This is a genomic window from Paenibacillus sp. MABNR03, from assembly GCF_050455445.1.
Taxonomy (GTDB): Bacteria; Bacillota; Bacilli; order Paenibacillales; family Paenibacillaceae; genus Paenibacillus; species Paenibacillus xylanilyticus.
Genome location: NZ_JBCIYR010000001.1, coordinates 576,713 through 692,055, shown reverse-complemented (window position 1 = coordinate 692,055; position 115,343 = coordinate 576,713). Strand labels below are relative to the sequence as shown.

Genomic DNA, 115,343 nt, shown 5'->3' with positions numbered 1-115,343 from the left:
TCTTAGATCTGCCTTACCAAGATCGGTATCGGAGAAATCCGTTTCATAGAATCGAATGCCTCGCAGATCCTGTTTGCCCAGCTTTGTATGTCTCAGATTCGTATAGGACCAATCCCCCTGAATGAGGGTTACGCCATCCATCTGCGCCCCCGAGAAATCGGATCCGGTCATTTTACAGGACGTAAATTTGGAAACAAACAGGTTGGCTCCGTTAAATGTACAGTTCTCAAAAGCGGATTCGGTATGAAATGATCCGTTCAGGCTCGCCCCTCTAAAATCACATTCAATAAACCGACAACTGCTTGTCTCGATTTCCTCCATCGAGGCATTCATAAAGGTACACTGCTTGAAAATACAGCGCACAAGCTCTCCATATCTTAAGTCGTGCCCGTCAAAATGCACCGATTCATATTCCTGATCCTTGTATTGGTACACGATAAACCTCCTACTTTACATCTTGATTCTAGTAACCCAAACTTTTTATACTATACCATACCCCTGTCAAGTACCTGCCTAACTGCTGGTAAAAGTCAAGAAATTTAATTTAAAAACAGTCCAGGTAACGAAAAAAGGCGTCTCTCCTTCCCAAAAATTCAATTGGAAGCTGATCGCCTTTTTTATGCTGAAATATGAAGTTTATTTCCAGTCTCTTTTTTTCAGATATGATTCAAATACAAATGTTCCAAACGGCAGCAAACCAGCCACAACGCCCATGAACCAGCGTGATGCCTTCCACCGGTTTACAACAGCCAGGTGTACCAGTGCAATAAGATACAGCGGAAACAGTATCCCGTGAATCATGCCCATAATGGTCACCGGAGAAGAGATATCAGCAAAATATTTCAAAGGCATAGCAATCAGAATCAGTAAGAGCAGGGATATCCCTTCCCATATTCCTGCTATTTTAAATCGGCCTGTCACAGTTCCCATAAAATCCAATCTCACCTTTCCAATCATGGTTTGTGAATTATGTAACGTTCTCCTCATTCAGTATACCGCATGGCTTGGATTGAAATATGGTTCAAATTTGAATAATTAATGAATCTGCATCGGCATGATTAAACTATTCCTTCGGTCAATGAAAATAAGCCGCGAAATGCGCGGCTGAGTTCAAGTTGTTTCTCGCTCGATCAATTGATAACGAAAAAAGATCAATTAATTTGAATTACGGTTGGTTCAAGCTCTTTTAAGGTTAACCACCGCATGCCTGCTTCAAAATGTTCCTGGAAAGATTCGTTCAGAATCACCTCAGGAAAGACAGGCATTAACTGCTCTGCCTGATATGCTTCCCATCCACGAATAAACGCATCTGCTTCTACCTGTTTTTGATAGACCACTACTCTGTCCGGTGCAAGGATCGCATTCACGGTTTGTATAATGATATATACCTTTTCAGCAAACACTTGCGGTTCCATGGGACTGTACCAATCCATTTTCATGGGAAGAAATTTGATCTCTCCCGCCATGCCGTTCCTGCCTTTGACTACTTTTCCATTCAGATAGATGCCCATGCCCGGAGGATATTGCGTTGGGAAATAGATTCCGATTACACTGTGATCCTCCTCATCCAGTTCCTGCAGGGAACAATAACCGCTGACTGCCGCGTTCACATCATTCTCCACCATCACCGGGAGCCCAAATTTCGCTTCAATATCCTCAACCAAACGAATTCCTTTTAACTGCTGATGGCTGCTTACCGTTATCTCGCCATTCACCGTTTGTCCGGGAATTCCGATTCCAATCCCTTTAATCGAGGGAAACTGAGCCAGTATTTGTTCAATAATGACATGGAATTGTGTCTGATCAAAAACAGGCATGGTATGCTCTTCTTTCAGCAGAATGTGGTTTTCCAAATTAATAACGGTTGCCGTAATCACATCCTGCCCCTGCTTGTCATTCATATACATCACCAGAGCGAGACTGAAATCATAGTTATAACGGTACGTTAGAGCGGGTCTGCCTCCGTTGGAAGGGATCGTCTCATCCTCGAAGAGCTCTCCCTTCTCACATAACTCTTTTACCAGTGAGTTCACCGTAACCACACTTAATTTGGTTAATGAAGCAAGCTGTGGTTTGGTGGCTGTCTCAACCCGTTTCATAACTTGGCGCACGTTGTTTATATTGATTTCTTTCATCAAAATCGCGTTCGCTATTTTCATTCCATCCATGCCTCCACGTTTCAACGTCATGTAGTAACTATACAATATCTTGAAAGTGAAGAAAAACGACATGCAGAGATATCCGATTCTTTTCATCCAAATCCATTGAAATTCGTCGGATGTATCACAAAAAGAGCACACCCATCTATTAAATTCGATAGACTGGCGTACTCTTTCTTTCATAATCTCTATGCAGCTGCCTGTATGGCCTCTTCCTTGCGACTAATTGCATAAATGGCGGATACCAATCCCAGCAGTATGAGAACGGATCCTACCCAGCCGTTGTATAAAATGGATGAGTGATTAATCACGATACCGCCGATATACGTGCCGAAGGCAATCCCTGCGTGGGCGATCCCCGAGTTGGTGCTGATTAACGTTTCAGCTGTTTCCGGAGATGTTTTCATAATCAGACTGTTCTGTACCGGCGTAACCGTCCAGCTCAAGGCACTCCAGATACTTAACAGGAGCATGAATGCAATCAATGGCAGTTCAATGCTGAATGGAATGGCAGCCATGCTCACGATGAAAGGAATCAACACAATCACAATCGCTTTTGCCGGATGCAGGCGATCCGATAACATGCCGCCAATTCCCCCACCTGCTACAGCTGCGATGCCAAACATCATATAGATAAAGGTGACCATGGTAGAACCAGCACCCAATGTTTCCTGGAGAAACGGTGTGAAATACGCATATAACGTCAAGTGACCCGCGAGAACCAGCAAGGTGGTAACGTGGATTGCCAGCATTTTCGGATTCCAAAGGGCAGCAAACTGCCTCTTGAGTGAGACTACAGGAATTGGCTGTACACGTTCCATGACCATCCCAATAGCCACCATCACAATGGCAGTAAGAATGGCTATGAACAAAAAAACTTCGCGCCATCCGGCCAGATTACCTACGAAAATTCCGAGCGGCACACCCAGAATGAGCGAAGCACTCCCCCCCATGGTGATGATTCCTACGGCACGCCCTTTGTACTGCGGCTCCACAATTCGCGCAGCCAGTGTAAGGGAAAGCACAAAAATAAGCGAGCCTGCTGCAGCACCAAGTGCCCTGCCCGCCATCAGTATATAAAAGCTGGTACTGAATGCGGAAATGAGGTTACTGACCAGGAAGATCAGCAGCGTACACATATATACCTTTTTACGTTCAAATCTGGCCGTTACGTTTAACAGAATAGGTGCAGATATGGCATAAACCAACGAAAAGATGGAAATTAAATATCCGGCTTTCGCCAGAGTCAGATGAAGATCTGTGGCAATCAGGTCCAGAATTCCGCCCAAAATAAGCTCGACGGTTCCAACCACAAAAGCCGCAATCGCAAGCAGGTACACTTTATTGTTCATGTTTTTGAATCCTCCTCAAAAGTTACAACTACGATAGTAACCTATAAAGAGTGAGATTTCAATAAAAAAAACTATTCATAAAAGAATAGTTTTCTAATAAATCAGCCTGGCCAACAACTTGGATATTTCTTCATCCTGCAGCAGCTGATCCCCATACTTTTTGGTTATTTGAGTAAGGGCAATATCATGATAGAAATAATCCGTCATCGCTTTGACGATCGGCTTGGACATGGTCTTGATCGCTTTCCATGAATCATGCTCCATCCCAGCAAACAACAGATAGCTATGGTCAACGATGAGCAGCTGCAGCGGTTCCAGCTTGTCCAGGATGGGGATTAATGCATATTTATGAGTCAGGGACGTCTCTAATCCTCCCACAGACAGGACCTCAATGTGGACCCCCTGCTGTTCCTTTTGCTCCAGAAGCGTACGATAGTTCTCCATCTTCTCATTCCAGGCCAAAAAAAGAATCGATGAATCAGCCTCCTCAATGAGCTGCTCGATATTGGAACCAATCGATGTTTCATCCTTTAGCGTCCAAATATGCTCATCCGTGAACGTTCGTTTGATCTTATAGGTCTTTAATTCCTCAATATCCTTCTCAAAGTCCGCTCTGATTTTTAAAATAATGGACTGAAGATCAACTGCCGTGTACAGTTTTTTCTTGCCATGCATCGTGGTCAATACAATGCCTTTATCGATAAGCCGATTGAGCACTTCATAAATCTTGGCTTTGGGAACATTGGAGTGATTGACAATCGATGATGCATCAAGCGGTTCTTCCTGGGCAAAAATAGCCTCATACACCTGACTTTCATATTGGGTAAAACCGAATTTCTGCAGCATGATCGGACCCGCGCTCCTTCTTATTATGTATCGTTTGCTACATTCCAGTTTAGACATCGTCCCCGCCCTTGTCCAGTTTCATATAATGGACTTCCAATGGTTATATTAAGATCCGGGTACACATTTTGATCGCAAAGGAGCTGCATTCGTTCATGGAGAGCACCCACGAATTTGTACAAAAGGTCAATGAGAATGCCGAGAAGGCCCGTCATAACAAGAACAATGGCAAAGGAACGCCCAGCGACAAGCTGCCTACCAAGCAGCACGGCACAAAAAAGTAATCTGGCGTGATATTGCCGGGTGGAGCGAAACGGTTCAAGAACCAGGAAAGGGATCTCGGTATGAGATCCTCTTCTTCCTTATCTCATCCCATGAATACAAACTCTTACTCACCGTAAGGCTTCCTTAGGAGAGGGCATGTACCCTCTCATCCCCCTCCTCCAACTATTATTTCTTACCAAGCTGTTTTGAATCTAATCTATGGAACACTTGCAGCATACCTACTTCATATCGAGCAATGACATCGGTTTTAAAATCGTATACCGTAAAAGAACGTCCACGATCAGCGGCGTTTTATTGTTGAAACGCAAGTAACAAGAACAAAAGGATGCCTCCACATATGGAGATGCATCCTTTTGTATGTTCTATCACTGATGTGATCATCGTTGCCAAACTTATTTGACATTCATGTAACGTTCGTATGCATCTGTACGGATCTTCAACAATTGCTCCAGACCCAAATCGTTCAGCTTTTGGATGTAAGCATCCCAGCCTTCTTCGATCCCGCCTTTGGTTACCCACTGGGCACGCATCGTCGCCACGTATCCGTCAATATCAGTCGTCAATGTCGGCAGCTCCTGGAATTCTTCCGCATTATACATGACCTTCGGATATGGCGTGGTTACATCCGCACTTCCCAGTTGATCGATCTGCAGCTTAAGTCCATCTCCAGCCTGGGGATTCAGCTTTATTTTATCTTCGAAGGAAGGGCTTACATATTTGGGTCCAAAATCACGCAAAGATTGATCCCAGTACCACGCATCGGCGCTAGTACCTGCAGGCGGGTCCATCAATGTGTAGGTGCTATCCTCATTTTTCTGAATTACGGTCCCAATGGCACCCCAGAAATTCTGGATGCTGGCCTCGTTCGTATAAAACTGATCTGCCCAGCGTGCGGCAACTTCCGGAACAGTGCAGGAAGTCGTAATGAGCAGCTCGTTACGGGCCAGATTCATGCCACCCGGGTCACCCGGCTGATACCGTTTGCCGTCAGGTCCAGCGATGGGCGCAATGGCCTCATATTGGTCGCTCCATTTTCCAAAGACAGCATCCGGAGTCCATTGGTTGCTGAAGCCAACAATCGGAATATCTGCATTTTGCCACTTGGCGGATGTCATAGTATTATCATGCGTGAATAATTCCTGGTCAATTAATCCTTCAGCGTACAGTTTATGGGTATAGGCAAGTGCTTCCTTGTAAGCTTCGGTTGTGGGGTAAAACACCGGCTTCCCTTCTTGTATCATCATGCTGCTTCCGTTGATGTCCGTGATTCCGAATGGATTCAGAAAATCCACATTAAGCCCCGTTTCCGTATAAGGAATTTCGTCCGGTTTGCCATTTCCGTTAGGATCCTGTTCTTTGAATGCTTTTAGCACCTGATATAGCTTTTCTGTTGTCTGTGGCGCCTTTAACCCGAGCTTGTCGAGCCATTCCTTGTTAATCACAGGCTGATTTCTGCTTTTTGGACGGGCAGGCAGCCTGGTTGGCATGGAATAAATTTTGCCGTCGGGAAATGTACTGATTTTTTTCATTTCGGGCGTTTCTTCCATGGCTGCTTTTAAGTTAGGCATATAGGAGTCGATATACTCATCCAACGGACGGAAATAGCTCAGATTGTTCACAATATCCGAATCACTGAACACCTGATCCCCGAGAATAATATCCGGAAGCGTGCCACTGGCAAGCATAATCGATTTCTGTTCCCCCCAGTCGTTGGAGGACATGACCTGCCACTCAATATGCACATTGGAGTTTTTCTCTAGATCCTTCAGCCACTGATTCTGGGTAAAGGTATCCCCCATATTGCCCCAGCGAACTGTCAGCACTTTAAGTGTGACCGGATTATTGACGATCGGCAGTCCTTCCTGGTTAAAATCACTTGTTACTGTAGTTTCAGTGGTCTCACCACTAGTTCCACTACTGCACCCAACCACGCTTACCAGCATGACCGATACGAGAAGCAGGCTACTTATTCGGGTGAATAACGTCTTGCTCATCTTTTTCCGCATGTTGGAACCCCCCAGATTCGTATTTGATCTTAAGCTGCCTTACTCCTTCACCGCGCCAATCATCACCCCCTGATTGAAATATTTCTGAATGAAGGGATACACACACATAATTGGAACAGTAGCGATGATGATTACGGAGTATCTCATTAAATTGGCCAGACGCAGAGCGACTTGTGCCGCTTCACCGGTTCCCATTCCGGACTGCATCTGATTCGTAATCAGGATGTTGCGCAATATGAGTTGAAGCGGGTACAGATTGGGGTCTTTCAAATAAATCAGCGCGTTGAAATAGGAATTCCAATATCCCACAGCAATCCATAATCCCAATACGGCAAGAATGGCTTTGGACAGCGGTAATACGATCAATATGAAATATCTGAGATTGCCGCAGCCGTCAATCTGGGCTGCCTCCCATAGGTCATTCGGTATACTCGTCTGGAAAAATGTCCGGGCGACAATCATGTCAAATACCACCACAGAGAACGGAAGCACCATGACCAAAAATGTGTTATACAAGTTAAAATCACGTATCGTCAAAAAAGTTGGAATCAGTCCACCGCTAAAAAACATCGTAAAGATAAAAAACAGTGAGAAAAATTTGCGGCCAACCAAATCCTTCCTCGATAATGCATAAGCCGCCGATACATTGACAATAAGTCCAATAAGCGTTCCCACCACCGTGTACATAATGGTATTGCGATAGCCGATCCAGATGTTCTCGTGCCGCAGCAGTTCCTTATAACCTTCCAGTGTAAAACCCTTGGGAAACACCCAAACCTGTCCGTTAGCCACAGCTGAAGGATCGCTGAACGAAGCAATCACAATAAAATAGATAGGATAGATGACCGCGATCAGAAAAAGAACGGCAAAGACATACAGCAGGGTCTCACCAAAGGAGAGGCGTGGCCGTCTTTTGGCACGGGGAGTTTTGTTTATTATTACGGGTTCCATGGCGTTCATTTCGCTTCCCCCTTTACCATAGACTGTTTTCACTGTATTTCTTGGATAACTGGTTGACCATGATGAGCAATATGAAATTGATGAGCGTATTGAACAGGTTGATTGCAGACGAGAAGCTGTATTGACTGCTGAGCAAGCCGATTTTGTAAACATAAGTGGACAGAATCTCACTGGACAGGATATTCAAATCGTTTTGCATGAGATAAACCTTTTCGAATCCAACCCCAAGTAATCCGCCAACCCGTAAAATCAGCAGCGTAATCGCGGTAGGCAGCAGCATCGGAATATCAATGTAACGAATTTTGTGCCACCTGCTCGCCCCGTCCACAGTAGCAGCTTCATAGAGGCTCGGATCCACAGCAGATAGTGCCGCAATGTAAATAATGCTGTCCCACCCGGCGTGCTGCCACACATCAGACCAAACGTATACACTGCTGAACAGCGAAGATGAACCCATCAGATCCGGCGCCTGCCCACCAAACAACTGATATATGTTTCCTACCAGACCTGTACTGGGAGAGAGCAGAATCAGCATCAGTCCTACCATGACCACTGTCGAAATAAAATGAGGCATGTAAGAAATGGTTTGAAAGAATCTCCTGAACCGGCCTGCTCTCATCTGGTTCACCATTAATGCCAGCATAATGGGAATTGGAAATGTTGCAAGACTGTACAAGCTAATCAGAAGTGTGTTGCGAATGGTATTCGAGAACTGATAGGAATGAAAGAACTTCTCAAAATATTTAAATCCTGCCCAAGGGCTGCCCTCAATTCCCAAGGCCGGACTGTAATTTTTAAATGCAATTAACACACCATACATTGGCTTGTAGGCAAATAATAGCGTCAACGTAACAGCAGGAAAAAGCAACAGGTACAGTCCCCAGTTTCGCCTGATTCTCTCCCACGTCTTTGCGATTTGAAGTTGTTCGCTCCTCATGAGTATCCCCTCTCTTCCCATTATGTAATGGTGCGCATGTTCTCCCCATCCATCCCTCTTCTCCGGGAACGACTTCAGTATAACTCGTTCTCTATTCTGCTTATCGGACCTAATTGTGCTGTTATTCGGACTTCAGCTGTTCCATTTCTGGTCCTGTGAGAAAGGCACATGTTAAGAGCGTGGATATATGGTGTTATCCGGACCTCTGCATGTGCATTCCGGACTTCTGGCTCATCAGGCGCAAATCGTTATGCTTTTTTCAACAATAGGTTTTATACTATTCCTGAGAAATTAAAGCGCATTCATAATCAAGTAACAAGAAAGTGGTGCATTGATCCATGTCAAAATTGAACGCCATCAAACCTTATCCCATCCGCCATTATGTCCGCATGATGATCGGTATTTCCTTTATCGTGCTCATCTTGGATCTGGTGATCAGCATTGCTTCGATTTCCATGGTCAAGCAGCAATCCACTCAATACTTGCAGGATGCGGCCGATCTGTACATCAATCGCATTAATCATGATTTTGCTTACATTAATCATTTCATGGGCTGGACACTGGCCAATGACGAGAACCTGAGTACCATGAATACCTACGGTGTGAACAGCATTCCGTTCTTGAAGTCGAATGAGAAACTGCACAAGCTTTTCGCCGAACTACAGCGGAACTATGGCCAGGCATATCATTTCTTTTATTATCTGGAGAACAGTCAATATTTCCTTAACTGCGCACCGATGAGCATTCCCTACTCTGATTATTTGGAAGTAAAGAGTCAGATTATCACACTAACCCGTGATAAAGGTGTATATGAAAAATTTTATTCCCGCTGGACACCGATTCACGCAAACGGCACATCATATCTGATCAATATCGTACCTTACTACAACCGGTATTTGATTGCTCTCATTTCAGCCGACGAGCTGATCGCTCCTCTACAGCAAATCAATCTGGGAGCAAGCGGTTACGCTTCGCTCGTCAATGAGTACGGAGAACAGCTGTCTGGACCTCCAAAGGATCGTAACCTTCCTGCATCAAAACCTTCCTTTCTCGAGCGCTTCCAGTCCAGCAATGTGGTCAGCAGTACGTTCTCCAATGCGGCATTCAGCGCTCATATGGTCATCAAGTTCGGTGCATTTGAGAAAATAATGGTAGCTCAACTGCTCATTATGCTGCTTTTTCTGATCGTGACCTCGACGTTAAGTGCGATTATGCTGTTTTTCAGAAGGAATCTGCTTATCCCGATTCAGCGATTTTCCCGAAACCTTGCGCGCATTAACGAAGGCGATGAAGCAACAGACTTCAAGAGCACCCGGATTACGGAGCTGGAACAAGTGAATGAACAGTTCAAGGAACTGGTGAGCCAGATTAAACGATTCAAAATTGATCGCTACGAACAGGAATTGGAGAAGCAGCGTATACGTTTGGATTATATGAAATTACAGATCAAACCCCATTTTTTCCTGAATTGTCTGACCAGCATGTACAGTATGGCACAAATGCAAATGTACGAGGAAATTGAAAGCATGGCGCTCGCAACCTCGCGGTATTTCCGTTATATCTTCCAAAGTGACGAAAATTTTGTCCTGCTTGAGGATGAGATTGAACACGTTCGAACGTTTCTGGATATCCAAAAATCACGCTACCGCGATGCTTTTTCGTATCGAATAGAACAATCCGCTAACATCAATGGCATTGTAGTGCCTCCTCTCGTGATACAGACATTTATTGAGAATGCCGTCAAATATGGAGTTTCGAGAGATCGGGAGTTATGTATTACGTTATCCGTAACGGAACAGCAGCTGGACAATGGTGATCAGATGGTCATTCGGATCAGTGACACAGGCCCAGGGTTCTCTCCGGAAATTCTTGATTTGCTGATGCGAGGAGAAGTTCTGGAACAAACAGGAGGCAACCGGATCGGCATTATGAATACCATTCAGCGGTTGGAGCTGCTTTACCGTCACAATGCGAATATTTCATTTGCTAACGACGGAGGTGCGCTGATCGTGCTGACTCTACCCAAAATGCTGCATCCCACAGGAAATCCGAAGGAGGTGTTAACACATGAATACATTGCTGGTTGATGATGACTATTTTGTTGTGATGGCGCTGGAGAAGAAATTGGATTGGAATGCGCTGGGGATCAACACCATATATACGGCCTATAATATTGCGCAGGCTAAAGACATTTTGGAGCGTCACTCTGTTCAGATCCTTATTTGCGATATTGAGATGCCCCAGGGGAGCGGGCTTGAATTACTGGCGTGGGTTCGAGAGGAGTCCTTCAACATACAAACCATTTTTCTGACCAACTATGCTGATTTCAACTATGCTCAGAAAGCCATCGAACTGCAGAGCTTTGATTATTTCCTGAAACCGATTGAATTTGACAAGCTCACGCTCATTGTTCAAAAAGCCATTGCCAAAGCCAGGGAACAGCAGTTTATTGAGAAGGCCATTCAAGAGGGGGAACTCTGGCAAAAAAATCGGAGCAAGCTGGTGGAGGACAGCTGGCGCAGGCTGATCTTTGGCAAAGCTTTTCCCTCCGGCCGTGCTGACGTCTCTTCATTTTTGACCGAGCAGCATCTGCCTTATCAAGCAGCAGATCAATTTCTTCCAATTCTGATCCATCTGTTTCCCCATGAACGAAGCCTAGGCATGACGGACAAAAACTTATTCGATTATGCCTGTTTAAATGTCATGGTTGAACAGTTTCAACATGTCTGGTTCTCCATTGAGGCCGTTACGGAGATTAAATCATATAACTGGATGGTTATTTTGAAATGGAATCAAAAGCCGGATATAGATCTACTTGAAGCCATGTGCAGCTCATTCATTCCGCAAGCAAACGAATTCCTGAAGAGTGATGCCTGCTGCAGTCTCGGTGTTTCGCGACCGTTGGAACAGATTCGCTATACCATCGATGAATTGCTCCGCATGAACGAAGAGAGAATCAAAAACCGCAATCAAACCTTCCTGCTTGCGCATTATAACGGTCAGGAACTGCATTACCTTCCACCAGATCTTGCAATGCTGGAACAATTGCTGCAGGAAAACCGCTACACAGACTTCCTGAATCAGACAGCAGACTATATGCAGCATCTGATCCGCAATGGAGGGAGTGGTACAGCGGCTCTTCGCCTGTTGCGTCTGGATCTGGTTCAATTAGTGTATGCCCATTTGAAAAGCAAAGAGATCGAAGCTCACAAGTTATATATGGGCAAAACCAATGATCAATTGTTCATGCAATCCCTGAACTCCATCGAGGATATGCACGCTTATATCGCTTATTTGGTCAATACCGCTGCAGATTATTTGAATTTTACCGAGCAGCCCAAGTCGGTTGTGCATGAAATTACCGAATACATTCGCAGCCATTGCGGTGAAGATCTCACCCGGAACAGCCTGGGGGAAATCGTATTTTTGAATCCGGATTATCTTGCACGGTTATTCAAAAAAGAAATGGGAATATCCCTCGGCCATTATGTCATTCGTACCCGCCTAGCAGCCGCCAGACGGCTGCTCGAAACCAGTGCCCAATCTGTTCATGCCATTGCTAGTAGTGTCGGGTATACGAATTACTCACATTTCGCCAAGCTGTTTAAGCAGGAAGTGGGATGCAGTCCAAACGAGTATAGAAAGAATGCGAAAATAAGCCGCGTATGAATTAAATTGGAGAAATTCTCGATCATTCTCACACCCATCTGCTGTAGAATCGGCAAAATGCCACAATACAAATGCATCTGTATTGTGGCATTTCCCCATTATTTATTGGCGTTAATCACTTCATTTACTTCCTGCGTAATTTGGTCTCCACCAAGTTTTTTCCAATTGGCAACAAAGTTATCGAACTCATTGATCGGCAGGTTGCCATAGATGATTTTCAGAAATGTCTCGGCTCTAAGCTTATCGAGTGTAGCCTGTTTCGTATTCATGGTTCTCGTTGGTGCATATATAAATTCATTCATGACAATCAGGTCATTGTCCCGGTAGTACTTGATGACACCTTGTGAGCTCTCTGGGCCGAAAATGCGCTCCATATGCCATTTGTCCAGATTGCCATTCCGGTAGTCCATAATGTCATCATAGAACAGTTTCGCTTCAAGCTCCAGTCCGGATGTATCACCGGTTTTGAGCGCCTCTTCCACTTCATCCTGAGCTTTTACATTTTTGTTTGCAGGCAGGTTGGACACCGTTGCATTATGAAAACCGAGTCCGGTTAAGCCGTTCAAATAGGCTGCACGTTCTTTCTCTGCAGATTCACCGAACATCTTCTCAGCCTGGAAATTCAGCAGTTTAATAAGTGCTTCCGGATGCTCATATCCTTTACGGACAGCGAATATGCCGCCCAAGCTGAGGTGATTCTGCGTTTTGGCTGGCTGATCATCAATGGATTGTACCGGATACGGCATCCAGTCTACGTTCTTGTCTTTCTTGATCATACTGCTAACTTGGAATGGTGCCCACTGCGGCAAAAAGAACATGCCTGACTTCCCTGCATTAACGTCCTCCATCATTTTCGCAAAATCCTTGACCCCAAATTCGGGATCCAGCACACCCTTCTGATACAGATTTTGCAGCTCTCTCAAGCCTTCCTTCACTTCAGGCTGAATCGTACCGTTTACAACCTGACCTGATGCATCCTTGATCCAGGTTTCGAGATACCCATGGTACCCCAGCAAAAATGCATTGATTGGAAGATCCTTGTTCAGTGCGATGCCATACGTATCATTTTTGCCATTGCCATCCGGGTCTTCAAAGGTGAACGCTTCTGCAATCTGGATGACATCCTGCATTGATTTCGGTGCTTCAAGCCCCACCTTTTTCAACCAGTCCTGCCTGATCCAGATCATGTCCGAAGAATCAAGTGAACCTGGAAAACTAACCATGGCGTAGATCTTGCCATCTTTGGTTACAGGCTTCAACCCCGCACCATCTTCTGCGGACATAAATTCTTTGACCAAATCTGATGCGTACTTATCATATACTTCCGTCAGATCTTCCAACATCCCGGCTTCGTGTAATTGTTCGAACTGTACAGCGCTTACTTTCAGCACGTCCGGCAAATCTCCGCTCGCAAGGGTCACATTCATTTTATCGTTATAGTTCGCATCCGGTACAATCCAGTCATAGGTTACTTCGATGCCGAGCTCATCCTTGTACCCGCGAGTCCAAATGTTGTTGGCATGTGTATCTCCTTCGGCAAGGGACTCCTTCCCGGTTTCGTTCATGGTTGAGGTCAATTTGATGGGTGGGTCATATTTGGTGAGTGGACCTCCAGCATCCTGCTGTGTTGGCGTCTTGGTTTCATTCTCTGCACTGCCCGCACCCGATGAACAGGCAGCCAGTGTCCCTGCCAGAATCATGCTAAGTGATAACAACGAAAGCCTTTTGAATGACATATTCATACGAATCCCCCTTTTTGTTCCTCCCGTGAGGTATGTTTTCATTTTATAAAGAAAGCGCTATCAGTTCGAGTGTACCTCGTTTACATCTGGTATCTTTGATTTACCATTTGGAACTAATTTCAACTTTTTTGATCCCGATACTCCTGAGGGGTGCAGCCGATGGCTTTTTTGAAAAAGCGATAAAAGTAATGCTGATCACTGAACCCCACCTTGGCGGAGATTTCGTGCATTTTGCAGGTAGAACCGAGCAGCAGTTCCTTGCTTCGCTCAATACGGCGATCATGGATATATTCCGATATGCCCTTGCCTGTAATTCGCTTATACCAGCGGGACAAATACGAAGGGTTAAGAGAGACTTCCTGCGCAATGCGGGTAAGCGAGAGATCATCCTCCAGATGATGCTTGATGTATTGATGGATCGCGATCAAAATCTGAGACTGGTCATTCATCCGGGTATCGCTGCGCTTGGAAATAATCCATTCCAATGCAGACTGGTAAAATATGACGAGTTCCGACCACGGGGTATGAATGTCAAAATGCAGCATTCTGGAAAGATCGATCTCCTTCAAGGCAGATTCATACAATCCCAATTCGTGAAGGATTTCGATCAGTGTATTCGATGCCCCGGTATAGACCTTCATTCGAAAGAACGGATCCTGAAGACCCTCCTTCGAAATCTCTGTCCATTTCTGAAAAGATCCGATCCACTCCCTGTCACCAGCAGCAATATGCTGCCTGACCTGATCCAGGTGAAGAGAAGCAACCGCCTGCTGGTTTAACAGGTTTGGCACATCGTTAAGTTCAGGCTGCACATTGACGCGAAGCAGCTTTTCCATCCCCAGCCCCGGCCCTTCGTGAATGGATAAACGCAACTGCGCGATGGCCTGTTGGAGCTCCATCCACTCCACAGCTTGTTCGCTGACCATAATGGATACCGAGAGATTCAGACAATCTGCACATGATTGCTGTACAGACTCCAAGGTTCCGTAGACAAACCGCAGCGTTTGGTCCCAATATTCCTGCATCTTCACCTGAAAATGTGATTGTTCCACCGATGGCTGAACCAGGCAGGCAATGACCTGATAATCCAGATCAATCGCCTTGACGATGGCCTTATCCTGAAGCAGCTCCTCTGCCACATTCGCCACCGCATATCGAATCAAACTCCGATCCGCCTGGGATTGATAGTTATTCCAGTCCTCCACGCGTATAATTACCGGAATAACGGGTTCCACAGAGCGAAAAGGAAGCTGCACGGCATCCAGTTCTTCCTGAAGCGAAGCGGTGTCGTTTCGTTCCGTTCGTTTTATCAAATCGAGCAGTAATTGACGCTGCAGCTGGGGCAAGGCTCTTGGCAATTTGCTGCGAAACCAGGCATTCTGGTATCGAAAGTCATTTTCTTCCGAAATCAGAACCAAAGCCCGCTCCACAGCCGTGCGAATATGGCTCATACCCTCTGTCTTCAGGAGGTAATCCACGACACAAGGATTGCGTATGGCCTGATGTGCATAATCAAATTCGTTGTGACCCGTTAGCAGCAATACTTTGCATCTTGGCCACCGATCCATAATTTTCTCAATGAGCTCCATGCCATCCATGCCAGGCATACAGATGTCGCTTAGTACAATGTCGATTTTCACCGAGTTCAACCATTCGATCGCTTCAAAGGCAGAATAGGCCTTGATGATCTCCAGATCCTGAAAATTTGCTTTCTGGAAAAATGCATACAATCCATCCAAAATAACCGGTTCGTCATCTACGATCAGCATCCGCTGCATTTGCAAGCTCCCCTTTCCATGGCACATTCACAATAATGCATAAACCACCCAAATCACTGCGCCTCGCAATGAGGCCGTACCCTGTGCCAAACTTGATTCTCAGTCTTTGGTTAACATTGAAGAGTCCCGTAATTTCTTTATCTTCCTGTTTCTGCGTAGACTCCTGGAAAGCATGATGAAGATGGTTCAACATTTCATCTGTTAGCTGGTCACCATCATCTTCAATGAAGATGGATAGTCTGTCCTGAGCCGTTTGGTAAGAAAGTTTCAGAATACCGCCCTGACTTCGTTTGGAAAGTGCATGTTCGAAGACATTTTCCACGATCGGCTGAACGATGACTCTTGGAATCGAGATCGATCTGTACTCAGCATTCATATCTTCAATGAGCAATTGTACTCTTGATCCAAATCGGATTTTCTGAATAGCTGCATACACCATCGCATGATCCATTTCTTCACCGAGTGAGACCTCTGTATGGGAGTCACGGGACATATACCTGAAATATTGACCCAGGTAATCGGTAAACTCCTGGATTAATTCCACGTTCTCCACCTCAGCCATCTGTTTGATGCTGAAGAGACTGTTATATAGAAAGTGAGGTTGAATCTGGGACTGAAGATGCTTGAGCTCTGCCTCACTTGTTCGTATTCTCGCCACATAATTTTCTTCTATTAGAATATGTAAGCGCTCTATCATGTGGTTAAAACGAGAGTATAAATAACCGAATTCATCTCGTCTTGAGTGAGGAATGTGAACGCCAGGTTGCCCTTGCTCTGCCATTCTGAATCCTTTAACGAGCGCAGATAACGGCTTATGGATCGATTTGTAGATGGATAACGAGAAGATAATAATGATGACCATCGACATTAGAGTCAGCATCCATAACCACAGCTTGTACCGTTCCAGCGGGGCTTGAAGTACTTCTTCAGCAATACTGGAAGTTAGTGTGAACGAATGGTCCGAATCATAGAGTGAGTAGTACAAATTATGATCGGACTCGTATCTCGTCACCTGCAGCGAATCCTGCGGTTCAGATGGAAGCTTTTGCAATAGCCCAGTTGAGACAGCCTGTTCGGAAGAAGAAATAACGACTTCATGTTTGTCACCAAAGCTTAACGTAATATCACTACCTCCTGTTTCCGACAGCTGCTGCAGCCTCTTTTTCAGTTCAACCGCTGACAAGCGTATCCCCAAAATAAAATTCGGCGGCTCCTCGTGATTCATATTGTACGGATTGCTCTTTAAAAAATAGAGATCATTTGCCGATGCGGATAACTCACCGTTCAGATTGCCCATCGTTGCCAGCAGGCTTTTCCACTCTTCATCTCCCACGCTGCGGATGCCATCCACGGCACTTACCCGCTTTTGAAGTGCAGGTACATAATACACAACATCACTGATGTATGGACTTGTCACCATGATCTGACCGAGCTTCTTATGTATGTCGTTCAGACTTGATGTGATCTCATACTTGCTCATGATGGCTGCTCGTGTACTTAGCGTGGACATCGTTTCATCAAACGAAAATTCATTGACCAGACCGCTCATTCGTTCCAACTCAAATTGCAGATGATTGTGGTAGAAGTGCAGTTTGGAATCATGCGCATTTTCCACTTCGGTCTGCATTTGCTTGGAGCTGTAATGTGTGATCAGAATGCTGATTCCGTACAATGGGAGAATGACCAACACAAAAGCAATCATCAGCTTGACGACAATGGAGTTGGTCTTCCAGCTCCCCCCAAAAAATTTCATCGTCCCCTCGACTCCTCTCCTCAAGCAAAAAAAAGGAGCCGGAAATCGGCTCCTCTACTCGGTTTTCCTCCTACCGATCTTATCCCTTTACACTGCCGACAACAAGCCCATGGACAAAATACCGTTGCAGAAATGGATAGACGAGCAGAATGGGTATAACGGACAAAAATATTTGTGACGCCTGGGTCGTTCTGTCGGATACCTGGCTTAACAACGTTGCATCCTCCAGCGTCATCATCTCACTCTGAATCATCGTCACTTGCTGCAGCATGGATTGCAGATACGTGGCGAGTGGGTAATGTTCCGGACTCTTCATGTAGATCATGCCATCAAACCAGGCATTCCAATGCCCGACCATGGCAAACAGCGTAATGGTTGCGATACTTGGTAGTGAAATGGGCAGATAGATGCTCCACAGCGTGCGGAAATGTCCTGCACCATCCATCCACGAGGCTTCTTCCAATTCTTTGGGCAACCCCCGGAAGAAATTAAGCATAAGCAGCACATTAAAGATGGGAACAGCCCCCGGCAAAATCAGAGCCCAGATTGAATCCAGCAGTCCTGCTTCCTTGACGACCAGATAACCCGGGATCAATCCTCCACTAAACAGCATGGTGAAGACAAAGATCCAGGCATAGAACGTTCTGGAACGAAATCTGGAAGCCTCTTTGGAGAGAGGAAAAGCAACAAGGATCGTAAAAATCAGATTCGTTGCGACCCCCAATACCACCCGGAGCAGACTTGTGCCAAACGAGTTAAGGAACTGTTGATTTTCCAAAATGTATTTATAGGATGATAACGTAAAATCCACTGGCCAGAACGTGACATTCCCAGCTTTGACTGCATCACTTGAACTAAAGGATATCGCTAGAATATTCACGATCGGAAACAGGCATAACAAGGCAAGAATCGTCAGGATGACGTAGTTAAAACCCAAAAACCAGCGATAGGCTCTCGAAGCATGGTGCATGATCCTGCCTCCTTTCTAAAATATTCGATAATTGGCAAACCGATAGGCCAGGAAATAACCAAGTCCAATAAAGATGAATGAAACTACCGATTTGATCAGACCAAGTGCCGTAGAAACCGAGTATTGGGCGTCCTGCAAACCGATTCGATAGATCATCGTATCCAAAATATCGCCTGATTCGTAGACCAATGGATTGTACAGATTGAATACCTGATCGAATCCACCGTTAAGTACATTTCCAAGACTCAGGGTTACCATCAAAATGACGATGGGACGAATTCCGGGCAGCGTAATATGCCAAGTCTGCTTCCATCGTCCTGCTCCGTCCATGACGGCTGCCTCATAGAGGGACTTATCAATGCTGGTCAATGCCGCCAAATAAATGATCGTGCCAAAACCGAATTCTTTCCATTGGTCAGTAATGACAAGGATGTATGGAAACCAGTCGTTGCTCGCCAGGAATTGAATCGGTTCCATTCCTAGTGCCTTGAGCAGCATATTCACAATTCCGCTGCTCGGAGATAACACATCGACGATAATACCGGCCAGGATTACCCAGGAGAAAAAGTGAGGCATATAAATGACTGTCTGAATCGTTCGTTTAAATCCGGTTTTGCGTACTTCGTTGAGCAGTAAGGCCACAAGTACAGGAATCACCAAGCCCGATATAATTTTCATGACAGAGATAAATACCGTATTCCATACGACCTGCCCAAACCCGGGAAGATCAAACAGGTACCGGAAGTTTTCCAAGCCTACCCAGTTCATGTTTTTGAATCCGGCAATTGGAGAGAAATTCTGAAAGGCAATGGAAAGACCCGCCATCGGAATGTAACCGAATACAATAATGATGAGCAGTCCTGGCAAAATCATAAGATGAAGCGGAATATTTCTTATAAATTGTTTGTAGTTGGAACGCATGAGCTGTCTCCTCCTTCAAATTTATTATAGGAGCAGACATTCAGAGACAATAGTGTAGGTTATTTACTTTAGGTATCTTCTGTTGACTCTAACGTTAACCAAAAAGCAGAATAACTTATAGGTACTATTGGTTGCAATACTTACTGCAAGCAGTTAAAATGTAATGCTTCACCTGATCCATACATATCCCAGAATAATGAAGTGTCTTCCCTAACTTTTCATTACAATTGAAACCTTACAATCCTGTATTCGTAATGTAATATTTACCCATTCTCATCTGCAGGTATAATGAATTAATTTTGAAAACAAATGAGGGATATTATGAAAAAACAGTTTATTGTGCTTGGCCTTGGACGATTCGGTTCAAGCCTGACACGGGCACTCATTAACAACGGACATGAAGTGCTCGCAGTAGACAAAAATGAAAATCTGGTTCAGGAAATGTCAACAATAGCAACCCATGTCGTTCAGGCAGATTGCACCGACAAATCAGTCCTTATGGAACTTGGAGCTAGCAATTTCTCCCACGCCATTGTCGCGATCGGCGAAGATCTGCAAGCGAGTATTTTGACGACACTTTTATTGAAAGAACTTCATGTTCCCCAAGTGACAGCCAAAGCTAAAAATGACAACCACGGAAGTGTGCTTAGCAAGATCGGTGCCGATCGGATCGTTTATCCGGAACGGGACATGGCTACAAGGCTGGGGAATCAGCTTAGCTCTGACAATATTATTGATTCCATAGAATTATCACCTGATTATAACCTGGTCGAGATCAAAGCCCCAGAAAGTATGAATCAGAAAACTCTGCAAGAACTTAATATTCGGGCAGAATATGGCTGTACCGTTATTGCCATTAAAACGGGAATCGACCTGAACATTTCTCCGATGGCAGAGGACACGATCTGTACAGGAGATATGCTCTTGTTAATCGGAAGTAACGAAGACATACGAAATCTGGAGAGTGACTATGGCAAAAAGAAATAAACAAGTACCGAGAACCTCATCTCTAAACAACATCGAGTCGATTGTGAACAAGCTGAAAAATAATATGAGTCCTCCCCAGCTCATCATGATTATTTTCTTCGCCCTGATCTGGGTTGGAGCGATATTGCTTGCACTGCCACTGTCAGCCAGTGATGGAAAGTCGGTCGGATTGCTCGATGCCTTATTCACTGCGACCTCTGCAATATGTGTTAATGGATTGGTTGTCCTTGATACCGGAAGTGTATTTTCGACATTCGGCCAAGTCATTATCATGATTTTGATTCAGGTTGGCGGATTGGGATTTATGACGCTAGGCGTAATGGTTGCCATTATATTAGGCAAACGGATCGGGCTAAAACAAAGGCTGCTTATTCAGCAAGCTACCAACTCCTCTTCCGCACAAGGATTGGTTAAGCTTTCATTGTATATCGTGCTAATCGCCTTTGCTTTTGAAGCGCTGGCCACATTGGTGCTTACCTTTCGATGGCATGGTGAACTTGGATGGGGACAAGCTTTCTATTATGCAATTTTCCATTCTGTCTCTGCCTTCAACAATGCGGGATTCTCACTATGGGCTGACAGTCTTTCACCTTTTGTCGGTGACCCGGTTGTAAATCTTACGATCATTACTCTATTTATCATTGGTGGATTGGGTTATATTGTGGTTGTCGATCTATTTCGCAAACGATCCTGGAGAAAGCTATCTTTACATTCCAAAATCGTGATCATCGGCAGCTCTTCGTTGTACCTGATTGGATTTATCATCATCTTCTTACTTGAAAGTTGGAATCCGTCTACGTTTGCTGAATTATCTTATGGTGAACGCATATGGGCTGCTTTATTTCAGGGTACTGCTCCCAGAAGCTCAGGGTTCAATACCATAGACATTGGCAGTATGCTTGCCACATCCCAATTTTTTATTATTATTCTGATGTTTATTGGAGCTTCTTCAGGCGGGACTGGTGGAGGTATTAAAATAAACACCTTTGTCGTGCTCGTTCTGGCGACCATACAGACATTCCGGGGCGGTGGGCAAATACATGCTTTTGAGCGTAAAATAGCAGAAGAAACCGTTATGCGCGCACTTGCTGTTGTTATGAGTTCCCTCGCGTTTGTGCTTGGAATATCCATACTTCTATCCATCTCAGAAGGCATTCTCGAAAAACACTTTCTGGATGTCCTGTTTGAAGCGTCTTCTGCTTTTAGCACCACAGGACTCTCGATGGGCCTGACAAGTGAGCTGAGTGTTCCTGGTAAAATCATTGTCATCATTACGATGTTTGCAGGTCGGTTGGGGCCATTGACGCTAGCCTTTGCTCTAGCTCAGAAGAAACGTACGTCCAAAATCGGCTATGCAGAGGATCATGTACTCATTGGGTAACGAATAGTTTAACTCTCTACGTACCCACAATTGTGATTCTACTTTTTTAAACAATCCTATCTAAATGCCCCCTTCACGCAGACAAATAATGTCTGTATGAAAGGGGCATTCTTTAAAAAAAATATTATTTTACAGGCGATTCATAATGAGAACACTAACTGAATGAGCCGGTAAGTCAAGAACCACCGTGTCACCGTCCAGTCTGATCTCCTGTTCTTGCGGTACCACTTTCTCATCATTTTTCTGATTCACATTCGGAACATGAACCAATGCATGTTCTCCGCTGAGTGTAATCAAACGAGCTGCAGCCTTCACATTCAGTTCCTGAATGCGGACCTGTGTAGCTTTATCCACGCTGTCTGCATTGACCAGTTTTACATATACATGCTGTGCATCTTTCGTTACGGAATGGAACACCTCACGATTGTACGCTTCAAGCTTGTAATCCAAAACGCTGCTGGTCGTATGTCCGTCCGTGTAGGAGCAGATCAAGCTCTTACCGGTGTCCCCGCCATAATTAACAGTGATCGTATAATCGATATCGCTCTCCAACGGTTCATAACTGGCAGCTCTCATGTTACCTGCTGCTGAACTTGATGAATAGTCCCCAAGTGTGTAGCCTTCGACACCTTGTTTATACACTTTAACTCCCGTTGCTTCGCCACCATAACCGATCGCATATTCAATGACGTCTTTCTTTTCAAGTGAAATGTCCGTAAGTCCCACACCGACATAGAAACCATCCTCACCTGTCATACGTTTGGTTTCCACTTGCACTTTGTAATTGGTCCATTCCTCATTCAGAAGATATAACCCATTCAACCCACTCGGCTGTGATTTCAGAATAAGCCCCTTCCCAGCTTCAAGCGTATAACCATTCGCACCAGGAATCAGACCCCAAGCTGTACTGAGCTCCGCCATCTCCCTGAAATCCTCATCCAATAGCACACTGCCGTCCTCGTTTGATGTGACCGTGACACGCTTCACCAGGATGTCTGCGTTACCCGTTGCAATCTCGATCCCGCCACGCGGAATGAGCTTCACCGGCTTGCCTTTGCTGTACGTCGTAAACGAAGTACCGATCACCTGTTCTCCAACGTATTTTGCAAAAAGATGCTGAACGTAGTAATTCGGTGTGTACCATACCGTTTCATCGTCAAACCAGATGCAGTCCGGTGTCCAACGGTAGGTTCCGTCCGTCAGCACCTTGTTAAACAATGGCGCGTAAGCAGCCAAACGAACGACATCTGCATTGTTTTCAAAGCCGGTCATCACCGCTGCTTCAGCAACGGCGCCTGCGAGTGTATTTTTATCCGTGGATGCGTACTCTCCGACAAAGACCTTGGAGGTCTCCTTCCAGTTTATACGCCCATCCTCGTGATACGCTCGCTTATAATAGTTGTACCGATCCACGTTATTCAGCAAATAATCATTGGACCGATAATAGTGTTCGTCCGCAATGGTATCCATGTAATCGTCCTGATTCTCGTACCAGGTTACCGTTTCTTCGATGACCTTCTGACCATCCGCAAACGCAATCTGAGCCGATCCCGTGAGATTTCCGCTCAGGAATTTCCACCCCTGCTGGTACGCATCATCATCCGCTTGTGCACCAACCGTTGAAATAATATGCAATTCATGTTCAGGATAGTTCAGCTTCATATAGTCATCAATGGATGTTTTGAACACCTCAAAGTTGGCAAAGAATTCGGTTCCCCAGTTCTCATTACCCACACCGAGATAGCGCAGATCAAACGGTTCAGGATGCCCCATTTGACTTCGTATTGCCGCCCATTCGTTATGTTCAACATCTGTACTGAGGGCAAAATCGATCAGGTCGGTGAAGTTTTTGATGTAATAGTCCCTCAAAGCACCGCCAGCCGGATGTGCATAATCCGAGCGCGCCTGACACAAAACACCACAGGCCATCACCGGAACCGGAGCAGCATTCAAATCTTCAGCCAATTGGAAGTATTCCATATATCCGAGCCCCATTGTCATCATATAACCCCAGACATTGTAGTTCTCTTTGCGCAGCTCAACCGCTCCTACGGAATCCTTCCAGTCATACACATTATCCCAAATAAACGATCCCTCCGAGATGCAGCCGCCCGGAAAACGCAGAAACTTGGGATGCATGTTGACGAGCGCCTGAACCAGATCCTTCCTCAGCCGGTAGTTCGGGTTCCCTTTGTAGTTGGCATGGGCTGATGCGGATATTTCTTCTTCACCAGGATCTGCGCCCCATACGTCCCGGGGTATCAATGACACCATGTCGATGGAAATCTCGCCTTCAAAAGCGAGCACCAACTGTCCGAGAGCTGTCTCTGTGCCTGTAAGGACAATCTCCTGATTGTTACCCTCAACATCTGCATGGACAACACCGTACTTTTTCCAGGTGCCCCCTCCATGCACATGAAGAGAAACGGAATCACTGATTGTGTTCCCTTTTCCATCCTGCAATTGAATTGTGATTGCACCGGCCGACTCTGCTTTGGCCCAGATGGTGAAGTCGTACTGCGCACCTTTCTTGATGGACATGGCACAATGCTGATTGGTATCCGAGAATCCGCGATTACGAATCGTCGCTCCATCCTGAACCGTCACATAGTAGGCATTCGCATCGGGATCTTCAAGATTGAAATGCACATTCAATCCACCTTCATGCTGCACAATCATTTTTTCCGTATCGCCTGACCAGGCAAACAAAGGATCACGGTTCCGGCCGGTGGAACATCCACATTCGCCAGAAGCATGCGAATACGTATCAAATGCAAAGGATTCAAATGAACGGTTCTGAACAAGCTCTGCATAGATTCCGCCGTCCGCCGCATTGTTAATGTCCTCGTAGAACAAGCCGTACATCACCTCGCTGATATCAGCGACGGTCTGATTTCCATGGATTGTTAGCGTATAGGGTGGCAGACCCTCAGGCAGTACGGATACATCAAAACGCTGATTCAGCGTGCTCTCGCCCTTACTCAAAAGTGCATTCAGTCTAACCTCCTGTGCTGAGGAAATGGACTGGACTTCTCCTTGATGTGACAGCGCCTCAGGGCGATCGGACTGCCATTGCACCTTCACTTTGCCGCCAAGCAAATCCGCAGGCAGTGAAATGTCTTTGGTAATGATACGGGTCGGAAAAGATAAATATTTATCTCCTGCCAATTTGACAATCTCTTCGTCGGTCAACGATTCACACATCACTTCTATGACCTCGTCCATTGTCAGTCCTGCCTGATAAATCCGAAAATCGGACAGCGAGCCGGCAAAATCCGTATCTGCTGCGTACTGGGAGCGTCCGATGAAATTCTGGCTATAATTGGCCGAATCGGTAAACGAATCGAACCATCTGCGCAGCTTCGCATAGTTCCCGCTGGACGTCTGACTGATGGAGCCATCTGCAATTTTTTCTCCGTTCACATAGACAATCGGACCGGCACTACTGAGTGTACCTCCCTGAGTACCAATTACCGTCAAGGCCACGTGCATCCATTCTCCCGCAGCAAATCCCCGGCCCGGATCCACAACCAGATCATCTTCCGCGGATAATGTGCCTCTTAATTGTCTCGTCAAAAACAAATAGGGGCCCTTTTCGCCTTTACCGAAGTCAAAAATCCGCTCCCACACATTGACCCCCTTGTTCAAATTCACCCAGGTTGCCACAGTAATGCCCGTTTTATCGTTTACATTCTGAAATAGATCTGCCGGTAATTGCAAATACGATGTACCATTCGCTCCTCCTGCAAACGTAGCTGCAGCTCTCCCCTGCACTTTCTCTACCGATGGGACCGATTCACCTGCCGCAATGCTATCCTTCCCTTGACCCGAATAATCCTTACCGATGTTGTTCGCATCCTCAAACTTGTAGTGCGCAATGATCTGCTCCTGATAACTGCTCATCGTTATGCCTCCTATGTAGATACTTTAATAGTTCATATAAACATGAATGATTAATAAATTTATAAACATATTATATACTCGTAATAGTAATCATTTCAAATTGGATTTTCAACAGAAAAGTTCAAACCAGCAAGAAATCCATTAATAATTCAGTCTTCAAGAAGCAATTTTGCTTTTTGCACTCATCCTCAACAATATGGTTTACAAATATATAAATTAATTGATATTATAGCGAATGTAAGCGCTTGATTCAAACGATGTGCGAAAGGAGGACAGCACTGCCACTTTCACTGGTTGTAATTCTCACTTATTTTATTTTGTGAATGAAGAAAGGGGATACGTATGAAGCGTCATTTGGTCATTGCACTTAGTACGGCACTGCTCGCTGCACCACCTCTATCGCCAATCTCCGCTTTGGCGGACAGCACAGCCTCAACTGCTCTCAATTCGCAAAGTTCCACCACATGGAGCGAAAATCAGGTTCCAACCTTTAAGAACGTTTCCGTTCATGACCCTTCTGTCATTAAGGTTGAAGATACTTATTATGTTTTCGGCTCTCATCTGCAGGTAGCGAAGTCCAAAGACCTGATCAGCTGGGATTCAGTTGCATCAGGAGTTACGGATGACAATCCGGTCGTTCCCAATGTAACCAAGGAATTCGCCGAAGCCCTGCAGTGGGCTCAGACCGATACACTCTGGGCTGCAGACGTCATTCAGCTGGCAGATGGAAAATATTATATGTACTATAATGCATGCAAAGGGGATTCTCCCCGCTCTGCACTCGGGGTTGCCGTAGCTGACAACATTGAAGGACCGTACAAGGATCAGGGTATTCTGCTGAAATCAGGCATGTGGGATGAAATCAGTGAAGATGGCACCATATATGATGCGATCAAGCATCCCAATGTGGTCGATCCGGATGTGTTTTTTGATAAAGACGGCAAGTTATGGATGGTCTACGGTTCCTATTCCGGGGGCATTTTCATACTGGAAATGGACGAGACAACCGGAAAACCGCTGCCCAATCAGGGCTATGGCAAAAAGCTGACCGGTGGTAACCATAGCCGCATTGAAGCACCATATATGCTCTACAGTCCCGAAACCGATTACTACTATCTGTACATGTCTTATGGCGGACTCGGTGCTGACGGTGGATATAACATTCGCGTGGCACGCTCCAAGACTCCGGATGGCCCCTTCTACGATGCTGAAGGCAACGATATGATCAAGGTCATGGCTGACAAGGATAAACCGTTATTTGATGACCAGTCCATTGAGCCGTTTGGTGTAAAATTGCTGGGGAACTTCCTCTTCCAAAGACAGATCGGCGACCCAGGCACAGGCCAGGGCACAGGATATGTCTCTCCAGGGCATAACTCCGCCTATTATGATGAAGAGAGCGGCAAGCAGTTCCTGATCTTCCACTCGCGCTTTCCGAATCGCGGAGAAGAGCATGAAGTCCGTGTACATGAGATGCACATGAACTCCGAAGGATGGCCGGTCGTATCTCCTTATCGTTATGCTGGTATTGAGGGAGATACAGTACAAGTGACGGAGCAAAATGCTGCCGGTTCATACAAATGGGTTAATCACGGGAAGGATATTACAGCCGAGATTAAGCCGTCCCAGATCGTTCAGTTCACAGCAGATGGCCAGGTTACTGGTGCTGTCACAGGAACATGGAGTCTCCAGGGAAACAACAAGGTACGAATCACGTCCAATGATGTGGTTTATGAAGGTGTCTTTACCCAAGAGTGGGATTCGGATTCCCAGCAGATCGTACTGACCTTCAGTGCCCTCTCTTCCTCCGGTGTAGCGATCTGGGGAAGTCAGATGATTGCCTTGAAAGATCAGGATGTCGTACTGGCTGTGAAAAAGGATCTGAACCTTGGAAATACGGAGAATATCTTCTTCGATCTCTCCCTTCCCACCACAGGTACACGTGATAGTCAGATCACATGGAAGTCTTCTCTCCCCTCTGTCCTATCGGCTGACGGCGCAGTAAATCGGCCGCGCAGTGGTAAAGGGGATGCCAAAGTGAAATTGACCGCAACGATCCGAAAAGGAACAGCTACAGCTACCAAGACATTCAACGTGATCGTGCCGGAACAGGCGAAGGGCCCGCTGCTGGGTGAGTATACCTTTGAGAACAAAAAACTTGCCAAAATCGCCGAGGATTACAGCAAGAACATCTATCACGGTCAGGCCTTTAACATACTAAGCTCAGCTATTGGCAGCAAAAATCAGGCTGCTGCTTTTAACGGAAAAGACAGCTACATTCAGCTGCCTGGAATCCTCACGGACACGACAGACTTCACCTTCAGTGCCTGGGTAAACTGGGACGGGGGCGGGGCTTGGCAGCGCATTTTCGACTTCGGCAATGGTTTGACCCGGCATATGTTCCTGACGCCATCCCAGCATAATGGCGCTCTCCAATTCACCATTCATGATCAGGGCCGTGACCAGAGTCTAATTGCGGCTGAAGCGCTGCCCACCAAGCAATGGGTTCATGTGGCTGTCACGCTTCAAGGAGATACGGGTACCTTATATGTAAACGGAAAATCGGTAGCGAGCAGCTCTGAAATCACGTTTAATCCGAACGATCTTAACGTTACGGACGCCTATCTGGGCAAGAGTCGGTATGCTGCTGATCCGTTCTATCAAGGGAAAATGGATAATGTAAAATTGTATGACAAAGCGCTAAGCGCCAAGGAGATCCAGCGTCAGGCACAAGTTAAGCCTTGAACCGTTGAGCTGCTATTGCATCAACATCTGAATTATTCAAGTTGATCGCACCTAAAGCAGCCAATCTTGGAACTGCCCCCTTAAGTATATTAATATTTTTTTATCAACTTGTTTGGCATGTTTTCGGTATTGTACCGGGCTCATGCCTTTTCATTTTGACTTGATACGTTTGTGATTGTAGTGAACCATGTATCGTGCTAGTTCTTTCTTGAAATGTTCTACACTTTCATACTCATGAAGATAAAGAAACTCTGACTTTCACAATGCTATATATCTTCGTTGATAAGTTCAGTGAGATTAAGATCACCTCTACTTTCACTTTCCCCTACATTGGAGTCATTTCTATAAATATACCTCTTTGCGTGTAATGGACAAAATGCTTCTATTTCACGAATGGCAATCTCCAAAATGATATATGTATTCTAATTATTCTCTCACAAATTTTAATTTCACTGTAACATTATTCAACCTGCCTCGTTGTCTAAAGAGAAGGAGGAGGAAACTTGAAATGAGGAGTGATTTATATACCGAACTATTCAAGCAGTACCAATCCTCCCTGTATCTCTATCTATACCGAATGTGTGGATCACCGGAGACAGCTGAGGAGTTAGTTCAAGAAACCTTTTACAGAGCTATGGTTTCCATGAAAGCCCAGCATGCAGATTATGCCAGAGCCTGGTTGTATAAAGTAGCCCGTCATTTATTTATCGATTGGTATCGTAAATATCGTGGAGAAAAGCAAATGAATCAAGAGTTGGAGAAGCAAGGCGTAGAAAATACATATCGGACTCCTGAGGAAGTACTGACTGCCCGTGAACATACTATTCGTATTCAACAAGTGATGAAGAAACTGCCCGAACAATATCGTACCATCTTGTTACTGCGAGAAATGAACGAGTTATCTTATAAGGAACTTTGCGAGATTCTGGATATGAATATGAATCAGGTTAAGGTCACTCTTTTTCGTGCCAGAGAACGATTCAAAGCAGAGATGCTTCAAATGAAAGGAGACGTTTGAGTATGTCTAAAATACCACATGATGAGGAACGTGTATTTCAGGAAGATGATTTTGAGCATCAGCGTCCTGAATGGGGTCATCAGCAGTTTAGACGAATGGTATGGAAAACAAGATGGAAATTTTTCCTTAATGCAGGAGGAGCGCTTTTTCTAGTTTTTTTGGTCTATCACATTTACGTCTCAGCTCTCCATATCTATTTTGATCAATCAAAGGTACGTAACCATTTCATGCGTTCCATTATATCTGTTGTTGAAATGCACGGTGACGGACTTCGTGTAGAGAAAAGAATATCTGCTGAACCTTTTGAAGTAACCCCTTTTTTAACTCAAAAAGCTAATTTGAAAATATATCGACATGTGGGTTCATGGGAGGTAATCACAGGTGAAATTCAGGCTAAACTCAGTATAACCGGTAAGTTCACCTATTCTATTACCAATACAGGAGCGTATATGAATGGCAATAAACCCGGGCCTTTCTATCTCCCTTACTCATTGGTCGATGGTAAGTCTGATTATAATGATTCTGAGGAAAATAGCAGCCTCAAACGGCTAGCTGAAATTGATGATGGACATGTCGCAGAGATGTCATTATCCTTGAAAAACCTGGCGTCTCCCGATCAACTGATGAAGCTTCTTTCAGATTACGATGTTGCGGTGACTGCTATGCCGATTTATTCTGGCGAATTCACCCAGCCTGATGCTTCCTATTCACGGGCAGGTATGTACGACTATAATGTTCCTCATCTTAGCCTTAAACCTCTTTATGAATTTCATGAGAATGGAGCAAGATGGTTTAATTACTTTATCCCAGACGATGCAGGACAGATGCAGGAACAGGTTGAGGCCATGTTGACTGAACTAAAATGGATGATTAATCATCTTGAATATAATGAGGCTGCAAAAGATAAACAGCGCCTTGCCTACTTAGAGGAGAATGGAGTTCAAGTATATGGGGTGGTTGTTACAGGTCCCGTGAGAGAGTTGGAGAAACTTACAAAGTTAGCTGAATTCCATCATTTCCAATTGAGCCGTGTAGAGGTCTGGAACTGGGATTGAGATAGCAATTGGGCGGTTGACTAATCCTATTGTACCGTTAAGTTCGATATCAGTAAGAGATGATAACTATTAATCCAATGTATCATCTCTTTTTCAACTCACTTTAAGAGGTTTCATTTCTAAAAGATTCCTGTATCATTTGTATTAACATTAAAGACAAAAAAATACCGACCCTTCTACATCAAAGGCCGGCTTACCCAATTGGGAGAAGAAAACAATGGTTGTAACTACATTATATCCACCCTATGAAGTTATATACGTATTCTTCCTCTAACTCTATGTTTGTTTGAGCAAATCCGTAATATCAACGTTCATATGTTCAGTAAGCATTAAGGTTACATCGACTTTCACTTTGCTCCACAATAGTGTCATTTTATGAATGTAACCTCTTACCGAATAATTTACCGTTAAACTCAGCTCGGATCTCTTTTCATCAATGATTTTTATATGGTGCTCCTTTAAACTTTGTTTTGATTTGTACATCTCTAAAGCAATTTTCTTTTGGGTACCGTCCAAGTAGTCAACATACACAGATTTCATCTTAAAGTTTGAAGCGTATATTTTATGCTTATCTACCTCCAGAGCACCTAAAAGATAGGGGAGCTCTACCAGCCTCTTCACAAGTGCAAGTTCTTCAGAAGTCTGTCTCACCATACACGCCTCCTTCTTCAAGCTTAACAGTGACCAATTGATCAAAATCGACCCATTCAAATCCATGCTCCATTTCAATTTTGATTTTCTTTCCAAAGGTACTGACTGAAGTGACGATCCCGTGTATATACCGATTGCCCGACTCATTAAACACTTCAATGGTTGCTTGCAACGTATAGTTAAGCGACATATCTACATTTTGAGCAATCATCTCCCACTCATCTTCATGAATCAGTGGTTTCGCTTGATAATGAATTTGAGTACGATGCTGTATAATTCGTTCTTTATGTTGTGGAAGCATCATGCGGCTCGATTCCCATAATCCATTGGCCTCAAGTTTTTTGCTCATTTGTAATGCCCTCCAATTTTAGATGCTCTATCGATCGCTTGACCAGCAGCCGTAATGGAGCTCGCTCGTAAAATGGCAATGTCGCCAAATCGATCCTTAATGTCGTCCATCACCTGATCAATGGCCCGTTTCTGCTCCTGATCATCAAAAAAAGATAGTTGATATGTATCCGCGCTGGATAATTGAGAAAGGGACACGCCCACACGTCGCACAGGTTGCCCATCCCAGTGTTGATGGAAGATGCGTTTCGCTATCTTGCACACATCAACGGTTATGTTAGTAGGATCAGACAGTTTAACCTGCCTGTGAAAACCAGTTGGGTGGTCGAAATCCGCTCCAGACACACTTACGGATACAACACTACCCATCAGTCCCTTTTTACGGGCTCTTCTGCACACTTCTGTACAGATATCGAGGATAACCACTTCGATCTCCCAAGCCTCTGTGTAATCTCTAGGCAGGGTCATTCCGTTTCCGATATCCTTTTGTGTACTGTGCGTGTTGACGGTTACCGGCGAGTTGTCTAGTCCATTTGCGACTCTCCAGATGACCTCTCCATTAACGCCCCATTTACTTCTTAATTTGGAAAGAGGCGTATTTGCCAGATCTCTAATGGTTCGGATACCCATCTTCCACAGATGTTTCTCCATTCTTGAGCCAATCCCCCACATATCTCGGATGGGCTTATCTCCAATGTGGAGGTGTAACTCCTCTTTCTTTAAGTGGAAAATGCCACCCTCCGCTTTTTTAGCGATCATATCGCAGCACAATTTACTGATGATTTTGTTTTCACCAATGCCTGCTCTTGCGTAAACGCCTGTTTCATTATAGATTTTGTCTTGAATTTGCTTCGCCAAATCGATTGGATCATTACCGAATAGATGCATAGACCCTGTAAAATCAGCGAATAATTCGTCTATACTGTACGGTTCAACCAGATCGGTGAACTCCTCAATAATGGACATGATTTGAGTGGATACTTCGATGTATTCCTGCATGTGAGGTTTGACAATGATCAATTCAGGGCACTTCTGAAGAGACTGCCAGAGTGGTTCAGCGGTAGATACACCTTTAGCTTTGGCCAATGGACAAGCGGCAAGAATAATGCCAGAACGTCTTGCTGGATCGCCTGCGACGGCTAGTGGTCTATTTTTGTATTGAGGCATTTTTGCCTTTTCGACTGAAGCATAAAACGACTGCATATCGATGAGCATAATGGTTCGCTGCTTAGGCAACACTGAAATCACTCCTGTATATTTAAGAACGTATGTTTGTATATATATTATAAACCGAACACACGTTCTTTATGCAAGAGGTAAATATTTATATTCATCCGAGATAAGGTCATACTCAACATACAGAAAACGATGACTTATGACAAAAGAAAAACCCTGAGGCGGTAACCCTCAAGGTCAGTACATTAGCAATCATTAATTCACTTGTCTATTTGCAAATACATCATTCAATTGTCTCTACACTCAATAAATCGAAACCGAATTTACTTGGGATAATGAATGACCATGCTTATAGTGCAATCTCAATGCTATTATAAATGAAAAGCGTCCACTCATTGCTGAGTTGAACGCTGTATGATTATCGCTTGCCAGATCTCCACCATGGTTCTGTTGGGTACTCTCCGGTATGTATCCGCACTTGTTCTCCAATTTTCGGTGTTGCGATATCGACATTAGAGCTGCGCGCAGCCTGGCTAATCCGCTCAACCGGATCGTTCCATGCATGATAGGCAAGGGTGAATGCTCCCCAATGGATGGGAATAAGCAGTTGTCCTCTTACATCCAGATGGGCTTGTACCGTTTCTTCCGGCATCATATGAATATTGGCCCATCGTTCGTCATATTGTCCGCATTCCATCAAGGTTAAGTGGAATGGTCCGTATTTTTCACCAATTTCCTTGAAATGTGGACCATACCCGCTGTCCCCACTAAAGAAAACCCTAGTCTTTTGTCCGGCAATGACCCATGAGCACCATAAGGTGGAATTACGATCAAATAACCCTCTCCCCGAGAAATGTCTAGCAGGCGTGCAAGCCAGTGTCAGGCCCTTGAAGCGAAGTTCATCCCACCAGCCATGCTCGGTAATCTTGTCCGCAGATACACCCATCTGAATCAAGCGTCGACGCACACCAATCGGCACGATAAACCGTTCGGTTTTGTCCTTTAATTTTCGAATGGAAGAGTAATCCAGATGATCGTAATGGTCATGAGATAAGATGATTGCATCAATGGCAGGAAGATCCTCCGGTTCGATCGGCAGGTCGGTAGTATATCGTTTGGTGCCTGCCCATGACACCGGTGAAGGACGGTGACCCAACATCGGATCAAAAAGCAGTCTGTATCCTTCCAGCTCCAGCAAAAAGGCCGAATGGCCAAACCATGTCACCTGCGGATCATCGGCAGGGTTTAACGTTTGGGCGAACTCACTTTTCACCATTGGGATATTACTCACGGGTCTTCGTTCCTGACTACCCTTAAGAGAATCCCGGAGCATGCTCAGCATTGCCTTCAAATTCATACCCATGGATGTTGGAATCTGATTTTCGTATTTTTTCATCTAATCCCTTCTATCTTAGTAATGGTTTCGGTATGATATTTATCATAATCGTTTAATAATAGACTTATATTAATGGATTGTTCGTTTATAATCAATTCGCCTTCCGTTGTCTAATCCCATTTATCAACAAACCATTATGATTGGAGGACTGAGTATCATGGTTGAACTCATCCAGGACGTTATGGAAGATATGGACAAACAGCTGGATCGCATTAAAACAAGTCTGAACAGGCTGAGTGATGAACAGATCTGGACGAAGCTCCAGCCTGGGATGAACAGTGCGGGGAATTATTGCTTGCATCTTGCTGGCAATGAATATCAGAATCTTGTTACAGGGATTGGAGCAAAACCACTCATCCGGGAACGTTCGCTTGAGTTTGAAATGACGGGGGGACTCACCCGCGATCAATTGATTGCCAAGCTTCAATACGTGCGTTCAGAATCGAAGAGCATTTTATCAGGTCTCGGTGAGAACGACTTGTCCCGTGAAGTGACCATCCCCTATGAGCTGGCGGATTGGAATCGTATGAATCGCAGTGAAGACGAAGTCCAGGATGCTAAAGAACATAAAATCGTCCGCGCCATTTTAATTAAAGTGGCTGCACATTACGGCTATCACACTGGTCAGATTGTACTTTTATCGAAGATTTTGCAACCAACCGATGAGCATTTAACGGGGTTATATCATTAATGTGGCATTAGCATATCCTCTCGCCTTACAGAGGGATCTTAAGGAATAGAGAAGCGACAAATAAAAACGGAGTAGTTGCCTACCAAACCTTAACGAGGACCATATTCGTTGGGGTTTGGCTTGGCGTTCATTGTGACACCACAAGACTCGACCCTTGGGAGCGGAAGTGCTCCAGTGCCTGCTTCACCTCTGAAAACGTAAGTCCGTGGCGGTAAAAATAGTGCTCCAGCTTCTGCACTTCACTTCGATCGCCGCTGTACACTCTGTCTATTTTACGGATAATTGCCTGTTGTACATCGTTCTGCATCAAGCCTGCCGGTTCGCATAGCCAAAAATCAGTCCGTTTGACTTCTCCCCCCTTGGTCCATAACAAATTCTCATAACGAATGACATCCCAATCCCGATAACCTGACTGAATTTGCTGGAGTTCGGATGAAAACATATCGTAGATTAAATTTTGCGGAATATGACCATGGATCTCCCGATACTGTCTCAAATTGAAACCATCAATCCATTCGGTCAAAACAAAATTCCCTGTAGAGTAAGCATACAGTTCGGGAACATGCCGGTTGTTTTGCAATGACATCATCGCCTCGCATTCGAGTTCTCCACCGACTTTCCCACGCTTGGTATACACCTTGAGACAGTATTCCTGTACTTTATAGACAGCAGACTGTTTTCCCAATAGGGAAGCCTGCATGTTTAAATGCCCGTTTTGCTCATAGTGCCTGAGCATCTCCTCAATATGGGGAGTCAGCGGTTTAATGATTCTCATAAAAGACGTCTCCTCGATTCGTTAATAGAACTAAAACGTTTTCTATCATTTGATGAACAAAACTTCACTTTACTATTATTATCTCTAACATTGAAGTTGAACATATCCAATCTCGCCAAAACATGAACTATTTGCTTCCAAATTCGATCATGGGCTTCTTGACTTGGTGAACTGTCCTTTACTCTAATGGATGGAACCCGTTTCACGTCAAGTAACAAAAATGCAAAAAAAACGATGCCTCCCTGCGAGATCAGGAAGTGCATCGTTTGCTGACTAGCTAAATATTTTAATGCATTGGACCTTGTTGGCCTTGTTGCGAACCAACCTTAACCCGTTTCACGAAGAAGGAGATCACCAGGCCAATTACGGCGAGGACTAATGCAAAAACAAATGCGTTTTGTACTCCCGACGTGAATCCGGCGAGTTGATTCTCCGGGCTTTCCGGGTTAGTCACATTGCTCAGGAAGCGTGTCTGTCCCGCACTCAGAATACTTACCGCAACTGCCGTACCAATCGCTCCGGATACTTGCTGCAATGTATTCATGATTGCCGTTCCGTGAGGATAATACTCAGGCGGCAGCTGGTTCAGACCGTTCGTTTGAGCAGGCATCATAATCATCGAAATTCCGATCATCATGAACACATGCATCGTAATAATTGTACTTAATGCCGTTGTCGGCGTAATACCTGTGTACATGAACAGAACAACTGCCACGATCGCCAGACCGATGATAACAAGCCATTTCGGACCAAACTTGTCAAACAAACGACCCATAACCGGGGACAAGAATCCGTTCAGCAAGCTGCCCGGCAGCAAGACCAGACCTGCTGTCAGTGCTGTAACCGCCATACCTTGTTGCAGATACATTGGAAGGATCAGCATCGAAGACAACATCATCATCATACAGATGAAGATCAGGATCAAACCGATTGTAAACATTGGATATCTGAATGCACGCAGATCCATCATAGGCTGCTTCATTCTCAATTGACGGATGCTGAACAAGAGCAAGGACAACGCCCCAATGACCAGGGTGGTTACCACAACAGGGCTGGTCCAGCCTCCGCCAGTCTCTCCGTGTCCCCCGGCGCTGCTGAATCCATATACAATTCCGCCAAAACCAAGGGTCGATAATATAATGGAAAGAACATCAATTTTCGGCTTAGTCAATTTCGAAATATTCGGTAAGAACAACAAGCCGCAAATGAGCGAGATGATGAAGAACGGCAGTGAAATCCAGAAGATCCAGTGCCAGCTCAGATTAGCCAAGATCAATCCGGAAATACTCGGACCGCTTGCTGGAGCAAACATGATAACGAGACCGATTAATCCCATGGCAGCACCACGTTTTTCAATCGGGAAAATAACCAGAATCGTGTTAAACATCAGCGGCAGCAAGAGAGCTGTACCTACGGCCTGCAATACCCGTGCCACCAGCAAAATTTCAAAACTCGGTGCAATTGCAGCAACAATCGTTCCCGCAATCGAAAAAATCAGAGAAGTCGTAAACAACTGTCTTGTTGTAAACCATTGTAGTAACATACCGGAAACCGGCACCAAAATACCCAATACGAGCAGATAACCTGTCGTCAACCATTGAATCGTAGTAGGTCCAACCTCGAGCAAGGTCATCAGCGGTGTCAATGCCACATTAAGTGCCGTTTCACCGAATAGACCAATGAATCCGCTCAATAGCATCGCGAATAATATTGGCAGTACTTTATATTGCTTTGTTTCTTGTTGGTCCTGTACAGAACCAGCTTTCATGGAAACCTCCACGATCCCATCCTCCTCAAACATTATATCTGTTTCTCTCTTTGTGCAGACTTAATGGATCTCTCTCGCATTCTTTGCCACACCCGACAAATAATCAGCAGCCGTCAGCAGAGGCTGTTTATCCTGATTGGTCAGACTGATAATCAGCGCTCCCTCCATTAAAGAGATGACCAAAAGTCCCGTCTCTCGTGCTTTCTCCTCGCCAACACCTTCCATCATCAGATGTTTCGTAATGATTTGCTGCCAGTTCGCGAATACACCCTGACATGCGACACGCAATTGATGACTGATGCAGGAAGTCTCCACAGCTGCCCAAAAGCTAAATGGCAGAAAACCCGTGAAACCAGCCGCCTCCGTTTCATCTGCCATGTCATGGATAAATCGCTGAATGGCATCCCCAGTACTCTCATGAGCTGCAAAGGTATCCTCGAATTTCTGCATGATATGTTCATTGGCTTTCTGAATGCACTCGTGAGCGAGCTCTTCCTTACCGTGCGGGAAATAATGATATAACGAGCCTTTCGGCGTACTGCTCTCCTTAATAATCTGATTTAGACCGGTCGCATGATATCCCTGTGAAAAAAACAGTCTGGCTGCTGTGCTGACAATTAGTTCTTTAGCATTAGACTTTTCACTCAATGGAGCCACTTCCTTAATCTGAATTATAACAATCGGTCTACATAATTAAACCCGTTTCGATAAGCACTGTCAACTACTTTATCAAAGAAATGTTATGAAACCGCTAACAGTTTATTATCCCCATGTTAAATGATTGAGCAGCGATAAGAATATACCTGTTTAAGACACAACAAAGAGGCATCTGCCTACAGGCAGCACCTCTCTGTGTACATTCCTTCATTTAATGCAAAACAAATCTAATCCTACCTCGACTCAGATCCGATCCTTCATTAATAAATCTAACGCTTATCCCATGCCTCGGCATTCAGCTCACTATTGATGCTAACCGCTGCCAACGCTCCTAAGGACGCGGCCGTGATCGCTTGATACATCTCCGAAGCAGCATCTCCCGCACTAAAGACGCCTGGTAGAGACGTTTTGGCGAACTCATTAACCACCACCGTCCCAGATTCCGTTACCTCACATCCCAAATTTTTGGCCAGATCCGAACCGATCACGAGCTTGGGTGCAAAGAAAATGCCTGTGCACTCTACGTTATTACCATCTTCAAGCAAAATCTGACGAACCATGCCTTCCTCCGATTCAATGGATCGAATAGGTGAATCCAATACAGGCACATGATGCAGTTTCAATTCTTCTCGTTGCTCATCAGTCAATCCGTCGGTTCCATTTGTGAGTATCGTGAACCGGTTTGTCCATCCCGATATCACTTTGGCCATGTGTACAGCTTTGTCACCACCCACTATGATGCCGAGTGACTGGTCCCTTAACTCCCAGCCATCGCAATACGGACATACGAAGGCACTCTTGCCATACACCTCCAATAGTCCGGGAATATCCAGAGGCAGATCTTTTTTTCCGACTGCAAAAAGAAGCTTCCGGCCTTTCACGATCTTGTTCCCAGTTGTTGTAACTTCGAATGAACCTTCCGTTCCAGTAACCGCAGTGGCAGTATCTTCCATGATATATACAGAAGGATATGCCAGTATTTGCTGCTTCGCAACCTTTCGGAATTCGCTTGGGCTGATTCCGTCTCTCGTCAGAAAACCGTGGGTTTCACGAGTAACCGCATTACGCGGTCGCCCGTCATCTATAACAACGACATCTTTCTTAGCTCTTCCAAGTACCAATGCTGCATTGAGCCCAGAGGGTCCCCCACCAATAATAATTACATCTACTGTTTTCTCCATACTTAACACCCTTTCCCGGATACCTAAAGTCTTTAATTCACCTAAAAAAAAAGAAATCATCTTCTTACCTTCATGGATTGGAACGTATAACTGACAACAAAAAATGAGAAACAAGATCACTTAAAGATAACATCATAATAATCTATTAAAGATCTCTTATATCTACAATAAACCTTCAATCGGAAAATCGCAAGTATATTTTTAACATTTTCCAATGTTTTTTTGTTTTTTTCATGACATCTGTAGCACAGAAATTCAATTTTAACAATTAAAAAAAACCGTGTTTTTAAATTGTTCACAATCAATTGACAGTATTTTTAAACCTAAAACGTGTTTTAATTCACATAGTAAACTAAATGCTATAATAAGTGACGAGATATATAAGTATAGATATAGGAAGTGAGTATTTGAAAACATTGAATAAGGGGTCTCAACCCAAAATTGAATTAGAGTACAGTTCCATTCCGAAAATGTTCTTCGATACGATTAAAGTCGGGATTATCAAGTCTAATCTGATCGCCATGCTTGCCGGTTTGTGTTTGGCATTGTATGTATTCGATGCCTCATTCATAGCCAACATTGTGCCGATCATCTTGTCCGTCATCGGTTCCTCCCTGATCATCGGGGCGGCTGGCGTGTTCAACAACTTGTACGATCGCGATATCGACGCCATTATGGAACGTACAAGAACCCGTCCAACCGTTACAGGTCAGGTTGATACCAAGTCCGGATTGATTTTGGGGATCACCATTACCGTGCTTGGGGGCATTTTATTGTATATCGCCTCACCTTCAGCTGCTGTATTTGGTATCCTGGGATTGTTGCTCTATGTGTTTCCATACACCATGTGGACCAAGCGTACAACGATATATAATACGGAAGTAGGCAGCCTGTCCGGTGCCGTTCCTCCGCTGATTGGCTGGGCAGCCATTTCTCCTGAACTTGGACATTTTGAAATCTGGGCTTTGGTAGTTACGATGCTGCTCTGGCAAATGCCACACTTTTACGGTATTGCCATCCGTAGATTTGATGAATATAAAGCTGCTGGCGTCCCAATGCTTCCCGTTGTCAAAGGAATCAGACGCACTTATATTCAAACGAATGTTTACCTGGTATTGTTGTTGCTCTCCAGCTTTTTGTTCTGGCCGCTGAGCCCGTTTGTTGCCATCGTTGCATTTTTGGTCAGCTTGGCATGGCTCATCCTTAGTGTGGCAACATTTGATCGCAAAGAAACCAAGAAATGGTCACATCGAATGTTCATCTTCTCGATTAATCACATTACGATTGTTTTTCTGGTGATCATCGCTTACTCCCTGATTGCACAGCTGGTTAGATAAAGGGTACCGCGTTTCAACATGAAGATAAAGAGCCGTACAGACAAACTCTTGTATAGAGTTGGCTGTACGGCTTTTTTATTGCTCTTGGGATATTAGCCCACTTTTACAGGTGACTGTTCTCCTTGCCACAGCAGCTGCATTTCTTCATTGGTTGCCAGCAGTTCCGCCAGACTTCCTTCAGCCTCAATACGTCCATCCTTCATGACGATAATATGATCAGCCTTGGCAAGGGCAGCACGTCGGTGCGATACGGCGATACAAGTCACATTTTGCTCTTTGGATAAACCATCCCATACCTGCTGTTCCGTTTCCACATCCAGTGCACTGGACAGATCATCAAAGATAAACAGATCTGCTCCAGTCATCAGCATACGTGCAGTTGCTGCACGCTGAATCTGACCGCCAGACAGCATCACCCCTCTTGGGCCAACGGATGTCTCTAGTCCCTGATCGAGGTGGTCTATATCTTTTTTCATTACAGCAAGGCGAATGGCCCGTGCGAGCGATTCATCCACCTTGCCTTTTTTGCCTTGCACAATGTTCTCCCTCAATGTATCACTGAACAGACGAGGGACCTGGGGAGTGTAAGCTGCTCTAGGCGGCATTAAGAAGGTCGCCGGATCCACATCTTTTCCATTCCATCGGATACTTCCCGCCTGTTTCGGCAACAGTCCAAGGAGAGTTCGTACAAGCGTTGACTTCCCTGATCCGATGCGTCCGGTAATGACAAGAAATTGTCCTCGTTTCAGCCGCAAGTTGATATCCTGAATTCCATTTACAGAGTTGGGATATTGATACGACAGATTGCTGACTTGCAGCTCCCTAAGTTTCTCGTCCGGGCCTCTCTGCACTTCACCAAGTTCTGGCGGGTTTTCATACAGATAGATTTCCCTTGATTCCATAATGCAATCTTCTTCACCAGGACGAAACAGCTTGCGCATGCGGTCAAAGGATACCTTCAGCCGTTTATGCTGGAATACCATGTACCCGAACAAGGAAATACTAAAGCCAATGTTGGCGAGATACGATGTAAACAGGGCAAAATCTCCTACGGTGAATTGTCCGGTCCTCATCTCAGCAGCACACATCAGCAGAATTAACCCCGTACAGATGCTGAGTACATGCTGATTCAGGGATCTCATCCACTGTTTGAACAGATTATCCCGCAAGGCAGCTTGACGCCGTTCTTCATTCAAATGGTTAAACCGTGCTGAAACATGCTGCTCAGCCTGCCCCAGCTTCAATGCTTGCACCGCACCAAACGTCTCGGCAATGAAACTCGTTATTCGCCCCGTCGCTTCACGATTGTTCTGGGCATATTTGCGTGCACGATTTCCTGACAAATTGTTAAGCAGGGTAACCACGAGTAAGGGTAACACGGCAACCAGTGTAATTTTCCAGTTAATGTTCGCCATAATAGCGATGGACACGATCGCAAAGACAAGTCGTCCCCAGAAGTCTACCCATGATTCAACGTACTCAACGACCTCTTCCACATCATCACGAAAGCGACTCATCGCTTCTCCTGGTGAAGCCGGAAGGTTGCGTCCAGGCCAGCGCATGATGCCAGCCAGCATATTTGTACGAAGAATCGCCTGAATATGATAGACGTATGTAATCCATGCATAAAAAGCGGCAAAAAACGTACCCACTCTGGCTACCCGTATCAGTGCAATGAATATAAGTGGAACTGCCAGCCACAGGTAATCACTGGATCCAATTGTTGCCCGGTCAAAAAACCACTGCATTCCGATCCCGATCGCAAGTGGCAAGGAATGAAACACACACCATAACAAGCCATTAATGATAAACAGGACAACTTTGAACCGAAACAGTCGTCCAATAAATTCTGCTACATTCACGCAAGCTCCTCCTCTCTGCCTGTAATCCGCAGCCGAGCATAATGTGAATTCGGATTGTTCGCGAGCTCTTCCCTTGCCCCGAATTCCAATATCCGGCCATCCCCCAGCACCATAATCTGGTCTACCTGCTCAAGCGTAGCCAGGCGATGGGCTATAATGATTCCCGTACATTGCTTCATTAACTGATCGACAGCCGACTGGAGCAGATGTTCCGTAGCCGCATCCAGACGTGAAGACGGCTCATCCAGAATGACCAGACTTGGCTCAGTCAGAAATACTCTGGTTAAGGCAAACAACTGTGCTTCGCCAGCAGACAGGGAAGAACCTCCCGCAGTCAAATGAGTATCGAGCCCTTTTGGCTGGGTATCGATCCATTGACGCAGTCCAAGTCGATCGGTCGTTTCCAGGATCATGTCATCCGAGACCTCCTGATTAAACAACGTCAGATTATCCCGCAATGTGCCATCGAACAACTGTACATCTTGCGTCACCATGCCCACTCTTCTGTAGAGTGCCTGCAAGCTAAGCTCGGAAATATCCTTGCCTCCTACCCGTATGACACCACTATCCAGATTATACAAACGCAGCAGCACGCGACTCAGACTGGACTTTCCGCTGCCTGTGCGACCGATAATACCCAGTCTCTGCCCAGGCTTAATTTTAAAATTGATATCCCGCAATACAGGTTTACCTTCGTTATAACTGAAATTTACCTGCTCAAATTCCAGACCAAGCGCCCCATCTGGCAGCCGTTCCTGATCTCCGTCTTTGATTTCGCTGCTTAGAGCAAGCAGTTCCCTGGAACGAATCATACCGGATTTCGCCTTTTGAAACTCCTGCACCTGATCTCCAAGCATCTCAATCGGATCATTCAGCATCTGAGTGTATTGATAGATGAGAAATAACGTACCGAGACTGATTGCCCCCTGCATAAAATAATGAACACCCAGCAGGAGAACCGCTGTGACAGCAATGGCAAACAAAATCACGGTTGTATTCCACGGAATAACGCGTAAAATCCAGGCTCTCCGCCCTTTCAGGAAAACAATTCGCATCAATTTGTAGAATCGATTCATGACATATGGTACATGACCATTTGCCTGGACATCCTCGATTCCGGCAATACGCTCTTCGATCATGCCGAAAAGGGAAGCACTTGCTTCACGCTCATTTTTGGAAGATTGCACACCGAGGTTACGGATAAATACCATAAACAAAATCGATAATAACGTAAACACCGTCATGACGACCGCAATGGGTATATTCACCGTGAACATAAACCCGAGTATTCCCGCAAGCAATACAAAACTCCCGATGACCTGAACAATAAACATGGCAAAGAAGTTTGAGATGCTCGTTACGTCTCCATCGACACGTTCAATCATCTCCCCTGGTGTTTTAACATTGTGGAAACGCATATCCAGACGTAGACAATGCTTCAGCAAATCCCCGCGAAGCTGGTTCGTTGCCCGCCATGAGACGTCATTTCCCAGATAACTGACCGCAACCGTAATCAGCTGATTAAACACGGCAACGACCAGAAAAAAGGCTGCCAGCTGAATCAGACTTGTGAGTATTCCGCCCCCTGCGGCTGTATCGATAAACCGCTTGACAATCTGCGGATTCAGCAGCTGCAAGCCTGTTGAAGTCAGCAGCATAACCAGCAGCAGGGCCAGCCGCCCCTTCACGGGTTTCAGGTATTGCAAGAGCCAGGACATGGATCTTTTTTCTTGTTTGGGCACATTGCCCACCCCTTTACGTCTATTTAGATGTTATTCTCATTCGGCTTATCACATCTCTTACATCGCTAAGACGAATCATGCAGAAAAATATGAAATGCCTTGTTTACGCCCCAAATATCATCATTAACATGACTTTTTACCATCTCTTATTCTCCCAACCCTTCTGGCAATCTTCCCTGAACCTTTGAACCCACTGTTCGGAAACCTCGTCTGCGATGGGGTCAAAGGACGGAGGCAAAATGGTAACGGGATCAGATGGGATATCCAAATACTCCAGCACTTTCATGACGATCCCCTCGTAATCCTGTATAAAATCTTCATATACAATCGTTAAAGGGATAATTCCCGACTCCGAAAGAAAATCTTCTATTGCAGCTTCGCACATGTTACTTTCAACAAGCAGGTGTTTAATTGCATCAAAATGATATTGGTCTGCAATATTTTGCTGCTTTGCCTGATCGCCGTGTTTGCGATGCCACTCACCTGAAACAATAGCCCGCCACCAGGATACAGCCAATCTAACCTTGTTTCGACGTGTCATGTAAATATGCTTCGTGCAGTTAGGGAAACCGGTACTCCATACTTCAGCCCGCGATACTTCGGATGGCAAATGATACAGATTGCGGATTGCATCCATCCATCGTTGTTCAAAATTGATCTTGATGCCAAACACACCATTAGGCGTTGTTCCCTGCTCCCACATTTGCTCCAGATCTTCTCGTTTCAGGGTATCGGGACTCTTCTGCTGAAAATGAAGCCATTCCCCGGGTTTGCCTGCAAGACCCGTAGAACTTAATGCTTCACTGAGCAGCGTACTGCCTGTGCGCTGGGAAAACCAAATCGTATAACTTTGAACCGGTTGCTTCATCTCTTTACCTCTCTTTCTTCCCTTAGGAATATGATAAAAATAGATGCCCAGTCTCCTTTCCATGTGAACAGATTGGTGGAATGCATGCAAAAAAGCCATAGATGAACTGATGTTCATCTACAGCTTTGTATCAACAAGAGAACCATATGAAAAAAACGTTTCTGGATTTCTCCTCTGCATCGCAATAATGAATAGCGTCCACGCCAGGGGCTGCACAAACACGGCTCTCCAAACGCTGACATTTTCACCTTGGACAGTACCTATGCTCATGCTTATTCAGTTATCGATTCGAAACCCCACACTGGCATGAACATATTCATCTACCCACCCGTTACACATATTTGTTGTTTATTGTATTCGCTCCATCAGGATACGTCAAGAACATTTTTACTAAATTGTTATTTCCTTCATGTTGATAAAATCACTTGCAGCCGAACTAACGATCATACCCCAGATTAGGAATCATTCTAAAAACAAACTTTATTCGATTGACCTTCCATACACCCTCACTGTATACAAGTTCAATGTTTCGATCATTCACGTAGTGGGATTCACCCGTTAATGTATTTCCAAGAACGTACGACTGAGATAACGTTCCAGTTGTACTGCTCGTATAATAAACGGAGTTCTCAGGAATATCATACTGAATCCATTCGCTCTGTAACTCCTGCCCTTTAATGATGGACTGGATTAATTTTTCTGTAAAATAGGGTTTGAAATATGTCCGTATTTGATTAATCTCAGACAGATTGGACGTTTCGTTCAATTTGTTCGATAATAAATTGATCCGTGTTTGGCTTATTTTCTGAGAAACAGGTATCTGGGAATCATCGTTCTGCACGTTCACAACCACCGTCTGATCATCTAACATAATGGTAGCCTGTTTGTTTTCACCATCCCAGTTCAGCTCGGCCCCAAGCGTCTGACTGACAAATCTCAACGGAACATACGCAGTGCTTCCAATTAACACCACAGAAGAATCCATGGTTATTACCTGGTCATTCACTCGCGCATTTTTGAAGTTAACAGCGAGAAAAATCTCCTTCTCATCTGTTTTAATTCGTATATATTTGTCATCTTTATACCACTTTACATCTCCCCCAAAATTGTTGGACACCACTCTCAAAGGGATTAAGACCCGATTTTTAGACAACATTCCATCCTTAATCTCAACTGCAGTATCCTCAGCGAGAACCGCTGTGGAAAGTGTAATAAGCATTATAGACGCCAGCACGATAAACGCAATTTTTTTCAATATCAAGTTGCAGCCTCCTTTCGAGTAAATAACGTAACGATCTTTTCTAAATCAGTTAACGTTATCTGACTCATGAAAGTTGCCGCCTTCTCAAAAAAGACGCTGGCCTGAATGCCAACGTCTCATTATCATTTTTGCATAATCCTTTATGTGCAATTCCATTTACTTGTTTATCGTTCCGGTCATAAGCGACAACCGTTCCACCCATTCTTCCTTTTTATTCAGATTGGAATGGATATAAAACATCAGCAGTGCTGCAAACGAGGACATGGTTCCCAAAAGGATGACCGGCACAATCCCCCACCAATCATAGACATTCCCGAACATCAACGGACCAATCATTCGGCCGATATTCGCAAATCCACCAGTAAGCCCCATATAAAAAGGTGCGTTCACTCCCGTGCGTTCAGACAGGAATGTAGGTATGGTGGGGAGTAACATCATTTCCCCAAAGGTGGCAAGTATCATGCCGAGTACCAGATAAATATAATGTTCGTGAAAGAACAAAATGAACGTAAACGCCAAAGCCGAAAATAAGGCACTCACAAACATCTGCCTAACGATAGTTGGGGCAAACCTCTTCTTGATCCATGACGTAAACGGCTGCCCCAGCAAGATAACCAGTCCATTAATTGTCCACAGCAAGCTGTAGAACTTGAGGTCCAGTCCCTGCTCGTCAATATAAGGAGCAATGCCCGTTGACCATAGTGAGAATGAAATCCAGAAGAACATGGCTCCGAAAGAGAGAAATAGATAAATGCTTACATTTTTCAGCAAGCTCCTGCGATCCACTGGCATCTCATTCGCTGTCGTTTCATTTTTTCCTTCTATTATATGTTGCTCGGGTTCCTGGACTGAATCGATTGTTTTGTATGAATCGACCTTGCTTGGCAGGCGCATGAACAGCAACAGAAAGACAGCAAATAATAAAGTGGTTGTTCCCGTAAACAGATATGTCAGGGTAAAGGAAATCGATGCAATCAAGCCGCCGACCATGGCACCGATGGACAGCCCAAAATTGTTACAAACGTACATCAGATTGTAGAGCGTTCTGCGATGCTCTTTCCAACGAAAACCGACGTAGGCGTTTAGGGAAGGAAGTGCAATTCCGTTTACAAAACCGAGCGCGCAAATGAAAACAATGTAAGCTGGCCAACTGTCCGTCATCGCAATGCCAAACAGCATGCAGGCAGAGATCAGGAAAGAGCCGGTAATCAGAATTTTGGGACCCAAGCGATAGTAGAGATTGCCGCCCACCAGTTCCCCGAAAACACTGCATAGTGCCTGATAAAGAACGATCAATCCGGCTTCTCCATACGATCTGCCCATCACATTGTGCACATACAATGTAGTTAATGGCCACATGATAGCCTTGCCTGTAGAATTAACGAAGCTCGCGGCGATGAATAAGAGAGCATCCCTCGGATAGTTACGAAGATGCCCTAATTTGTTCCAGGACGATAGCATGGAAATTAACGTTCTGTTCATGTTCCCTCTTCTCTATGCGCTGGTCCTGCGAGGATCCATTGCATCACGGATACCATCACCGATAAAATTAATGGATAAGACCGACAGAATAATGATTAGACCTGGTGGAATCCAGAGCCAAGGCTGACTTGTCAGGGCCGTTATGGATTGTGCAGCATTAAGCATATTCCCCCAGCTGGCTGTGGGCGGCTGTACGCCCATACCCAGAAAGCTCAAGGAGGATTCGGACAGAATAGCGGCGGCGGCACCAAAAGTGGCATTGACCAAAATTGGTCCCAAAGCATTCGGCAAAATATGCCCAAAAATCAGTCGAGGTGAACTGAAACCCAGTGCCTGTCCTGCCTTTACAAATTCGGTTTGCCGAAGAGTTAATACACTGCCCCGAACCAGCCGGGCAACTGCAGGCCATCCCAGCAGAGCGAGTACAATGATAATGTTGGACAATCCGGTGCCAAGAACAGTTACCAGAACCAGAATCACCATCAGACTTGGAAAAGACATAAAGACATCGATGATTCGATTGATCAACATGTCTACCCATCCCCCCACATAACCGGCGATGGCTCCAACAATGGTACCTACACATACGTAGAGCAAAACAGTAACTACACCTACGGCAAGTGATACACGTGTTGCGTAGATCAGCCTGCTCAGCACATCCCGTCCCACCTGATCCGTACCCAGCCAATGCTGACTGGAAGGAGAAGCGGCAAAAGCACCCGTAATTTCATTGGGATCATAGGGAGCAATGAATGGTGCAAAACCACTGATCAGGATGAGAAATCCGAGAATAATCAGCCCCGCTACTGCAAGTTTATGCTGGACAAAGCGTTGACCGATCATTTTCCAGTAGCTCTCACGTTCAAAACTCGGAGTGTTTGCTGCAGCCGAACCCGCAACGAGTTCAGGGGAAGCAGCTGTACCAGACTCCAGATTTAGTGAAGGCATAATGCTCACTCCTTTCTTCAACTGTATTTGATTCGAGGATCCACGACCGCATACATCAGATCAGACCACAGATTGGCGGCCAGTACAGATAGGGCTGCAAGCATGTTTACTCCCATGAGCAGCGGAAAATCCCTTGAAAAGATGGCCTGAATCGTCAATTGTCCCATGCCATTCCACTGAAAAATACTTTCTGTAATGACGGCTCCCCCGATTAATACAGGAATATCGAGACCCGCTATCGTGATCAGCGGAATAAGTGCATTTTTCAAAGCATGCTTGTGAATTACGATAAATTCTCTGACTCCCTTGGCTCTTGCTGTTCGCAGATATTCTTGTCCAAGCACTTCAATTACACTGGCGCGAACATAACGGATCATTCCGCCAGAGATGGAAGTTCCCAGCGTAATTGTAGGCAATATCAGGTGAGTCAGCCTATCCCCGATGCCGGCGTTCCCTCCCATGGTGCTCATGCCTCCCGTGGGAAGTACACCCAACAGGACGCCGAAGATATAAATCAGGCCCAGGCCCAGAAAAAAATTCGGAATGGAAACACCCAATAACGAGGTGGTCGACATTAAATAATCAAACTTGGAGCCCGACTTTACAGCACAGTAAATGCCAATCGGGATCGCAATCAGATATCCAAACAGAATCGATGCCCCTACCAGCAGCAAGGTCGGACCTATTCGTTCAGCGATTAAACTGGTTACAGGTTGGAAGGAACTGAATGAATGCCCCAGATCACCCTGTACCAAATTCACGAGCCATTTCCAGTACCGAATCATGAACGGATCATTTAATCCAAGTGCTTCTCGCCTTAATTGTTTGTCCTCTTCACTCACATCCGGATTCACATACATGTCCACGGGATCCCCCGGGGCCAGATTGATGAGAACAAAATTAAGGAAAGTTACTCCAAACAATACCGGGATCGCGATCAGAAGTCTCCGAAGCACGTAATTCAACATAAAAGGCCCCCTCTGTGCATACATGGTTATAACGTTTATCCAAGCGGATCATGACAAGCATACAAGTGTCCTTTACGGAAGATATCCTCAGTAAGAAGCGGCTCCTCCTCCTGACATTTGGTACTGGCGAGTGGACAGCGGGTATGAAAACGACAGCCTTGTGGTGGTGATGCGGGACTTGGTACATCCCCTTCGAGTACAATTCGCTCTTTGTTTCTCAAATGGGGATTCGGAATAGGATAAGCATCGAGCAATGCTCGGGTATATGGGTGTCTGGGCGAAGAAAACAACTCTTGAGCCGGGGCGAGTTCTACCACTTTGCCGAGATACATTACAGCTATGCGATTACTCATATACTTTACGGATCCAAGGCCGTGACCAATAAACAAGTAGGTTAAGTTAAATTCACGCTGCAAGTCCTTGAGCAGATTCAGGATCTGGGCCTGAATGGAAACATCAAGTGCCGAAACAGGTTCATCACAAACAATCAGTTTGGGTCTAAGGGCAACCGCACGCGCGATACCTATTCGTTGACGCTGACCTCCCGAGAATTCATGTGGATATTTCCCCAAACCTTGAACCGATAATCCTACAATCTCCATTAACTGTGAAGCTTCCCGCAAGGCTTCGGCATCCGACATGCCTCGTAATACATGAAGAGGCTCTGTGATGAGATCGACAATCCGCTTTCGGGGATTCAACGATGAATAGGGGTCTTGAAATATCATCTGAATATCCCTGCGCAATGTTCTCATCTCTGCGCCCGACATTTGGGTCAGATCCCTTCCTTCAAACAGCACCTTGCCTGAACTAATATTCTCCAGCCCGATAATGCTGCGTCCAAGCGTAGATTTGCCGCAGCCTGATTCTCCGACCAGACCAACAGTTTCTCCTGGATACACCTGAAGGTCAATTCCATCCACTGCTTTGATCTGTCCAACTGTTTTTGAAAATATGCCCTTCTGAATGGGATAATGTTTATGGACCCCTTCCAGCTGAAGTAACGGTTTATCCGCGCTTTCCTTGATCGGCATTCGCATCGCTGACATGTCATATCCCCCTTATCCTGTAGGTTTAAGTCTTACGCCGGAAACCAGCAGCGTACTTTATGAGCTTCGCGAATCTCTGTCAGTGGTGGGGGTGTATGGCATTGGGCTGCCGCCCTGCTGCAGCGTTCCATAAATCTGCAGCCTGAAGGCATGGATTGCAGTGAGGGTACCGAACCGGGAATGGAACGCAGCTCTGCGTCTTCAATTTCGATATGTGGGATGGATTCCATTAGTCCAATGGTGTAAGGATGTTCGGGATGATCGAACAGCTCATATACCTCTGCCTCCTCGACGACCTGCCCTGCATACATCACGATGATTCGATCCGCCATTTCGGCCACGACACCCAGATCATGCGTGATTAACATAATTGAAGTCCCAGTTTCCTCACGAATTTGTTTCATCAAACTCAGAATCTGGGCCTGTATGGTTACATCAAGTGCTGTTGTCGGCTCATCAGCAATAAGAAGTTTCGGTCTGCATGCCAGTGCCATAGCAATCATGACACGCTGCTTCATTCCACCGGACAAGGTGTGGGGATACTGGCCAAGCAGCTGCTCGGCCCTTGGAAATCCAACCTGTTTTAACAGGGAAATGCCATGCTGTTTCGCCTCCTTGGCTCCCATCCCAAGATGCAGTCGAATAGTCTCCGTCAATTGATTGCCAATGGTAAAGACCGGGTTAAGAGAAGACATCGGATCCTGAAAAATCATGGAGATTTCCTTGCCGCGAAGCTTGACCAGTTCGTGTTCAGGAAGTTCGGCCAGATCCCTTCCATCAAATTGTATGGAACCACTGCTGATATAACCGCTTCGTCCAAGTAAACGCAGGATGGATAGTGAAGTGACACTTTTGCCGCATCCGGATTCTCCTACAATGCATAGTGTCTCTCCTGCTTTCAGAGAGAAGCTCACATCATCCACCGAAGTCACTTCCCCTTGATTGGTACGGAAGTTAGTCCTGAGATGCTGTATTTCAAGCAGTTCATTCATACCTGTTCCTCCCCGATTCCATTTATTTGCGCTCCCATATGTTAACGTCATAATGCATGCCGTCCACCACGCCGCCTTTACCCTCGATCTGTTGTGAGATCGCCATCAGATTAAATTCGGAGTATACCGTAATCAGCGGTACGTCTTCCTGAATCATATTTTGCAGCTTGTTGTAGATCTCTTGACGCTTGGCTGAATCTGTCTCTGCCATTCCCGCATCAAATAATTCATCCACTTCCGGGTTGTTGTAGCGCATATCGTTAAGTGCTGCTGTGGAGCGATATACGGTTGCCGGGCCATCAGGGTCCATAATACTGCCAAAGCTGCTAAGCACCAGATCGAATTCTCCTGCAACAAGCTTCGAAACCGTCGTTGGAAAATCATAATTCACCTGGTTAACTTGAAGTCCGATGGCTTGAAAATTTTGCTGAATGATATTGCCTGCCATCTCACGAGTGCGATCGCCGGTAGGCACAATCAATTCAATGGGGCGTTTCATATCGAAGCCGGCTTCTGCTAACATTTGTTTGGCTTTCTCAGGGTCATAACCATAGCTGATAATATTGTCGTCATGATAAGGATGACTGTTGGCATACGGGCCGTCCTGCAATTCTCCGGTGCCTGGCATCAGCTGTTCTACAATCATCTGCCGGTTGATCGCATAGGCCAGGGCTTGTCTTACTTTTTTGTCCTGAAAACGTTCCGTATTAATCTCGATCGAGTTGTATCTTCGGGTCTGCTCCTCTTTGGTTGTCAGCCCCTGAATGGATTTTACGGTCTGCCATTCTGAAGCCGGGATATTCCCTACCCCCTGTGCCGCATTCATGTCCAGCTCTCCGGATTGAAGCTGTGCAACCATATTGGAAGCAGGCATAATTTTGATAAATACCTTTTCAATCTTGGGAGCTCCCCGGTAATACTCCGGATTGGCAGCGAGTTCCACATAGGATTTGTTCTCATATTTTACAAAAGTATAAGGACCTGAAGTTACATTGGGATTGCGCCAAAATGAGTTTTGATTCAGCTCTGCCGGATTTACATCCTGCAGCACATGTTTGGGGACAATCAATACATCGGAGAAGCGTTCATAAACCAGATTGGGGTCCACCGGCGTTTTGGTTCGAATCTCAAGATGTTTCTCATCAATTACCTTGATCGAATCCAGTCCTTCAGAGCCTTCAGGCAGCGTTCCTTTCTCATTCAATCCATCCAGGGAAAATATAGCGCTGCGCTGTGTAGTGATCGTCTTGGGATTGGCAATCAGATTGATCGTAAATTCAACATCCTGTGCAGTAATAGGTGTACCATCTGTCCAGTTTGCATCCGGTTGAATGGCGATGCGGAACGTTTGGTTATCCTCCGTCTCAAAGGACTCGGCAAGCTGCATTTCGAATTGAAGCGGACCTGTTGTTTTGACCAGACTATCGAAGAAATATCGGTAGGTGAATACAGCACCACTTGAGCCACTTCCGTCCGAATCGATCGGATTAAACATCAGAGGCGGGTTCGTTATTCCAATGGTCAACTGGTTTGCTTGAGTATGGTTACCATTGGCTGCACTCGCAGATGTCCCTGATCCTTGTCCTGCTGAACCACAACCTGTGATAAGCATCATTCCGAACAATGGAAACAGCGCTGTCCTCTTCAACCATTTTTTCATATGAACGCTTCCCCCTTATGTTTTGCTATCATTTATCCTTCCACGCGGATAGGTCTTTTCAACGCTATAATGCTGCTTCAGCAGTCTCCGTCACCTTCATATCCGCTCTGCGCTTCACAGCAAGCAAGCTGATAAACTCAAAGGAAATATTCGCTGCATTAAGCGCTGTGACTTGACTTGGATCGCGATCCGGAAGCACCTCTACCAAGTCAAATCCGATAAAATCGATACCGGCTAGACCCCGAAGCATTTTCTGTGCTTCGTAAGTCGTAAAGCCGCCAACCTCCGGTGTTCCAGTACCAGGTGCATATACCGGGTCCAGAAAATCAATGTCAAAGGTTAGAAATACCGGGCGATCTCCCACGCGTTCTTTAATTTTCTGACATAACTCAGGAATGGTAAGCTCCCTTACATCATCAGTTGTCATCACTTCAAACCCCATCGCTCGTGCCTCATCCAAACCTCCAGCACGATAGGTCGTTCCTCTCATTCCCATTTGAATCGAGTGGTGTGGATCAATCAGCCCTTCATCCACGGCGTAGCTGAAGACTGCTCCATGAGACCACATTCGTTCAGGTTGTTTGGAACGTCCTGTATCCGAATGAGAATCAAAATGGACAAGGCATACAGGTCCATGTGTTCGCGCAGCTGCCCTTAGATGCGGAAGCGATATGGAGTGGTCTCCACCCAATAGAACGGGAACGACTCCTGCCTCAAATACAGGCGCTAATTGCTCTTCGATCGCTTGATAGGATTGTTCAATATATCCGGGATGTACAAGAAGGTCACCAAAATCGATACCTGATAAAAATTCTGAAATATCAATCTGGTGAACGGGAGATATCGGCCGAATCCGCTGTGACATCGTACGGATGGAAGCTGGACCAAAGCGTGCACCAATGCCATAGCTTACACCTGTATCAAAAGGAACTCCGATGACTGCAAAATCAACCTCTTCCAATGTTTGTACATACGGCAAATGCATGAAGGTGTGGATGCCGGAATAAAGAGGCTTTCCCATGTCGATCTGTGGACGGTATTTCATGTTTGATCTCTCCCTTTGTTTATGATTTCAACTTAAAAAAATACAAAAAGAGGCCGCTTGTGAGTAAGCGGCCTCTTTGCCATAGACAACCATCCTCCAGAAAAAGGATGATTGCTTGTATGCAGTTGTGTAATGCCAATTATAGAAACAGCCTCAATCAATGTCAATATATTTGACACAAATTCTCGAATAAAAGATTTTACAGCTAAACTGCGTTATGTTATATCACTTGTTCTGTTGACTTTTGTCGGGATGTATTATATAAATTAACATTAATCAGGTCATCCACATCCAGTTCATACACGAAGATGTTGTCTCAATTCCGACTTCGAGGTGATGGGTAAATTATGAAACCAAGACTATTGCATGTTCATGATATCCCGACTACAAAATGTCGAGTTGATGTCAAATTCAACGAATTAGGTTATCGGGTTGAGTCAATTGAGGCTGAATGTATGAGTCAACTGACCAAGAGCAGGTTTGAAATGATTATTTTGGATGTTCCCGCATGTCGACTGAAGAAATGGCTGTATTCAGCCAGTCACTTGTTCTCTTACCCTATTCTATGGTGGTGTGACGAGCGTAAACCTGCCACCACTGCGCCTCATGAGAAGCTTGACGGTGTACTCTGTTCAGGAATGAATGATAATGAACTTCAATGGTCTTTGCTGATCGGTCTTAAAAATTACCAGACCCGTGTTCATTTGGAGCGGGAATACCGTTTCTTATCCACCAAACTGGAAGAAATCAAACGAGTGGAGTGTGCCAAAATATCACTTAGCAAGCAAAAAAACATCAGTGAAACCAAAGCCTATGAATGGATGCGCACGCAGGCCATGAATGAACGCAAGAAACTGGTTGATATTGCAGAATCAGTGTTGACTGAAATTAAATAATAGCTAAATCGTCAAGAAACCCTGCCTGTTGAACAGGCAAGGTTTTTTTCATGCATTTTTTTAACCTGTAACACTGACAGTCAACGCTTCCTTGGTACTCCGGCGATACAGGGCCAGCAGTGTAATAAATTCAGATACGATGGAAGCCGCATTGAGGGCTGTAACACGTGTAGGATCACGATCCGGCAGCACCTCCACCAGATCACAGCCGATCAACCGAATTCCCGCAAGCCCCCGAATCATCTGAATCGCTTCATACGTCGTGAATCCGCCCACTTCCGGCGTGCCTGTCCCGGGAGCAAACACAGGGTCCAGAAAATCAATATCAAAGGTCAGGAATACGGGCGTATTGCCCACCCGGTCTTTGACTCGCTGACACAGTGCCTCAGGCCCCAGCCTCTTGACGTCATCGGTGGTGAGCAGATCGAAGCCGAGTCCCCTTGTTTCTTCATAATGTGTCAAACTGGAATGCCCCCTCATTCCCATCTGAATCGAGGTTTCGGCATTGATCCAACCCTCTTTCACCCCATGATAAAACATATTGCCGTGTGAATATTTACGGATCTCGTCCATAGGCTCCCACGCATCAGAATGCGAATCAAAATGCACCAGACTGATCGGCCCGTATTGCTCCGCTGCTGCTTTCACATGAGGATAGGAAATGGAATGATCTCCACCCAAAATAATTGGTACGATTCCGCTTGAATAAATGGGTGCTAATTGTTGCTGTACCGTTTCATATGTCTGTTCAATGTATCCGGGATAGATGGAAAAATCACCATAATCAATACCTGATAAATATTCACTGCTATCAATGCCTTGAGCAGGATTGGTTGTTCTGATCCGCTGCGACATTTCCCTGATGGCTGAAGGGCCAAATCTGGTGCCTACCGCATACCCGGCTCCTGTATCAAAAGGGTTGCCGATAATCGCATAATCTACGTCCTCCAATGTCTGAATATGGGGCAAATGCATAAACGTTCGCACCCCGGCAAAGGCCGGCTTTCCTCTTTCCAGTAAGGGACGATACATGAACAACACTCCTTTGGATTTTTTCGCATATAAAAACAAAAAAACCGCTCCCTTATCTATGATAAGTTAGCGGCTCTATTGCCGATCAAGTGTTAATCTATCCAGAAACAACACTTGAATATATGCATTTGTTATGGGTGTAATATAGCAAACTTTGCGATTATCGTCAACTTTTTCTTTTGCCTGATTATGGATTGATCTGCTTCTTGATATAATACGTCTCCATCACTTGCATAATGGACTCTCTTTTAATAGGTTTGCTTACATACGCATCCATGCCTGCCTTCAAGCACTTGTCCATGTCCCCTCTCACGGCGTTTGCCGTTACCGCAATAATATATGGACATGCTTCAGGACCCAATAGCTCCTTAATCGCTTTTGTCGCTTCGAATCCATCGAGTCTTGGCATATGCACGTCCATAAAGACAATATCGTATGCATTACGTTTGACAGCCTCTACAGCCTCAACACCGTCCGCCACATGATCTACAAAGTGTCCCTTTTTCTCGATCATCCTGCTAAGGACAAGCTGATTCACCTCATTGTCTTCCGCGATCAGAATTCGCAGAGAGGCTGCTCTGTTTTTTTGCTGTTGTCGATCAAACCTGCTGCTCTCTTCACTGTTGTTTAATTTGAAGCTGGTTGTAAATATAAAGGTTGTACCCGGTTCATCCGACTCTTCAATCCAGATATCACCCTGCATGAGCTCCACTAGTTTCTTGCTGATGGCGAGCCCCAAACCGGTGCCTTGAGGTTTGCGGGTCATGAAGTTCTCCAGCTGGTAGAAGGGCTCGAACAATTGTTTTCTTTTCTCAGCCGGAATCCCTATTCCTGTATCCTTGACTTTAAAATACAGCTGTACGTTATTGCCGCACTGCTCCTTAACCCCAACTTCGATATCCACGCCGCCTTCTGAAGTGAATTTGACCGCGTTGCCGATGATATTGGTAAGTACCTGCTTAAGGCGGTAAGCATCGCCATACACCGGAGTTGGAATGGCATCATCCAGCGATAAGCGGATATCCAGCTTTTTCTCGCGAACAAGTGGTTTTACGATTTGCACGGTCTCTGTCACGATTTCTCCAATATCAAAGGGATCGTCCACCAGATCGGTTTTGCCTGATTCGATTTTGGAAAAATCAAGGATATCATTAATAATGGCCAGCAGGGAATCTCCACTCTTCTGGATAATTTCAATATATTCTTTTTGTTCCCCGCTAAGTCCAGGGGTATCCAGGAGCAGGTCCGTCATCCCGATGACACCGTTCATGGGGGTACGGATTTCATGGCTCATCATCGCCAGAAATTCACTTTTGGCCTTATTCATTCTCTCGGCTGTCTCTTTGGCTACAAGCAGTTTTTTCTGCTCGGTAATATCCTTCGCAATCAGGTAAAACCCAACATTGTTTTTATTAATAATGATCGGAGCAAGCGTAGCCAAGACTTCTGTCTCACTGCCATCCGTGTGGCGAACGGCGTTAATCTCCTTCTCGGCCATCTCATAATTACTGCGCAGGATCAGGCCCAGATTACTGACTCCGATAAATCTGCTGATGCTTGTACCAATCATCTCAGATACCGGACAGCCCGTCATGTTCACGGCTACAGGATTCGCATTCATAATGTTACCATCCATGTTAAACGAAATGATGGCGTCATGATTATATTTCTTAAGTGAAGTGTACCTTTCCACAGATTCCTGCAACTTAAATTCAATGAGTTTCCGTTCGGTGATGTCCTGCAGTGTTCCATTTAACTGGACTGGCTGATGGTGTTCATCGAGGGTAATCAACCCGCGCAAGTGAAGGTATTTTTCACTTCCATCTGACCGGACGTGCTTGTATTCAAAATCAAGCGGCTCCCCTTGTTTTACCCATCCAATTTGTTCTCGTAAAGATGCTGCATCCGCCGGAGTCATCACATTGAAAACATCACTTGCCCGATATGGTTTGCGGGTACGTTCAAGTTCAAAGATCTCAAAAATCTGATCTGAAATGGCAAGCTGGTCATTGACCATATTCCACTCCCAACTGCCGATCATGGCTATGCGTTCCGCTTCTGCACTGATTTCCTCATGTTTCTTTCGCTCGGATACATCCCGTCCAATCGAAAGAATCTGCTGCTCGTGTTCAGGATCCCCGATAATCTTGTACGTGGTTTCAAACCAAAGATAATGCCCATCTTTATGACGGACCCTTATATTCAGCAAATTACCAGAACTCAAGTCCATTTGCGAGATCTGCTCCAAATCTTGTGGATGGAAATAGGCATTATTATTTTGGCCAATTACGTCTTCTGGCGAGTAACCCAGTAAATGTTGGACTGAGGGTGAGCAGAACCGGCATATCCCATTAAAATTGGCGATATAGATGATCTCCTGAGCGTTATCCGAGATAAGCTTAAACATCTCTTCACTATGCAAAAGTTTTTGTTCGTACACTTTCCGATCGGTAATATCTACAATATGGCAAATGAAGTAAAGAGGCTCATCCGTTACTTCGTCTCGAGCCAGAGATACATGCAAGGAAATCCATAGTACCTCACCATTTTTTCTGATGTATCGCTTTTCATATTTTTGCTCGTTGGACATGCCCTCAAACAGCTCGCACACATAGACCGTATCTTTTGATGTATCATCCGGATGGGTAATGTCCTGGTAACTAAGATGGATTAACTCCTCACTAGTAAAACCCAGCATACAGCAAAAAGCAGGATTTACTTTCATCCATTGCCCTGTTGGAGCAACGAGTGCAATTCCAATAGGCGCTTGGTTATAGATCTGCTCGAACAATTCATGATGGTCGACCTTTTGAACCTGCATGTTAAGCTCTCCTTTGGTGTATAACTCTAGTTAATTAATTATTGTCGAATTGTATAATTTTATTGGATATCCTTTGCTCACTATTTAGTCGGTTTAATAACGATGATCTCTGCTTAGTACCCAGTATTTTAACCATTGAAACGGTTCTTTTCAAGAGATTTGTGTCTTTGAAACCAAACAAGGCCTGGAATCCATTATCATGGAACTCCCGACCTATGTCGCTATATATCATTATAAGTCATATGAGTACACGGAGTCGTAAGTAAAAAATGTCAACGCTCCCGCCCAACGATATAATCCAGCAGATGCTTCAGAAATGGAACATGCTTGGGCATATCGTTCAGCGCATCGGTTGCAAGACAATAATGTTCCCACATCTCCTTTTTCGCCCCATCTTCCCCTAAAATGGATACAAAAGTTGAATTGTTGTTCCGTGCATCCTGTCCTGCTGGTTTACCAAGAACAAGATGATCCCCTTCCAGGTCCAGCAGGTCATCCTTGATTTGAAAAGCGATACCTGCATGATATGCGAATTTCTTCAAAGAGGCGATTTCCGATTCCTTCACTTGTGCCAGAATGGCCGGCATTACAAGTGCTGCTTCAAAGGCAATGCCTGTTTTGTAGAAACAGATCATGTTTAATTGTTCCAGTGTCAGTGCTTTTCCTTTGGAGTTCAGGTCCATCGCCTGCCCCATGCACATGTCTTCTGCTTTTTCAGCCGAATACCGAATAAGGGTTAGCACCGTTCCTGCGTCGAATTGACCAAGAGAAGATTGTTCCCCTATGGCTTTCTGGATGAGAAACAGACCCGTCAATTCCGCTGTAGCGCTGTTATGCACCTGATGCAAGGTCGAACGCCCCCGCCGGGTTGAAGCATTATCCTGTGTCGGCAGATCATCAAAAATGAGGGAAGCAGTATGCATATACTCCAGTGATCTTAATAGGGGAACGATCGATGCTTCTGTAAGTCCATACTCACGCACACCCATTACCCAAGTTAAGATAGGCCTCAGCCGTTTGCCATCTCCCTGCAAACTGTAATTGGCTGCATCAATCAGCGTTTCTTTCATCTCCGGTATTTCAATCGGTTTGGAGATTTGCAATTCAATATTAATCTGTTCGCGAACCGTTCGAATCGTATGAAGAAAGTCTTCTTTTTCCTTTTTGTCATTTTGAAGATGAACAATCACCTGATCCCTGAGCAATTTGTCGAGAAAATCCACATCATCCGCTTTTCGAACCATTTGCTGAACAAGCTGATTAAATTCGGGCTGGCCCGATGCAAATATGTTCATGATCTCATTGTATTTCGCCTGGCCAAGTCGCTCTTTGCTGCGCTTGAGGCCGTTAATGGCGCGATCCAATATGACTTCACGTGTCTTCTCGTCCGAGTCATACACGCTATGGATCAGATGAGAGATGACCGTCCAATACAGCTCATACGGATTAATTAAATCGGGACGCAGATCACGATATTTCAAATAGTACGTATACGGGGTGACGGCCCCCTCTTCCATATCGTCAAACATATCGGCAAAATCATCAGCAAGCTGATTGTATATTCCATAGTAGAACGTCCGCAGATCAAAGCCTTCGTCCTCCGAAGCGCTAAGCACTGAACGGACGATGAGTCTCGATGAAGATGACTTGATAATAATCGGTACATACAGCTCTTCATTGGTATAATTCGCATTGCTGATTTTCTTCGCCCGGTCCAGTTCCTGGGATTCAAAAAATACATAGGATTGCTCGAAAAATGTACGCTGCATCTCAGGTCGCTGGTAGTTCTTGATGTATTCAAATGCTTCCCGCAGCTCCGAATGAACATACTGAATGACTTCCTGGTTCGCTCCATTCCACTGGCCAATGTCAGGTACAATTCCAGTGAGCAGCGCTTGGCGAATCATCTGGGAATACTGCTCTTTCTCCTGCACACTCAATGCTTGTGAATCCAGAAGGTCGTCAATAAAAGGATAGGTCAATCCATATGAATAGCCCAGTCTGATCGCTGCATCAAACCTCTGCGAACGTTCCGCAATTGGAGTCATCTCATCCATTTCATCATTCACGTGGAGGACAACGCCAAGAATAATTTTAATGAGCTTTCGCTGTGCCTGCTCTGCGTCCAATTCCTTTGGAATATTCGAAGCTACATTCTTAAGCTTCTGGATTAGCCAGATTACGGCTGTCTCCACATTTTCCTTCTGAGCCCAGCGATACAATGAGGCCACACTGATATAATCGGGCTGCTCTTTGCGTTTGCCTGCATTGGAGCGCATGAAATACTTCTTGGTATCCCGCGCTACGCGCTGAATGCGAGCCTGCGTTTCGGGAGAATCCAGCGCCTTGCCCAGATCTCTCATGTAAATGTATGAGATACTCCGATCCAGGTAATCATCCAGTTTGCCTGTAACGTTAAGCCATTGGATGTATCGATACACATCCCGGGAATCGGGTTTTCTTTTGCTTCGTGATACCAAGGGCAACCAGGAGTATCGATGAATATGTTTTTTTTGCCATAATTGAAAATCTTGGGTAAGCTTAGTTGTATATGTGTTGTTCATTAGCTGCTCGTGTAGGGAAGTAAAATACTGGGCTGCCTTTTGCTCAGCCAACTGATATCCTGTCTCAGCCTGATCTATAAGTACGTTATTCATAGGATGGATACCTCAACTTCTATTAATGTTAAACATGTATCCATGAGATGAGTATGAAGGCGCTCCATGGACGAAACTGTTGTGAATTCATGCTGTAACAAATTCGCCAGCTCATGTTCATAACCTATATACGGTGTTCCAACGTTTTGGTTACGAAATCGTCATGGGTACACCACGAATGCTTGTTTCTACAGAATGGAAGCCCAGACTTTAACGGCTGTGATCGCAATGAGCACGATTAATCCATAGCGAAGTACACTCACATTGATCATCGAACTGACCCTCGAACCGAGGGACGCCCCCAGAAGACTGCCAATAACCGTATAAATAATAGGTTCAATTGGAATGTCTCCGCCCGTAATTTTCCCGATCACTCCACCGATGGCGGATATAAACACGATGGCAAGGGATGAAGCAATGGTTGTTCGTGTAGGTATTCGGAGCACTGTCAGCATGATCGGTATCAGGATGAAAGCTCCACCCGCACCTACGATTCCCGAGACAATTCCCACGGCAAAAGCGGCACCCGCAGCAATCCATCTGTTAAATACCAGATCATCAGCAGCCACTTCTGTTCCCTTTCCAGGAATCAGCATGAGCACAATCGCCACAATCGCCAATATTCCATAGATCAGATTGATGACATCCCCATCCAAATGTCCGGATAGGATACCTCCAATCAGACTGCCGGCAAGAATGCTGGTGCCCATGTATGCCACAAGTGCTCTGTTCACAACAGCATGCCCACTTCTTGCTTTTCTTTTCTTTCTCTGAAATGCCACCACACCTGCCAATGAGGAAAAAAACACCTGGAACATACTAATAGACGAAACCTCATGTGCAGTGAAGGGCTCAAGTCCCGTCAGAGAAGGAACATACAAAAGCAGCGGGTAGTTAATGATAGCTCCACCAATACCGAGTAAACCCGAGAAGAAGGAACCGAACAGACCAAGTATAAACATGATGATAAAAAGCAGAACATCCATCGGTTATTCTTCCTTTCATGTGATGAAAAATCTTGTCAAAAAACAGTATACGCAGCGAATATAATCGGCTATAATAAAAACCAAGTAAATTAATCAGAAATGAGTGATTAAGCATGTTTAATGTGTTGAAGACTCTTTTTGAAAATAAATGTCCACTCTGCAACGAAAAATTGCATGTCCATAATGACGCACTGTGTGCCACCAAAGCTTGCTCACAATGCCATTACAAAGAAGAGAGCTATGGGTCTCTCGGTGTACGTATTGTGTATGACACCCCAAAATGATAAAAATCACATGCCTGCTTATTGTATCACGTCTGAGCTGACTCGATAAGCACCCGGTACTAGATGAGATATGTCCTTATAAATATAAAAAGGTGCTAAACGAATTGAAATCGTTCCGCACCTTTTTGCTGTCTATTCGAAAATTCGGTTAATTTCCAAGCCCGCTCAACGGGTCTTTTAAATTGTTTATATTATTGATCAAATCGGGAATCCCGGTACTCTGCCAGTTTTCCGCGGTAAACCCCTGCTCTGCAATCGTTGTCTCGAAACGATCCACAACTTCGGTTAATTGATTGTTATAACTGACCAAATTTTCATGAATGCTCTCTCCGATGGCGGGAGCCGTAAGCTGCGAGAATTCACTCGCTTCCGCTTGAATCTGATCGATTTTCGCTTGGATCTGCTCTGTCACTTCCGGGTTGTTTACCGCTTCCGTTGCCAGCTGCTGAAGATCCGCGCCAGCGCTGGATACCTGCTCTATATATTCGGTAGCCCCACTGACGTAATTCAAACTTTGGTTCGCTTGTTCCACGACAGAACAGGCAGAGATGATCAAAATACTTGAAGCAATAAACCCCGTCATTAACAGTGTTTGCCTTCGTTTACGTTGAATCATGAGCATCTTCCCTTCCTCATAACAGAAGTATTATCCCAACTTGAATGATAGCTGTTCCACATACCTGAATGCAAATGAGTCTGCACTCACGGGAATGAACATGTATAATGGAAGAATCACACGGTAAAGGGATGTCATGAATATGCTTCAGGCTTTGAATCAGCGCTTGAACCGCATCATGCCACTGATTACTCCAATCAGCATTATCATTGGCGTACTTTGCGGAAATCTTCTTTCTTCGTATACTTTTTTATCACCATGGCTTTTTGCATTTATGACGTTTGCAGGAAGCATCAGTCTCGGGATCAGGGATTTTCTGAGCGTGCTGAAAAAGCCTTTCCCGCTGTTTGTTTGTTTATTTATATTACATTTGGCGATGCCTCTGATCGCGCTCGGTATGGGACATCTGGTTTTCCCGATGGATGCCTATACGATAACCGGACTTGTTCTTGCAGCCGTCATTCCGACAGGTGTAAGCAGCTTCATCTGGGTAAGCATTTACCGGGGCAATATTGCACTGACGCTATCCATCATCCTAATCGATACCATGCTGGCTCCGTTTGTCGTTCCTGGTGTGTTATCTCTGCTGATCGGCACCAGTGTTACGCTGGATATGGGAGCAATGATGAGCAGCCTGTTCTGGATGATCGTCGTGCCTTCTCTGCTTGGCATGCTGCTAAATGAGTGGACCAAAGGAGCAATCGTTCCGGTGTGGGGCCCAAGACTAAACCCATTCTCCAAGTTGTTTATGGCAGCCGTTGTTGCGATTAACGGATCCGTTGTAGCTCCATATCTCGCCGATTTCAACTGGAGACTGGCCGGCCTTGCAGCAATCATCATTTTTCTGGCTTCCTTTGGCTATGCATTAAGCTACTTCATTGCTAGATTGCTGGGCTGGAATGAGGCTGACCAAGTCGCACTCGTGTTCAATGGAGGCATGCGTAATATCAGCGCAGGAGCGGTGCTGGCCGTATCCTATTTCCCACCTCCGGTAGCTGTCCCGGTTGTTCTGGGGATGGTATTTCAACAGATGCTGGCTTCGCTGACAGGGTATCTGCTTGGACGACGCTCGCAGCTGCTGCAAAATGCGGATAAAACATCCGCCGCCTAACATTTGCAAAGTTTGCTATAAAAAAACAGCAACGCTCCAATATAAAAAATGGAGTACGTGCTGTTTTTTTATTAGCCACATAAATCATAAGACGCTTCTTAGTTAAACCTACAACGTATTAAGGAAGCCCACGATTCTTGCCGCCAATCTCGAATGTCCTGCCTGGTTGGGATGAAGCCCATCAGGCACACCGTTTTCGCCAGTAAAGTATAAATTTTTATGTACCTTCAATAAAGGTTGTATTCCCGCAATGTTCCACAGATCACAGACTGGAATGGAGTACAATGATGCCACCTCTTTGATCGCAGCAATATACTCTGAGTATACTCGTCCGGTCACCGGATTGGGCAAATATTCAGGTACGGCTGTACTTGATCCATGCGGAGGAGTCAAAAAGACAATCAGCTTGGTTGGGTAACGCTGGATCAAGCCCTCTGCAACATGCTTAAGTGCCCCATAAAATGTATCTGTCGAGCTCGGGGATGTGTTGATGTTACCAAATGCAGTCGTACCGCTGGAAAAATCATTTCTTCCTCCCATAAAAAAAATGATATCTGCATCAGCATTCAGTTGTTCCATTCGATTGCACATGGGTTCAAGCCCTCCATCGACTACACTACTCCCCGAAATTCCATGATTCTCATAGGATCGAAACCCTAATGCTCTACTGACAAGCTCCGGATATGGATGCTCTCCTTCGCTCAGCCCATAACCATAAGTAATGCTATCTCCTAGAAAGACAGCCTTTTGTCCTTTATATAGCTCAGATTGCAGCAACATACCCCACTCCCTCTTTTTCCCATTATAATATATCCGCATAACCTGTCTGGCTCTGGATCTTCATTTTTTCCCGATGGGTGTAATAAAAACACCATCAGCATGTGATGGTGCTTTTATCCTTAACACTTACTTTTACATTTGCTTATTTCGGTTGAATATATCCTTCAGCTTTAAGCAATTCCGCAATCAGGACAGCGCCACCTGCAGCACCACGCAATGTGTTGTGAGAAAGCCCGACGAATTTGTAATCATACAGGGAATCTTCACGCAATCTGCCTGTCGATACGCCCATTCCGCGCTCGATGTCACGGTCCAGTTTCGTTTGTGGTCGGTTTTCTTCCTCAAAATACGTAATAAACTGTTTTGGCGCACTTGGCAATTCGAGTTCTTGTGGGCGTCCTTTGAACTGCAACCAGCGGTCCAAAATTTCATCTTTGGATGGTTTTTTCTCAAAGTTTACAAATACGGTAGCCAGATGTCCATCCGTAACCGGAACACGGATACATTGCGTCGTGATTAGCGGTGATGAAGCCTTCACAATCTCATTATTTTGAACGCTGCCCCAGATGCGCAGAGGTTCTTGCTCACTCTTTTCTTCCTCGCCACCGATGTATGGGATCACGTTATCCAGCATTTCAGGCCAATCCGTGAAGTTTTTGCCTGCTCCCGAGATGGCTTGGTAAGTGGAAGCTACCACTTGAGTTGGGTTGAACTCACGCAACGCGTGAAGTGCAGGTACGTAGCTCTGAATGGAGCAGTTTGGTTTAACTGCAATAAATCCGGTTTTGGTGCCCAGACGTTTACGTTGTGCTTCAATAACTTCCAAATGCCCTGGATTGATTTCAGGAATAACCATCGGTACATCAGCCGTCCAGCGATGAGCCGAGTTGTTGGAAACCACCGGTGTGCCTGTTTTGGCATAAGCCTCTTCAAGCGCTTGGATCTCATTCTTTTTCATATCCACTGCACAGAAAATAAAATCAACCTGGCTCGCAAACGCTTCGACCTGGGAAGCATCCTGCACTACGATTTTTTTCACCGCTTCAGGAATGGGGACCGCGAGTTTCCATCTGCCCTGAACGGATTCTTCGTAGGTTTTGCCTGCCGAATTGGCACTCGCCGAAATAGCTGTTACTTCAAACCATGGATGACCATCCAGCAGATCCACAAAACGCTGGCCCACCATTCCTGTTCCTCCAACAATACCGACTTTCAATTTTGCTGTCATATCATCATCAATTCCTTTCGGTGTGAGTAGAATATTAGTTATTTCATTTCCTGTAATGGTTGCTGGGACTTCGTGATTCTTCCCTTAATAAACACTATTCAGGTGATTCCAAAGCGTGTAGCCAACACCCCGGAAAAACCAAAAAATCCCACCCCCAAGACAGAAGTCTCAGGGACGAGATTGAATACTCGTGGTACCACCCAGATTCGCCAATATGTCGCCATATCCGCCTCTTTGAGTTAAGGATAACAACACGTAATAAGTTGTCATTGCCTATACTCCAGCTCTGTAACAGGAGCTCCTGTCACACCATCCCTTACGTTTAAGTTCCGATGTGCTGCTCTGAGTCTTTATTCAACAAAAAATTCTTTACCCCTTTTCAGCTGCCGGGGCTCTCTGAGAAAGAATACTTTTATCTACTCATCTCTTCGTCGCATTTGATATTGCGATTATAATATCAAAGTTACCATTGCGAAGTAAACATATTTTTTATAATTTGCTGCAAATGGATATTTAATTACTGCATTTTAGTGACAAAAGTATAAGTTACCAGGTAGGTTGAAGATTTAGCGCAAAAAATTTACCAGTGTGCCCCTTCAATATTCAGGTGCTGTTTGGAACAGTCATTAACTAGCCCCATTGCGTCGCAAGCTGCTTGAGATACGGAGACAGCATGGGCTGCAGTTCCTTGCGCATGAGTCCGATCTCAAGGATCGCCTGAATGTATCCGAACTGATTGCCAATATCATAGCGGCGGCCCTCAAGTTCAAGAGCCAGCAGTTCCTCTATCTGACTGACCTCTTTTAAAGCATCCGTTAACTGATACTCTCCTCCTGCACCTCTCTCGATCTGGTCCAAAATTGGAAAAATGGACGGTTTCAGAATATATCGGCCCATCACCGCTGTTCTTGAAGGCGCTTCCTCCACTGAAGGCTTCTCCACAAGATTGGTAATCCGGTGAACCCGGTCCTCTGCACCTGCTGAATCGATGATGCCATATTTACTTACGTCCGCAGCCTGAACTTGGCATACACCCACGATCTGGCTGCCCGTCTTTTCATACAAATGAATCATTTGTGCAAGTGCCGGTGGATCAGACACCATGATATCATCCCCCAGCAGTACGGCAAACGGATCATCTCCCACGAACTGACGGGCACAACCGATGGCATGTCCAAGTCCCAATGGTTCTTTTTGACGGATAAAATGAATGCTAGCCATATCACTAATCGCCTGTACTTCTTCGAGCAATTCCTGTTTTCCTTTGGCATATAGGGAATGTTCCAGTTCCACCGACTTGTCAAAATGATCCTCAATTGATTTTTTGTTGCGTCCGGTCACAATAATGATATTTTCAATGCCCGATTGTACCGCTTCTTCCACAATGTATTGAATGGCCGGTTTATCCACAATAGGAAGCATCTCTTTGGGCTGTGCCTTGGTTGCTGGGAGAAAACGTGTCCCAAGTCCGGCTGCCGGGATGACTGCTTTTGTAATTCTCATATCATGAAACACTCCTTTCATTGGTACCAGGATTCGGATCGAGCACGGTCGCGGACACGGCCCGGAAAACCCAATACCGACTGGCAATATAGTTTAAGAACATTCCCGAGAGCGTCGCCGCTGCCTTGCTAACGACCAGATTCCAGCCAAGTATACGGTTCGAGAGGAACAACATCAGGGATGAAAACACAAGAACAAACAGATTCGTAATCACAAATCGCAGCAATTCATGCTTCTTGCCTTGTCTTCGCGCATCCCGAAACGTCCATCTTCCGTTCCACCAATAACTGTTCACGACCCCGCAGCTATAAGAGATAACCTGGGCGATTAAAACAGGTGTACCCAAGGCGGCGAGCAAGGTGAACACCAATGCATCCACCGCCGTATTCATGACACCCACAATCCCGAATTTGATCAAAGTGACCACACGATTAGTCATGGTGAGCAACTCTGCCTGTCAGCCGCACTTGCCCGGACTGACTCTCCGACGGATACACATCTCGCACAATATAGAGAGGTCTTGCCTTGGTTTCATCATAGATGCGGCCAATGTACTCGCCAAGAATGCCGAGCATAATGAGAATGAATCCATTAAAGATCAGCATGATACTGACGATGGAAGGCCAGCCTTTGATCGTAGAATCCGTAAATATCGCGGAAGCAATCACGCTCAGCATATAGATAAATCCGCCTATGGAAAGAATAGCTCCCAAGTAACCCGCAAGCTTGAGCGGTTTATATGAGAATGAAGTGATGCCATCCAGACTCAATTTCAGCATGCGTTTCAGCGGATATTTGGTCTCCCCTGCCAGACGCTCATCCCGTTCATATTCAATCGCTGTCTGTCTGAATCCGACCCAGCTGACCAAACCACGGACAAAACGATTTTTCTCCGGGAGGCGTTTCATCTCATCACACACTTTGCGGTCAATCAGCCGAAAATCACCCGTGTCCACTGGAATATCCGTATCGGTCGAGGCACGCAGCACGCGATAAAACATGCTTGCAGACCACTTTTTGAAGCGGGTTTCCCCGCTTCGTCTGGTTCGGCGGGCGTATACGACTTCATAGCCCTCTTTCCATTTGGGAATCATGTCTAGAATCAATTCGGGAGGGTCCTGAAGGTCTGCATCAATAATGACGACTGCATCACCTGCTGCATAATCCATCCCTGCGGTAATCGCAATCTGGTGACCGAAGTTCCGTGCAAAATCAATCAATTTCACACTCTCGTCCCAACGTGCGTAGTCACGGATCATCTGCGCGCTTCGATCGACGCTGCCGTCATTGACAAACAGCAGTTCATACGTCTCTCCCGTACTACCCATGACCTTTTTTAAACGTCGATAGGTTTCTTCAATGACCGCCTCTTCGTTGTACATCGGAATAATGATGCTGTAACGGCACATTTGAGCCATATTCGTTCCCTCCCTTTTCAAATTCGGTTCATTCCACTTGACCATCTCTATAATTTCACTTCATACAGGGCACTCTGCCCGCCGAAGCCAGCTCCACTGTCTGTGCCTGTCGTCCACTCTGATGTTGGGATTTCGGTACCATGCTCCACGATCCAGTTGCTGATGTCCGAATTACCTCCCCGGCCGCCCATACCACCAACCATGAAGTATTTCACTTGCCCACTCTGCACGAGTTCTTCCAGTTCCTCCGTGGTATACACCGGATCAGAACCCGAGAAGCCTCCAAGCGTAATGACTGCCTCATTCTCATCAATAATGTAAGGGGCTGCCTGGTTATAATCTGTTGTTGCAAAAAGATACGTTTCTCCTGTGTTATGCTCTCTGAGATAATTCAACGTTGTTGTATCCACTTCTTCATTCCTGCTTCCAGCTCCGCCTCGTCCGCCAGCCGCTCCCATTCCGACGCCAAACATGTTTCCGCCTGATGCAGGAGGTGTTCCTGTACCGGAATGATCGACATCAGTTTTGTCGCTCGAAGAAGACGGGAAGGATTGATCCGCATCACCTGAAGCATTTGGTGGAGTCATGCCCACGTTGCCATTCCCTTGTCTGCCGCCCATACCCATTCCTCCGAACATTCCATTGGAACCTGTAGGACCAGCCGCAGGAATCATGCTGTTACCGCCATAGGTAATGGGCGTGAACGCCCAATAGACCGGACCAATAAGCATAACCATGAATCCTGCGATAACCATTCCTTGTTTCCATGGATGCGAACGATTGAGCATCACGATCAGGATGATCGTCATCAAAAAACCTGCAATCAATTCGCTGATGGACCAACCGGCACCGATGGTGTCATTATAGACCTGCATAATATACCAGCCGAAGATCGTAGTGAACATGACCGAAAGAGGAAGCAGCCAGGCCTGCCAACCATTACGTTCACGATATGCCTTCCACATGGCTACAAATCCAGCGCCAGTAAGTGCGGCAATCGGTGGAGCGAGCATGATCAGGTAATATTGATGGAAAAAACCAGCCACACTGAAGAACGCCGCAACCGGAAGCAGCCAGATCAGCCAGAACGCAGCTTCCTTATGTTTCATCGTTATATTTCTTCGTCTTAACCCTGCAAAGAGAGCAATGCCTCCAAGCAGTACCGTGGGCAAAAGCCAGCTGGCCTGTCCGGACAGTTCGGTCTGGAATAGCCGCAGCGGACCTTTTTCCCCTGTTCCAAACATGCCGCCCATTCCTCCGCCACCATTGCCTCCTCCGAAATTCCTTCCGTTTGGCATCTCACCGCCATTTGGCATCTGACCTCCTTGCGGGAAATTCATTCCGTTCATTCCACCCATTTCACCTGCTGCACCGTCGTCAGATGGATTGCCTGAAGGAGCCGAGTTGCCCGTTTGACCAGAACCTTGGACGGAGGCAGAAGCATTATCCCGATTATTTCTGTCATCTGCAGCGTTGGGCATACCTGCACCCGCTGCTCTGTTCTGCTGGCCCGTGAGACGGGACAGACCGTTATAGCCAAAAGCAAGCTCCAGCACCGAATTGGTTTCGCTGCTTCCTATGTAAGGCCGCTGACTTTCCGGTATAGAATCAACCGTCACTGCCCAGGATAGGGAAACAACGGCCAGTACTGCCGTACTGCCTATAAGCAGGATGATTTTTTTTCTCCATTTCGCCTGGAATGCGAGCATGTAAAATATATAAAATGCCGGTAGAATCATGTAGGCTTGAAGCATTTTCATGTTAAATGCAAGTCCAATGAGTGCAAATGCTACGAGGATTCGCCATGGACTGCCCTGTTTGGTACCTTTGAACAAAAACCAGGAACCCAGCAATAACGTAAACACCAGCATGCTGTCGATATTGTTGGTACGGCTTACTGCTGCCACAACGGGTACAGTCGCCATGGCAAGAGCAGATATACGTGCTGCTGCTAGCCCGAATGTTGGCTTGACCATAAAATAAATCAGCAGGACTGAACCAATCCCCGCCAACACTTGCGGCAAAATAACACTCCATCCGTGTAATCCGAAGACGTAGGCAAAAGCCGTCTGGATCCAAAAGACGACGGGTGGTTTATCTACGGTTACTGAGCCAGCCGAGTCCAGCGATGCATAGAAGAAATTGTGGAAATTTCTCAGCATGCTCCCTACGGCGGTCGTATAATAGGAATTGGCATATTGATCGTTCCAGATCCCATACCCGTTCAGAATTGCCGCCAATAATACGATCGGCAGAAGGACAAGATCAATCCTTCGTTTGGCATTATTCAATGTCAATCACTCCTTCTCGCTCTTCATGATTGTATTGTGACATGCCAAAATAAAATTGGGATGAGTGCCCGCTGAATGTTACCTGAGGATAAGTTCCAAACCTTTCAGCTAATTTTCAGTTTGGCAAGCGATAATACATCATAAAGCCCTCAAGGATCAGGGCATTTTTTAGATGGATTTAACAGGGAGGCATGCCCACTTATGAAGCTAAGTACGGGAATTAAAATCCTTTTGGCCGATGATGAACCACATATTTTGCAATTTCTGGAGCTTGGACTCAGCAATGAAGGCTTCGATGTACGAACAGCACCGGACGGTGCTGCAGCACTTGAACTGGCGCTGGAATTCCGGCCACATATGGCGATTCTGGATGTGATGATGCCGGAGATGGATGGATTCGAGGTGGTTGAACGTTTGCGCAAGACTGGGGCTCAGGTTGGAGTCATCATGCTGACAGCCAAAGATGAAGTCGAGAATCGGGTTAAAGGTCTTTGGCTCGGTGCTGACGATTATATGATCAAGCCCTTTGCCTTTGATGAGCTGCTGGCCCGGATTCAGGCAAGACTGCGTAATCAGTTTCCATTATTGATCGGTGCCGTAACACACGGTCCGTTCCGAATTGATGATCAGCGCAAAGAGATTACGTATCATGAACAGATTCTTGAATTGTCTCCTACCGAATATGAACTATTAAAGTTCATCGTACTGAATCATGGTATCGTGCTGAGCAAAGCGACCATTCTTAGTCGTGTATGGGGATACGATTTTGGCGGGGAAGAAAATATTGTTGAAGTCTATATACGTTCATTGCGAGACAAACTCGGGGATAAAGAGCATAAACTCATTCGCACCCTTCGAGGTGTTGGATACAGAGTGGATCTTTGATGAATTCTTCAATGAAACAACCTAACACACGTTTTGGGCGGCTGCACCAGTGGCTCTGGCCCCATTCGCTGCGCTCTCAGTTACTCGCACGCTCCCTGTTCATTCTTGCTGCATTGCTATTGTTAATCGGAATTCTTCAATTCTGGATTATGGAGAGCTTTCTATATCGCAATCAGGCAAAAACGATGGAAGAACAGATCATGTCCATGCCCCCTGTCTGGCTCGGACTATCTTCACGGAATGAGTCATTCAACAACCCGTTTGCGGGACAGGCAGGGACGGATGCACGAGCCTCGGGTAACAGGCTGCTGTACATTCCCGATCGTTCACTCGCCCTGTTCGACAACAAAGGGACTTTTGAAGATGTTTTTGGTGAAGATGGCCTGACGGCCCCCCATCTCACTTCTGCTGAATACCAGGAAATCACAGATCAATTAATGGACAAGCGGCACGTGCCCTACCGGATTGTGACCGATCGTTTAGGCAATGATCAATTGATTGTTTTTGCCTCGCCTGGGCCGCGTAATCGGAATTTGTCCATGGTTCAAATGGGCACCCCGACGAAGCCGCTGAGAGATCTGATTATGAAACAGCTTCTTATATTCGTAATGCTGTCCCTTCTGGCGATGATCGCGGGTCTAATTCTGTATATCAAAGCCCTTCGCCGCACATTGATTCCGTTGTCCAGTATGGTAGATACCGTGCAGCGGATCGATGCGGGCAGCTTGGCAGAACGCCTGCCCGCTACGCAGGGTCAACAGGAAGTGGACCAACTTGCGCTATCCTTTAACGGTATGCTCGAAAGACTAGAACGATCGTTTGAAGCAGAACGCGAATCCAAGGAACAAATGCAGCGTTTCCTGTCCGATGCTTCCCATGAACTGCGGACTCCGCTGACATCCATCCACGGATTCATAGAAGTCCTGCAGCGGGGCGCGGCCACCAACAGCCAGCAATTATATCGTGCACTGGACAGCATGTATGGTGAATCTGTTCGAATCAATAAGTTGGTCGAGGACTTACTGATGCTGAACAAACTGGATCAGGCTCCGAAGCAGGAGCAAGAAGTCGTTCAGCTTGATCATCTGCTGCTTGAGATGCAGCCACAGCTTGCCATGATGGCTCGGGAACGCCATGTCCATCTGGACCTGACCGCTGGTATATATGTAATGGCCGACCCACACAAGCTGAAGCAAGTGGTTCTCAATTTGTTTCACAATGCGGTGCAGCATACTCACTCGGAATCGGGTTCCATTACTCTGACGTTGTATGCTGTTCACAACAAGGCAGAACTGACTGTGAAAGATAACGGAACCGGCATTGAGCCGGAACATCTTCCCCATATCTTTGAACGCTTTTACCGTACCAGTTCTTCCCGTTCAAGAAAAGAAGGCGGAGCCGGCCTTGGTCTTGCCATTACACGCTCCATTATTGAGTCGCATGGCGGGAGTATCACGGTAACAAGTAAGGTAGGCAGCGGAACGACGTTCACCATTGTATTGCCCCTATCAGAGGCGGCTGCATGATTACAACAAATAACCCTTTCATCTCTGCGGAGAACGGGAAAGGGTTATTTTCTATTTATCTTTTAAAATTTCCATTTCAAATCGAAGCTCGAGCAGTAAGGATGTGGTCCACTTTCTCAATCCAATAATGGTGTTCATCTGCAAGCAGTGTTTCCCAACCTAGGTCCGCAGCAGGCTTGAGATTTTTCATTTGATCATCTAATCAGAACTCCCGCCAGGTCCAAAACAAGCTGAGGTTTGTTTTCCATTAAATCACCTCGAATAGATAAGAATCGTTTCTTGCTAAGGGTTATATGACCCACCACCATCGTTAACAAAACTTCATCATTGCGGATTCCAGGACTGTATTACCTTATTTCCTGCATCGATGGCATGGACATTGCTGATCGTCTCCATCAGACCCAGATGATCTACTTTTTGATAGGCTAATGGCATCTTCACAATAAACGTATTATTTTTCGGTTTTACCTCCTGAGTCTCTCCATGGATGTATTCAATTCGAATTTTGGCAATAGGGATGTCGGAGTATAATGCCCCCCACATGAAATTGCCTTTATTGTTTTTGGGCTCCGCGACAACGAGGAAGGCAGGACCCAGATCTGAACTGGCTGACCAACCTGACTCCGTATCTGCATCAACATGAAATCTGCCGTGCTTCTGTTCATAAGCTGCGAACACATACTGTGTTTCATCCAGATAAAGAACCATCTCATTCTCCTGATCTGTATTTACGATCTTCACCGGTGTCTTCCAATTCGATTGGACAGCCTGGTCCAATGTTGGATATCCGAAGATACGATTCCATAGAAATATGACCGCCAGTATTAACAGTAGGAGCAGACTGATACTTATCCATATTATTTTCTTCATACTTCCCCTTTTGTCCTACCGTGTATTCACTTCAGCAGTTAACACTTAGCACTTGCACACCATTAACGTATTCCCATCAGGGTCCTGAAAGTTAAACCAATGATCATGCTCAATTGACGTCGTTATATTTACATTTTTGGATTGCATGAATGCATAGGCTTCTTCGATATTGTGCGTATCAAAATGAAATGCTGGCACCTTAAACGTATGCTCCTCGGCATAAATTTTGCTGTCCAGCACAATCCGTGTTCCAGTCATCGGAATGATGAACAAGTGTCCAAATAATATCTCGCCGCCTGCAGGCAAACCCAAGATATCACAATACCAATCTCGTGCTCTCTCAACGTTACTGACAGGAATAAACACCGTGCCAATCCGATTCAGAATGGGACTCACGCCAGTCCCTCCTTTTCCATAAACTCGTCTTCGGTCAAACCAAAAAGAATCAGGTCATGATAAGTACATTCGCACGTAACCTGATCTGTTCATCCTGCCAAAAATAATGACTATAGTCGATTTCTCTCATCTGTTCATTCCCCATTTCCATGCGGCTCGTTTTCACCCATAAAGTGAACTAAGCTTATAATAACCCATATTGTGGAATTAAAGAACGCCAAATAGCCCCCCGGCAGGGTATCCTGCCAGGAAGCTATTATTCATCTATACGACCGATCAAGCGAATTATTCCGGATATTGAGGTTTGGTCACGTTATCAGGAACGGATTCGTCGAAGACATCCTGACCTGGATAATCCCGTACTTCCCCTTCGTGAAGCTCATGGTTCTCATAATCAAAACGATGCGCGGATCTCTGATCCACTCGCCATGGTGAGCTCTTCCCGAGAGATTCGGACAATAGAGATGAGCCATAGGGGCCCTCCGGGAACTCCTCGAATGCCAGGTCATTTCGCTGCGACTCCACTGTAGACACATCGGTGTATTCGCGCCTTTCTTCCTGTAGAAATTTATCCTTCATCGTTCGTCCCTCCATATCCGCTTTAAGGTATCCAAAAGATATCCAAGGCACGTCTATTTTGAGCGAAAACCGACCCAATTATGCATATCTACTGGAAAAACGCAGCGTTTTTGCCTGATTCCCGGGATGAATCCGTGTTGAGATCCCTCTCATTAAACCCTACCGTATCAATATAAATAAAGCAAAAATTATAAGGCCTATCACACAGATGACGGTATCCCGTTTGGACCAACTCAACAAGGTGGAGCGTACTCCAAGCAGAGAGTTCTCTCGTACTTTTCGCATTTCCATCGCGATCGTCATCTCTTCGGCTCGCTGGAACAACGACATTAATAAAGGGATAACCATCGGTCCCAGATCCCGGATCCGAACCGTATTCGGTTTCAGCGCAGCTTTACCTCGCGCCCGGACAATCAGTGAGAATCGCTGCCACTCGCTCCAGATCATCGGGATAAAGCGAAAAATTAACGAAACTGCAAGTGCAAACGAGGCAACGGGCAGCCTGATTTTTTTACCGATGCCCAGCACCCAGTTTAACCCCTCCACCATGCGTCCGTATGGAGTGGTTAGCGAAAACCAGAGACTCGCTAAAGTGACGATAAATAAACGATACACATTTAAAAGCGTTGCCTCTGCCTGTAACAGAGAAAAACCGAACCGAAGATTTCCTCCTTCTGCTGCAAGCGTTGTTCCAGATAACGCCGTTGATATGATGAAGAACAGCAATAAGGGCTTCATCAGCTTAACGCAGCCCGCGAGTGTCTGTCGGGGTAAAACACTTAGAGCCAAAACTACCGGTACCAGTGTGAGGGACAAACCGAGCCAGTGGTGCTGCAGCATTGCTGCCGTCACTAGCAAAATGTACAGCATCCATTTGAGACGCGGATCCATGCTGCTATAGAGGTCCTGAGGTTGCGGTACAGCTTTAACTTCAATTGAATTTTCCTCATTAGCCGGCTCGTGTTGGTTCACATGACTTGTCCCTGGCACTTCAGATGAATGCTGCATACGCTGGTGAAGCTTATCGGAGGTAACTAACTTAGACTGAATAATATTTGCGGCCATCTCCTCTGGCATCAGTGCAGTAGACAAATGAATACCTGCAGCTCTGAATTGCTGTGCAAGTCGCATGGAAGGCGGCAACCCGATTGCAGCCTGTTCCAGCAATTCAGGCCGAGAATGAAGATCTCTCGGTGTGAGATCCGCTATCAATGTTCCTTCCTGCAGTAAGAGAACACGATCCGCAATCGGTAAAAATGTATCCAGGTCGTGAGTAGCCACAACCGCTCCCTTGCCTGCATGTCGATGCTGTTCAAGCATGTCAAGCAGAAGCAACACACTCTGTGCTTCCAATCCGGCGCTGGGTTCATCCAGCAATAGCCATTCAGGCTTCGTTGCAGTCCCCAGTGCCAGACCGAGTCTTCTCCGTTCTCCCCCACTCAGCGCAAAAGGTGATCTGTCCAAATGGAAGCGCTGCTCCAGCTTGTCCTGTCCAGATGGCGGGTCCCACTGTTCAAGAGCCTCGATCATCTGAATTTTCTTTTGTTCGTCCGATAATCGATATGGACGCAGAGAGTATGAGAACTCTCGCCTAATGCTTCGTGCAAATAATTGTTGCTCCGGGAATTGAAATACCAATCCCATCTGCAGCAAAATGGACTGCGGTACCTTCCCATGCTGCCAGAAAGGTTCACCATTCAGTGTAATGCTGCCTGCACTTGGCGGTTTGAGTCCTCCTATCGTTTGCAATAACGTGGTTTTTCCCGATCCCGTGCAGCCCAGAAGCAAGGTAATCTCCCCGCTGTTGAGTTGCACGGACAGATTCTGCAGAAGTGCTCGTGATTCGGTTTCAGGCGCTGCAACAGTCAGGCGATCTAATTCAATATGCAACGGGATGCCTCCTTCACCAGCTGTTCTGGTCGCAGTGGTGTGGCGTGATTCAACATGCCTTGCCGTTTGAGCAGGAGAGCCGTTTTTACGGTAAAAGGGGGATCCAGCCCCAATTGTTCACATGGTGATTGTGTCTCAGCATCTGTTGGAGAGGAGTCCTTGTCCGGACTTCCATAGAAAAACGATGACGGTGCTCCGTCATACACACAGCGGCCCTTTTCCAGCGCAATTATTCGATCACTTAAAGTTGCCTCTTCCAAATGATGTGTAATCCAAATGACCGCGGTTCCTTGCCGGACGACTGATTGAACAATGGTCTCCATTCGTTCCCTTGCTCCCGGGTCCAGCATGGCTGTGGGTTCATCGAGGATGAGCACATCAGGCTTCGAGGCCAGCGCTACCGCAATATTGAGCAATTGCTTCTGGCCGCCAGACAGGCGGGAAATCGTTGTTTCTGGTGGATAGTTAAGGCCAACCATATGTAAGGCATCTTCTCTACGCCGTATTTGTTCCTCAATGGAATCAACCAATGGGGATAAGGTGAAATGAAATTCTTCCTCGATCGTATCTCCAAGCACCTGCGCATCTGGCTGTTGGAGCACTCCCCGGACCGCAAGCTCAGGAGTAGTATGTCTTTTCCCGCCAGAAAGGGGGGTGAATCCGATCAACACCGCGGCAAGCGTGCTTTTCCCGCTGCCATTCGCTCCTACAACACTGACCCATTCTCCTGAATGTACGTTCAGAGAGACGCCATCCACCGCCTTGCGAACTTGGCCTGCTTCGGCGGCATAATGGACACGTGCATGTTCCAGTGTAATTAAAGGTGTAACATCCTGCATCGAAATTTGGTCCTTTCCCTTTTGCCTCATTTGTGGTACGATCCAAATCGTTAACCACCGTTTATTGTTTTGGTTAACAATAAGATTACCAAAATGGAAGGGATTGTTCAATCATGAAATTATCTTTGCGGGGTATTGTTTTCAGTGCACTGATGGCAGCCATACTTGTCCTTTTTGGTTACATAAGTATTCCCATCGGTTTCTCGCCTGTCCCCATAACTTTGCAGACGCTCGCCGTGATGCTTGCAGGAGGATTACTGGGTCCATTGTATGGTTTTCTAAGTATTGCACTGGTTGTTATTCTGACTGCTCTCGGGTTCCCTCTTCTGCACGGAACTGGCGGACTTGCAGTACTTCTCGGCCCTACTGGCGGGTATGTAATGATGTGGCCATTCTCCGCACTGCTCATAGGACTGCTGCTGTCACGGATTAAATTGAGAGGCATCGGCGGTTATGTATTGGCATTTATCGTGTTCGAGCTATTCGGATCATTGTTGATCTATGTTTCCGGTGTGCCTTGGCTGGCTTATGCCTACAAAATGTCATTCTCGGAAGCGATGATTCAGGGGTTCTATCCTTACATTGTCGGGGATCTGATCAAAGCACTGTTTGCAGCCATCATCATCGCGCCAGTGCGTATGGTATTTCCGCCACAACGTCTGACAGGCGATCTCAATTCGACTATTGTGCGGGCAGATTCCTAAGCGTACAAAACATTACAAATAAGTGTAATGCAAAAAGTGGTTTCTCCCGTCCAAGAACATCATTACGATTCAACCGAATTAGGTAGTTGTATACACAAAAGAGCAGCGCCATAAGCGCTGCTCTTCATGAATATACGCGTATTTCAACCAATTCGGCACATGAGCCTCCATTGGTCTCCTCCATTATGATACGTAAAGTCTTTGTTGAGATGGGACATTTCAATACAATCCGATTGGTCCGCAGGTGATTGTCCCGTACGGATTCAATAAGAACCCTGCTGCCTTCTGCCTCTGCATCTGCCTCAATCCGATACGTTTTGACCAGCTCTGGAATGATATCGAATGGAGTCCGGTGATGATGCAGGTTGATCAGATCTTCATTCACATCATCATTCCATGTTAGAAGAATCTCCCTGATCGTCACTGAACTCTCCCATTGTAACTCCACCCAGGCTTCCCTGTTCTCATTCTCATTCAGTGGAAGAGACATCCATGAATGAGGGCCACCGTAAGGGCGTTTATAACCATCGATCACTTTTTCAGGCTGATAGGCTTCCGTCTGTCCCGCAATGCGAAAACAAAATGGCCTGCGGTTTAGCGCCTTCATGCTCCAGGCTACAACAGGCTGATGCTCGTCATGCTCCTCCAAGGCAGCAACGGCGTGCGGTGCAGCACCCTTCTCAAAGGCCAAGATGCCGGTTACTGGCTGGCTCGATTGATACAGTGTAACTTTGTCATTCTGCCGCACAACAACAAATGCATTCTGTGGATGGGCAGGCTCCCATTTTATGTCGACATGCACCCATTGTTGTTCTCCTTGTGCTACACGAATGATCGTATCCATCTGCTGACTTACCGGAACGTAGTTCTCTCCCCGACCTGAATCCCAAAGCTCTACCCGAAGTTCGGTATCTTCCTCTGCCGATATCAGTAACTCCATTCCCTGAAGCGAAGGGGCAACGGGAAAGAGTATTCCGATATCTCTCTCCAGTACATAGGACGCATCCGGTTGGTCGATTGCAATAGTGCTGCATGTCGTTGAAGCTGTAACTACGGCCTTAGGAGCCAAATCCTGCTGGTCTTCATTCCGTAGTCCAATTACCGATGCATCCTGCCGCAGCAGCGTTTGCTGCAATTCCTCCAGATGCTGGTCATGGATTTCACGCGGCGAAACCCCTTTGGCCGCACAGAGCGCAGCAGCTGTTCCCGCAGCTTCTCCCATTACCGCACAGGTAGCCATAACTCTTGTGGTGCCAAACGCCACATGTGAAGCACTTACATTTCTCCCTGCAAAAAGCAGGTTTGACACATTCACCGAATATAATGAACGATAAGGAATATGATAGATACCGTCGGCATGCATATGCTTGGAACCGCTGGTTTCAGCGTACATGCCTTGTGGCGGGTGCAGATCAATGGACCATCCGCCAAAAGCAACCCGGTCGGCAAACGGCTCCTGCGCGAGGATATCGTTCTGGTTCAGTACATAATCTCCGACAAAGCGTCTGTATTCTCTCTTCCCTGGAATGGAGCCTACCCACTCCAAAGTCATGGTGTCTGCGTCGAATTGTCCGGAATTTTTAATATAATCCCAGATTCCATATATCACCGACCAGAGTTCGTCCCGGATTCGTTCGTTCTGATGAACGGTGTCCAGCTCGCCCCCCCACTCGATCCACCAATAGTGACAGCCCGAATCGCCGCTGCGAATAACACGTTTGATTGGAATGGGTGTTTCTTCAATGTTTTTGGCGAAAGACGGAGGCACGAAACGAACAGGTCTGCCGGCATCCTGGGTATAAAAAAGCAGTGTGCTGCCCAGCGTAATCTGGTCAGCAATCTCAGGCGCCCATTCTTCACCATATTCATGTGCAGCCTCCCGCCCCAGACGATAGCGGGCTCCCGCCAAAAATCCAATCAGGCCATCTCCTGAACAATCGAGGAATACCGGACTTTCGAAGCGAATGCGCCGTTCCGATCCCATCATCCATCCCGTTACCGAGCGAATATGTCGGTCTTCCTCCGTACCTTCTGCCTCCACCTCGTGAACATCCGTATTCAGAAACAGGGTGATCCGCTCTTCTGCACGTATAGCTTCCAATAGAACCAAATCCCATATATAGGGGTTTCCTTCCGGATTGCGGTACTGATTCTCCACAAACAATTCACCCATAATCCCCGTCTCACGGGCATAACGATTGGTTCCATGTGCCGTTGCACCACACACCCATACTCTGACTTCACTGCTTGAATTGCCACCGAGCACAGGCCGGTTATTGATCAGTGAAACTGTACTGCCCAATCTGGCCGCTGCGATCGCAGCACAGATGCCGGATAACCCGCCTCCGACAATTGTGATGTCACTGGAGATCTGTTCTGTTTTCATGCTCATCACCCTTTCACAGCAGAATTGGTCAATCCTTGAATGATATAACGCTGTCCCACAGCAAATACAATGATCATGGGGATAATTCCCGCAGATGCAGCAGCCATCATGCCGTTATAATCCACTGTATTTTCCAAAATAAAATTTTGCAGTCCCAGAGGTACCGTGTACAGATCCTCGTCAATCAAAAACACAAGTGCATTTTCATAGTCGTTCCACTGCCAGGAAAAATCAATGATGGCCAGCGTGGCGAGTGCCGGCTTGGCAAGCGGCAGAATCAGGCGGAAGAATATGCGAAAATGTCCTGCACCATCAATAAAGGCCGACTCCGATATTTCATTCGGAATGGACAGGAAAAACTGGCGAAGCATGAACACTCCAAAAATGGTGAACATACCAGGCAAAATCAGCGCCCAATGGGTATTATAGATTCCCGCCCACTCAAACATGATGAATTTGGGCACAAAAAGGACTTGCGGCGGGATCATCATCATCGACAGATAGAGCAGAAACAGCGTATTGCGGCCCTTGAAATCAATACGTGCAAACCCATACGCCGCAAAGGCGGACAGAAACGTGGCGCCTACCATGCCGATGATGGATATTTTCAGTGAATTCCAATAGTAAGTACCGAAGCTTTTGGCCCCAGACCAAACCTTTTGATGATGCTCCCACGTCAGATTGGACGGAATCCACTCAATGGGATATTTGAAAACTTCCATAGGTGTCTTTAGAGAAGTGCTTATCATCCAAAGAAAAGGAATAATCATGACAATAGCTAGAGCCAACATAATGATTGTGATGAGCAAACTGCCAGGCTGCACAATGGATAGACGTTTTTTGACTTCCATACTTCCTGTCCCCCTTCTTGGTTTAGTAATGGACCCAGCGTTTTTGGCCAACCCACTGAAGAACGGTAATCAGCAGAATGATGGCAAACAGTGCCCAGGAGACTGTTGCGGCGTATCCCATGTCGTAATACCGGAAAGCATTCTGATACACATACAAGGATAGAATGGTTGTACTGTTACCCGGTCCTCCCTGCGTCGTAGCCTGGATTATCCCGAACGTTTTGATGGCCATGATCAGTCCTGTGATCAACAGCAGGAAAGTGGTCGGACTAACCAGAGGCCAAATAATTCTTCGCAAGATCTGAAGCGGTCTGGCTCCATCCATCTTTGCTGCTTCCAGCAGCTCCGAGGACACTTCCTGTAACGCAGCCAGATAAATAATCATGTTGTACCCCAGCATAAACCAGATCCATATGATATCGATGGCATACATGGATGATGTTGTCGTCGAGAGCCATCCAGGTGGGTTATCCACACCGATACTGCGCAAGAAACCGTTAATCGGGCCCTGATTCGGCTGAAACAACAGCATCCAGACGAACGCCACCGCCACCCCGCTCGTGATGTAAGGCATAAAGTACAACCCACGCAGCAGCTTTTTCAAATAAATCTTTTGGTTCAGAATCACGGCTACAATGAAGCCCAGCACGATAGAGACAGGCACTGCGAGCAGAAAAATCAGGGTGTTGCGCAAGGAAAGATAAAACAGCGGGTCCTTAACCAATCGCTTCATATTGTCCATACCGATAAACGCCATATCCGGGTTCATAAATTTGTAATCTGTAAACATGAGACCGAAAGAATAGACTGCCGGGATCAGGAAAAAGAGCAGTACCCCCAACATGTTTGGACCGACAAAAATATATCCCAGCATGCGCTGTCTTCTCATCCAGTTGTTATGCATTGGTCTTCGCCTCGTTTCTTCCAGGGATAACCCAAGTCTACCAACCTGTCGTGGTTCCCATAAGTAACAAATCCACCTTGTTCATAAAACAGATTGATGCAAAAAAGCGCTTTGCCACGGCGGTCTTGTTATGGGGAAACATTAATTTGTTCTATTCAATGGCAGCGCAGCATGCTGCCGAAAAAACAAAGAGACTGCCACCATGAAACGGGGCAATCCCTTGTGATATTCTACATTTTTGATTAAAACTGTAGTTCTTTCCTTAATTATTTTGCCGTCTTGAGATACTCATTATGACGAGTGACCATGGCCGAGATGGTCGTATTCAGATCCTGAGCGCCCAGAAAATACTTTTCGTACTCCTGCGCACGCAAATCCATCACTTCCTGAGGCACAGTTCGAACATAAGTTGGCGCTTTGTAATCAAACATGACATACATCAAAGACTCCAGATCATACGTATCTTTCTTGTCCCCGAGCATGCTCTCCAAGGCTTTATCCTGATCTGCATCCTTGGAAGCCGGGAATCGACCGCCCTCTGCCATCGGAGCCATTCCGCCATCTGCATACCATTTCAAAAATTCCCATGCCGCTTCCTGGTGTTTGGATTTTGCATTGATGGAAATGTAGTCTCCCAGACCACCTCGTGTCACATAACTATCCTTATCTTCTGACAATCGTGGTACCGGTGCGAAGGCAATTTTAAAATCACGCGGGTAATCGGTGAAATTGTTGGAGCTGCGCAGGAGCCAGGCCCCAATGTTCAGCATCGGCACCTCCCCGCTCAGAAACATTTGTTCCACAGGCATCTTCGAAGTCAGCTGCTCTCCGAGCGGGGGTGTCGTCTTGTCTTCAACCATCATGGCATTCAGCGTTTCCATCCACTTTCTCACCATGGGGTGATCCAGGTTGGAAGTTCCGTCGGCTTTGGTGTACCCTTCCTGTGACAGCACCGAATCAATTGAATCAACAAATGGTTCCGTGTTCTGGATAAAGCCATATCCAGTGTCTTTTTTTAGCTTTTTCGCATATTCTCGCATTTCATCCCAGGTCCAATCCTTCGGAACAGGAAGATTGGCTGCGTCGAGCGCGTCCTTGTTCAGTGCCACAAAATAAGTGCTCTTCGTGGTTGGAACTCCATAATACTTCCCATCGATTTTCCATCCTGCTGCATCCGTGCCCATTTTCTCGTCGATGTTATAGTCCGTGAATGAACTGAGATCCGCTGCTGCGCCGGATGCCACCCTTTTGGCCGTATGGGAAATCGTATAGTTCACAAACAGATCCACGTCCTGCCCTGTCATAATAGCCGTATCCAGCTTCAGATTGCCTTCGTCATCATTTACAAAACGAACATATTCAATCTGTGTTTCGGGATGCTCTTTGTTCCACACATCAATAACAGCCTGTGGTCCTGCTTCCGGCGGTACACCTCCCCACATTTTCAGCTTGACTGTATCACCGGAATTTTCAGACGCACCCGTCTGTGCATTTGAACCTGAATCATTGGAGCAACCTGCGATCATGCCCACGACAAGGACAAGAGATACCATTCGTGCAACCAAGCTTTTTTTTCTCACCAAGAGACGACCCCCTCGTAAATTCTGGATTGAAGTTTGCAACTTAAGGATAGCAAATGAGTGAGAACAGTCGTAAGTAACAGAATCATGATCACCATGGAACAGAAATACACAGTTGAAACCGCTATCAATTGTTCTTGGTAATCATTTTGTTCTATTGCTGCTGCCGGTACTGACTTGGGGTTGTCCCCGTCATTCGTTTGAAGATTTTGATAAAATAATTATCGTTCATAAAACCAACGTGATGACCAATCTGATTCACTGGCCAGTCGGTGTCTGTTAGGTATTCTATCGCCTTGTTAATTCGTATTCGATGCAAATAGTGAATTAATGTCTCTCCGGTTTTCTTTTTAAACAGGGCACTCACGTAGTTTTCCCCCATCATGACATGACGTGCGAGGAATTTCAGTGTAATATCCTGATCATAATGCTGTTCGATATATTGAATGATTTTATTCACTTCCGGATGCGTGATCTTTTCCTTGGGTGCTGTGGATGCAGGGCGACTTGCACGCTCCGTCGTCACGCCCTGATTCGATAATTCCTTGCTTACCTTAACGAGGGTTTCCCGCAGATCCTTCACACTCATCGACAATTTCAGAATATAATTGGAAGCTCCATATTCCATGGCCTGTCGCATCGATTCAAAGTCACCCATGCACGTCAGCATCACAAACTTGGATTGAATACCGGCCTTTCTTGTTTCCTGAAGCAGCATTAATCCGTCCATTTGCGGCATCACAATGTCACATAGGACAAGATCAGGAGGATCCTGCTTAATCATTGGTAACGCTTCCAATCCATTACTTGCTTCTCCTGCAAGCGTGAAGCCCATGTCCTCCCAGCGAATAATCTCTTTCACGGACTCCCGAACGAATGTCTCATCTTCCACCAGCAATACCTTCCACATCGAAGTTCCTCCATTCCGTTAATCCTAATGATCCTTGTTGCCTAATGTTTCGTTCGCGTACGGCTCGGACAGCAATACCGGCAGATGAATTTGGCAGAGCGTACCCTGTTCTAATGAGATTACTTCGAGTTCTGCTTTATCCTTAAACAGAAGTCTCAGTCGCTCCCTGATATTTTGCAATCCTATACTCGGTCTCTGGCGTCCCTGCTCCCTGTTGTTTTTTGACTGCTCCATGCCTACCCCGTTATCTTCTACCTCCAGCGTCAAACGATCGGGCATGGCAGCATTTCTGAACATGCGGATCTGTATTCGTCCTCCCTCGGTCATGTTGCCGATCCCATGACGAATTGCATTATCAATCAAAGGCTGCAGACTGAGCTTGGGAACCAGAGCATACAGCAATTCTTCGTCATAACTGAACTCTATATCAAAAACATTTCCATATCTGACTTGTTGAATATACAAAAAAGCTCGCGTCAGCTCCATTTCATCGCGAAGGAGAATGAGATCCACATCTGAATTGAGACTGGTTTCCAGCAGTTTACCGAGTGAAAGACATATTTCCACCGTTTCTTCATTCCCGTTGCGCAAACCGATCCATTTCAGTGTATTAAGCGTATTGAGCAGAAAATGAGGATTCATCTGAGCAAGAAGCATCTGAAAATGAACGGCATCCTTCTGCCTCTCTTCGATACGAAGCTGTTGAACCAATCGGTTCATGTCTACCATCATCGTATTGAAGGTTCGGGTCAGATCCAGCACCTCTCCCCGGTGATTCTCCTCAGGCAGCCGAATGCGCAGATCCTTGCCAACCGCTTCCTTCATTTTGACCTGCAAACGGGATAACGGTCGTGTAAACGTATAGGCAATCATAAAGGCGATGGCAATAAACATGGCAGTAATGGCATAGAAGGTTACAAAATAATGTCTCTTCAGGCTCTCAATCTCACCAAACAATACTTGCAGCGGAATACGGTTCACCATGTACCAATCCAGGGAAGGCAGATAACTGTAATTAATGAGTGATTCACTTGATCGGTCTGTCCAGTAGCCGTTACTGGCCTCCCTGGAAACTTCCCGAACGACTTCATCTGACAGCCAAGAGTCGGAATTGGAACGAGCAATCACTTCGCCTTGGCGGGTCATGATAAAATAGAGCTGGTCACTCTCGGACTTTTGCAATACAGACTGGAACCAATAGGAGAAATCGATGCTGATTCTTGCCAGTCCGTAAGTATTGTTATTGCGATCACGCAGTTTGGCGTACAGGGATAAGAGCGTTGGACTCCTTGTGACGTCACGGGATACATAATTCTCATCATTGGACGTCCACACGTATGAAGTCCCGCTGTCCTTGAGTGCCAAAAAGGAACGATCTGATGTAATGGTGTCATAGTCTAGCGGAACCTTGGGTTGATATGAGGTGTAAATATGCCCGTCTTGATCGAGCAGGGTAAAATAAACGGATGGATTGTAGAGAAAAAAGCTGTTATTCAAACCTTTGAATTTGTCCTCCATACGCTCCTTGTTGTCCAAAATGGTGTGCTCGTCGGGATTTTGAAGAATCCGGCGAACTTCGGAGTCCTGTTCCAGAAAGATTAATGTTTTAAAAGCGATACTTAGCTGATCCTCCAGAGACTGGTGGAGATTATCCAGCTGTTCATGACTCTGTTCACTGATTTTCTGCTGCACGAGCGATTCGATTTTTTCATAATTGTACAGATTGAGAATGCTGAATGGAAGCAGAATGACAAGCGCGAAACCTGCAAACAAACGGTATTTAAGCTTATGGGGGATCATCCACCCCAGCCACTTCCGCATCAAAACCGACTCCTTTTGCTGCCTCTGGTAACTCATTATATCACCTGCAGCTAAACCTGGATGGCTGACTTTCCCACCTTCATTATTCATTTTAAGGAACAATACACTTCCGTCATAGAAACATATTTCTCATTGAATAGAACATATCTACACATTAAGCGTGTATTTTCATTAATATCAAGCTTGTTATGGAACGATTTCGTCTCCTACATCCCGATATGCAGTATATCACTAATTTTTATATGAATTCTATTCCAATTATAATGGTATTCACTTCTTTTATATCATGATATATTAACATCTACGAAAACGCTTTCAATACATAATTTAGAGGTGATGCATCCTTCGTACAATCTGTCTGGACTGTTTTATGAATGAGCTTTTACTCAGATCAAGCAAGCAAAATTCTTCAGTTCAACATCCCAAAATGAAGGAGACACTGTTTATGAAGAAAAGTCGTAAGAATGTTCTATCCCTCACGCTGGTAACAGCTCTGATCCTGTCCCTGTTCTCTTCTGCCATCGCCTCTGCGGCTCCTGATCACAAAGGCAAGCCAAGTAAACCTGCTGCTCCTACCAAAATTCAGTCCTACGTCAGCGCCATGGAACCAGGCTGGAACTTGGGTAATTCACTCGACGCTGTGGGCGAAGATGAGACCGCCTGGGGTAACCCGCGGATTACCAAGGAACTGATTCAGCAGATTGCGAAACAAGGTTATAAAAGCATTCGTATTCCCGTGACCTGGGAGGCTCATATCGGTGAAGCACCCGACTACACCATTGATCCCGCTTACATGAACCGTGTGCAGGAAGTGGTGAATTGGGCACTCGATGCCAACCTTTATGTCATGATTAATCTTCACCATGATTCCTGGCGATGGATCAGCTACATGGAGAAAGACCATGACAATGTGCTCGCACGTTACAATGCGGCCTGGACCCAGATCGCGAATCAATTCAAAAACGCTTCGTCCAAGCTGATGTTCGAGAGTGTCAATGAGCCCCGGTTTACCGAGGGAGGAACGACCGACACAGCTGTCTCATACCGTTTGCTCGATGAGCTTAATACTTCTTTCCACAAAATCGTAAGAGACTCGGGTGGGAAAAACACGACACGTCCACTCGTTCTCCCAACATTGCATACATCGTCTGCACAAGCCGATCTGGATGCGTTGACTCAAACCATTACGAAATTAAATGATCCGAACATTATCGCAACCGTACATTACTATGGCTTCTGGCCATTCAGTGTGAATATCGCAGGTTATACCAAATTCAACGAAGAAGTACAAAAAGATATTACCGATACATTCGATCGTGTGTATAACGCATTTGTAGCCAAAGGCATTCCTGTGATTGTCGGTGAATATGGCTTGCTGGGCTTCGACCAACATACAGGTGTCATCGAGCAGGGTGAGAAATTGAAATTCTTCGAATTCATCGGCCAATACCTGCGTCAGAAAAAGATGACGACCATGCTGTGGGATAACGGCCAGCATTTCAGCCGCACCAACTTTACCTGGTCTGACCCTGACCTGTATAACACGATGAAAGCGAGCTGGAAGGGTCGTTCATCCACTGCCGAATCCGACTTGGTCCACCTCAAAAAAGGTGCAGCCATTCAAGATCAAACCATCAAATTGAACCTGAATGGGAACACCTTCAAATCCCTTGCTCACGGTAGCAAAAAGCTTGCCAAAGGCAAAGACTACACTATTCGCGGTGATGTCCTGACCCTGAAATCCAGTCTGCTGACCAGACTCACGGCTTCCGGCAATCTGGGCGTGAATGCGAAGCTGACAGCCAAATTCAATAAAGGTGCCAACTGGAACCTGAATATCATTACGTATGATACGCCCGTACTGAGCGATGTAACGGGAACTACTGAATCTTTTGCCATTCCAACGACCTTTAACGGAAACCAGCTGGCCACCATGGAAGCGACGTATGCAAGCGGTGGTAACGCAGGTCCGCAAAACTGGACTTCGTTTAAGGAGTTCTCCTACACCTTCAGCCCGGATTACAGCCGCAACGTTATCGAATTGAAACCCAACTTCTTTAACGAAACGAATGATGGTGAGGTTATTCTCAAATTCCATTTCTGGAGTGGAGACGTAATTACGTATAAAATTACGAAGAGCGGCACAAGTGTCGTTGGAAAAACGTCTTAACATCGGAATACAAACGTTCTGTTCAGAGCAAGGCTCTGAACAGAACGTTTTTGTTTTGTCTAAATGTCCGAATAACGTACAAGGAATGCCTCATACCTTTACAGTAATTTGGCTTGAGGAGGAAATATTATGTTTAAACGGGTAGATCGCCTGGCGATTGAACTGCCGATCTCCAACAACCCGGATCCCAATGGAGCAAGCGCAGTTCAGGAACTGCTGGGTGGAAAGTTTGGGGAGATGTCCACGCTAAATAACTACATGTTTCAGTCCTTCAATTTCCGGGGCAAGAAAAAGCTGCGTGCCTTTTACGATATTGTGGCAAGTATTACGGCTGAAGAATTTGGTCATGTGGAGCTTGTCGCCAATACCATTAATCTGATGCTGGTGGGAACCACTTCCCCGGGAGACCCCGACACTACTCCACTGCGCGCAGGCAAGGATGCTCGCATGACTTCACATTTTATCGAATCGGCCCAAACGGCACTCCCTTATGATTCCATGGGCAGACCCTGGAACGGTTCATATGTCGTCAGCAGCGGCAATCTGATCTTTGACCTGCTGCATAACTTCTTTCTTGAATGCGGCGCACGTACCCACAAGATGAGAGTTTACGAGATGACGGATCATCCGACTGCCCGAGAGATGACAGGGTATTTGCTTGTGCGTGGAGGCGTACATATTCTGGCCTATGCCAAGGCACTGCAGATTGCAACCGGCGTCGATGTAACGAAGATGTTCCCTATTCCGCGCCTCGATAATAAAGTGTTTGATACGACCCGAAAATGGGAAGCCATGGGCGAACATCGCAGGCTGTACACCTTTAGTGACAAGGACTATCAGAACATCGCCCAGATCTGGAAAGGCACCCATCCGATAGATGGCGGAAAACTGGAGGCTTTTGCAGGACTTCCTGGTCACAGTGGCAGCATCCCCGAACTGCCCGATCTGCCGGAAGAATTCGCCCCGGGTGTATCAGCAGAGGATCTGCTGCAAATTGCAGAGCGGCTGAAGCGGCACGCCGGACTATAGTTTTTTTATTTATGGATACCAAAAAACAGGCAAAGAATCTGGTATACGGCAGTGCACCAGATCTCTCTGCCTGTTCAAGAGTTTTAATTAAATTTTACAACAAGGATGGCTTCCCCATTGGCTTGCACATGGCCAGTCTTCGCAGTCTGTACCTCTTCAATGGTTTCATTTCCGTTCGGGATCAATACAGGCGTGATTAATGGCAGGCCCGCAGCCTGAATGGCGTTCATGTCAAACTCAATCAATAATTGTCCTGCAGTGATCACATCGCCGCTTTGGACATGCGCCGTAAATCCTTCTCCCTTCAAACCTACCGTATTGATTCCAATATGCACAAGCATCTGAAGACCAGTCTCATGCTCCAGAATAACCGCGTGTTTGCTCTTGTTCATGACATGGGCGACGACACCATCAAAGGGCGCGTATACTTTGCCTTCGGTAGGTTCAATGGCAATGCCTTCACCCATATGTTTCTCTGAGAATGCAGGGTCAGGTACGTTGGCCAAAGCAACCGCTGTACCTGTCATCGGCGAAGCAATCTCCAGCTTATCCACTTTGGGACGATACGTCTCTGTATGGTTGGTATTGTCATCCATACTTGCGGTTGGTACAGCGGAAGAATCACTCTCATTCCCTCTGTTCGTTATCTCCTCTGCAGCAAGCGGCTGATCCTTGTAACCAAAGAACCAGGTTAACGCAAAGGCCACACCCACGGCAACTACATTGACAAGAATGTAGAGGGGCAGCTGGCTGTTCAGATACAGCAATGTTCCAGGGATGACCGTTACAGCCATGCCCGTTCCCTTCAGATGGAACAAGGATGCGAGAAAACCGCCGACTCCGCCGCCAACCAGTCCCATAATGAACGGTTTCATGAAACGAAGATTTACTCCAAAAATGGCGGGTTCGCTAATTCCCAGAAAAGCGGACAATGACGATGGCAGCGCCAGTGCCTTGAGTTTCGTATTCTTTGTTTTTAATCCTACGGCTAAACAAGCTGCTCCTTGTGCAGCCATCGCAGATGTGACGATGGCGTTAAACGGATTATAACCCGTTTTCTCCAGCAGCTGGATTTCCAAAAAGTTAAAGATGTGATGTACACCGGTAACGACAATAATCTGATTGAAGAAACCAATAATTATCCCGGCAATGCCGAATGGGAGGTCCAAAACGGCTGTCGTCCCATGCAGCACCCACTCTTCGAGTGAATGAAAGACAGGACCGATGGCAAAGAGTCCCAATGTGATCATAACCGTCAGTGTGATAAAAGGTGTGAGGATCAGGTCCAGCGCCTCTGGCACGCGTCTTCTCAAAAACTTCTCGAACTTTGCTCCAATGAGACCTACGAAAAACGCTGGCAAAACAGATCCTTGATAACCGACCACGGGTATAAATCCAAACATGTGCAGTGCCTGCGCTGATCCATCTGCAACCGAATAGGCATTCGGCAATGCCGGATTCACAAGCATCAGACCGAGTACGATCCCGAGCACAGGGCTGCCGCCAAACACGCGGAATGCAGACCATGCCACCAGTGCTGGCAGGAATGCAAAAGCCGTATCCGTCAGAACTTGAGTAAACAACAGGAAATTGGGCGAGATGTCCTCAGGTGTTGCACCGAACAAAGACAGAATCTCGTTCTGGGTAAGTAGTCCGCGTAGCCCCATGAATAACCCTGTAGCCACCAGCACAGGAATAATGGGTACGAACACATCTCCGAACGTGCGGATCGCCCGTTGAAATGCATTGCCTTCCTTTTTCCCCTGATTCTTCACGTCTTCCTTGGAGGACCCTTCAATCCCCAGCTTCTCGACTTCTTCGAAGATCCGGTTCACGGTTCCTGTCCCAAAGATGATCTGATATTGCCCCGAATTGAAAAAGGCACCTTTGACCTTATCTATGTTTTCGACCTGTTTCTGATCAATTTTGTCCTTGTCATTCACCATAATTCGCAGCCGTGTCGCGCAGTGAGCAAATGAAGCAATATTATCCTTGCCCCCAATGGCACGAATGACTTCCTTGGCGATCTGTTGATTATCCGACATGGTATTTCATCCCTCTCACCTGATATCTAGTAATCCCATTTGGTTGCTTTAAATTCTGCCTTACCTCCACTTGCAAAAAAGCGAATTCCCCCGCTTTCCGGACTCGGGAAAATCCGGCTTGTGAACACCTCTTCCCCATCGTTGACAAAGATTTCAACCGAGGAAGTATCCACAAACAGTTGTAACTTGATCACATCTCCGTTCAGCTTGCATTGGCGTACCGTGCCATTCACACCTTTCATTGGAGCACCTGATAAGGATCGGTCCAGTATTAATTTCTGCTGGAGTCGATCGTATTTCAAAACGGTCTTTTCTTCAGCGCCAGTTCGAAATTCAATCCCGAAACGCTCAGCATCAAAATGACTGATTTCACATTCCAGCTCATAGGCAATCCCGTCAAATGCAGCAATGGTTTCAGAGCTGTTCTCCAGAATTGTTTGGTAACAACTCCCCTGTGCCTGCTGACGCAGCTTCGCCATTTCAGCTACAGGCTGCTGAATGAGTTTGCCGTCTCTCAATGACAGCTGCCGCGGGATCGTGAGACAGTGCGCCCACCCACTCGCATCCGTTGGATACTCCACTTCGGGAAGTCCCAACCATCCGACCAAAATACGTCTTCCATCCGGCGCTGCCATTGTCTGTGGAGCATAGAAGTCGAATCCACGGTCCAGTTCCTGAAACTCACCATGCTGGAACTCTCTTGTCTGAAGATTCAATGGTTCGCCAATGAGGTAGCCCGACTGAAAAATGTTGTTATATAAATCCCCATCACTTTCAATGCCCTGAGGCGAAAAAAGAAGTATGCCCTTGCCATCCATTTCGATGTAATCCGGACACTCCCACATGTAGCCGAAATGTGATAGATGAGTCTGGATCTCACCCAGAAACTCCCACGCTGTGAGGTCAGATGATCGATAAAGCACCGTACATCCTGTCTCATCCGTCCGCTGTGCTCCAATTACACAATAATAGATATCCTCATCCTGCCAAACTTTCGGGTCCCTGAAATGTTCCGTATACCCGGGTGGTACCGAGGATATAACCGGCTGCTCGGCTTTCACAACTGAACCGCTTTCATCCATAATCGCCAAACACTGATACGGATGTCTGACCCATGCTTCATCCCGAGTGTTGCCGGTATAGAGCAGATGCAGTTTGCCATTCTTGACAATTCCACTCCCTGAATAGGCACCATGTGAATCGAATGGATCACCAGGCGGAATGCCGATCCCCATCATCTCCCAGTTCACAAGGTCTGTTGAACGAACATGGTACCAGTATTTCATTCCATGCTCTGTTCCCAGAGGAAACCATTGATAGAAGAGATGATAATGTCCTTGATAAAAGGAAAATCCGTTCGGATCATTCAGTAAGCCCGTAATGGGCTGAATATGATAGGACTGTCTCCACGAGCAGGCAGAAATCAATGCTTCCAAATTCTCAATTTCTCCCTCTTCCGCCTGCTCAATGAGTCTGTAGCGCTGCTCTCTGGTCATTTTCATAACGTATCTCCCATCCTTACCAAAATCATAAACACCAAGAGGAACCGGTTCCAATGCAATCAAAAAAATAATTCCATATGGCACAATCTGCCAGAACCTTCATTCCAATTCGTACAAAAGAACGAATGGAACCGGTTCGATGGAATTATCATAAAGGATATGTTTATAGATTGTCAACGCTTTCTCGGGGAATCAGTTCCACATCAAGTACAGTTCGTTTCTCTACCGGCTCACCTGCAATCTGACGAATCATATGATTCGCTGCCAATTTACCCGCTTGTGAATAATGATACTTCACCGTAGTCAGTGCCGGGTGAATCATTTCCGTAATATCATATCCGCCGAATCCGGCAACCGATAGTTCATGAGGTATTCGGATTCTGTTGGAAAAAGCCGTCTTCATTACACCAAGTGCAATATTGTCGGTTGCACCTACAATCATGGTCGGTCTGTTGTCGTTCAGAACGGCTTCTGCTGTAACAGTCGCTTCAGACATTTTGAAACTTGTCTCATAGTAGGTCACATCACACTCGCCGCATTCGGCAATAGCGCGCTGAAAGCCTTGTCTTCGGTGAATGCCAACGGCTTGGTCTTTCTCTGTTACCCCAATATAGACAATCTGGCGATGTCCCTTCGCTACCACATATCTACCCATTTCATATCCGGCCTGATCGTCATTATGTACCAGACTGTGCAGGCGTTCATGCTGCTGTCCCAACAAGAGTACCGGAATACCAATCTCTTCAACGGCTGTCAGATGTGCTTCCGTCACTTCAGCAGCAAGTAGGATAATGCCCGACACCTTCTGCCTTGCAAAGTCATAAATGGCATCAATCTCACGCTGCATGTCCTGACTTGTATTGGCGATCAGCATCTGGTAATGATTGCTTCTTAATTCTTCATCAATGCCGATCAATGTCTGAGATGTCGCAAAAGAGTCGAGCCTTGGAACGACCGTGCCGATAATGCTGGTCTTCTTCGCTTTGAGGCTCTGCGCAAATGTATTTGGTACGTAATTGTATTGTTTGATGATTCGCTCAATCTTCTGACGTGTATCTTCACTGACGGAGCCGCCATTGAGAAAACGGGAGACCGTACTTTTGGCCACACCGGCCAGTTGAGCGATATCGGAAATGGTTTTGTTCATAGTTACTCCTCTTGTGTTCAGCTTGAAATAAAATGGATGATACATCCTTCTTATTATACTTGGTTGTAGTTGTCGTGGCGAATGTCATTGTGATGCAGTACAGCGTTATTGTTTTGTGGCATTACTTCGTTTTATTGCATACAGAATGAGTACATGCTAGTATAACTTCAATTCATATCGTGCACGATGGAATAGAAATTCATGATGAATATAAATGACAGGCTATGACGGAAAGAGTAAGCGGAATAAAGCGTTGATTACAGGGACGTGGTGCCAGAGACTGAGAGCATCCGAAGCAACCAACCGCCGAAGTTCACTCCTGAGCCGATTGCTGAAGAGCTGATTTTTTGTGATCCAGCTTCTAGGACAATCCGTTCCTTGCGTTAAAAGGTCAAAGTGAGAAACAGGTGTGCCTGCAATTTGGCAGGGCCGTTTCTAATTAGGGTGGTACCACGGCTTCTTCGTCCCTTGCGGATGAAGGGCCTTTTTGCATTTTTCATTAAACCAATCCATATCCAAATTGCAGAGGAGAGTGTGAACATGGATGAGAATAGAAATTTGGAGCAATTACGAGGCCGTTTGAATGAGATTAATCATAGTTTACTTCACCTGTTATCGGAGCGCGCCCAGATTACACAGGAAATCGGTCAGATCAAGGAAAAACAGGGAGTTCCCAAATTTGACCCCGTTCGGGAAAAAGAAATGCTGGAAGAACTGACTGCGGCCAATCCTGGGCCGTTCCACGATGATGCCATTAAGCTGCTGTTCAAGCAAATTTTCCAGGCTTCCCTGCATCTGCAGGTCGACGAACACAAAAAACAGCTGCTAGTCAGCCGTAAAAATCAGCAGGAAGACACGGTTGTCTCCATCGGTGAAATCAAGGTTGGCGCAGGCAAACCGATCATGATTGCTGGACCTTGCTCCGTTGAGAGTTATGAGCAGGTTCGGGAGGTCGCCAAAGCTTTGAAAGAAGCCGGTATCCCGGTCATGCGCGGTGGTGCCTTCAAGCCACGTACCTCACCCTATGATTTTCAGGGCTTGGGGATTGAAGGATTGAAGATTCTCAAAGAAGTGGCAGATGAGTTCGGACTTAAAACGATCAGTGAGATTGTGCATCCAGGTCATATCGAGCTGGCAGGAGATTATATCGATGTGATCCAGATCGGTGCCCGGAATATGCAAAACTTTGAGCTGCTCAAAGCTGCGGGAGACGTCAACATTCCCATTCTGCTTAAACGCGGGTTGGCCGCAACCATTGATGAGTTCGTGCATGCTGCGGAGTACGTTGTCTCCCGTGGGAACAAGCAAGTCATGCTGATTGAAAGAGGTATTCGTACCTATGAAAAAGCGACGCGCAACACCCTCGATATCTCTGCCGTGCCTATTTTAAAACAAGAAACCCATCTACCCGTTCTGGTGGATGTAACCCACTCTACAGGCCGCAAGGATATTCTGGCTCCGTGCGCCAAAGCTGCTCTGGCAGCTGGTGCCGATGGCGTCATGGTAGAAGTTCATCCGAATCCGGCGGTGGCGCTTTCCGATAGTGCGCAGCAGTTGAACATCGAACAATTCCATCAGTTCCTCTCCTCGGTGAGACAATCCGGTTTATTGAACGATCAATAAATTGCGGAATGAGTGAGCAGATCGTATTTAAATGAAAACAAGAAGAAGCCTGATGGAAATTGCCGTTCCATGGAAACATCTGATAGGGCATCCCTCAGGCTTTTCTTATTGTGACCATTACTCATACCTCAATGATTATAGGCAGGATCATCGGTCTTCGTTTCGTCTGGGCGTAGATGTAATGTCCGATTTCGTCCTTGAGCTTTCTTTTGATGACATTCCACTGGTTCACACCGGCTCCGGTCAGTTCTTCCATTCTGGATAGCACCAATCCATGAATCTCTCGCATAAACTCTTCCGAGTCTTTCACAAACACAAATCCTCTGGAGATGATCTCGGGAGATGTGACCATTTGTTTCTCCGTTTTGCTGAGCGTCGTCACGATGACCAGCATGCCGTCTGAAGACAGCTGTCTGCGGTCACGAAGCACAATATTGCCTACGTCGCCCATAATCAATCCGTCAACCAGACTGTTGCCTGAAGCAATTTTCGGCCCTGGTGATGCTACGCCGTCCTTGTACTGAACCATATCCCCGTTATTCACGATGAATACATGATCAGGGTCGATCCCAACCGATTCAGCCAGCAATCTGTGCTGATACAGCATGCGGAATTCGCCGTGGATGGGCACCAGATAATCCGGTTTCATCAGCGTCAGCATCAGTTTGAGTTCCTCCTGACTGCCATGCCCTGAAACATGCATGCCCCCTGAACCGCTTGAACCATAAAGGACTCTCGCCCCCAATACGTACAGATTATCAATAACGTGGGCAAGGTTGCGCTCATTGCCCGGGATTGCCCCTGCTGCAATAATCACGGTGTCTCCTGCTGCTACTCTCACATGAGGATGCTTACCTGTAGCCAATCGGGACAGCGCAGCCATTGGCTCCCCCTGGCTTCCCGTACAAAGAATGACGACCTGCTCGGGAGGAAACTGATCCGCATCAATCGCTTCAATCAGCAGACCGTCAGGAACATCCAGGTACCCCAGATCACTTGCAACTGACACGACATTGACCATACTTCTGCCCAACAAAGCCAGTTTGCGGCCGGTCTCAAACGTGGCATTCACAATCTGCTGGACCCGGCTGACATTGGAAGCAAAGGTGGAGATAAATATTTTTTGCTTCGCTCGGATGAATGCATCCAGAATACGATCACCGACAACGCGCTCTGATGGTGTAAAGCCAGGCCGTTCCGCATTCGTACTTTCGGACAGCAGCAGATGAACGCCTTGTTTACCGATCTCCGCCATTCGGTACAGGTCAGGATAAGGCCCGTTCACAGGTGACATATCGAATTTGAAATCGCCGGTATGTACCACATTTCCTCCAGGCGTGCGGAAGAAAACACCCAAGCAGTCTGGTATACTGTGGCTGGTTGCAAAAAAAGATACCTCGATCTCCCCCAGCATGAAGGTGGAGTGAGCATCGATTGTGTGAAGATCTGCTGTTCGAAGCATATTATGCTCTTTGAGTTTCAATTCAATCAAGCCACGGGTAAGTCTGGATGCATACACAGGGATATTCATTTGTTTTAAAAAGTAAGGGATGCCCCCAATATGATCTTCGTGTCCATGGGTAACGACAAGTGCTTTTACATGGTCCAGGTTCTCCAGCAAATAGGAGACATCCGGAATAATCAGATCGATGCCTGGCAAGGTTTCATCCGGAAATTTGGAACCACAATCGATGACAATGATGTCCTTATTGTACTGAATGATGTACATGTTCTTGCCGATTTCGTTTACACCGCCCAGTGCGGCGACATACAATTTATTGTGGGCGAGATTCAATTTTTATTGATCCTCCTCTTCGTTTTACTCATGTCCAATGATAATTCTGTAAGCCTGTTATGTATTTCTAGTATGTAATTTCTTAGAACACTTATGCATGGGGAACGATAAACACGTCAAAAAGTCCGCAGTGGACCGGTTGGTTCCACTGCGGACTTTTATTAATGTACGGAAAAGGATAGATAATGGCTGTACACATACACTTACTATACGAGCGAAGCACCACGCTGAAGCAAAACGTTCTCTTCATAAGTTTTGATCACGGAGATCCACTTCTCTCGAACAGGTACCCCCTGCTTGGCACAATAGTAATCCCAGATGGCACCAAACGGATAGGATTTAAATTCTTCCGTCAGTGCAAGTCTCAAGGTATAATCGCCTTGCAGTTCAGCAGTCTTCAAAGCCTCTACTGGCTCCAGCATGGCGCGCAGCAGCGCTTTGATCGTATTGCGTGTACCTACTACCCAGGCTGCGACCCGATTGATGCTGGCATCAAAGAAATCGAGTCCAACATGTGTAGTTGGCAGCAGGTCGTGACGAACGAGTTCCCTTGCAATTTCCAGCAGCTCATCGTCCATAATGACGACATGGTCACTGTCCCAACGCATCGGACGGCTGACATGCAGCAGGATGCCACTGGTAAACAGCGCGAGGGACGACAGCTTGTTGGAGATGACTTCTGTGGGGTGGAAGTGACCTGCATCCAGACAGATTAAGGTATCATTTTGTAATCCATATCCCATGTAAAACTCGTGTGACCCAACAACGTATGCTTCCGAACCAAGGCCGAACAGTTTACTCTCTACCGCATCCAGATTATGCTTCGGATCGAGCTTCTCCGCAAACACTTCGTCCAGAGAATCCTTAAGACGTTTCCGAGGGGTCATACGATCAACCGGATTATCCTTGAAGCCATCGGGTACCCATACATTGGTGACGCACGTCTGGCCCAGCTGTTCTCCGAAGTATGCACCGATACGCCGGGATGCCTTGCAGTGATCAATCCAGAACTTGCGAATTTCGGGATCCGGATGACTGAGTGTAAAACCGTCGCTTGACTTCTCGTGAGAGAAGCAGGTTGGATTAAAGTCGAGACCAAGTCCCTGCTCTTTCGCCCACTGCACCCATTTCTCATAATGCTTGGGCTCAATCTGATCCAGCTCTACCTTTTCGTCCGTATCGGTGTAGATCGCGTGCAGGTTAACCTTATGTTTGCCGGGAATCAGGGAAAAGGCTTGTTCCAGATCTGCCCGAAGCTCAGCAGGAGTCGTTGCAGCTCCCGGATATTGACCCGTAACGGAAATGCCTCCGGTCAATTCTCCATCCTGGTTCAGAAAGCCTTTGACATCATCCCCTTGCCAGCAATGTACCGATACCTTGATCTCTGCAAGCTTCTCCAGGACTTCATCCGTATCTATTCCATGCTGGGCATATAACAATTTGGCCGCTTCATACGCTTGCTTCACTTGGTTATCCATTCGCAAGAACCCTCCTCTTAACGTGTAAATGCTGCCGGTACACCACCATCAATGGTCATCATGCATCCGGTTGTTTTTTCGGATTTGGAAGAAGCGAAGAAAGCAATTCCTTCCGCGATATCTCTCGGGTAAATATTAACGAGCAATGTGGTGCGTTTGCGGTAATACTCTTCCAGTTGATCCGGTTCAATGCCATACGCTGCCGCCCGTTCATTCCGCCAGGAACCATTCCAGATCGCAGAACCTTGCAGGATGGCATCAGGGAGTATCGTGTTGACACGAATGCCATATTCACCGCCTTCTGCTGCAATACAACGGGCAAGGTGTGCTTCAAGAGCTTTGGCCGAGCTGTAAGCGGAAGCGCTTTTACCTGCATAGACCGAGTTTTTGGACCCGATGAAGACCATGCTGCCTCCAATTCCCTGCTGCTTCATCAGCTTGAACGCTTCACGGGCAACGAGGAAATATCCGGTACCCAGCACGTTCATGTTGAGGTTCCATTCCTTCAGGGATGTTTCGTCAAAAGGACTGGATGTGGCAAGGCCCGCATTGTTAACGATGATATCCACACCGCCATATTGTACGGCTACTTCCGCGTACGCCGATTGCACGGCTTCCTCATCAGTGACGTCCATTTTCAAAGCATATGCACGATTGTCACCATATTGGTCATTGATTTCCTGTGCCACTTTTTTAGCACCTTCCAGGTTCAGGTCAGCCAAAACGACATGCGCGCCCTCGGATACCAACCTGCGTGCAGTTTCGCTTCCGATTCCGCCGGCGCCACCTGTAATAAACGCTACTTTCCGGGAAAATTCCGTCTCGGCTGGGGCGAGAGACAATTTATACAGCTCAAGCGGCCAGTATTCTACATTGTAGGACTCATTAGCGCTGAGTGATACGAACTTGCCCAAGCTGGTCGCACCACGCATAACGGCAATAGCCCGGTGATACAGTGCCCCACTCACTTGCGACAGGGCCCAGCTCTTGCCTGTATTGATCATGCCCACACCTGGGATGAGAATAACGCGAGGTGCTGCTTCGAACATCACATCGCCATCATTTTTGTTGCTCTCAAAATATTGTTGGTACTGCTCTTTGTAGGCAGCAACACCTTCGACCAGCTTGGCTTTCAGACCTTCAATATCTTCAGCATCTGGTGTCCATTCAATAAATAAGGGTACCACTTTGGTATGTACCAGATGATCCGGGCATGCTGCTCCCACCTGAGACAGTTGTGGCGAATCCGCTCCACCTACAAAGGCAAGTACATCGTCCTGATCGTCATAGGACAATATCATTTTTTTGCTATCCGATACTGCACCGCGAAGCGTTGGCATCACTTTGGCTACGATCTCACGCCGCACTTCAGCTGCGAGGGCCGGGTGTTTAACACCGCCGAACAGACTTCCCTCATTCACGCGTGCTTCGATAAAAGCTTCAGCCTCATTGATGATTTTGATGGTTTGTGCATAGCATTCCTCGGATGTTTCTCCCCATGTTACGAGTCCATGCTTCTCCATCAAAACCAGTTCAGCATTCGGATTCGCGAATACGCTTTCAGCAATCATCTTGGATAATGTGAAGCCTGGGCGAACATAAGGCACCCATACAAAACGGTCTCCATAAATTTCTCTTGCCAACTCTTTGCCGTTATCCGCACAACACAGACTGATAATCGCATCCGGATGTGTGTGGTCTACATGTTTATATGGAAGGAACGCATGCAGCAGCGTCTCGATGGAAGCACGAGGGTGCTTGGAATCAATCATGCAATGCCCCAGATATTCAACCATCTCTTCATCGGTCATGGATTCACGTTCAATCAGGGGACGAATGTCTTCCAGAGCCAGACCTGTAAAATGCTTCGCTTGCATCGAGCCTAAATCGGATCCGCTTCCTTTCACGTACATTACTTCTATATCGCGGCCACGAAAATCCTTCACTGTCGTTTTGGTAGATGTGTTTCCTCCGTAAATGTTACATACACTGCGATCTGCGCCAATCAAATTGGATCGATAGACCAGCTGCTCCAGACCCGTTGTTTGCTCTAAAGCCTGTGAAGTGTTCCATAAACTCTGTACCATTCATTTCCCTCCGATAATGTTTGTTTTATTCCTAATCAGAGTTTATCATCTTTGTTTTGTTTTGAAAACAAGAGTTTTTAAATATAAACGGAAAAAATCAAAAGGAAGGCGTTTTGATAATTGAATGATCAAAAACACTCTGACGAAATGATCAGAGTGTTCAGCTATTCTTGTATTCCTACTATTCTGTTGTAAGACCATTTTGATCTATATATTGAAGATTGGAAGTCGCTTATTGGATTTATGCAAAATGCTCACTTAAAAAATACCAGCCTTTTGGGAAGTATTTTTGATGCCATAAGTATCATTAACGACCGTATTGCCAAAGCTTGTTAAGCTTCCGTTAGGTCCTGTGGCCATATCCAGGTAGTTCAGGCCTGAGCTATTCCCGTACCAAGACCACGCAAGCCATCCGACCCCTTTTTCCTGACCATATTTCATGATTGCATATTCATCGACGTCTCCATTGGTGTGGTATCCTCCGAATTCACCGATAATTAATGCAAGCCCCTTGTTCAGCACACTTTCCATATTGGATTTCACGGTTGCTGCATCTTTGCCTGCATACTCATACATGTGAATGGAAAATACCGTGTTTTTCTGTGAATCCGCGGCGAAGACACTTTGCCCATAATCCACGATGGATTGAGGATATTGCCCCCAGCCTGCTGCATCCACGATTAATGTATTTTTAATGCCTGCATTTCTTAACTTTGGAATGGCTTTTTTGTATCCGTCTGCCCATGCGCTTCCGTTCCATGTGCCATACCACTCGTTGGCGATATTCACAATAACCCGATCTTCCTTGCCGATCAATGCTTCCTTGATACTGATCCAGTAGTCAACTGCTGCATCCAATGAATTGTAGTCATCTTTGCCTGTGGCGTCATGTACTTCAAGGACTGCAATCATTTTGTTAGCGTTTACAACATTTATGATGTTTTTAACGGAGTTCAGATCATCTTTGGTGTACTGTGTTCCGTTGGACAAAACAATACGGACCGTATTGGCACCCGTTTTCGCAATTGCAGGAATGGCTGTGTTCAAGTCATTCTTGAACCAGGAATGTCCATGATTGATGCCTCTCATGTAAAATGCTTTTCCCGTGGAATCATACAATTTGCCGCCGCTCACGTAAAAACCGGCAGCTGCTGATGCTTTGGGGGCAGCGCTCCCCAGAATGACAAACATGAGTGCTGCAATGACGGTGAAGATTGTGCCTTTTTGCAACTTGGCCATAGATTGAAACCTCCCTAAAATTTTTTATATTTCAATTAACCCTGCTCAAGGCAATAAGTTAACTAAAATCATAAAACATTCAACTAAAACAAAACTCAAAAAGTAAACTAATAAAGGTAATTTATATTCAATTAAAATTACTTTATCGTTTAAGTTATGAGGTTATGATAAAATGAAAACGCTTACCAGTCAACTCTTTTTTTACTACAAAAAGGAATTTTTTCTTTCATGAAAAGACTTACCTACAACAAAAAGAGCACCCGACCATGTGAACGGGTACTCTTTTTTACCTGACATTACAAATTATTTTCGCCTTGCAAAATCAACAAATCTGAACTTGTCCGGACGATGCCGGGATTCCGTGAACTGAAAAGGACTCGCATCCTCCAAGTAGACCTGGCTGCGTACAACCACGACATTGTGAAAGCCGTCCAGATCCATCAGTCTTCGATCCTCTTCGGTAGGCTCTTCCACCAGGATTTCCTTCTTGGCAAAAGAAATGGACAACCCCAGTTCCTCCTCAATGTACTCATAAATGGAGTTGTTGCATATCTCTTTGCTCAATCCCGGAACGAGACGCTGACTGATATAGTCCTTGTCCAGAATGACCCGTTCTCCATCTACATTACGAACGCGTGCGATTTTCCACACCTGTTCATCCATTCCGAAATGAATGGTTTTGAACAAGGATTGGTCTACCTTTTGATCCTCAAACACCTCAACCTGCGTTTTGGCCCGATGTCCCATCTTTTTGGCCAATTCCTTGAAGCTCACCAGACCCGAGATGGGAAAATCGATTTTGCGAATATCCAGTACAACAGAACCTTTGCCCTGAATTTTCTGAATATAACCTTCCTCATATAACATTTTTAATGCTTTGCGAATCGTCTCTCTGGACGTCTGATAGCTTTCAGATAAATCGAGCTCTGACGGCAGCATTGTACCTGCCTCGATTTCTCCAGTCCGAATATGAGCTGCTATATCTTCATAGATTCGGATAAACTTGTTATTCATCATTCATCACCATAGTTCATTACCCTTTTTTATCATATTGGCAACCTATTATAGCATTAAAAACAGGGTTAATACACTTGATGATTCCAAATATCAATGGCTGATGAACAATGGATTACAAGGTATGACTAAGAAACCACTTGTACAGTTCAGGATTGCTATACGTCTCGTCCCACGCATTGTGATTGCCTTCAGGATAGACTGTAAGCTTCACGTTTGCATCCAACGCTTCAAGTGCATCCACAATCCCCTGTGATTCCGAGAGCAAAACAACGTCGTCCTTAGCACCATGGAATGCCCAGATGGGCACATTGCTCAAGGCTTCAGCTTTGGATGGGTTTATTCCTCCACACACGGGAGCCACCGCTGCGAATACATACGGGTAGTCGACCGGCAGATGCCAAGCCCCGTAACCGCCCATGCTTAATCCTGTGAGGTATACCCGTTTCGGATCTGCAGGATAGTTGTCCAGCACATGTTCGACAATCGCAATCAGTGCCTCCTTTTCCATTGCCCAGAATTCATCCTCCGGACACTGTGGAGATATCACGATGAACGGAAAGCTCTTGTCCTGATCCACTATTTGCGGCAGCCCATGCGCTTTGACCTTTTCCAGATCACTGCCGCACTCCCCAGAACCATGAAGAAACAGAATAACGGGCCACTTCTGTTCCGCAGGTTGTTCTTCCGTTTCGGGAACGTGCAGCAAGTAGTCCAGCGTCAACGTTTTGGTTATTTCTTTTACTATTCGATGCCCGGTTTGGGTCATATCTGTTCCCCCACTTCTATTCTCTGATCTTCTTCAATGCTTCGTCCAGTGCGCCAACCACCTTATCACACCATCCGTCAAATTCAGGATCCTCGGTCTGCAATTCAGGATGAGCAAGAATAAACTGAATCGTCTTCCTGATTCCCTGATCTGCCCTCGTTGTAGCCACAAATTCAGGTACAAGTCTCTTCAGCTTACTATTGTCGAATACCACGGTATTAGCCTTGTCCCCAAGCAAACCGCCTCTAAGATCCTGATCACTGCATGCCGCCAAAAACTCAGACGGTACATGAACCGCATTCAGTTTGACACCAAGTACTCCTGCGATAATCTCATAGATCTGATTCCACGTCACTGACTCGTCCGATGTAATATGTACAGACTCACCAATGGCATGAATATTCCCCATAAGACCGATAAATCCTTTGGCAAAGTCACTGTTATGCGTTATCGTCCAGAGCGATGTACCATCACCATGAATGATTACGGGTTTGCCTTCGCGGATGCGCTTGAGAACCTGCCAGCTCCCTTTGGCCCCATGAACACCCAGTGGTACGGACAGGTCTCCATACGTGTGACTTGGGCGCACAATCGTCACCGGAAATCCGTGTTCCCGATACTGCTTCATCAGGTAATCTTCACAGGCGATCTTGTTGCGTGAATATTCCCAGTAAGGATTGGACAACGGTGTGCCTTCGGTAATGCGGTAATCAGCAAGCGGCGTCTGATAGGCAGATGCCGAACTAATGAATATGAATTGTTTCGTTTTGTCCTTGAATAAACGATAATCCCTCTCGAGCTGTGACGGTACAAAAGCAATAAAGTCTGCAACCACATCGAATTCCAGATCCGCAATCAGGTCCGCCACTCGATCTTCATCATTGATATCAGCTTGCAGCACTTTCACATCCGCAGGCAGGTCATCATTCCGATTTCCCCGATTGATCAAATAGAGTTCACAGCCCTGACTGGCGAGCTGATTCGTAATTGCTGTACTGATTGTGCCTGTTCCTCCAATAAATAGCGCTTTCATAATAGGCCACCTCCAGATGGAATGTCTCACTAGTCCATGATATCACGCATACAAAAGAGGAGCAAAGCCAGCTTGTCACTGACTCTGCTCCTCCGTTTATACTACCTTAATCGTTCCGTATATCATGTACATGCCGCAGTGAATTTCATATTCTCCAGGCTGCAAATTTTCGTCAACAGTGTAGTAGTTATCTCCTTTTTGCATGTATAAATCCAAGCCAAGTTCTTGTGAACCAACCGATTTAACATGGGTGACTGACCGGGTGAGAATAAAATTAATTTTGGTGGGAACTCCCGATTTAACTTCTATCACACCAGGCTCAAATCCATCGTTACTAACATTGACATCAATGACTTCATATCCCGCTAAATCCTCTGGTGTCCCGGCTTGTGCCGTTACTGAATTCCCCGAGCCAGGGGACATATCCTTGCCCATGAAATATACGAGAAAGGATCCGAGTAATACAATTACAGCAATGCCTAGCGTTAGCCACGGCCACATTTTCTTGATTGAGCTGTTCATATCAACATGCCTCTTTTCATCATTTAAAAGTACAACCTCTATCATACCTCAAGCTGCTATAGATGAAAATGGCCCCTATGGGCCATGTCAGATTATGCATTTCACAATAGCTCAAAATTCACAGAAAAACCTTCAAACCGTAGAAAAAAAGCCTGATTACTCAGGCTTCTTTACGTTTATATTTATTTCCACTAACACTCTTTTGCATCCCTGCTTCCTATTGTCTTCAGGAATACAGCGGTGTGCTCCGACTGCGCTTCAGCCGCATTTTATATAACTCTGGCAGGGCAACACCGATTAGAACGATAATGACGCCAAACCATTGCAGCCCACTGACATGTTCATGGAGTACGAAGGAAGATAACAGTACCGCAACCGGTAGTTCAACCGCACCCAAAATGCCTGCCATGTCGCCTCCGATATGAGGAACCCCTACGGCGAAGAGGACTGGCGGAATGAAAGCACCGAAAAATCCGAGCAGTAATCCAAACACAAGCAGCTGGCTCCAGATCAGTCCGTTAAACAAGAACGTTGGCGGGAACAAAATGCAGAGCAGGATTAATCCGCCTGTAACCATCCAGGCGCTGCGAAACGCAGGATGTGCTGATGGAACGGCTTTGCCGCTGAACAATACAAACAGCGAATAACTCACAGCTGCCATTAGTCCAAGAGCAATACCAAGACCATTAAACTCACTAAGTCCCTGTTCCAAGAAACCTGCGGCAAGCAGCGTACCCCCGAATAGGATAATCAGTGTCAAGAAAGTGACTTTATCCGGACGTTGACGTTTACTTATTGCCTGAATCAATACGCTAATCCATGTAAACTGAAACAGCAGGATAATCGCGAGTGATGCCGGAATGTAACGCAATGATTGATAATAAACCAGGCCCGTAATGACCGTCGGCGTTCCGGCAGCCATCAATAGCAAACGCTGCTTCCACGTCAAACGTGTGAAAACGTTGGCTGCAGCTGATGATGATGGTGATTTGCCATCTGCCTGTGATCTGCGTTTAATTTTAAACTTCGTGTATAATGCCAGCATCCAGGACAGGATGAATCCCGTGATCAGCTGTGAGCCTACAACCTCACCGAGCTGATATCCTTCACCGTATGCCAGTACCACAATAGTGGACAAGATGCCATAGCTCATCGCTCCAGCGAGAACGGACAAATAGTATTTCATTATGATTGAACCTCCTGATGATCGATATTACGTCCGCATGTCTATTCCATGCCAAGGTCACAACCTGCCATCCAAACGCAAAAAATCCTAACTTCGAGCAAGGAACATCAATTGATTCCCTGGCATCGTAGTTAGGAAGTATAGGCTTCCCGTAGAGACCCTCGCCCTGTGTACACTTCTGGCCTGCGAGGTTATACGAAATAAAGTATGCTTTTGTGATGTAACGTATGTGACGACTTTTCATATATTACATGGCAGGTGAGATGGTGTCAACCCTCATCATGAATTTAAACAAATTTGAAACATATGCGGCTTGGACGTTACTATCAGTGTCATGATAATCCAGGAGATTCCCAAGCCAGGGTCTGTTCCAATCCCTCCTGTAACCCTTGCAGATCCAAGCCATCTACGGCAAAAGCTTCCCGGATCAATGGCGGCGCCACAAATTCATCATATTTACCGAGATACGGTGCTTCGTCTTCTGCCAGCAGTCCTGAAGCATCTTCAACGGTTCGGCACTCACTCATAATCTCTGCGAGAAGTGTACGTGCATCTACTTTACCAGAGACAACAAAATAATACGGCTCCATGGGCACAACCGAACGCAGTGCAAGCTTGTCAGACAGATTATGCTTCATCAAACGTTCCAGTGTTCGGAACGATTTACTCCCCACCCAAGGCAGAACGTAAACGGAGTCGCCTCCTGCGGGAATGACAACCTGCTTCAATAACCCGCTCTCTCGTGCCAAACGACGTGCCCGCTCAAGCCGATTTACCGCTTGTGGAGACAAATAGGGATAGATCACAGAATCAGACAGAACCTCGCGCATTTTCTGGACTACCAAGGTATGAATGTCACCCCCTGCACCGAGCCATAAGGTGTCCACTTTGCCTTTGGCAGCCTTCACATACACGGCTTTATGTTTGTGGTCCACTTCTTCCACTTTCCACAGCTTACCCGCAAGCGAAAAGCAATACCCTGGCGGCGGGACTGTCGTAATCGAACCAATTTCCTCTGAGCCATTCAGTACCTTGTATTCCTCATCATCTTTAAAAACAGCGTAAAAACGATAGTTATTCACTGTCTTCTCGCCAGTTAACCCGATGATTAATGTTCGTTCTTCAGTCCATTGCAGATGATCCGTTTCGATCAGATAATTCAGGAAAGTCTGGTACTGATCGGCCCGGATCTGGCTGAACGGCGCAATTGAAAGTACGGCATACGCAAGTTCACGAGGCTCTGCTTCTCCCATGCTTTTCAGCATACTCATCGTCTGATGATAGAGAACACCCATCGGCATTTTACGAGCTTCAAGAGGTTCAACCCACTTGGTTTTCACATACAGCTCGATGACAGCAATAGCCCGCAGCAGCGTCCAGGGCATGCGAGCCGGAAGCTGCGCTTCTTCATCCTCTTCTTCCGGACATACGAATAGCATCTCCGAAGCCATGTCATCCCGTCTGCCCGATCTGCCCAGACGCTGGACGAAACTCGATGCGCTGTAAGGGGCTCCGAGCTGCACAACCCGCTCCAATTCACCAAGATCAATCCCCAGCTCCAGCGTTACAGTTGCGGCGGCTACTGCCGGCCCGACGCCGGTTCTCAGGGCAGCTTCGGTTTCCTCTCTGAGCATGGCCGAAATGCTGCCATGATGCACATGAAACACATCCCTTTCCTCTCGCCGTGCGGCTACTCTTCTCATCTCAAGGATGGTCACTTCGGCATCCGTACGGCTGTTGGTGAAGATCAGTGCCTTTTTGTGATGAGTACTCTCATAGATAAAATCGTAGTAGGCTTTTCGTGCGTTGTGCAGATGTTCTGCCTGTTCTTCATCCCGGGCATCGGGAAAGGAGAAGTGCTCCACCCGCAAGCGCAATTTGCGGCCGCCTGGAGAAGAAACGACATCCACGCCCTCCTGCGTTCCGGCTGCCAGCCAGGCTGTAGCTGCATCATAGTCACTTAATGTCGCAGAAAGTCCCACCCTGCGGGGTTTGCAGCCAGCCATTCGTTCAATCCGCGCCAGTTCACTCAATACCTGAATACCGCGATCTGCTCCCATGAACGCATGAACCTCATCAATAATGACGTACCTTAAATCATGAAATAGCGCTGGAATGGCATTCGGACGGTTCATCAGCAGACCTTCCAGCGATTCCGGGGTAATCTGGAGAACTCCGGACGGATTCCGCACCAAACGGGTTTTCTCTGCTTGTGGCACATCCCCATGCCAGTGCCATACCGGTATATTGCCTTCAGACAGCAGGTCCTTCAAACGTTCAAACTGGTCATTGATCAGTGCCTTTAGCGGCCCGATGTACAGGATGCCAACAGATTTGGAAGGACGTTCATACAGCTCGGTCAGTGCAGGAAAAAAAGCAGCCTCTGTCTTGCCTGAAGCTGTGCCTGCCGCGATCAGCATATGATGCGGGGTATTGAAGCAGATATGGCATGCTTCGATCTGGGCAGGACGGAGTGCATCCCATTTTTTTTTGTAGATGAATTCCTGTACAAATGGGGCCAGTCTGTAAAAAGGATGATCACTCATAATTCAAATTCCGCCAGAAAATCGTCCATCTCATCCGGAGCTGTCGAAGAATCCGTTCCTTTTCCATCATTCTTCGGCTTGGCCGTCCGTTCTCCAAGCAGCTGAGCATAGGTCACTTCCGGATTCTGGTGAAGTGTATGCAGCACATCCATGAAATCCCTCACTACTTCACGAGTCGTTAACAGCTCGTCTGCACCGAGACGGTTTACTGCTGTTTGCATGAAATCAACCAAATCTTCATCCGTCAGGCTAGCACTATAAGCAAAATGAAGGGCATGAATCTGACGCAGTTTCTGCAGCAGGATCAAAATCTCTTCGTGAGATAACATCGCAAGCTTCAGGATGGGTCCCGTGTAGTTTGCGTATTCTCTCGCTGCATAACGCCCATCAATCAGTCTGGAGCGTAGCGCCTCGTAACTAAACAACCCACGTCTCTCATCCTCCACAAATTGCGGGGTACCTCCCACAAATATGCCAAGATGCTCCGCCTTGCCCTGCATTGTATCGTTGAACATGGTCAGCAGTTTTTCATAATTGCTTTGCCGGGAGATGCTGTTGGTGATTTTGTACAGATTCACCGCTTCATCAATGAAGAGCAGCAGCCCTTTATAACCAATCCGTGCCGTGAATTCCGACCATAATTTAAAATAGTCATACCAGTTGTCATCGTCTATGATAACACCAACAGCAAGCTCCTTTTTGGCTTCTGTCTTGGTGGCATACTCCCCTCTTAACCAGCGAAGTGCAGCCTGTTTGCGGTCATCATCCCCCAGTTTGTATCCGTTCCAGTATGATGCAAGCACTTTGGCAAAATCAAAACCATGCACCAGGTTCTGCATCTCATTCGTAACGGCATAAATCTGTTTCTCCACCTCTGCCGGGAGAGCAGGATCATCAGGCCGCAAACCTTGGTTCTGCATCGCCTGTTGCTGCAAGGCAGCGATCCATTTCTGCAGGATGGGTTCAAGTGCCCCGCCATCCGGACGTGTGCGTGTAGACAAACGAGTCATTAGCTCACGATACGTTGCAAGCCCCTGACCTTTGGTACCAACCAATCTACGCTCTGGTGACAGATCAGCGTCTGCAACAACAAACTCCCGATCCATCGCATAGTTGCGTATCATCTGCAAAAGAAAGCTTTTCCCGCTGCCATACCTTCCCGTAATCAGTTTAAACGCCGCGCCGCCCTCAGCAATGTTATCCAAATCGCGCAGTATCGCATCCACTTCAGGCTTACGGCCCACAGCGATTTGCTCCAGTCCGATCCGCGGCACAACGCCCGCTGTCAATGAATTCACCAGTGCGGTGGTCAGCCGCTTCGGTATTTTTAGTTCGGTCATTGTCCTATCACCTCTTCACATGTTCAAATACATTCATATATTCAGGAACGATCCGGTCACTGTCTATTAGCAGATCACCGATGGTCTCCATTGCAAGATCATTCACTTCATCAAGCAGAAGTGCGGGCATCGTCCCGAATTGTTCTGCGACACGCATTAGCCCGGTATCAGGCTCCGCACCCAATAGCGCATATATAACCAGCACATGCTGGGGAGCAAGCTGTTCTGCCAGGCGGAACCACTCCTCATCCAATACATCTGCAGCCGTTTCCTCCCATTGCAGACCGACTGGCTCATGACTAATCGGTTCTTCTTCAGGGAAATCATCGTTAATTTTTGCTTCTCCCTCCCCAAGAGGAATGGAGTCTGACGAAACTGCTGCATGTTCCGCAATAGCGTCCTCTTCAATCATTAAGGCTTTACGGACGTATTCGCTCTCCTGCTGCAAAGATAGAAGTCTTTCGGTATTGATTCGAATAATCGGTTTCTTGACGGCTTCCGCTTTTTCCGCTGCAAATGCCTTATCCAGGTAGCGTTCGATCAGGCCCGCCAATTCGGGTTCAAGAGTCTTTCCACGCAATCGCCCTCTAAAACCGAGCAGCTCACGACATTTATTCTCGGTACATCGGAATATACGCGTAACGAATTGCACAAAATCTGTGTTCTCTCCAATGGGCACATAGGTTAACAACACCGATTTGCCATAAAGAGCATCATCGTAAACCGCTTTGCGAAATAACATCCGTTCCGTCGTTCTTTCGTTAACCAGTTTGAACTGGTCAACGATCCCTCCCTGACGTGTACGCAGCAAATAAGAATCGACGAGTGCCATAACCTTGGGAATATACCTTTCGAGAACTTCCTCGCCACCATCCCTGTAAAATTTGCTGAGCGTGATATCGTAGTCATAATATCGGCGCAGCAGTTTTAACGAAACTTCAGCAACATGATTCTGCAAAATCCGGTGCATCTCCATATCCAGCATCTCCGCTGGAAGATATCCACTTGTAACGTCCAAAATCTCGGACATTGACATGTACAGTTGATGAACCAGCGCGTAATCCATGAGCCATTCCTGCATATAAACGTCCAGCTGCGGATGGCGCGCCCTGTATTGTATCCATAACCGTTTCAGCTGATCAAAACCCACTTGGGGTTCATTCCACCCTATACCGTTAATCAACTCATACGTATGGACAAAAAGATAGGATAGATCCGTATCCGGGTATCTTTCATGCCTAACTTCCGATCTCCAATACAGATACCATTCCCGCTGAGGCTCGTTCATGACGCCATAAGTTGGCCAGTAGCTCATAAAAGGTACAAACGGAGCAGGCTCTCCTTCCGTTTCTTCAAGGTGCCTCGCCTCTTCCACAAATCGTTTCTCGGAAGACAGTATGCTACCACTAGCCTGCCTTGAATGGAATTGCCTGTGGGCCATTGTTGAACGTTCAGGCACCGGCACTGCCGCAGTTTCCGGCTCTTCGCTCAGATCAATCTCGATAAACTCCAACTGCCTTGAATCGTCTTTCATTGAATGCTGTTTCACCGTCCCTTCATATTCGCAATACGAACAAGTGTATCCATAAGCATCATTATAGCACTTGTCCTGTGTCAGCGGCGACGAAAATAAACATTCAAAAAAGAATGGCGCTCAAACTGTTTTCCAGTTCAAACGCCATTCCATACTCATTTACTTTATAAAAATCAATGATTGATATCCTAAGGGATATTAGACCATGCTCTCACTGAGGTCAGTGTACTTTAAGAGCTGTCATGACATACGAATGATTAGTTTACTTTGGTATTTATCCATTGATCAAGCAATCGGAATGTTTCGGAAGCTGTATGAACCATGTCGTCTTGTTCTTCCTCGCTGCGAGCGAACTGAACAAGCTGCTGCGTGAATTCGGTCCATCTCGTTCTGGTTTCCGCACCATAAGCGTTAAAATATTCAAGCCCGCGGCCTGCTTCAATCGGCAAAAACTGTGACAGGCGCTTGGTCATGATCTGACCCCCGTTGGTAGACCCTTCAATTACATACAGATAACCGAACAATCGTGCAGGTGAAGATATATCAGGCAGTTCCTCACATCTTGGCAGCTGCGCTATGTCCACTTCGCTGGAACCCAAATGACGCAAATCATTTTCTAGCAAAGTGGCTTTCCCACGGATTTCGTAATCCAGTCCGGTGCTCTCCCAGAACGGCTGATCCAAAGCCTGCTCCTCCATCGGTTTCAGAAAGCCGTAGAATTTTTCCAAATACTGCTTATACTCTTCTAAACTCACGGTTTGACTCATAATAGCCTTGGCATAGTCGTTCTGTTCTACTTGTCTGTGATAATGAGCCGTCTCACTTTTCAAACGTTCCATAATGGTGCTGGCTGTCATGTAATCATCACCTTTCTCTGCTTGGTTCCTTTATCAAAATTAAAACGTATGCTAAAGCTCACATGTTCAGTGGAGGTTTGAATGGATGCTCTGTTTAATCTAGATAAAGCTTCTATGTAAGTATACTTTTTCCCATAGAAGAAAACTACTTAACCCCGTTTCACAAAGTGTAATGCTGTCGTCTGTACAAAATGATAAACTGGGAGTATATTCTGTATCCTGTCATTTGGAGGTATCGCATTCATGAAAATTACCGTTCAAGATCTTATCCATCATTTGACCGCCCATGTGGAGCTGCGGGAAAACACGGTAGATCAGCTGATTAGCGGATCCATGGAGCAG

At 46.1% G+C, this 115,343-nt stretch carries 90 protein-coding genes, 1 pseudogene and 1 other annotated feature (2 of these 92 running past the window's edge); of the genes and pseudogenes, 19 read left to right on the top strand and 72 right to left on the bottom strand.

Annotated elements, in window-relative coordinates; translation table 11 throughout:
- The 5 genes from AAIH57_RS02995 to AAIH57_RS02975 all read right to left on the bottom strand — a co-directional run.
- On the bottom strand, nt 1–435 hold the 5' portion of the coding sequence (locus AAIH57_RS02995) for a pentapeptide repeat-containing protein (RefSeq protein WP_175396444.1). The gene continues 171 nt to the left of window position 1, outside the view; the window shows 435 of its 606 coding nt (coding positions 1–435); its start codon is at nt 433–435; the stop codon falls past the left edge of the window.
- A 201-nt stretch (nt 436–636) separates the two neighbouring features.
- Nucleotides 637–930, bottom strand: a complete 294-nt coding sequence (locus tag AAIH57_RS02990) for a DUF3817 domain-containing protein (RefSeq protein ID WP_430020486.1) — start codon at nt 928–930, stop codon at nt 637–639.
- A 221-nt stretch (nt 931–1,151) separates the two neighbouring features.
- Complete coding sequence (locus tag AAIH57_RS02985) at nt 1,152–2,159, bottom strand: ROK family protein (RefSeq protein WP_175396442.1); 1,008 nt, start codon at nt 2,157–2,159, stop codon at nt 1,152–1,154.
- Between the two features lie 188 nt (nt 2,160–2,347).
- Nucleotides 2,348–3,511, bottom strand: coding sequence for an MFS transporter (locus AAIH57_RS02980; RefSeq protein WP_175396441.1), 1,164 nt, complete (start codon nt 3,509–3,511; stop codon nt 2,348–2,350).
- 93 nt (nt 3,512–3,604) lie between these two features.
- Entirely contained in the window at nt 3,605–4,357 is a 753-nt protein-coding gene (locus AAIH57_RS02975) for a TrmB family transcriptional regulator (protein WP_430020485.1), read from the bottom strand.
- A gap of 152 nt (nt 4,358–4,509) precedes the next feature.
- Here AAIH57_RS02975 and AAIH57_RS02970 point away from each other — a divergent pair, with 152 nt between their 5' ends.
- Complete coding sequence (locus AAIH57_RS02970) at nt 4,510–4,638, top strand: DUF4023 family protein (protein ID WP_095358309.1); 129 nt, start codon at nt 4,510–4,512, stop codon at nt 4,636–4,638.
- Nucleotides 4,639–5,031: 393 nt separating this feature from the next.
- Here AAIH57_RS02970 and AAIH57_RS02965 read toward each other — a convergent pair whose 3' ends face one another.
- The 3 genes from AAIH57_RS02965 to AAIH57_RS02955 are packed head-to-tail and all read right to left on the bottom strand — an operon-like array spanning nt 5,032 to nt 8,542.
- On the bottom strand, nt 5,032–6,645 hold the full coding sequence (locus tag AAIH57_RS02965) for an extracellular solute-binding protein (protein ID WP_430020484.1): 1,614 nt from the start codon (nt 6,643–6,645) through the stop codon (nt 5,032–5,034).
- A gap of 39 nt (nt 6,646–6,684) precedes the next feature.
- Nucleotides 6,685–7,605, bottom strand: a complete 921-nt coding sequence (locus tag AAIH57_RS02960; protein ID WP_430020483.1) for a carbohydrate ABC transporter permease — start codon at nt 7,603–7,605, stop codon at nt 6,685–6,687.
- Between the two features lie 13 nt (nt 7,606–7,618).
- Nucleotides 7,619–8,542, bottom strand: a complete 924-nt coding sequence (locus tag AAIH57_RS02955) for an ABC transporter permease (protein ID WP_175396437.1) — start codon at nt 8,540–8,542, stop codon at nt 7,619–7,621.
- 338 nt (nt 8,543–8,880) lie between these two features.
- Between AAIH57_RS02955 and AAIH57_RS02950 the strand changes: the two genes are divergently transcribed.
- Both AAIH57_RS02950 and AAIH57_RS02945 read left to right on the top strand, forming a co-directional pair.
- A complete protein-coding gene (locus AAIH57_RS02950; RefSeq protein ID WP_430020482.1) occupies nt 8,881–10,629 on the top strand; it encodes a sensor histidine kinase in 1,749 nt (582 codons plus the stop codon).
- Entirely contained in the window at nt 10,610–12,211 is a 1,602-nt protein-coding gene (locus tag AAIH57_RS02945; protein ID WP_430020481.1) for a helix-turn-helix domain-containing protein, read from the top strand. The genes AAIH57_RS02950 and AAIH57_RS02945 overlap by 20 nt, the downstream gene beginning before the upstream one ends.
- Nucleotides 12,212–12,309: 98 nt before the next feature.
- Here AAIH57_RS02945 and AAIH57_RS02940 read toward each other — a convergent pair whose 3' ends face one another.
- The 5 genes from AAIH57_RS02940 to AAIH57_RS02920 all read right to left on the bottom strand — a co-directional run bounded on the left by AAIH57_RS02940 (nt 12,310) and on the right by AAIH57_RS02920 (nt 19,375).
- The gene (locus AAIH57_RS02940) at nt 12,310–13,953 is read right to left on the bottom strand and encodes an extracellular solute-binding protein (protein WP_175396435.1); all 1,644 of its coding nucleotides are present in this window, start codon (nt 13,951–13,953) and stop codon (nt 12,310–12,312) included.
- A gap of 119 nt (nt 13,954–14,072) precedes the next feature.
- Nucleotides 14,073–15,731, bottom strand: a complete 1,659-nt coding sequence (locus AAIH57_RS02935) for a response regulator transcription factor (protein WP_430020480.1) — start codon at nt 15,729–15,731, stop codon at nt 14,073–14,075.
- A complete protein-coding gene (locus AAIH57_RS02930; protein WP_430020479.1) occupies nt 15,706–17,484 on the bottom strand; it encodes a sensor histidine kinase in 1,779 nt (592 codons plus the stop codon). The genes AAIH57_RS02935 and AAIH57_RS02930 overlap by 26 nt, the downstream gene beginning before the upstream one ends.
- A 79-nt stretch (nt 17,485–17,563) precedes the next feature.
- The gene (locus AAIH57_RS02925) at nt 17,564–18,454 is read right to left on the bottom strand and encodes a carbohydrate ABC transporter permease (RefSeq protein WP_127535962.1); all 891 of its coding nucleotides are present in this window, start codon (nt 18,452–18,454) and stop codon (nt 17,564–17,566) included.
- 15 nt (nt 18,455–18,469) lie between these two features.
- A complete protein-coding gene (locus AAIH57_RS02920) occupies nt 18,470–19,375 on the bottom strand; it encodes an ABC transporter permease (protein WP_175396431.1) in 906 nt (301 codons plus the stop codon).
- 321 nt (nt 19,376–19,696) lie between these two features.
- On the opposite strand from AAIH57_RS02920, the gene AAIH57_RS02915 reads away from it, so the two are divergent.
- Nucleotides 19,697–20,362: a potassium channel family protein gene (locus tag AAIH57_RS02915; protein ID WP_430020478.1), complete on the top strand. Its 666-nt coding sequence runs from the start codon at nt 19,697–19,699 to the stop codon at nt 20,360–20,362.
- Entirely contained in the window at nt 20,346–21,743 is a 1,398-nt protein-coding gene (locus AAIH57_RS02910) for a TrkH family potassium uptake protein (RefSeq protein ID WP_430020477.1), read from the top strand. Before AAIH57_RS02915 ends, AAIH57_RS02910 begins: the two co-directional genes overlap by 17 nt.
- Before the next feature lie 129 nt (nt 21,744–21,872).
- Here the strand turns inward: AAIH57_RS02910 and AAIH57_RS02905 are convergent, their stop codons facing one another.
- The gene (locus AAIH57_RS02905; RefSeq protein WP_430020476.1) at nt 21,873–25,646 is read right to left on the bottom strand and encodes an alpha-L-arabinofuranosidase C-terminal domain-containing protein; all 3,774 of its coding nucleotides are present in this window, start codon (nt 25,644–25,646) and stop codon (nt 21,873–21,875) included.
- 342 nt (nt 25,647–25,988) lie between these two features.
- On the opposite strand from AAIH57_RS02905, the gene AAIH57_RS02900 reads away from it, so the two are divergent.
- A complete protein-coding gene (locus AAIH57_RS02900) occupies nt 25,989–28,391 on the top strand; it encodes a family 43 glycosylhydrolase (RefSeq protein WP_430020475.1) in 2,403 nt (800 codons plus the stop codon).
- A gap of 150 nt (nt 28,392–28,541) precedes the next feature.
- Here the strand turns inward: AAIH57_RS02900 and AAIH57_RS02895 are convergent.
- Nucleotides 28,542–28,649, bottom strand: a pseudogene (locus AAIH57_RS02895) (IS3 family transposase); the annotation flags it as partial.
- Nucleotides 28,650–28,899: 250 nt separating this feature from the next.
- On the opposite strand from AAIH57_RS02895, the gene AAIH57_RS02890 reads away from it, so the two are divergent.
- Nucleotides 28,900–29,409: an RNA polymerase sigma factor gene (locus AAIH57_RS02890; protein WP_175396426.1), complete on the top strand. Its 510-nt coding sequence runs from the start codon at nt 28,900–28,902 to the stop codon at nt 29,407–29,409.
- Nucleotides 29,410–29,411: 2 nt separating this feature from the next.
- Nucleotides 29,412–30,464 (top strand): anti sigma factor C-terminal domain-containing protein, encoded by a 1,053-nt coding sequence (locus AAIH57_RS02885; protein ID WP_430020474.1) that lies wholly within the window; start codon nt 29,412–29,414, stop codon nt 30,462–30,464.
- Nucleotides 30,465–30,740: 276 nt separating this feature from the next.
- On the opposite strand, the gene AAIH57_RS02880 is transcribed toward AAIH57_RS02885, so the two are convergent.
- The 4 genes from AAIH57_RS02880 to AAIH57_RS02865 all read right to left on the bottom strand — a co-directional run bounded on the left by AAIH57_RS02880 (nt 30,741) and on the right by AAIH57_RS02865 (nt 34,035).
- Nucleotides 30,741–31,118 (bottom strand): hypothetical protein, encoded by a 378-nt coding sequence (locus tag AAIH57_RS02880; protein WP_430020473.1) that lies wholly within the window; start codon nt 31,116–31,118, stop codon nt 30,741–30,743.
- Nucleotides 31,099–31,464: a YolD-like family protein gene (locus AAIH57_RS02875; RefSeq protein WP_175396422.1), complete on the bottom strand. Its 366-nt coding sequence runs from the start codon at nt 31,462–31,464 to the stop codon at nt 31,099–31,101. The genes AAIH57_RS02880 and AAIH57_RS02875 overlap by 20 nt, the downstream gene beginning before the upstream one ends.
- A complete protein-coding gene (locus AAIH57_RS02870) occupies nt 31,461–32,678 on the bottom strand; it encodes a DNA polymerase IV (protein WP_430021324.1) in 1,218 nt (405 codons plus the stop codon). Before AAIH57_RS02870 ends, AAIH57_RS02875 begins: the two co-directional genes overlap by 4 nt.
- A 379-nt stretch (nt 32,679–33,057) precedes the next feature.
- Nucleotides 33,058–34,035 carry an MBL fold metallo-hydrolase gene (locus AAIH57_RS02865; RefSeq protein WP_430020472.1) on the bottom strand — a complete coding sequence of 326 codons (978 nt, stop codon included), beginning with the start codon at nt 34,033–34,035 and terminating at the stop codon, nt 33,058–33,060.
- Between the two features lie 157 nt (nt 34,036–34,192).
- Between AAIH57_RS02865 and AAIH57_RS02860 the strand changes: the two genes are divergently transcribed.
- Nucleotides 34,193–34,726: a DUF1572 family protein gene (locus AAIH57_RS02860; RefSeq protein WP_175396393.1), complete on the top strand. Its 534-nt coding sequence runs from the start codon at nt 34,193–34,195 to the stop codon at nt 34,724–34,726.
- Between the two features lie 127 nt (nt 34,727–34,853).
- Here the strand turns inward: AAIH57_RS02860 and AAIH57_RS02855 are convergent, their stop codons facing one another.
- From AAIH57_RS02855 to AAIH57_RS02840, 4 genes are all read right to left on the bottom strand, one after another.
- The gene (locus AAIH57_RS02855; protein ID WP_175396392.1) at nt 34,854–35,501 is read right to left on the bottom strand and encodes a hypothetical protein; all 648 of its coding nucleotides are present in this window, start codon (nt 35,499–35,501) and stop codon (nt 34,854–34,856) included.
- 286 nt (nt 35,502–35,787) lie between these two features.
- Nucleotides 35,788–37,269 carry a DHA2 family efflux MFS transporter permease subunit gene (locus AAIH57_RS02850; protein WP_430021323.1) on the bottom strand — a complete coding sequence of 494 codons (1,482 nt, stop codon included), beginning with the start codon at nt 37,267–37,269 and terminating at the stop codon, nt 35,788–35,790.
- A 60-nt stretch (nt 37,270–37,329) separates the two neighbouring features.
- Nucleotides 37,330–37,917 carry a TetR/AcrR family transcriptional regulator gene (locus AAIH57_RS02845; protein WP_430020471.1) on the bottom strand — a complete coding sequence of 196 codons (588 nt, stop codon included), beginning with the start codon at nt 37,915–37,917 and terminating at the stop codon, nt 37,330–37,332.
- Nucleotides 37,918–38,195: 278 nt separating this feature from the next.
- Nucleotides 38,196–39,107: an NAD(P)/FAD-dependent oxidoreductase gene (locus AAIH57_RS02840; RefSeq protein WP_430020470.1), complete on the bottom strand. Its 912-nt coding sequence runs from the start codon at nt 39,105–39,107 to the stop codon at nt 38,196–38,198.
- A gap of 407 nt (nt 39,108–39,514) precedes the next feature.
- Here AAIH57_RS02840 and cyoE point away from each other — a divergent pair, with 407 nt between their 5' ends.
- A complete protein-coding gene (gene cyoE, locus AAIH57_RS02835) occupies nt 39,515–40,444 on the top strand; it encodes a heme o synthase (RefSeq protein WP_175396389.1) in 930 nt (309 codons plus the stop codon).
- 92 nt (nt 40,445–40,536) lie between these two features.
- On the opposite strand, the gene AAIH57_RS02830 is transcribed toward cyoE, so the two are convergent.
- The 11 genes from AAIH57_RS02830 to speB (AAIH57_RS02780) form a co-directional block, all read right to left on the bottom strand.
- Nucleotides 40,537–42,306, bottom strand: coding sequence for an ABC transporter ATP-binding protein (locus AAIH57_RS02830; RefSeq protein WP_430020469.1), 1,770 nt, complete (start codon nt 42,304–42,306; stop codon nt 40,537–40,539).
- The gene (locus AAIH57_RS02825) at nt 42,303–44,048 is read right to left on the bottom strand and encodes an ABC transporter ATP-binding protein (RefSeq protein ID WP_430020468.1); all 1,746 of its coding nucleotides are present in this window, start codon (nt 44,046–44,048) and stop codon (nt 42,303–42,305) included. Before AAIH57_RS02825 ends, AAIH57_RS02830 begins: the two co-directional genes overlap by 4 nt.
- Before the next feature lie 136 nt (nt 44,049–44,184).
- Nucleotides 44,185–44,916, bottom strand: coding sequence for a Stf0 family sulfotransferase (locus AAIH57_RS02820; protein WP_430020467.1), 732 nt, complete (start codon nt 44,914–44,916; stop codon nt 44,185–44,187).
- Nucleotides 44,917–45,352: 436 nt separating this feature from the next.
- Nucleotides 45,353–46,177 carry a copper amine oxidase N-terminal domain-containing protein gene (locus AAIH57_RS02815; RefSeq protein WP_430020466.1) on the bottom strand — a complete coding sequence of 275 codons (825 nt, stop codon included), beginning with the start codon at nt 46,175–46,177 and terminating at the stop codon, nt 45,353–45,355.
- A 156-nt stretch (nt 46,178–46,333) separates the two neighbouring features.
- Nucleotides 46,334–47,659: an MFS transporter gene (locus tag AAIH57_RS02810; RefSeq protein WP_246310907.1), complete on the bottom strand. Its 1,326-nt coding sequence runs from the start codon at nt 47,657–47,659 to the stop codon at nt 46,334–46,336.
- 12 nt (nt 47,660–47,671) lie between these two features.
- A complete protein-coding gene (gene opp4C / locus AAIH57_RS02805; RefSeq protein WP_175396384.1) occupies nt 47,672–48,607 on the bottom strand; it encodes an oligopeptide ABC transporter permease in 936 nt (311 codons plus the stop codon).
- Nucleotides 48,608–48,624: 17 nt separating this feature from the next.
- Nucleotides 48,625–49,575 carry an ABC transporter permease gene (locus tag AAIH57_RS02800; protein WP_430020465.1) on the bottom strand — a complete coding sequence of 317 codons (951 nt, stop codon included), beginning with the start codon at nt 49,573–49,575 and terminating at the stop codon, nt 48,625–48,627.
- A 35-nt stretch (nt 49,576–49,610) separates the two neighbouring features.
- Entirely contained in the window at nt 49,611–50,624 is a 1,014-nt protein-coding gene (locus tag AAIH57_RS02795) for an ABC transporter ATP-binding protein (protein ID WP_430020464.1), read from the bottom strand.
- Nucleotides 50,625–50,656: 32 nt separating this feature from the next.
- Nucleotides 50,657–51,616 (bottom strand): ABC transporter ATP-binding protein, encoded by a 960-nt coding sequence (locus AAIH57_RS02790; RefSeq protein WP_430020463.1) that lies wholly within the window; start codon nt 51,614–51,616, stop codon nt 50,657–50,659.
- A gap of 22 nt (nt 51,617–51,638) precedes the next feature.
- A complete protein-coding gene (locus AAIH57_RS02785) occupies nt 51,639–53,276 on the bottom strand; it encodes an ABC transporter substrate-binding protein (protein WP_430020462.1) in 1,638 nt (545 codons plus the stop codon).
- Nucleotides 53,277–53,340: 64 nt separating this feature from the next.
- Entirely contained in the window at nt 53,341–54,321 is a 981-nt protein-coding gene (gene speB / locus AAIH57_RS02780; RefSeq protein WP_430020461.1) for an agmatinase, read from the bottom strand.
- 455 nt (nt 54,322–54,776) lie between these two features.
- On the opposite strand from speB (AAIH57_RS02780), the gene AAIH57_RS02775 reads away from it, so the two are divergent.
- On the top strand, nt 54,777–55,217 hold the full coding sequence (locus AAIH57_RS02775) for an ANTAR domain-containing response regulator (RefSeq protein ID WP_175396378.1): 441 nt from the start codon (nt 54,777–54,779) through the stop codon (nt 55,215–55,217).
- Nucleotides 55,218–55,277: 60 nt separating this feature from the next.
- Here AAIH57_RS02775 and speB (AAIH57_RS02770) read toward each other — a convergent pair whose 3' ends face one another.
- The 5 genes from speB (AAIH57_RS02770) to AAIH57_RS02750 all read right to left on the bottom strand — a co-directional run bounded on the left by speB (AAIH57_RS02770) (nt 55,278) and on the right by AAIH57_RS02750 (nt 63,613).
- Complete coding sequence (gene speB / locus AAIH57_RS02770) at nt 55,278–56,249, bottom strand: agmatinase (protein ID WP_175396377.1); 972 nt, start codon at nt 56,247–56,249, stop codon at nt 55,278–55,280.
- A gap of 187 nt (nt 56,250–56,436) precedes the next feature.
- Nucleotides 56,437–59,070 (bottom strand): PAS domain S-box protein, encoded by a 2,634-nt coding sequence (locus AAIH57_RS02765; RefSeq protein WP_430020460.1) that lies wholly within the window; start codon nt 59,068–59,070, stop codon nt 56,437–56,439.
- Nucleotides 59,071–59,342: 272 nt separating this feature from the next.
- Complete coding sequence (locus tag AAIH57_RS02760) at nt 59,343–61,727, bottom strand: polyprenyl synthetase family protein (RefSeq protein ID WP_430020459.1); 2,385 nt, start codon at nt 61,725–61,727, stop codon at nt 59,343–59,345.
- Between the two features lie 188 nt (nt 61,728–61,915).
- Nucleotides 61,916–62,713 (bottom strand): sulfite exporter TauE/SafE family protein, encoded by a 798-nt coding sequence (locus AAIH57_RS02755; RefSeq protein ID WP_430020458.1) that lies wholly within the window; start codon nt 62,711–62,713, stop codon nt 61,916–61,918.
- A 432-nt stretch (nt 62,714–63,145) separates the two neighbouring features.
- Complete coding sequence (locus tag AAIH57_RS02750; RefSeq protein WP_430020457.1) at nt 63,146–63,613, bottom strand: DUF6376 family protein; 468 nt, start codon at nt 63,611–63,613, stop codon at nt 63,146–63,148.
- A gap of 142 nt (nt 63,614–63,755) precedes the next feature.
- Here AAIH57_RS02750 and AAIH57_RS02745 point away from each other — a divergent pair, with 142 nt between their 5' ends.
- Nucleotides 63,756–64,724: a bile acid:sodium symporter family protein gene (locus AAIH57_RS02745; RefSeq protein ID WP_430020456.1), complete on the top strand. Its 969-nt coding sequence runs from the start codon at nt 63,756–63,758 to the stop codon at nt 64,722–64,724.
- Nucleotides 64,725–64,832: 108 nt separating this feature from the next.
- On the opposite strand, the gene AAIH57_RS02740 is transcribed toward AAIH57_RS02745, so the two are convergent.
- The 6 genes from AAIH57_RS02740 to AAIH57_RS02715 all read right to left on the bottom strand — a co-directional run bounded on the left by AAIH57_RS02740 (nt 64,833) and on the right by AAIH57_RS02715 (nt 71,944).
- Nucleotides 64,833–65,504 carry an SGNH/GDSL hydrolase family protein gene (locus AAIH57_RS02740; RefSeq protein ID WP_430020455.1) on the bottom strand — a complete coding sequence of 224 codons (672 nt, stop codon included), beginning with the start codon at nt 65,502–65,504 and terminating at the stop codon, nt 64,833–64,835.
- Nucleotides 65,505–65,646: 142 nt separating this feature from the next.
- Nucleotides 65,647–66,732 carry an aspartate-semialdehyde dehydrogenase gene (gene asd / locus AAIH57_RS02735; RefSeq protein WP_430020454.1) on the bottom strand — a complete coding sequence of 362 codons (1,086 nt, stop codon included), beginning with the start codon at nt 66,730–66,732 and terminating at the stop codon, nt 65,647–65,649.
- A gap of 167 nt (nt 66,733–66,899) precedes the next feature.
- Nucleotides 66,900–67,173: a binding site (T-box leader), on the bottom strand.
- A gap of 189 nt (nt 67,174–67,362) precedes the next feature.
- Nucleotides 67,363–68,235, bottom strand: coding sequence for a UTP--glucose-1-phosphate uridylyltransferase GalU (galU, locus tag AAIH57_RS02730; RefSeq protein WP_175396369.1), 873 nt, complete (start codon nt 68,233–68,235; stop codon nt 67,363–67,365).
- Nucleotide 68,236: 1 nt separating this feature from the next.
- Complete coding sequence (locus AAIH57_RS02725; protein WP_430020453.1) at nt 68,237–68,674, bottom strand: GtrA family protein; 438 nt, start codon at nt 68,672–68,674, stop codon at nt 68,237–68,239.
- Complete coding sequence (locus AAIH57_RS02720) at nt 68,667–69,653, bottom strand: glycosyltransferase family 2 protein (RefSeq protein WP_430020452.1); 987 nt, start codon at nt 69,651–69,653, stop codon at nt 68,667–68,669. Before AAIH57_RS02720 ends, AAIH57_RS02725 begins: the two co-directional genes overlap by 8 nt.
- Nucleotides 69,654–69,700: 47 nt before the next feature.
- Nucleotides 69,701–71,944, bottom strand: coding sequence for a glycosyltransferase family 39 protein (locus AAIH57_RS02715; RefSeq protein ID WP_430020451.1), 2,244 nt, complete (start codon nt 71,942–71,944; stop codon nt 69,701–69,703).
- A gap of 201 nt (nt 71,945–72,145) precedes the next feature.
- Here AAIH57_RS02715 and AAIH57_RS02710 point away from each other — a divergent pair, with 201 nt between their 5' ends.
- Both AAIH57_RS02710 and AAIH57_RS02705 read left to right on the top strand, forming a co-directional pair.
- Nucleotides 72,146–72,829: a response regulator transcription factor gene (locus tag AAIH57_RS02710; RefSeq protein ID WP_175396366.1), complete on the top strand. Its 684-nt coding sequence runs from the start codon at nt 72,146–72,148 to the stop codon at nt 72,827–72,829.
- Between the two features lie 11 nt (nt 72,830–72,840).
- The gene (locus tag AAIH57_RS02705) at nt 72,841–74,355 is read left to right on the top strand and encodes a sensor histidine kinase (protein WP_430020450.1); all 1,515 of its coding nucleotides are present in this window, start codon (nt 72,841–72,843) and stop codon (nt 74,353–74,355) included.
- A gap of 324 nt (nt 74,356–74,679) precedes the next feature.
- Here AAIH57_RS02705 and AAIH57_RS02700 read toward each other — a convergent pair whose 3' ends face one another.
- The 5 genes from AAIH57_RS02700 to AAIH57_RS02680 form a co-directional block, all read right to left on the bottom strand.
- Nucleotides 74,680–75,225: a hypothetical protein gene (locus tag AAIH57_RS02700; protein WP_430020449.1), complete on the bottom strand. Its 546-nt coding sequence runs from the start codon at nt 75,223–75,225 to the stop codon at nt 74,680–74,682.
- 45 nt (nt 75,226–75,270) lie between these two features.
- Nucleotides 75,271–75,621, bottom strand: coding sequence for a VOC family protein (locus tag AAIH57_RS02695; RefSeq protein ID WP_430020448.1), 351 nt, complete (start codon nt 75,619–75,621; stop codon nt 75,271–75,273).
- A 285-nt stretch (nt 75,622–75,906) separates the two neighbouring features.
- A complete protein-coding gene (locus tag AAIH57_RS02690; protein WP_175396361.1) occupies nt 75,907–76,200 on the bottom strand; it encodes a hypothetical protein in 294 nt (97 codons plus the stop codon).
- Nucleotides 76,201–76,359: 159 nt separating this feature from the next.
- Complete coding sequence (locus AAIH57_RS02685) at nt 76,360–78,090, bottom strand: ATP-binding cassette domain-containing protein (RefSeq protein ID WP_430020447.1); 1,731 nt, start codon at nt 78,088–78,090, stop codon at nt 76,360–76,362.
- Nucleotides 78,075–78,929 (bottom strand): ATP-binding cassette domain-containing protein, encoded by an 855-nt coding sequence (locus AAIH57_RS02680; RefSeq protein ID WP_430020446.1) that lies wholly within the window; start codon nt 78,927–78,929, stop codon nt 78,075–78,077. The genes AAIH57_RS02685 and AAIH57_RS02680 overlap by 16 nt, the downstream gene beginning before the upstream one ends.
- A gap of 113 nt (nt 78,930–79,042) precedes the next feature.
- On the opposite strand from AAIH57_RS02680, the gene AAIH57_RS02675 reads away from it, so the two are divergent.
- Entirely contained in the window at nt 79,043–79,633 is a 591-nt protein-coding gene (locus tag AAIH57_RS02675) for a biotin transporter BioY (protein ID WP_175396358.1), read from the top strand.
- Nucleotides 79,634–79,757: 124 nt separating this feature from the next.
- Here the strand turns inward: AAIH57_RS02675 and AAIH57_RS02670 are convergent, their stop codons facing one another.
- The 6 genes from AAIH57_RS02670 to AAIH57_RS02645 form a co-directional block, all read right to left on the bottom strand.
- Nucleotides 79,758–82,019, bottom strand: a complete 2,262-nt coding sequence (locus AAIH57_RS02670; protein ID WP_430020445.1) for an FAD-dependent oxidoreductase — start codon at nt 82,017–82,019, stop codon at nt 79,758–79,760.
- A gap of 5 nt (nt 82,020–82,024) precedes the next feature.
- On the bottom strand, nt 82,025–82,870 hold the full coding sequence (locus AAIH57_RS02665; protein WP_175396356.1) for a carbohydrate ABC transporter permease: 846 nt from the start codon (nt 82,868–82,870) through the stop codon (nt 82,025–82,027).
- A 22-nt stretch (nt 82,871–82,892) separates the two neighbouring features.
- On the bottom strand, nt 82,893–83,774 hold the full coding sequence (locus AAIH57_RS02660) for a carbohydrate ABC transporter permease (RefSeq protein ID WP_175396355.1): 882 nt from the start codon (nt 83,772–83,774) through the stop codon (nt 82,893–82,895).
- Between the two features lie 266 nt (nt 83,775–84,040).
- Nucleotides 84,041–85,354, bottom strand: coding sequence for an ABC transporter substrate-binding protein (locus AAIH57_RS02655; protein ID WP_312884299.1), 1,314 nt, complete (start codon nt 85,352–85,354; stop codon nt 84,041–84,043).
- Between the two features lie 154 nt (nt 85,355–85,508).
- Nucleotides 85,509–86,264: a response regulator transcription factor gene (locus AAIH57_RS02650; protein ID WP_430020444.1), complete on the bottom strand. Its 756-nt coding sequence runs from the start codon at nt 86,262–86,264 to the stop codon at nt 85,509–85,511.
- 24 nt (nt 86,265–86,288) lie between these two features.
- Nucleotides 86,289–88,085 carry a sensor histidine kinase gene (locus tag AAIH57_RS02645; RefSeq protein WP_430020443.1) on the bottom strand — a complete coding sequence of 599 codons (1,797 nt, stop codon included), beginning with the start codon at nt 88,083–88,085 and terminating at the stop codon, nt 86,289–86,291.
- A 445-nt stretch (nt 88,086–88,530) separates the two neighbouring features.
- Here AAIH57_RS02645 and AAIH57_RS02640 point away from each other — a divergent pair, with 445 nt between their 5' ends.
- A complete protein-coding gene (locus tag AAIH57_RS02640; protein WP_430020442.1) occupies nt 88,531–90,255 on the top strand; it encodes a cellulase family glycosylhydrolase in 1,725 nt (574 codons plus the stop codon).
- A gap of 129 nt (nt 90,256–90,384) precedes the next feature.
- Nucleotides 90,385–91,284 (top strand): manganese catalase family protein, encoded by a 900-nt coding sequence (locus tag AAIH57_RS02635; protein ID WP_430020441.1) that lies wholly within the window; start codon nt 90,385–90,387, stop codon nt 91,282–91,284.
- Nucleotides 91,285–91,367: 83 nt separating this feature from the next.
- Here AAIH57_RS02635 and AAIH57_RS02630 read toward each other — a convergent pair whose 3' ends face one another.
- The 3 genes from AAIH57_RS02630 to AAIH57_RS02620 form a co-directional block, all read right to left on the bottom strand.
- Complete coding sequence (locus AAIH57_RS02630; protein WP_175396350.1) at nt 91,368–93,329, bottom strand: sucrose-specific PTS transporter subunit IIBC; 1,962 nt, start codon at nt 93,327–93,329, stop codon at nt 91,368–91,370.
- Between the two features lie 26 nt (nt 93,330–93,355).
- Complete coding sequence (locus AAIH57_RS02625; RefSeq protein ID WP_430020440.1) at nt 93,356–94,831, bottom strand: glycoside hydrolase family 32 protein; 1,476 nt, start codon at nt 94,829–94,831, stop codon at nt 93,356–93,358.
- A 163-nt stretch (nt 94,832–94,994) separates the two neighbouring features.
- Nucleotides 94,995–95,978, bottom strand: a complete 984-nt coding sequence (locus tag AAIH57_RS02620; RefSeq protein ID WP_430020439.1) for a LacI family DNA-binding transcriptional regulator — start codon at nt 95,976–95,978, stop codon at nt 94,995–94,997.
- A 540-nt stretch (nt 95,979–96,518) separates the two neighbouring features.
- Here AAIH57_RS02620 and AAIH57_RS02615 point away from each other — a divergent pair.
- Nucleotides 96,519–97,601, top strand: a complete 1,083-nt coding sequence (locus AAIH57_RS02615; RefSeq protein WP_175396347.1) for a bifunctional 3-deoxy-7-phosphoheptulonate synthase/chorismate mutase — start codon at nt 96,519–96,521, stop codon at nt 97,599–97,601.
- Nucleotides 97,602–97,722: 121 nt separating this feature from the next.
- On the opposite strand, the gene AAIH57_RS02610 is transcribed toward AAIH57_RS02615, so the two are convergent.
- The 13 genes from AAIH57_RS02610 to AAIH57_RS02550 all read right to left on the bottom strand — a co-directional run bounded on the left by AAIH57_RS02610 (nt 97,723) and on the right by AAIH57_RS02550 (nt 115,001).
- Nucleotides 97,723–99,396: a ribonuclease J gene (locus AAIH57_RS02610; protein WP_175396346.1), complete on the bottom strand. Its 1,674-nt coding sequence runs from the start codon at nt 99,394–99,396 to the stop codon at nt 97,723–97,725.
- A gap of 206 nt (nt 99,397–99,602) precedes the next feature.
- Nucleotides 99,603–100,874 carry an L-rhamnose isomerase gene (gene rhaA, locus AAIH57_RS02605; protein ID WP_175396345.1) on the bottom strand — a complete coding sequence of 424 codons (1,272 nt, stop codon included), beginning with the start codon at nt 100,872–100,874 and terminating at the stop codon, nt 99,603–99,605.
- 17 nt (nt 100,875–100,891) lie between these two features.
- Nucleotides 100,892–102,961, bottom strand: a complete 2,070-nt coding sequence (locus AAIH57_RS02600; RefSeq protein WP_430020438.1) for a bifunctional aldolase/short-chain dehydrogenase — start codon at nt 102,959–102,961, stop codon at nt 100,892–100,894.
- A gap of 258 nt (nt 102,962–103,219) precedes the next feature.
- Nucleotides 103,220–104,152, bottom strand: a complete 933-nt coding sequence (locus AAIH57_RS02595) for a glycoside hydrolase family 5 protein (protein ID WP_430021322.1) — start codon at nt 104,150–104,152, stop codon at nt 103,220–103,222.
- Between the two features lie 351 nt (nt 104,153–104,503).
- The gene (gene treR / locus AAIH57_RS02590) at nt 104,504–105,214 is read right to left on the bottom strand and encodes a trehalose operon repressor (protein ID WP_175396417.1); all 711 of its coding nucleotides are present in this window, start codon (nt 105,212–105,214) and stop codon (nt 104,504–104,506) included.
- A 115-nt stretch (nt 105,215–105,329) separates the two neighbouring features.
- On the bottom strand, nt 105,330–105,983 hold the full coding sequence (locus AAIH57_RS02585; RefSeq protein WP_430020437.1) for a prolyl oligopeptidase family serine peptidase: 654 nt from the start codon (nt 105,981–105,983) through the stop codon (nt 105,330–105,332).
- 16 nt (nt 105,984–105,999) lie between these two features.
- Nucleotides 106,000–107,016: an SDR family oxidoreductase gene (locus AAIH57_RS02580; protein WP_430020436.1), complete on the bottom strand. Its 1,017-nt coding sequence runs from the start codon at nt 107,014–107,016 to the stop codon at nt 106,000–106,002.
- A gap of 96 nt (nt 107,017–107,112) precedes the next feature.
- Nucleotides 107,113–107,538, bottom strand: coding sequence for a cupredoxin domain-containing protein (locus tag AAIH57_RS02575; RefSeq protein ID WP_430020435.1), 426 nt, complete (start codon nt 107,536–107,538; stop codon nt 107,113–107,115).
- Between the two features lie 226 nt (nt 107,539–107,764).
- On the bottom strand, nt 107,765–108,724 hold the full coding sequence (locus AAIH57_RS02570; protein ID WP_430020434.1) for an EamA family transporter: 960 nt from the start codon (nt 108,722–108,724) through the stop codon (nt 107,765–107,767).
- 332 nt (nt 108,725–109,056) lie between these two features.
- Nucleotides 109,057–111,270 (bottom strand): DEAD/DEAH box helicase, encoded by a 2,214-nt coding sequence (locus tag AAIH57_RS02565; protein ID WP_175396338.1) that lies wholly within the window; start codon nt 111,268–111,270, stop codon nt 109,057–109,059.
- Nucleotides 111,267–112,610, bottom strand: coding sequence for an ATP-binding protein (locus tag AAIH57_RS02560; RefSeq protein WP_175396337.1), 1,344 nt, complete (start codon nt 112,608–112,610; stop codon nt 111,267–111,269). The genes AAIH57_RS02565 and AAIH57_RS02560 overlap by 4 nt, the downstream gene beginning before the upstream one ends.
- Nucleotides 112,611–112,617: 7 nt before the next feature.
- Nucleotides 112,618–114,144, bottom strand: a complete 1,527-nt coding sequence (locus tag AAIH57_RS02555; RefSeq protein ID WP_430020433.1) for a TerB N-terminal domain-containing protein — start codon at nt 114,142–114,144, stop codon at nt 112,618–112,620.
- A gap of 257 nt (nt 114,145–114,401) precedes the next feature.
- Nucleotides 114,402–115,001 (bottom strand): biliverdin-producing heme oxygenase, encoded by a 600-nt coding sequence (locus tag AAIH57_RS02550; RefSeq protein WP_430020432.1) that lies wholly within the window; start codon nt 114,999–115,001, stop codon nt 114,402–114,404.
- A 243-nt stretch (nt 115,002–115,244) separates the two neighbouring features.
- Between AAIH57_RS02550 and AAIH57_RS02545 the strand changes: the two genes are divergently transcribed.
- Nucleotides 115,245–115,343, top strand: partial view of a Nif3-like dinuclear metal center hexameric protein gene (locus AAIH57_RS02545; protein WP_430020431.1) — the 5' portion only. The gene runs 699 nt beyond the window's last position; 99 of the gene's 798 nt are visible here — the first part of the coding sequence; it begins with the start codon at nt 115,245–115,247; its stop codon lies off the right edge, out of view.

Coding starts and splice junctions, on each gene's coding strand:
- AAIH57_RS02990 (WP_430020486.1), bottom strand. CDS start 930: ATGGGAACTGTGACAGGCCGATTTAAAATAGCAGGAATATGGGAAGGG.
- AAIH57_RS02985 (WP_175396442.1), bottom strand. CDS start 2,159: ATGAAAATAGCGAACGCGATTTTGATGAAAGAAATCAATATAAACAAC.
- AAIH57_RS02980 (WP_175396441.1), bottom strand. CDS start 3,511: ATGAACAATAAAGTGTACCTGCTTGCGATTGCGGCTTTTGTGGTTGGA.
- AAIH57_RS02975 (WP_430020485.1), bottom strand. CDS start 4,357: ATGCTGCAGAAATTCGGTTTTACCCAATATGAAAGTCAGGTGTATGAG.
- AAIH57_RS02970 (WP_095358309.1), top strand. CDS start 4,510: ATGGAGAGCACCCACGAATTTGTACAAAAGGTCAATGAGAATGCCGAG.
- AAIH57_RS02965 (WP_430020484.1), bottom strand. CDS start 6,645: ATGCGGAAAAAGATGAGCAAGACGTTATTCACCCGAATAAGTAGCCTG.
- AAIH57_RS02960 (WP_430020483.1), bottom strand. CDS start 7,605: ATGAACGCCATGGAACCCGTAATAATAAACAAAACTCCCCGTGCCAAA.
- AAIH57_RS02955 (WP_175396437.1), bottom strand. CDS start 8,542: ATGAGGAGCGAACAACTTCAAATCGCAAAGACGTGGGAGAGAATCAGG.
- AAIH57_RS02950 (WP_430020482.1), top strand. CDS start 8,881: ATGTCAAAATTGAACGCCATCAAACCTTATCCCATCCGCCATTATGTC.
- AAIH57_RS02945 (WP_430020481.1), top strand. CDS start 10,610: ATGAATACATTGCTGGTTGATGATGACTATTTTGTTGTGATGGCGCTG.
- AAIH57_RS02940 (WP_175396435.1), bottom strand. CDS start 13,953: ATGAATATGTCATTCAAAAGGCTTTCGTTGTTATCACTTAGCATGATT.
- AAIH57_RS02935 (WP_430020480.1), bottom strand. CDS start 15,731: ATGCAGCGGATGCTGATCGTAGATGACGAACCGGTTATTTTGGATGGA.
- AAIH57_RS02930 (WP_430020479.1), bottom strand. CDS start 17,484: ATGAAATTTTTTGGGGGGAGCTGGAAGACCAACTCCATTGTCGTCAAG.
- AAIH57_RS02925 (WP_127535962.1), bottom strand. CDS start 18,454: ATGCACCATGCTTCGAGAGCCTATCGCTGGTTTTTGGGTTTTAACTAC.
- AAIH57_RS02920 (WP_175396431.1), bottom strand. CDS start 19,375: ATGCGTTCCAACTACAAACAATTTATAAGAAATATTCCGCTTCATCTT.
- AAIH57_RS02915 (WP_430020478.1), top strand. CDS start 19,697: ATGAAAAAACAGTTTATTGTGCTTGGCCTTGGACGATTCGGTTCAAGC.
- AAIH57_RS02910 (WP_430020477.1), top strand. CDS start 20,346: ATGGCAAAAAGAAATAAACAAGTACCGAGAACCTCATCTCTAAACAAC.
- AAIH57_RS02905 (WP_430020476.1), bottom strand. CDS start 25,646: ATGAGCAGTTATCAGGAGCAGATCATTGCGCACTACAAGTTTGAGGAT.
- AAIH57_RS02900 (WP_430020475.1), top strand. CDS start 25,989: ATGAAGCGTCATTTGGTCATTGCACTTAGTACGGCACTGCTCGCTGCA.
- AAIH57_RS02890 (WP_175396426.1), top strand. CDS start 28,900: ATGAGGAGTGATTTATATACCGAACTATTCAAGCAGTACCAATCCTCC.
- AAIH57_RS02885 (WP_430020474.1), top strand. CDS start 29,412: ATGTCTAAAATACCACATGATGAGGAACGTGTATTTCAGGAAGATGAT.
- AAIH57_RS02880 (WP_430020473.1), bottom strand. CDS start 31,118: ATGGTGAGACAGACTTCTGAAGAACTTGCACTTGTGAAGAGGCTGGTA.
- AAIH57_RS02875 (WP_175396422.1), bottom strand. CDS start 31,464: ATGAGCAAAAAACTTGAGGCCAATGGATTATGGGAATCGAGCCGCATG.
- AAIH57_RS02870 (WP_430021324.1), bottom strand. CDS start 32,678: ATGCTCATCGATATGCAGTCGTTTTATGCTTCAGTCGAAAAGGCAAAA.
- AAIH57_RS02865 (WP_430020472.1), bottom strand. CDS start 34,035: ATGAAAAAATACGAAAATCAGATTCCAACATCCATGGGTATGAATTTG.
- AAIH57_RS02860 (WP_175396393.1), top strand. CDS start 34,193: ATGGTTGAACTCATCCAGGACGTTATGGAAGATATGGACAAACAGCTG.
- AAIH57_RS02855 (WP_175396392.1), bottom strand. CDS start 35,501: ATGAGAATCATTAAACCGCTGACTCCCCATATTGAGGAGATGCTCAGG.
- AAIH57_RS02850 (WP_430021323.1), bottom strand. CDS start 37,269: ATGAAAGCTGGTTCTGTACAGGACCAACAAGAAACAAAGCAATATAAA.
- AAIH57_RS02840 (WP_430020470.1), bottom strand. CDS start 39,107: ATGGAGAAAACAGTAGATGTAATTATTATTGGTGGGGGACCCTCTGGG.
- AAIH57_RS02820 (WP_430020467.1), bottom strand. CDS start 44,916: ATGAAGCAACCGGTTCAAAGTTATACGATTTGGTTTTCCCAGCGCACA.
- AAIH57_RS02810 (WP_246310907.1), bottom strand. CDS start 47,659: ATGAACAGAACGTTAATTTCCATGCTATCGTCCTGGAACAAATTAGGG.
- opp4C (WP_175396384.1), bottom strand. CDS start 48,607: ATGCCTTCACTAAATCTGGAGTCTGGTACAGCTGCTTCCCCTGAACTC.
- AAIH57_RS02800 (WP_430020465.1), bottom strand. CDS start 49,575: ATGTTGAATTACGTGCTTCGGAGACTTCTGATCGCGATCCCGGTATTG.
- AAIH57_RS02795 (WP_430020464.1), bottom strand. CDS start 50,624: ATGTCAGCGATGCGAATGCCGATCAAGGAAAGCGCGGATAAACCGTTA.
- AAIH57_RS02790 (WP_430020463.1), bottom strand. CDS start 51,616: ATGAATGAACTGCTTGAAATACAGCATCTCAGGACTAACTTCCGTACC.
- AAIH57_RS02785 (WP_430020462.1), bottom strand. CDS start 53,276: ATGAAAAAATGGTTGAAGAGGACAGCGCTGTTTCCATTGTTCGGAATG.
- speB (WP_430020461.1), bottom strand. CDS start 54,321: ATGAAATACCGTCCACAGATCGACATGGGAAAGCCTCTTTATTCCGGC.
- AAIH57_RS02775 (WP_175396378.1), top strand. CDS start 54,777: ATGAGTCAACTGACCAAGAGCAGGTTTGAAATGATTATTTTGGATGTT.
- speB (WP_175396377.1), bottom strand. CDS start 56,249: ATGTATCGTCCCTTACTGGAAAGAGGAAAGCCGGCCTTTGCCGGGGTG.
- AAIH57_RS02765 (WP_430020460.1), bottom strand. CDS start 59,070: ATGCAGGTTCAAAAGGTCGACCATCATGAATTGTTCGAGCAGATCTAT.
- AAIH57_RS02760 (WP_430020459.1), bottom strand. CDS start 61,727: ATGAATAACGTACTTATAGATCAGGCTGAGACAGGATATCAGTTGGCT.
- AAIH57_RS02755 (WP_430020458.1), bottom strand. CDS start 62,713: ATGGATGTTCTGCTTTTTATCATCATGTTTATACTTGGTCTGTTCGGT.
- AAIH57_RS02750 (WP_430020457.1), bottom strand. CDS start 63,613: ATGATTCAACGTAAACGAAGGCAAACACTGTTAATGACGGGGTTTATT.
- AAIH57_RS02745 (WP_430020456.1), top strand. CDS start 63,756: ATGCTTCAGGCTTTGAATCAGCGCTTGAACCGCATCATGCCACTGATT.
- AAIH57_RS02740 (WP_430020455.1), bottom strand. CDS start 65,504: ATGTTGCTGCAATCTGAGCTATATAAAGGACAAAAGGCTGTCTTTCTA.
- asd (WP_430020454.1), bottom strand. CDS start 66,732: ATGACAGCAAAATTGAAAGTCGGTATTGTTGGAGGAACAGGAATGGTG.
- galU (WP_175396369.1), bottom strand. CDS start 68,235: ATGAGAATTACAAAAGCAGTCATCCCGGCAGCCGGACTTGGGACACGT.
- AAIH57_RS02725 (WP_430020453.1), bottom strand. CDS start 68,674: ATGACTAATCGTGTGGTCACTTTGATCAAATTCGGGATTGTGGGTGTC.
- AAIH57_RS02720 (WP_430020452.1), bottom strand. CDS start 69,653: ATGGCTCAAATGTGCCGTTACAGCATCATTATTCCGATGTACAACGAA.
- AAIH57_RS02710 (WP_175396366.1), top strand. CDS start 72,146: ATGAAGCTAAGTACGGGAATTAAAATCCTTTTGGCCGATGATGAACCA.
- AAIH57_RS02705 (WP_430020450.1), top strand. CDS start 72,841: ATGAAACAACCTAACACACGTTTTGGGCGGCTGCACCAGTGGCTCTGG.
- AAIH57_RS02700 (WP_430020449.1), bottom strand. CDS start 75,225: ATGAAGAAAATAATATGGATAAGTATCAGTCTGCTCCTACTGTTAATA.
- AAIH57_RS02690 (WP_175396361.1), bottom strand. CDS start 76,200: ATGAAGGATAAATTTCTACAGGAAGAAAGGCGCGAATACACCGATGTG.
- AAIH57_RS02680 (WP_430020446.1), bottom strand. CDS start 78,929: ATGCAGGATGTTACACCTTTAATTACACTGGAACATGCACGTGTCCAT.
- AAIH57_RS02675 (WP_175396358.1), top strand. CDS start 79,043: ATGAAATTATCTTTGCGGGGTATTGTTTTCAGTGCACTGATGGCAGCC.
- AAIH57_RS02670 (WP_430020445.1), bottom strand. CDS start 82,019: ATGAAAACAGAACAGATCTCCAGTGACATCACAATTGTCGGAGGCGGG.
- AAIH57_RS02665 (WP_175396356.1), bottom strand. CDS start 82,870: ATGGAAGTCAAAAAACGTCTATCCATTGTGCAGCCTGGCAGTTTGCTC.
- AAIH57_RS02660 (WP_175396355.1), bottom strand. CDS start 83,774: ATGCATAACAACTGGATGAGAAGACAGCGCATGCTGGGATATATTTTT.
- AAIH57_RS02650 (WP_430020444.1), bottom strand. CDS start 86,264: ATGTGGAAGGTATTGCTGGTGGAAGATGAGACATTCGTTCGGGAGTCC.
- AAIH57_RS02645 (WP_430020443.1), bottom strand. CDS start 88,085: ATGCGGAAGTGGCTGGGGTGGATGATCCCCCATAAGCTTAAATACCGT.
- AAIH57_RS02640 (WP_430020442.1), top strand. CDS start 88,531: ATGAAGAAAAGTCGTAAGAATGTTCTATCCCTCACGCTGGTAACAGCT.
- AAIH57_RS02635 (WP_430020441.1), top strand. CDS start 90,385: ATGTTTAAACGGGTAGATCGCCTGGCGATTGAACTGCCGATCTCCAAC.
- AAIH57_RS02630 (WP_175396350.1), bottom strand. CDS start 93,329: ATGTCGGATAATCAACAGATCGCCAAGGAAGTCATTCGTGCCATTGGG.
- AAIH57_RS02625 (WP_430020440.1), bottom strand. CDS start 94,831: ATGAAAATGACCAGAGAGCAGCGCTACAGACTCATTGAGCAGGCGGAA.
- AAIH57_RS02620 (WP_430020439.1), bottom strand. CDS start 95,978: ATGAACAAAACCATTTCCGATATCGCTCAACTGGCCGGTGTGGCCAAA.
- AAIH57_RS02615 (WP_175396347.1), top strand. CDS start 96,519: ATGGATGAGAATAGAAATTTGGAGCAATTACGAGGCCGTTTGAATGAG.
- rhaA (WP_175396345.1), bottom strand. CDS start 100,874: ATGGATAACCAAGTGAAGCAAGCGTATGAAGCGGCCAAATTGTTATAT.
- AAIH57_RS02600 (WP_430020438.1), bottom strand. CDS start 102,961: ATGGTACAGAGTTTATGGAACACTTCACAGGCTTTAGAGCAAACAACG.
- AAIH57_RS02595 (WP_430021322.1), bottom strand. CDS start 104,152: ATGTTTGTCATTCTGGGGAGCGCTGCCCCCAAAGCATCAGCAGCTGCC.
- treR (WP_175396417.1), bottom strand. CDS start 105,214: ATGAATAACAAGTTTATCCGAATCTATGAAGATATAGCAGCTCATATT.
- AAIH57_RS02585 (WP_430020437.1), bottom strand. CDS start 105,983: ATGACCCAAACCGGGCATCGAATAGTAAAAGAAATAACCAAAACGTTG.
- AAIH57_RS02580 (WP_430020436.1), bottom strand. CDS start 107,016: ATGAAAGCGCTATTTATTGGAGGAACAGGCACAATCAGTACAGCAATT.
- AAIH57_RS02575 (WP_430020435.1), bottom strand. CDS start 107,538: ATGAACAGCTCAATCAAGAAAATGTGGCCGTGGCTAACGCTAGGCATT.
- AAIH57_RS02570 (WP_430020434.1), bottom strand. CDS start 108,724: ATGAAATACTATTTGTCCGTTCTCGCTGGAGCGATGAGCTATGGCATC.
- AAIH57_RS02565 (WP_175396338.1), bottom strand. CDS start 111,270: ATGAGTGATCATCCTTTTTACAGACTGGCCCCATTTGTACAGGAATTC.
- AAIH57_RS02560 (WP_175396337.1), bottom strand. CDS start 112,610: ATGACCGAACTAAAAATACCGAAGCGGCTGACCACCGCACTGGTGAAT.
- AAIH57_RS02555 (WP_430020433.1), bottom strand. CDS start 114,144: ATGAAAGACGATTCAAGGCAGTTGGAGTTTATCGAGATTGATCTGAGC.
- AAIH57_RS02550 (WP_430020432.1), bottom strand. CDS start 115,001: ATGACAGCCAGCACCATTATGGAACGTTTGAAAAGTGAGACGGCTCAT.